Below are 112,630 nucleotides of genomic sequence, written 5' to 3' on the forward strand. Positions count from 1 at the left end.
GTAGCGGACGGTCACCTCGCCGTCGTAGCGGGCGATTGCCTCGTCCAGGCGACGCTTGCCCAGGTAGCACCACGGGCAGACGACGTCCGCGTAGATCTCGATCTCCATGATCGGTGGCAACTGCCCGGTCAGTCGAGTTGTTCCCGGACCTGCCGCTTGAGCCGGCCCAGGATGGCGGTGCCCCCGCGTACCCGCAGCGGGCTGATCGCCTGGGCCAGCCCCATCCGCTGGTAGAGATCGTCCGGAACCGCCAGCACCTCCTCTGCGCTCGCGCCGGCCAGCCCTTCGGCGAGGATCCCGGCGAACGCCCGGGTGGTGGGCGCCTCCGGTGGGCAGTCGAACAGCGTCTCGACCACCCCGTCCGGCGTCACCGTGGCGCGCAGGAAGAACGCGGTCTGGCACTCGGGCACCTGTTCCATGCCCTCGCGCGCGGTGTCGTCGTCCGCCAGTACGGGGATGACGTCGGCGTACTCCAACAGCATCTCCAGCACCAGGTCGCGCGGCGCGGCGGCGAACTCGTCGACGATCTCGGCCAGTCGGGCCGGCATGTCAGCCATGAGTCGAGGCTACCGCCGGTGCCGACGGCTCACGTGGTCGGCGACTGTTCGCTGATCTCACTCAACGCGCTGGTCGGGTCGAGCTGCATGGCCAGGTCACCGAGGGAGACGATGCCCACCAGCCTGCGGTCGCTGTCGCAGACCAGCACCCGCCGGATGCCCCGGTCCCGCATCAGCGCCGCGGCCTCGCCCGCCGAGCAGTGCTGCTCGATCATGACCACCTCGCGGGTGACGATCGAGCCGATGGTGGTGGACGCCGGCGACAGGTTCTCGGCGACCGCCCGGACCACGATGTCCCGGTCGGTGAGCATGCCGGCGAGGGTGGCGCCGTCGGTGACGACCACGTCGCCGATGTCCGCCTCCTTCATCACCCTGGCCGCCTCGTCCAGGGTGGTCTCCGCCGACAGGTACACGACCTGCTTGGTCATCACATCGCTGACCCGGTAACCGGTCATGAGTTCCTCCGAGAACGCTCCACCCGATCCGACTGCACTACCCCGTGACGCGGCGGCTACACCAGGTTCGCACGTTCCCGGCCTACCTCGTCGACGATCTGTGTCAGCACGGCGTCCACCGGCAGTTCCACCCGCCGGTCACCGGCCCGCTCGCGCAGCTCTACGTACCCGTCGGCCAGGCGGCGGCCGACCACGACGGCGCGCGGGATGCCGATCAGCTCGGCGTCGGTGAACTTCACCCCGGCCGAGACGTGCGTGCGGTCGTCGACCAGCACGCGCAGGCCGGCGGCGGCCAACCGTCCGCCGAGGTCGAGCGCCGCGTCGAGCTGCGGGCCCTTGCCCGCCACCACCAGGTGTACGTCACAGGGTGCGACCGCCGCCGGCCAGCGGAGTCCCCGCTCGTCGTGGTGCTGTTCGGCGACGGCCGCAACCGCCCGGGAGATCCCGATGCCGTAGCAGCCCATGGTGGGCCGGACCGGCTTGCCGGTCGCTCCGAGCACGTCGACGGCGAACGCGTCGGTGTACCGGCGACCGAGCTGGAAGATGTGCCCGATCTCGATCCCGCGCCGGATGGTCAGCTGACCGTCGGCACAGTCGGGGCAGGGGTCTCCGGCGCGCACCTCGGCCGCCTCGATCGTGCCGTCCGGTGTGAAGTCCCGCCCGCAGATCACGTCGGTGGCGTGCCGACCCGGCTCGTTCGCCCCGGTCAGCCACGCCGAGCCGGCCACCACCCGGGGATCGACCAGATAGCGGATGCCCAGCTTGGCGAGCACCTGCGGGCCGAGGTAGCCGCGTACCAGCTCCGGATGCTCGGCCCACTCGTCGAAGACCGCCACCTGCGCCGGCTCCAGCGCGGCGGCGAGCCGCTTCAGGTCGACCTCCCGGTCACCAGGCAGCCCGACCACCAGGGGCTCGGCGCGGTCGGCGCCGGGCTGGCGGACCGTCAGGACGACGTTCTTCAGGGTGTCGGCGGCGGTCCAGTCGTCGCGGTCACCGAGCCGCCGGTTGTTCGCCAGCTCGACGAGGCTGGCGATGGTCGCGGTCTCCGGGGTGTCGTGCACCTGCGCCGCGGGCCGGGTGGCGGGGTCGCCGGCGGCGGGCGCCCGGGTGACGACCGCCTCGGTGTTGGCCGCGTAGTCGCAGGCCGTGCAACCGACGAAGGTGTCCTCGCCGACCGGCGTCGCGGCCAGGAACTCCTCGGACGCCGACCCGCCCATCGCGCCGGACATGGCGTGCACCACCGTGTGGTCCAGGCCCAGCCGCTCGAAGATCCGCTGGTACGCCGCCCGGTGCCGGGCGTACGCCTCCCGCAGGCCCGCCTCGTCCAGGTCGAAGGAGTACGCGTCCTTCATCAGGAACTCCCGACCGCGCAGCAGACCCGCCCGGGGCCGTGCCTCGTCGCGGAACTTGGTCTGCACCTGGTAGAGCGTCACCGGGAAATCCCGGTACGACGTGAACAGGTCCTTGACCAGCAGCGCCGCCATCTCCTCGTGGGTGGGCGCCAACAGGTGCTCGGCGCCGCGCCGGTCGGCGAGGGTGAAGATGTCGTCGCCGTACTCCGTCCACCGCCCGCTGGTGCGGTACGGCTCGGCGGGCAGCAGCGCCGGGAAGTGCACCTCCTGGTCGCCGATCGCGTTCAGTTCGGCGCGTACCACCTCGGTGATCCGGTCCAGCACCAGCTTGCCCAGCGGCAGCCACGTGTAGCCGCCCGGCGCGGCGCGACGGATGTAACCGGCGCGCAGCAGCAGCCGATGGCTCGGCACCTCCGCGTCGGCCGGATCCTCGCGCAGGGTCCGCAGCAACAGGGTCGACATGCGTAGCAGCATTCGCGCAGCCTAAGACCGCGATGCGGGCGCGGCGAGCCAATTCGGGCCGGGTCAGGAGGTGCCGGGGAGGCGGCCTTCACAACGGATGTCCGGATCGGCCACCGGTCGCCGGGGCATCATCCAGTCCAGCGCGGTCTCCTCCACCGGCCAACCGCCCACCGACACCAGGCTGTACGGCACCGCCGCCGCCTGCGGGCAGAGGACCTGCGACTCGACCCAGCCGTTGGGCAGGAACCGCACGGTGGCAGTCCGGTCCAGCACGATCGTCGACGTGTCGGTGACCGTGATGAGCGCACCGAGCACCACCTCCCGGCCGTCCTGGGCCGTACCAGCGCTCCCCGGCGCGGCCGTCGGGGCTGCGGGGTCGCTCTCGGCCGCCTTCTTCGGGAGCACCTCGATCGCGGCGGTGGGCAGCAGCGGCACCCGGAGGAACACCGCGCCCATCACCACGGGCAGCACGGCGGCGACCGTGAACGCCAGGCCGTGGGTCAGCGTCGGGGCGATCCAGCCGGGAATCGGGCCGGTGAGCAGCAGGGTGGCGGCGGGCGGCACCGCCAGCAGGGCGGCGGTGGCCAGCTCGCCCTCCCGGCACGCCGTCCAGATCGCCGGGCCGAGGACGCTGTACGACAGGACCGCCGCCGCCAGCGGCAGGGCCACGCTGACGAACAGGATGCGGGTCGGCTGATCCGGGTGCAGGTAGCGGGTACGCAGCGCCAGCAGCCAGAGGCCGAGCATCAGCAGTGACGGCAGGAAGCGGAGCTGCCAGGTGAGCGCCCCCAGCGCGACCGCCGCGCTGATCACCCATCCGGGGGTACGCGCCGTACCCGAGGCCAGCAGTGAACGTTCCGGGTCGAACCGGTCAGGAGCGCTGAGCCGGAGCAGTCGACCGAGGACGCCGAAGGTGAGCACGACGACGGGGAACGCCCACACCAGGGCGATCAGGAGGGCGCTGAGCAGGCCGAGCGGGCTGACGTACTGGACCAGCAGCAGCATCGTGGACATGTCCTGCTGGCTGAGCTGCCAGAGCCGCAGTACCAGCAGGAGGACGGGGAAGGCGGGTAGGAGGGTCAGCAGCCACTGTTGCGCCTGCCGCGCCCCCGCCATGCGACGCGGGCGAACGGCCCAGTACGAACCGGTGACGATCCGGGGTACGCCGGGGGCGGCAGTGCGATCCTCTCCCACGGCCACTGTCGCACCTCCACCTTCCTCGGATCGGGTTGCTGCTGTTCCGCGACCGGCTGCGGGAGGTTGTATCCCTGCTGCCATCGGAGGTTGGCGTTGAACGCGTTCTCCCAGGCCGAGTTCTTCTCGTCCTTGGCCGACTCGTAGAGAGCGAGGTCGACCAGGTCGAGCAGGGCCTTGTTGGGTCCGGTGTTGACGCCCCACCGCTCCTGGGGTGACGAGCCGATGTCCCAGTGCCGCAGCGGTTTGACGTTCTTGAGGGTCTGCGGGAATCGCTGGCCGTCGTCGCCCGGCTGGTCGCCGGTGACGAAGCCGGCGAGGATCGCCGCGTCGGTGGTGACGGCCTGCACCTTGCCGTCGTACAGCTCCTGGACGCACTCGCTGATCCGGTTCCGGCCCACCGGGGTGGCGCCGGCCTCGCCGAGACGCTGGATGGACGTCGAGGTGGTCAGCGAGCAGACCGTCAGCCCGCGCAGGTCCTCCAGGCTGCTCACCTGGCCCTTGAAGTCCTTCAACGTCACCACCGACTGCTCGGTGTGCAGGTACGCGGCCGAGAAGACCGCGCCCTCCTCCCGGCGCTTGTCGTTGATGCTGTACGAGGCGATGACCAGGTCGACGATGACGAACCCCTCGCCGTCCTGGGCCTGTCGACGGGCCCGGTCCTCACTCTCGATCGGCACGAATCGCACCTGGGAGTGATCGAACCCGAGGTAGCTCGCGATCATGTACGCGATGTCGACGTCGAAGCCCTTCCAGACGTTGTTCGGCAGGCGCTGCGAGATGCCCGGCTGGTCGTCCTTCACCCCGATCACGAGCTGCTGCTTGCCCTTGAGCCCGGCGTCCTCCAGCAACTCGTCCCGGGTCGGCGGGCCCATGGCGAGGACGATCGGGACCAGGGCGGCGGCCAGCACGGCCAGCGCGACGACGAGCCCCACGAGTCGGATCTGACGGGTACGTGCGGTGCGCGACGGTGTGGCCGCCGCCGGTGCCGGCCCGGCGGGGCTCGGCTCGCTTGCCTGACTCAACTAGGCCCTCCCCGCTGCGCGGCCCGGTGACCGGCCCTCCATTGTGGGCCCTGCTGGCGAGCGAGGGGAGCCCGACATCCGCCGGATTTGCGACACCGTTCCGGCAGGCCTAGCTGGTCGGCCGATCGTCGACTTGGCGATATGCCATGACGCGCTTCCGAGCCCAGGTCAGTGCTCCGCACGTTCCGGCCCGACCGTGACACCGTTCGCAGGATCCCAAGATCCAGTGCCGTCGAATGATCCGTCTGGCCAGCATCGGCACCCACTCTGACCGGGGTAGTTCACGCTCGATCACTGCACCTCCCGCAAGGAGCAGGTCCGGCCACCGATCCCTGATCAAGTGACCGGACCGCTATCCGAGCACCCCGCCAGTTGCCGACCGATAGGGGCGCTACCAGAAACCTGCCATGGCTAACCATTGCTAGTCAAGCACTCGCCATGGGTGATTAAGTGGGAGATGCCGATCGATAGGGGAACCGCCAGTGCCGCCGCAGTACGCCTACCAGCGCGTAGCCGAAGATGTGATCAAGCGAATCCAGTCCGGGGAGTTCCCACCCGGCTCGCGACTGCCCAGCCGCGCCGAGTTGTGTGAGCAGTACGAGGTCTCCAGCTTCGTCGCGGACCGGGTCTTCCTCATCCTGAAGATGCAAGGCCTCACGGAATCCCTGCCCGGTGCCGGCGTGTACGTCAAGGAGAGTGCGCCAGGCGAATGAGGTTGCGGCCCGGCGCTGCGGGTGATCGACACGAGTTCGCCGAAGTTGCGGTGTCAACTCGACTCCGATACCGCGATATCGGTGAACTCGTGTCGATCAAGGCCCTCGATCAAGGGGCCGCATGACCTCCGCCACGTCGGCCGGTCGGGGCACCGGCCGACCCGCCTGCGGTGCAAGACTGGTCGCCGCAGGCAACGGGTGGCGTGAGGAGGCGCGGGGTGCGCTGGCGCAGTTTTGTCGCGGTCGGGGACAGCTTCACCGAGGGTATGGACGACGCGTACCCGGATGGCACCTTCCGGGGGTGGGCGGACCTGGTGGCGACCCGACTCGCCGCCGAGGCGGGACCCGACTTCCGGTACGCGAACCTGGCCATCCGGGGCCGGCTCTTCCCCAGCGTGGTAGCCGAGCAGGTGCCCTCCGCGGTGGCGATGAAGCCCGACCTGATCAGCTTCGCGGCCGGCGGCAACGACGTGCTGCGCCGCACCTTCGACCCGGAGACGCTGGTCTCCCGCTTCGACGATGTCGTCCGGCAACTCCGCTCGGGCGGCGCGGACGTGCTGCTCTTCCGATTCGCGGACGTGATGGCCCGCCTGCCCGGTCAGCGTCTCGTCGCGCCCCGGGTGCAGCTGCTCAACCAGGCGGTCGGCGAGACCGCCGAGCGGCACGGCGCGATCCTGGTCGACCTGTACGCCGACGACACGTTCCTCAACCCGATGCTCTGGAGCACCGACCGGCTGCACCTCTCCCCGGCCGGGCACCGACGGGTGGCCGGGCAGGTGCTGAACGCGCTCGGCGTGGGATGCGACGAGGAGTGGCTGCTGGTCCCGCCGCACCCTGCGCCGTCGCCGTGGCTCGCCGCCCGCGCGGCCGACCTGCGCTGGGCCGGGCAGTACCTGGCCCCGTGGATCAAGCGTCGCCTCACCGGCCGGTCCTCCGGCGACACGGTGACCGCGAAGCGTCCGCTGCTCGGGCCGATCGTCGACTGACCGTGCGCACGTTGCACGCCGCGCCGCTGCTGCGCCGCGAGCGGGACGGCGAGCCGGTGCCGGGGCAGGCCGTGCTGGTCAGCGGTGACCGCGTCGAGGCGGTCGGCCCGCTCGCCGAGTTGGCCGGGGCCCACCCGGAGGTGCGGGTCCGTCGCTGGCCCGGCACGTTGGGGCCGGGCCTGCTGCACGACGGTCCGCTGCCCGCAGCGCCCACCCCGCGTGAGCGGGTGCACGCGCTGCTGCGTACCGGGGTGACGGCGGTGCTCGCCGAGCATCTGGCCGACCCGACGCTACGGGCCGCCGTCGACAGGAGTGATCTTCTGGTGCATACCGCCGTCGCGCGCCAGGAACTGGAGCGGGGCGAGCGCGCCGACCTGACGGTCCAGGACACCGACGGAACCTGCCTGGTGACCGTCGTGGCCGGTCGGATCGCCCACCGCCGCGCCTGATCAGGTCGGTGCCCGAGGCTCGTCGGTCTCATGTGGAATGCGGAGCGGAATCGGGGTCGTCCGATGTCCGCCATCCCCGATAGCATCCGCTGCCCCCGCTTATTCGAAGACGGGGACATCGGGGAGAGGTGGATGGGGGATGACCCTCATGCCTGGCAGGACGACATCCGGAAGACCGGCCCGAGCCCTGCTGGCCGCGGTGCTGTCAATGACGGTCGCCGGTGGCCTGCTCACGCTCACGGCCACGCCGGCCGCGGCCTACGACGTGCGGTACGAGAAGAACAACTCATGGGCCTACGCGGACGCGCACCGGCCCAGGCAGATCAACATTGACCAGGCCGGTGACGTGCCGGTCGGGTCCTGGAAGGACGACCGTGGGCGCAAGCACACGGCCCGCGCCTACTTCACGTTCGACATCTCCCGCTACCGGGGAGCAGAGATCGAGTCGGCCGTCTTCTCCGCCAAGGAGACCTCGGTTGTCGACTGCACGAAGCGGCCGGGGGTGGAGCTGTGGCGTACCGCGGCGTACACCGCCGCGTCGAGTTGGGCGAAGCCGCCGGCCGAGCTGGCGAAGTTGCACACGGCCACTCTGCCGGACGTCGCCGGCTGTCCCGCGCCGTACGTGGAGTGGGATGCGGCCGACGGACTGCGGCAGGCGTTGGCCGAGGGCGCCTCGACACTCACCCTTGCGCTCCGGCTGCCGGCCGGCGCCGAGGCCGATCCCAGGCTGGGCCGCCGCTACGCCAGTACGGTTGGCATCTCCATCGACTTCAACTACCCACCAGGCTTGCCGACCGACCTGCAAACCTCCGGCACGCCGTGCACGACGGCCGAGCCGTACCAGTTCCAGCGAAGCAGTGACCTGGCGCTCTCTGCGATCCTGCACGATCAGGACAAGAACACCGCCGGTGGCACGGACATGTTGACCACCACCTTCGCACTCTGGCCGGTCGACGAACCGTCCGCCCGGATCGAGCGGACCGGAAACGGTCGGGACGGCGAGTGGGACAGCGTCATCTTCAGCCGCGACACCCTCACGCACGACCGCGTGTACGCCTGGCAGGTGCGAGCGGCGGACAGCCGGGCCACCGGCGGTTGGAGCCACCTCTGCTACTTCCGGACCGACTTCCAGGGCCCGGCGACCGCGCCGATCGTCTCCTCCACCGACTTCCCCGCCGACGGGAGCTGGCATCCGGCGTTTCCCGGCCAGTTCACCTTCGACGCTGGTGCGGCAGCGGACGCGGTTGGCTTCCGATACCGGCTCGACGGCGGACTCGAGGCGACGGTGTCGGCGGACCGGCCCGGCGGCACGGCCACGGTCACCATCACCCCGAACGCCGGGCCCCGCAGCCTCACGGTGGTGAGCGTGGATGCGGCCGGAAACCGGTCGCCCGAAACGCGGTACGAGTTCCGGGCCAGCGACGTCGCACCGGTCGTCACCGGCAACCTGACGGAGATCGGGGCCCCGGCCACGTTCTCCGTACAGCCGGGGATGCCTGGGGTGGTCCGCTACCGCTTCAGCCTGGACGGCGACCCGGAGCAGACGGTGGAGGCGGCGACCGACGGCACGGCCTCGCTGACCGTCACCTCGGCCCGGGGTGGTAGCCGCACCCTCTCGGTGACCAGCGTGACCGCCGACGGCGTGACCGCGACGGCGACCCGCACCTTCCGGCTGAGCACCGCGCCCAAGGTGGCCGCAACGGTCTACCAGCAGGGGGCCACCAGCGGTGGCCAGGGCGTACCGGGAGTCTTCACCTTTACCCCGCGTCAGCCCGACGTGGTCAGCTACCGCTACCGCTTCGGCACCCAGACCAGCACCGTCACCGCGACGGCCGACGGGTCCGCGTCGGTGACCTGGGCGCCGACGAAGGCCGGCTTCACCTCGCTCACGGTCTGGAGCGTCGACGTCAACGGCGTCCAGTCGGACTCGACGAGTTTCGCCTTCTTCGTGCGTGATCTGCTGCCGGTCATCCAGGGATTCCTCTACGACCCCGGTTACCCTGCCGGCGGTCCGGGTCAGGCTGGCGACTTTCTGATCAGCTCCGAAGTACCCGGCACCACCGAGTTCCGGTACCGCTTCGACGATGGCCCTGAGCAGGGGGTCGGTGCCGACGTCAACGGCAGCGCGATCGTCACCTGGACGCCGGAGCAGAGTGGCACGCACACCCTGACGGTGCGAAGTGTGTTCGCGGACGGAACGGTGTCCCAGGAGCGGACGTACTCCTTCCTGGTCGCCGACGGCCCGGCAGAGTAATCGGCCTCGTACGAGACGCCTGTCACAAGGTCCGGCCCACCATCGCATGCCGGTGGTGGGCCGGACCTGTTACGGCGGTCGAGGGCGGTGTCGCGGCGTACCTTGGGGATCATGTCTGTGCCGAACGATCCTGATCCCCGCCTCCAGTCGTACGCCGACCCGCAGCGGCTGGTCACCACCGACTGGTTGGCCGAGCACCTGGGCGACGAGGGCCTCGTCGTGGTCGAGTCCGACGAGGACGTGCTGCTCTATGAATCCGGTCATATCCCCGGCGCCGTCAAGGTCGACTGGCACCTCGACCTGAACGACCAGGTCACCCGGGACTACCTCGACGCGACGAGCTTCGCCGAGATGTGCGCCGCGAAGGGCATCGGCCGGGGCGACACCGTCGTCTTCTACGGCGACAACTTCAACTGGTGGGCCGCGTACGCCCTCTGGGTCTTCTCGCTCTTCGGCCACGCCGACGTGCGGCTGCTCGACGGCGGCCGGCAGAAGTGGGTCGCCGAGGGACGCGAGCTGACCCGCGACAAGCCGTCCCGGCCGCGCGCCGACTACCCGGTGCCGCTGCGCGACGATGCGCCGCTGCGCGCGTTCCGCGAGCAGGTGATGGCCCACATCGCCGTGGGCCGGCCGCTTGTCGACGTGCGGTCCCCTGGTGAGTACACCGGCGAGATGCTGCACATGCCGGACTACCCGCAGGAGGGCGCGCTGCGGGGCGGGCACATCCCGGGCGCGGTCAACAAGCCGTGGAAGTCCGCCGCGAACGAGGACGGCACGTTCAAATCCGCCGACGAGCTGAAGGCGATCTATGCCGACCAGCTCGGCCTCAGCCCGGACGACGACGTGATCGCGTACTGCCGGATCGGCGAGCGGTCCAGCCACACCTGGTTCGTGCTGCGGCACCTGCTGGGCTACCCGCAGGTGCGCAACTACGACGGCTCGTGGACGGAGTGGGGCAACCTGGTCCGGGCGCCCGTGGTGAAGGGCGACCAGCCCGGCGGCATCGCCGCCTGAGACGCGGGCTCGGCCGGCTGGGCACCCCCGAGGCCCAGCCGGCCAGCTCCAGTGCACCGCGCCTCAGTCGGCCGGCGCGAGCACGTCCTGCCTCAGCCGGCCAGCGCCAGCACGCCGCGCAGGTCGGGGATGATCCCGGTGATCTCGCCGGTCTCCGGGTCCCAGCGCGCCAGGGCGGCGGGTTCCAGGCGCAGCAGCACCGCACCCTTGTTGTCCCAGCCCAACACCGGGCAGCAGCCTTTGGCGCGGTACCGCCCGAGGTCGAGCAGGTGGGTCACCGAGCCGGTGCGGGAGTCCAGCACGGCCACCGCCTCGGCGCCGCTGATCAGGTTGTTGACGATCCACGCGGCGCTGGCCAACCGGCCCCCGTGCAGCCAGCCCCGACCGTAGAACTCGTTCAGCTGATAGGGCGGCGGCAGCGTGTCGACGGTGATTCGCGATTCGGAGCGGACCGGGCTGTCGAAGGAGGTCCGGCTCCGCAGCTTCAGGTCTGCCCGCTCGCCGACCAGCTCGAGCGGAGCCGCCCCTCGACCGGCCTCCGGGTCGGGTGCGACCACGTTCCAGGCCGACACGTCGGTGGTGCTGGCCGCCTCGGTGTCCCGCTCCACCACGTACGTCCGGTTGTCGCCGCCGACCAGCACCCGGTCGTGCGCCCACACCACCAACTCCAGGTAACCGTCGAGGGGGATGCGTCGTACGCCCGCCGTGGTGAGGTCGACCATGATCAGCTCGTTGGTCTGCGCGAACGCCACCCACCGGCCGTCCGGCGACAGGACTCCCGGCTTGACCGCCGTCGCCTCGTTGCCGCTCTCGTCCCAGGTGGGTGCCGGCGTCACCACGTCGAGACTGCGGACCACGCCGTCGTCGCCGAGAATGCGGATCGGGCCGTCCGGTTGGCCCTCCTCGTTCAGCGGCTGGAACAGCGCCAGCGCCCGCTGGACCGGTCGCGCGGACAGCGTCACGGTCGGCGGGCCGCTGATCCGGCTCAGCGGATCAGACCGGAACGTCAGCTTGGCGGGCGGGTGCTGCACGGGACCGGCGTGGGTGGGCTCGACGGTCGGTGCCACCGGATGGGCCGGGCGTGGATCAGGCGACGGTCGCAGGGCGACCGCCGCACCGCCGGCCAACGCCACGGCCACGACGACCGCGCCGAGGGCCCGTCGGGTACGCCGGGTCCGCCGCGCCCGGTCCCAGCCGGCCGACGCCGGTGCGCTGGGCAGCACGTCCTGCACGCTGACGGTGAACAGGTCGCGCAGGTCCTGCTCGTTCACTGGTGCACCTCCACACCGTTGGCGCCCCGGCCCGGTCGGTCGTCGCCGGCGAGGTTGGGCGCCACCTCCCGGAGACGCCGCAGCGCCAGGTGGCACTGGCTCTTCACGGTGCCGACGGTCACCCCGAGCGCCTCGGCCGTGGCGACCTCGGTCAGGTCCTCGTAGTACCGCAGCACCAGCACGGCCCGTTGGCGCGGCGGCAGCGTGCCCAGGGCGTCGTGCAGGGTCAGCCGCAACGCGCCGTCCCGGTCCGGCGCGGCCCGCTCCGGCGGCGCGGCGCTGAGCCACTCCCGGCGACGACGACGCCACCAGGACACCGCGTCGCGGTAGAGGATGGCCCGCACGTACGCGGCGGGGTCCCCGTCACGGACCGAGGTCCAGCGCAACGCCAGCTTCAGCAGGGCGTCCTGGAGAAGGTCCTCGGCCTGGTGCCGGTTGCCACAGATCAGGAAGGCCGCGCGCAGGAGCCGATGCTGGTTGCTCTCCACGAAGGCGAGGTAGCCGTCGCGGCCGTCGTCCGCCGTCGATCCCATCCGCACCCCTTCCGGCCGCCCGTGGTGCGCGTCAACCGACAGACGCACGGGAGGGCGGAAAAGGTTGGACCGATTTTCCGGCCGGTCGCAGTATCCGCCACGCCACCACCGTCACCAGGGCGAAGACACCCGCCGCCGCGCCCACCACCGGAGGAGTCCCGTGCGCGGCGGCGACCAGCCCGGCGAGCCCCGCGCCGACCGGGGCGGTGACCAGACCGATCATCCGTTGGGCCGCACCGACCCGACCGAGCAGCCGCGACGGCACCTGCCGTTGACCGTACGACGCCCACAGGCTGTTCCACACCACCGTCCCGGCGGCGAAGACGGCCAGCGCGAACCCGCCCGGCACCGGATGCCGGGCCAGCGCGAACCCGGTCAGCGCCACGGTCTCGGCGGCGAGAACCGCGCCCAGCGCGGGCACCGTGCCGAGCCGGGCGGCGAGCCGGTCCGATCCCAGTGCCCCGGCCACCCCGCCGAGGATCGCCACCGCGGCGAACAGCCCGTACCCGGCCGGCGGCACCCGCAGTACGTCCAGCGCGTAGAGCACCAGCACCGCCATGATGCCGGAGATCGCCAGGTTGCTCGCCGCGGCGAGCAGGGTGACCCGCCACATGGTCCGGTGCCCGCGCAGCCACCGCACCCCCTCGACGATGTCGCCCCACACCGACCCATGCCCGGTGGCCGGCCGGGCGGGTACCGCGGCGGGCGGGGCGAGGGCCAGCACGAGCAGGGCGGCCGCCGCGAAGGTGACGGCGTCGAGGGCGAACGGCAGGGCCGGAGCGGCGGCGAACAGGACACCGGCGGCGGGAGCGCCGAGGAAACCGCCCGCCACCGCCGCACCCGCCTGGAGGCGGCCGTTCGCCCGGGGCAACGCGGCCGGCGGCACCAGGGCCGGGAGCAGCGCGAACGAGGCGGAGTCGAAGAGCGTACCGAGCGCGGCGAGCAGGAACGCGGCCACCAGCAGCAGCCCGATGCCGGCCCGGTCCACGGCCACCGCCACGGCCAGCGCCGCCACCACCGCGGCGCGTACCCCGTCGATGCCGGCCATCGTCCGGCGGCGGTCCCAGCGGTCCGCGTACACCCCGCCGAGCAGGCCGAAGAGCAGCGGTGGCAGCTGCGCGGCCACGGTGACCGCGGCGATGACCCGGGGGTCGCGGGTCAGCGTGGCCGCCAGCAGCGCCAGCGCCGGCGTCCGCAGCGCGTCTCCGAAGCGGGACGCCACGGCGGCGGACCAGAGCAGCCGGAAGTCCCGGCCCAGAGCGGAGGAGGTCATGCCGCCGACCGTGCCGGTTCGACCGGGTCGAGGGTCAAGCCGCCGGGCGAAAGGGGGACGCGGGCGGTCGGTGATCTTGGGTACGGTGAGCGCCGGCATCGGGACCGGGGAGAGCACAGCGTGGACCACACCTTCCAGGTCGACCTGCGTGGCGTGGTCGACCTGCTCAGCCACCACCTCTACGGGAGCCCTCGGGTCTACGTCCGGGAGCTGCTCCAGAACGCCGTGGACGCGATCACCGCCCGGCGGACGACCGAGCCGGACGCGCCGGCGTTGGTCCGGATCGAGCCTCCGGAGCTGACCGGGGACGGCACCCTGCGCGTGCACGACACCGGCGTCGGCCTGACCGAGGCGCAGGTACACGAGCTGCTGGCGACGATCGGCCGCAGCTCCAAGCGGGACGAGCTGGGCTTCTCCCGGCACGAGTTCCTCGGCCAGTTCGGCATCGGCCTGCTCTCCTGCTTCCTGGTGGCCGACGAGATCCAGGTGCTCACCCGGCACGGCGACGACCCCACCGTCCGGTGGACCGGGTACGCCGACGGCCGGTACGCGGTGACCGTGGCGCCGCCGGAGGAGGCCCGCGCGGAAGTGGGCACCACCGTGACGCTGGTGCCCCGCCGGGACGCCGACCAGTGGTTCGGCACCCCGACCGTCGTCGACCTGGCGCGGCTCTTCGGCGCGCTGCTGCCGGTCACCGTCCGGGTCGGCGACGTGGTCACCACCGTCGGTGAACCGCCCTGGCCGACGACGCCGGGAGCGCCGGTCGACCGGGCGGCCCTGATCGCGTACGCCCGCGAGACGCTCGGCGTGGACCCGTTCGACGTGCTGCCGCTCAGCGTTCCCGAGGCCGGGCTGACCGGTGTCGCCGTCATCCTGCCCACCCCGGTGAACCCGGCGGCCCGCGCCGGGCACCGCGTCTACCTCAAGCGGATGCTGCTCACCGAGAACGCCGACGGGCTGCTGCCGGACTGGGCGTTCTTCGCGCACTGCGTCGTCGACGCGACCGAGTTGCGTCCGACGGCCAGCCGGGAGGCCCTGTACGAGGACACCCTGCTGACCGCGACCCGGGAGGCGCTCGGTGACCAGGTACGCGGCTGGCTGGTCCGGCTGGCGCGGCACGACCCGCACCGGCTGGCCGAGTTCCTCCAGGTGCACCACCTCGGCGTGAAGGCGTTGGCGTTGCACGACGACGACATGCTCCGGCTGGTCGACAGGTGGTGGCCGATGGACACCAACGTCGGCACGCTCACCCTGGCCGAGTTCCGGGAACGCTACGGGGTGGTCCGCTACGCGGCCAGCCTCGACGAGTTCCGCCAGCTCGCCGCGGTGGCCGCCGCACAGGACCTGGCAGTGGTCAACGCCGGCTACACGTACGACACCGAGCTGATCGAGCGGCTGCCGGCGGTGGACCGATCGGTGCTCATCGAACGGCTCGAGCCGAGCGATCTCACCACCCGGTTCGACGCCCTCGACCCGTCCGTGGAACTGGCGCTGCGGCCGTTCCTCACCGCCGCGCAGCGGGCCGTCGAGCGGTCCGGCTGCGAGGTGGTCATCCGGGCGTACGACCCGGTCTCGCTGCCGGCGCTCTACCTGGTCAGCCGGTCGGCGGCGTTCAACGACCAGCTTGCCGCCAGCCGCGACCGGGCCGACGAGCTGTGGGGCGGGGTGCTCGACGCGCTCGCCGCCACCGCGCCGCCGGACCGCCCGCAACTGGTGCTCAACCACCGCAACCCGCTGGTGCGGCGGGTCACCATGCTGGGCGACCCGGAGCTGGTCGGGCTCGCCGTCGAGGCGCTGTACGGGCAGGCGCTGCTGCTCGGGCACCATCCGATCCGCGCGGCCGACGCCGCGCTGTTGAACGATTCCTTCCTCGGCCTGCTCGGCCGGGCGGTGCCGGGACGGGAGCAGGAATGAGCGACGAGGACCTGTGGCGGGTGCTGCGCGGCATCGCCGACATGCCGTACGGGGCGGGCCAGATCGCCGCGTTGGAGCAGTTGCTGCGCCGGGTGGACGCCGCCGACGACCGGCACCTCGCCTTCGTCACCCGGATGCAGGCGACGACCGGGTACGTCTACGGTGGCGAGCCGGCGAAATCGTTCGTGACGTTCTCCTGGTGCCTGTCCGAGTTCGACCGGGACCCGCAGCCCTACCACCAGCGCCACCTGCACCAGTTGCTGTGGCACTTCAAGTACATGGTCTCGGGACTGCTGAAGTTCCCCGAGGTGCCCCTGGACCGCACGTACGCCGTGCTCGACGACATGGAGCGGCGCTACCGGGCCGGCGGGCACAGCCTGCAGACCGTCCACAAGCACCGTTTCCGGGTCGCCGACCACGTCGGTGACGCCGAGGCCGCCGCGCACTGGTACCGGCTGTGGCAGACGACGCCCCGCGACGACCTGTCCGACTGCGCGGGTTGTGATCCGACCAGCCAGGTGGGTTACCTGGCCGACACCGGGCGGGACGCCGAGGCGGTGGCCCTCGCCGAGCCAGTGCTCGCCGGCCGGCTCACCTGCACCGAGCAGCCGCAGGCGATCCTCACCGCGCTCCTGCTGCCGTACCTGCGGACCGGTCGGGGCGAGTCGGCGCGCGACGCGCACCGAGAGGCGTACCGCAAGCTGCGCGGCAGCCTCGCCGACCTGTGGGACATCGGCGACCACGTGGAGTTCTGCACCCTCACCGGCAACGAGGCGCGGGCGGTCGAGCTGGTCGAGCGGCACCTGGACTGGCTGGACCGGCCGCCGTCGCCGGCCGCCGCCATGCACTTCGCGGCCACCGCCGCCGCCGCGCTGCGGCAGGCCGGCGGGGCGACCGTGTACCGCCGTGCCGCCGAGGGCCGGCCGGCGGCCGAGGTGCCGGCGTCGGCGCTGGCCGACGAGTTGGCCCGAACGGCGACCGAGTTGGCCGCCCGCTTCGACGCCCGCAACGGGACCAGCCACCAGTCGCAGTGGATCGAGCGGCGGCTCGCCGTCCGGCCCGACGGCGAGCACCTGCCGCTCTCCGCGAGCGTCCGGCGCCTTCCCGTCCGGCCGGGTGGGGGCGCGCCGGCCGGTGCGGCGGCGTCGTCCGAACGCCCCGGCCGGGCACCCGTCGAGGTGTCCACCGTGGCTCTGCCCACCGACGCCGACGACCTGTTGACCCTCGCCGAGGAGAGCTGGGGCCGACACGACCGGGCCACCTTCCGGGCGGCGCTGGCCGCGTACGACGACCGGTTCGACGCCGCCGCCCTACCGGCGCGGACGGTGGCGCACCGGCTGGCGATGCGGGCCGCCGAGCGGGGCGACGAGGACGACGTCGAGGGCGCGGTCGAGCTGAACCGGGCGGCGCTGGAGCTGTACCGCTCGGCCGGCGAGGAGCTGCCCGCCCAGGTCGTCGCGGGGCGGCTCGGGGTGCTGCTGACCCGCGCCGACGAGCACGCCGAGGAAGGGCTGACGCTGGTCCGGGAGGCGGCCGAGACGCTGGATCGGCTCGGCGACGCCCGGCAACGCGCCGCCGGGTACGACCGGCTGGCGTTGGCGCTGCTGCACCGGCAACGCTGGGCGGACGCCCTGGCGGCCCTGGACCGGGTACCCGCCGACGCGGGCGGCGACACGCACCTGGCGGCCCGGGTAGCGCTGCACCGGGCCCATCTGCTGGAGCAGTCCGACCGCGTCGACGAGGCCCGCGCCGCCGCCGAGAACGCCCGCCGGATCGCCCGTGAGCTGGGCATCGACGAGCTGGTCGTGGCGGCCTGCCTGACCTGCGCCCGGACGGTCGACGATCCGGCCGAGGCGGTGGCCGCCTGCGACGAGGCGCTGCGGGTGGCGTCGGCGGACGCGGAGCTGCCCGTACGGGTGGCCCGCGCGCGGGCACTGCTCTCCGCCGGCCGGGCCGCCGACGCGGTGGACGACTTCGTCGAGGCGGTGACGCTCTGCGTGGAACGTGGCGCCGAGGGGGACGCGTTCCTGCGCTGGGAGCTGGCGAACGCGTACCGGGTGGTGGGCCGGCTCGCCGAGGCGGCCGAGGTCGCCGAGGAAGCAGTGCTCGGCCTGGACCGCCTGGGCGCGCAGGCGGAGGCCGACCGCTGCCGGCATCTGCTGGCCGGCGTCTACAGCGGGCTCGGCGAGATCGACCCCGCGCTGGCCCTGTTGGAGCAGTTGGCGGTCAACCTGGACGGCCCGGACAACCTGCCCAACCGGGCGCAGGTGCTGGAGGAGGCCGGCGGGATCCTGTACGACGCCGACCGGGACGCCGTGGCCGCCGAACGGTTCGCCGCCGCCGCCACGGCGTACCGGCTCGCCGAACTGCCGCTGGACGAGCTGCGTGCCCGTCGCCGGGAGGCGTACGCCTGGTTCTGGTCCGACAACCTGCCTGAGGCGGTACGCGTCGTCGAACTGGCGGACGGGCTGGCGTCGGCGTTGGCCGGGCAGGCGGAGCCGACGCCACCGGTGACGTACGAGCTGGCGATGACGGCCGAGACCGGCGCGCGGGTGCTGACCGGGGAGGGCCGGACGGACGAGGCGCTGGAACGGCTCGCCGGGGTGCCCGACCGGCTGCGGTCGATCGAGGCGTTCGGTGAGGCGGCCCAGGTGGAGGTCCTCGTCGGTGAGCTGCTGCTCCGACTGAACCGGCCGGGCGAGGCGGCGCCGCTGCTGCGTCGCGTACTCGGTGGGTTGCCGGCCGGCTCGCGGCCGGTCCGCCAGACGGCGTGGTTGCTGGCCCGTGCGCTGGACCTGCTCGACCGGAACGCCGAGGCGGCCGCCCTGCGGCAGGAGCACGACCTCGACCCGGACGACTGATCGCCGCGACCGACCGACCGTAACCGTCGCCCCACCGGGTTCAGCTCGCGGTCTACGCTTGCCCCGTGACGGTGGAACAGCAGGCACGGGGGGCGGCGGGTACGGGCCGGCGTCGGTCCCGCAAGGACGAGATCCTGGAGATCGCGGTCGGTCTGTTCGCCGCCCGTGGCTACCACGGTGTGTCGATGGACGACATCGGTGCGGCAGCCGGGGTGACCGGCCCGGCGCTCTATCACCACTTCGCCGGTAAGGAGGCGATGCTGGCCGCCGCGTTGATCCCGGTCAGCGAGGGGCTGCTGGCCGGCGGGCGGGAACGCGCCGCCGGGCACCCGGACGACCCGCGCGGTGTGCTGGAGTCCCTGATCGACTTCCATGTCGAGTTCGCGCTGGCCAATCCGGCGGTGATCGCGCTGCACCTGCACGAGCTGGACCGCCTGCCGGAGGAGCCGCGGCGACGGATCCGCCGGCTGCAACGGATGTACGTAGAGGAGTGGGTGACGGTGCTCACGGCGCTGCACCCGGGCATGCCGGACGGCGAGGCGCGGGTGCTCGCGCACGCCGCTTTCGGCCTGATGAACTCGACCCCGTTCCTCGGCGGTGAGGTGGACCGGCGACGTCGTGCCGAGCTGTTGCGCGGCGCGACCCTGGCCGCACTGCTCGCCTGAGCCGACTCGTCAGAAGTGCGCCGGTCATGATTCCCTGACATCGTCCCAACATCCGGACGCCGGGAGGAAACATGATCGAGTCACTTTTGGTCGCCAATCGGGGCGAGATCGCCCGCCGGGTCATCCGGACCGCCAAGCGGCTCGGGGTTCGCGCGATCGCGGTGTACTCCGAGGCGGACGCCGACCTGCCGTTCGTCACCGAGGCGGACGAGGCGGTGCTGATCGGCCCGCCGAACCCGGCGCAGAGCTACCGCAACGTCGAGGCGATCCTCGCCGCCGCGAAGTCGACCGGCGCGCAGGCGATCCACCCCGGCTACGGCTTCCTGTCGGAGAACGCGGAGTTCGCCCGTACCGTCGAGGCGAGCGGGCTGATCTGGGTCGGACCGGGCGCGGACGCGATCAGCGCGATGGGCGACAAGATCAATGCCCGGAACCTGATGGCGGCGGCCGGCGTGCCGGTCGCGCCCGGCACCACCGACCCGGCCGCCGACCTGGCCGCGGCCGTGGCGGCCGCCGCCGAGATCGGCTACCCGGTGATGGTCAAGGCCGCCGCCGGTGGCGGCGGCATGGGGATGGGCGTGGCCGTCGACGAGGCCGCGCTGCGCACCGAGTACGACAAGGTGCGCGCCTTCGCCGAGCGGATGTTCGGTGACGGCTCGGTGCTGATCGAGCGGTACTTCCCCCGGGTACGGCACGTCGAGGTGCAGATCCTCGGCCTGGCCGACGGTCGGGTGGTGGCGCTGGGCGAGCGGGAGTGCTCGGTGCAGCGACGCAACCAGAAGCTCGTGGAGGAATCCCCGTCGCCGGCGGTCTCGCCGGAACTGCGGTCGCGCCTCCTGGCGGCGGCGGTACGCGCCGGCGAGGCCGTGGGTTACCGCAACGCGGGTACGGTCGAGTGTCTGCTCGACCCCACCTCCGGTGAGTTCTTCTTCCTGGAGATGAACACCCGCCTTCAGGTGGAGCACCCGGTGACCGAGTACGTCTACGGGATCGACCTGGTCGAGGAGCAGTTGCGGGTGGCGTCCGGGCTGGCGCCGACGTTCGACCCGGACGCGCTCACGCCGAGCGGGCACGCCATCGAGATGCGGATCAACGCGGAGGACCCGAAGCGGTTCCTGCCCGGCCCCGGCGTGATCAGGACGTGGGTGGAGCCGACCGGCGAGGGGGTCCGGGTGGACTCCGGCTACACCGGGGGCAACACGGTCACCCCGTTCTACGACAGCCTGCTGGCCAAGCTGATCGTCACCGGTGACAGTCGTGACGAGGTGATCGCCCGCGCGCGGGACGCTGTCGCCGGGTTCCAGATCGTCGGCCCGAAGAACAACCTGCCCTTCTTCGCCGAGTTGCTGGAGAACGACGAATTTCTCTCCGGCGCCTACGACACGGCGATCGTCTCCCGTATGCGCTGAGCCCTCGCCGGCCGTCGCGCTGTCGTCCTCCGGCGGCGCGGCGGCATTGGCATCCGCGCCCTTTGCTCTGCTTACCTGGACGCAACAGCGGATGTCCGGATACCGGACGATCGGTGTTGCGTCAGTTGAAGCAGTGCAAAGGGCGCGTGTGGCACCCCGACCCTGCGTACCGATCCGACGTCACAGCGAGGTGACCGATGAGCCAACTGCCAGACTCCGTCTCGATCCGCGAGGTCGGGCCACGGGACGGGTTGCAGAACGAGGACCCGATCCCGACCGACGCGAAGGTGCGGCTGCTCGACGCGCTCTCCGCCACCGGCGTGCGCCGGATCGAGGCGGTGTCCTTCGTGCATCCGAAGGCGATTCCGCAGATGGCCGACGCCGACGAGGTGTGGCGGCGGGCGGCGAGGGCCGACGGGGTGCGGTACTCGGCGCTGGTGCCGAACACCCGGGGCGCGCAGCGGGCACTGGCCGCCGGCTTCACCGAGATCGAGGTGGTGGTGTCGGCGAGCGACACGCACAACCGCCGCAACGTCAACCGCTCGACCGACGAGTCGCTTGACGACATCGCCGAGCTGATCGACCTGCTGCACGGCGCGTCCGCGCGGGTCGAGGTGATCGTGGCGACCAGCTTCGGCTGCCCGTACGAGGGGGACGTCGACCCACGTCGGGTCGCCGGCATCGTCGACCGGGTGGTCCGCGACGGCGCGGACCGGGTCGCCTTCGGCGACACGACCGGCATGGGCACGCCGCGCCGGGTCCGGGAGCTGGTGACCGCGGTACGCGACCGCAACGCGCACGTGCCGGTGCTGCTGCACTTCCACAACACCCGGGGTACGGCGTTGGCCAACCTGTTGACCGCGCTGGAGCTGGGGGTGACCGAGTTCGACGCGAGCGTGGGCGGTCTGGGCGGCTGCCCGTACGCGCCGGGGGCGAGTGGCAACCTGGCCACCGAGGAGGCGGTGCACATGCTGCACGACATGGGCATCGACACCGGCATCGACCTGGAGGCCCTGATCGAGGCGGCCGAACTGGCCGAGGGATTGCTCGGCAAGAAACTGCCGTCGGGCGTGCTGCGGGCGGGACCGCGTACCCGGCTGACGCCGATGCCGAGCTGAGGACACGCGCCAGGGGCCGGCGGTTTCGCCGGCCCCTGGCGTGGCGTGCGGGGTTCGGTCAGCCCACCGTGGTGAGCGCCGCCGGCCAGCTGTCGCGGAAGATGTCCGCGCTGCGGTCGGTGCTGCGCTCGGTGGCGCTGAACGTGCCGGCGAAGAGGCTGCTCACCCGGTTCGCCTCGGCGGTGCTCGGGTACGGGTTGGTGCAGCTGGTGCCGGCGCTGCCGCCGGACATCAGGATCGCGCAGTTGCCGTTGTAGTTGTCCGGCAGGCCGAGGATGTGCCCGATCTCGTGGGTCATGATCCGCAGCGGGCTGTACTGGGCCGCCTGCTGGGTGTCGATGTAGACCCGGCCGTTGCCGAGACTGGTCCGCACGGCGTACGAGCCGCCGCCGGTGATCTGGTAGATCCTCAGGTTCGAGCCGCAGTTCGCGGAGAGCGTCAGGTTGACGGTGGCGTTGTTCCAGATCGAGGCGGCCTGGTTGGCGGTGCCGGCGTAGGCGCCTGCCTGGCTGGTGTTGTAGCAGATGGTCATCGCGGCGGACGCGGGCGCGGGGTTGGCGACCGTGACGCCGAGCGTGGCACCTGCCGTCGCGACCAACGCGACAGCGAGCCGACTGAGCCGTGAGGTCATCGCTGACTCCTATCCGAGAGGGGTGCCAGGAGCCTATCCACAGCCATCAATACATTTCAATGCTTGACTGTTTGGGGATCTCGGGTGTCACGTCTGGGAGGCGTCGGCTCGCCGGAGGCTGCGCGAATGCGATAGCCTAACGATCGTTCAGGTCAGCACGGGCGAGGGAGTCGGCGTGACGCTCGACGGTGAGGCGCTGGAACAACTGCGCAAGCGGGCCCGGTCCGGCGGCGCGGACAAGTACCACGCGGCCAGCGAGGCCAAGGGCAAGCTCTTCGCCCGCGAACGTGTCGCGCTCCTGGTCGACGAGGGTTCCTTCGTCGAGGACGGCCTCTACGCCAACGCGCTCGCCGACGGACTGCCCGCCGACGGTGTGGTCACCGGCACCGCCACCATCGACGGCCGGCAGGTCTGCCTGATGGCCAACGACTCCACCGTGAAGGCCGGCAGTTGGGGCGCCCGTACCGTCGAGAAGATCATCCGGATCATCGAGCGCGCGTACGCCACCAGCGTGCCGATGGTCTACCTGGTCGACTCGGCCGGCGCGCGGATCACCGACCAGGTCGACCTCTTCCCCGGGCGTCGGGGGGCCGGCAAGATCTTCTGGAACCAGGTCCGCGCCTCCGGCTCGATCCCGCAGGTCTGCGCGCTCTTCGGCCCGAGCGCCGCCGGTGGGGCGTACATCCCGGCGTTCTGCGACGTGGTGGCGATGGTCGACGGCAACGCCAGCATGTATCTCGGCTCCGACCGGATGGTCGAGATGGTCACCGGGGAGAAGACCACCCTGGAGGCGATGGGCGGGGCCAAGGTGCACACCGCCGAGTCCGGCGTCGGGCACTTCCTCTGCAAGACCGAGGCCGACGCGCTCGACGTGGTGAAGACCTACCTGTCGTACCTGCCGGCGAACTGGACCCAGCCGCCGCCGGCCGCGCCGGCGGTCGCCGCGCCCGCGAAGGCAGACCTGGCCGCGCTGGTGCCGGCCAGCGAGCGGCAGGCGTTCGACATGCGACGGTACGTCAAGGGCCTGCTCGACGAGGGTTCCTTCTTCGAGATCCAGGCACTGTGGGCCAAGGAGCTGACCATCGGCTTCGGTCGCCTCGACGGCCAGGTCGTCGGCGTGGTCGGCAACAACTCGATGTTCAAGGGCGGTGTCCTCTTCGTCGACTCGGCCGACAAGGCCACCCGGTTCGTGCAGCTCTGCGACGCGTTCAACGTGCCGCTGCTCTTCCTCAGTGACGTGCCCGGTTTCATGGTCGGCAGCGCGGTGGAGAAGCAGGGCATCATCCGGCACGGCGCCAAGATGATCACCGCGATCTCCGAGGCGACGGTGCCGAAGATCTGCGTGGTCGTTCGCAAGGCGTACGGCGCGGGCCTGTACGCGATGGCCGGCCCCGGTTTCGAGCCGGACGCGACGATCGCGCTGCCCACCGCCAAGATCGCGGTGATGGGCGCCGAGGCCGCCGTGAACGCCGTCTACGCCAACAAGATCGCGGCCATCGAGGACGAGGCCGAGCGGGCCGCCTTCGTGGCCGCCAAGCGGGCCGAGTACGAGCAGGACATCGACGTCGTCCGGCTCGCCAGCGAGCTGGTGGTGGACGCCATCGTCGAGCCGCACGACCTGCGCGACGAGTTGGTCCGCCGGTTCACGGCGGCACGCACCAAGGACCGCATCTTCTCCCGGCGTCGGCACGGCGTCACCCCGGTCTGATCCGCACCGCCACCCGTCTCGGCGTCACGAGCGTCGAGGGCACCCGTCCCCACCAGGAGGATGAGATGGACTTCCGGCTCACCGACGAACAAGCGGCGCTGCGGGAGAGCGTGCGGGACTTCGCCCGCGAGGTGGTCGCCCCGGTCATCGCCGAGCACTACGAGCGGCACACCTTCCCGTACGAGGTGATCCGGCAGATGGGCAAGATGGGCCTGTTCGGCCTGCCCTTCGCCGAGGAGTACGGCGGGATGGGCGGCGACTACTTCGCGCTCTGCCTGGCCCTGGAGGAGTTGGCCCGGGTCGACTCCAGCGTGGCCATCACGTTGGAGGCGGCCGTCTCACTCGGCGCGATGCCGATCTACCGGTTCGGCACCGACGAGCAGAAGGCCACCTGGCTGCCCCGGCTGCTCAGCGGGGAGGCCCTGGCCGGCTTCGGGCTGACCGAGCCGGGTACCGGTTCCGACGCCGGCGGCACCCAGACGCGGGCCGTGCTGGACGGCGACGAGTGGGTGATCAACGGGGCGAAGGCGTTCATCACCAACTCGGGCACCGACATCACCGCCATGGTGACCGTCACGGCGGTGACCGGCACCAACCCGGACGGCTCCAAGGAGCTGTCGACAATCATCGTGCCCACCGGCACCCCCGGATTCACGGTGGCGCCCGGGTACTCCAAGGTCGGGTGGACCGCCTCGGACACCCACGAGTTGACCTTCGACGACTGCCGGGTGCCGGCGGCCAACCTGCTCGGCGAGCGGGGCCGGGGTTTCGCACAGTTCCTGCGGATCCTCGACGAGGGCCGGATCGCCATCGCCGCGCTCGCCGTCGGCCTCGCCCAGGGCTGCGTCGACGAGTCCATCAGGTACGCCAAGGAGCGGCACGCCTTCGGCCGGCCGATCGGTGACAACCAGGCCATCCAGTTCAAGATCGCCGACATGGAGCTGAAGGCGCACACCGCCCGGCTGGCCTACTACGACGCCGCCGCGCGGATGCTTGCCGGCGAGCCGTTCAAGCGGCAGGCCGCCATCGCGAAGCTGCACGCGAGCACGATCGCGGTGGACAACGCCCGGGAGGCCACCCAGATCCACGGCGGCTACGGATTCATGAACGAGTACCCGGTCGCCCGGTTCTGGCGGGACTCCAAGATTCTGGAGATCGGCGAGGGCACCAGCGAGGTGCAACGCATGATCATCGCCCGCGATCTGGGTCTCTGACCCCACCGCCGGGCACCGGCGACCGAGCCTCGTCGATCAACCGGCCGCTGTCGGATTATCGGCGAGCGGACGTCGGCAGGACGACGTTCGACTGCCGATGGTCGGAGGCGAACCGTACTCTTCGTGCCCATGACTCCGGATCATGGGCGGTCACGGAGCCCGGCCGATCGCACCGGGCTGCCGGAGCTGCTCCGTGCGCACCGCCGTGCCGCCGGTCTGACCCAGGCGGAGCTGGCGTCCCGTGCCCGGGTCGGCGTGCGGACGGTGCGGGACCTGGAGCGGGGCCGGTCGGTCCGGCCGCAGCGCACCACCGTCGATCTGCTCGCCACGGCGTTGGGGTTGACCGGTGCCGTCCGGGCGGCGTTCCTGGCCACGGCCCGCGGCACCGTCGGCGGGGAGTCACCGTCGGAGGTCGGCTCGGGCACGGTCGGCGTCGGGTCGACGCAGGTGACCCGGCCCGACGTCCCGATCGCCCTCCCGCCCCCGGTCGCCCTGATCGGACGCGACCGGGACGTCACCGAGCTGGCCGCGATGCTGACCGCGGAGCACGGACCCCGGCTGGTCAGCCTCGTCGGCCTGGCCGGGGTCGGCAAGACCGCGCTCGCGCTCGCGGTGGCCCACGCGGCGGCACGCGCGCATCCGGGTGGTGTGGCCGGCGTGCTGGTCGGCGAGGGCTCGGACGGGCCGGACGTGCTCGCCGCCTCGATGACCGTCCTCGGCGCCGCCCGGTTACCGGAACTCGTCGCCCGCCTCGCCGGTCGGCGGGCGCTGCTGGTGATGGACGCCGTCGAGCGGGCTCCCGGCCCGGTGGCCGAGACGCTGCACCGGTTGGGCACCGTACTGCCGTCGCTGCGGGTGCTGGTCACCGGCCGGCACCCGGTCGGGCTGCCCGGCGAACGGGTCTGGCCGGTCGCCCCGCTCGAGGTTCCGCCGCCGGACGGCGAACACGCCGGCCCGGCCACGCTCGTCTCGTGGCCCGCGGTCGCGCTGTTCACCGCACGGCTCGCCCAGGTCCGTCGGGAACCGCCCAGCCCCGAGGAGCTACCGGCACTGGCCGCTCTGGTCCGCCGGCTGGGCGGGCTGCCGCTGGCCATCGAGCTGATGGCCGCCCGGGGGCGGCTGCTCGACCTCACCGAACTGCTCGACCGGTACGGCGACCGCGTGCTCGACCTGACCACCTCGGCCGATCCGGCCCGTGCCCGGTGGGACGGGCCGGAGACCGCCGCCCGTCGCCCGTACGCCACCGACACCACCCGGGCGGCGGTGGCGGTGACCCTGCGGGACGCGGTGGCGACCAGCTACCGCCTGCTCGCGCCGGACGAGCGCGACGCGTTGCGACGGCTGGCCATGTTCGGCAACCGGTGGTCGGTGGAGATGGCCGAGGAGATGCTCGCCGACGAGGCCGACCGGGACGGCACCGTCGCCATCGATCCGGTCCCACTGCTGGACCGCCTGGTCGAGCTGGGCCTGCTGAGCGTTCGCGGCACCGGGCCGTTCCGGTTCCGCCTGCTCGACGCGGTCCGGGACTTCGCCGTGGAGCAGGCGGTCGGCGGCGGTGAGCTGACCTGCGTACGGCGTCGGCACGCGGAGGTGACCGCCCGACTCGTGGCGCGGACCGCAACCGAGCTGGCCGGTCCCCGGATGATCGAGGCTGTGCACCGGCTCGACGAGGTGAGCAGCGACATCAGCTCCGCGCTCGCCCACGCGGCCACCGACGACCCGCTGACCGCGCTCCGGCTCGCCGCCTGTCTTCCCCGCTGGTGGCGCTTCCGGGGTCGGGACGTCGCCGGGCGGCAATGGCTGCGGCGCCTGCTGGCCGACCCGCGAACCGCCGACGCGGACCCGATCCTGCGCGGTTGGGCCAGCCTCGGGGTGGCCCGGCTCGCCGCCGAACACGGCGCGGCGGCCGAGGAGTTACCCACGGCACGGGCCGCGTTGGAGATCTTCCGACGGTCCGGCGACGTGACCGGCGAGTTGGAGGCGCGGGGTGTGCTCGGCGCTCTGCTGACCACCGTCGGCAACCACGACGAGGCACGCGAGCAGGCCGAGGTGATGCTCCGGCTCGCGGCCCGCAACGGCCGTACCCGTGATCTGGCGGTGGCGCAGAACAGCCTCGCCTGGCACGAGATCCGCGTCGGCGACCTGGCGGCGGCCCGCCGGCGTCTGGCCGCCGTGGACCGGCTCGCGGCCGAGGGTGGCGAGCAGCGGTTGCGCGTGCTGGCCTGGGCCAACCGGGCCGAGGTGTCCCGCCTCGAAGGCCGGTACGCGGACGCCGTCGACCAGGGGCGGCGGGCGGTGGCGGCGCTGCTCGAACTGGGCGACCCGGGGCATCGTCGTCGGGTGCTCGGCACGGTCGGTCTGGCGTTCGCTCAGGACGGTCGGGCCACGGAGGCGACCGAGGTGCTCGCCGAACTGCGTGCGGGCGGTGCCGAGACCACCGTCGCTGTGCCGGGACGGCAGTGGATGGAGCGGGTCGGACTGCCGCGACCGCGCTCGGACGACACGGTGTTGTCGTGGCGCGGACCGGAGGCGGGGATCTGCGCGCTGATCGAGGGCAACCTGGCGCTGCACCGGGGTGATCGGGAGTTGGCGGCCGAGTGGTTCACGGCCGCCGTCGAGGCCGGCCACGATCGTCGGGACGTCGTGGAGGCGCTGGTGGGTCTCGCCGCGAGCACTGCGGACCCGGCGGTCCTCGACCGTCTCGACCAGGTCTGTGCCCAGACCGGGATCCGACTGCTGCCGCAGGAGTCCGGGCTGCTCTACGCGTTGATCGCCACGCGGGGCGGAGCCACCGAACGGTGAGCGGGGGCCCGGCGGACCGCCGGATGGAGAGTGGCGCGGGCGAAGAGCCCCCTTGGTGCTACCCCTCGCTGTTCGCCCGCGCCGTCACCCCCCGGTGATTCCCCGGTGGGCGAAAGCCTGCCACCGTTGCCCGGGAAGAAGAGGGTTTTCAAGAGGTTTGTCCGATCTGTAGGGACAGTTCTGCCGGTCTTTCTGCCGGTACCGCCCGGACGCCCCTCGCGACGGTCAGGTCGGGTCGCAGTCGTCGGCCATCTCCTCGGTGCTGCCGGCGGTCGCGCCGGGATGGACCGCGTCCCGCACCCGCCGCAGGCCGTCCAGCAGGGCCGCCAGGGCCTCGGGTTCGAGCTGGCCGGTGAACCACTGCTCGATGATCCGCAGGTGCCCGGGCAGCGTCTCGTCGAGCCGCTGCATCCCGGACGCGGTCACCACCGCGTACGAGCTGCGGCGGTCGTTCGGGCATGCTCGACGGGTGAGCAGTCCGTCGCGCTCCATCCGGTCCACGACGCGGGTCACCCCGCTCGTGGAGAGTGAGGTCTGCGCGGCGAGGTCGGTCATCCGTAGTTGGTTGCCCGGCGAGCGGGCCAGTCGGGTGATCACCTCGAACTCGACCTGGGAGAGGCCGTGCTCCTCGAGTTGGGCGGCGAACCGGGCCGATAGCCCGGCGTGGGCCTCGTACAGGAGGCCAACCGCGGTGATCCGGGGGTCGTCGAACACGTTGGTCACTCGGTCATCCTATCAGTACTTGACACGGGGAATGTTGTTGAGGTTATATTTGCCCAAGCAGTCGTTGGATTACTAAACAATCCTCTGGAGGACACCAGCCATGACCAGCAGCATCGATGCGGTTACCCGCGACTGGGACGGTCTCACCATCCCGGCGGCCGGCACCTACGTGCTGGACACGGCGCACAAGCGGGTCGGCTTCGTCGCCCGGCACATGATGGTCAGCAAGGTCCGTGGTGAGTTCAACGAGGCGACCGCCACCATCACCGTCGCCGAGGACCCGCTGCAGTCGTCGGTCGTCGCGACCATCCAGGCCGCCAGCATCGACACCACCCAGGGCGACCGCGACGCGCACCTGCGCAGCCCCGAGTTCCTCGACGCGGAGAAGTTCCCGACCCTGGAGTTCCGCAGCACCGGCGTGAAGTCCCGCAGCGGCAACGAGTTCGTGCTCGACGGTGAGCTGACCGTCAAGGGCGTCACCCGCCCGGTCGAGCTGGAGGTCGAGTTCGAGGGCGTCGGTCGCAGCCCGTTCGGCCAGGACATCTTCGGCTTCTCCGCGAGCACCGAGATCGACCGCGAGGAGTTCGGCCTGACCTGGAACGTCGCCCTGGAGACCGGCGGCGTGCTGGTCGGCAAGAAGATCAAGATCGAGATCGAGGGCGAGGCCATCCGCCAGGCCTGATCCCCCGGATCACCCGTACGCCGGGCCCGCGCCGCACGTCGGCGCGGGCCCGGCGTCGTCGGTGCCGAGCGCGTGTGAATTGTCACGACTTGTTCTCACCCCGGCGTGATCCGGCGCGACGGTGACGGGGTAGAGATGGCGCCACGAGCGAATCCGCTCCGGCCGGCGTCGGAACACCGTCGTCGGCCTCTGGCCCCGGCCAGGCGGGCGCTCTTACCGTTGATGGTTCACAATGCGCTTCCGGGACGGCAGAATCCCGACCGCGCCGGTTGTCGGGAGGACACATGGGCAGGGACGTCTCGCAGGGCGCCTTCACCCGGGAGGACCGCGTCCGCTACCGGCAGAAGGTCCGGCGTTGCCTCGACGTCTTCGCCCTGATGCTCGACGACTTCGGGTTCGACGCCGACCGGCCGATGACCGGTCTCGAGATCGAGTTGAACCTGGTCGACTCGGCGGCCGAGCCGGCGATGCGCAACGAGGAGATTCTCGCCGAGATCGCCGATCCGCTGTTCCAGACCGAGCTGGGGCAGTTCAACCTGGAGTTGAACGCCGAGCCCCGGCTGATCGAGGGCGCCGGTTTCGCCGACTACGAACACGACCTGCGTAGCAGCCTCTCCCGGGCCGACGAGCGCGCCGCCAGGTCCGACGCGAAGATCGTCCTGGTCGGCATCCTGCCCACGCTCACCGAGGGGCACCTGGTCGAGGACAACCTCTCCACCAACGAGCGCTACCGGGTCCTCAACGACCAGATCGTCGGCGCCCGGGGTGAGGCCATCGAGCTCGACATCCGTGGCGTCGAGCAGTTGCGGACGCACACCGACTCGATCGCCCCCGAGGCGGCCTGCACGAGCCTGCAGTTCCACCTCCAGGTCGCGCCGGACAGCTTCGCCGACTACTGGAACGCGTCCCAGGCCATCGCCGGAGTCCAGGTGGCGGTCGGGGCGAACTCGCCCTTCCTCTACGGTCGTCAACTCTGGGCGGAGACCCGGATCGCGCTGTTCAAGCAGGCCACCGACACCCGTCCGGAAGAACTCAAGGCCCAGGGCGTACGCCCCCGGGTCTGGTTCGGCGAGCGGTGGATCACCTCGATCTTCGACCTGTTCGAGGAGAACGTCCGGTACTTCCCACCGCTGCTGCCGATCTGCGAGGACGAGGACCCGGTGGAGGTGCTGCACGCCGGTGGAGTGCCGCAACTGAGCGAGCTGCGGCTGCACAACGGCACGGTCTACCGCTGGAACCGCCCGGTCTACGACATCATGAACGGCCGTCCGCACCTACGGGTGGAGAACCGGGTGCTGCCCGCCGGCCCCACCGTGGTGGACATGCTGGCCAACGCGGCCTTCTACTTCGGGCTGGTCCGTGGCCTGGCCGAGGCCGACCGACCGATCTGGAGTCAGCTCACCTTCTCCTCGGCCGAGGAGAACTTTCACGCGGCGGCCCGCCGCGGCCTGGACGCCGTACTGCACTGGCCCCGGGCCGGTGACGTGCCGGTCACCAAGCTCGTCCTGGACCACCTGCTGCCCGTCGCCGCGACCGGGCTGGACGGCTTCGGCGTCGCGGCGGCGCAGCGGGACCGGCTGCTGGGCATCATCGAGCAGCGCTGCCGTACCGGCCGCAACGGCTCCGTCTGGCAGACCGAGGCGGTCTGGGCGGCGGAGCGCCACCACGGCATGGACCGCCCGGCAGCCCTGCACCACATGGTCAAGCGTTACGCGGAACTCCAACGCACCAACGAACCAGTCCACACCTGGCCCCTCAACTAACCCCCCACCCGGACCCCTCCCGCGCGGCCCCCGCACCCTGTCGATCATGAAGTTATCGCCAGCCGCCTCGGCGTGTTGCGGCAATAACTTCATGATCGACGCAGCGGTGGGTGGGGTGGGCGCGGTGGGTGGGTGGGGTTGGTTAGGTGGTGGGGCGGCGGGGTGGGCGGGCTCGGTGGGAGGTTGGAGCCTCGGTTGGCGACTCGGCATCCGGGTCGGGGCGTTGGGTCGGGACGCGGGGTGGGGTGGTGGGCGCGTCGACCGGGCTGGTCTCCGGGGGCGGCGGTGCCGCGGTGGTCCTGCCTCGCCGGGTTGCCGTGTCGGTCACCGCGCGGGCGCGACGTCCGGGTCGGGTGCCGTCCGCTGCACCTGTCGGCGTGCGGGTCGCGCCCGACGTCGGGTCGGACCCTTCGGGTCGGGTCGAATCGGCCGGAGCGGTCGACGCCGGGTCGGGTGAGCCGTCGCCCGGTGTCGACGCCGATCCGCGTTCCCCGGACGGGTCGCGCGACGCCGCGTCGGACCGGTCGGCCTGATCGCTCGACGTCAGCCGCCGTCGGGCCGGCGCACCCGCCGAGGCCGCGTCCGGGCCGGCCGAGGCCGCATCCGGGCCGGCCGAGGCCAGGTCCGGACCGGTGGCCGGCGGTCGGTCGGCGGCACGTCGGCGGCCGGCCCGCTCGGCGAGTCGGGCGACGAGAATCGAGCCGCCGACACCGGCGATCACCGCGTACGGGGCGATGAGCTGGGTCGAGAACTGTGCCGGGCCGGGTGCCGCCCACCGGGGCACGGTGGTCAGGTAGGCGAGCGCGACGAGCAACGGGCCGGCCGCGCCGGAGGCCGCCGCGCCCACCCGGTGTCCGCCCGGACGTACCGCGCCGCGGGCGGCGAGGGCGCCGATCAGAAGCGCGGGTACGAGCGCCAGCAGCGCGCCGGGCCAGTAGATCTGGCCGCCGATCCAGTACCGCGCGTGGTCCGGGTCGAGCTGCCAGGTGCCGAGTTGGGCACCGGTCAGGCCGCGCCCGACGCGTACCCCGTCGACGACCGAGACCACCGCGAGCAGCCACAGCCAGGCGGCCGTCGCGGTGATGTTCACCGCGACCGGGCGGGAGCGCAGCGCCCAGAGCGCGACGACGACGCCGATCAGGATGCCGAGCGCCGCGTGCAGGGCCGCGACCCGCTGCGGCGCGCCGGTGTCGGCGCCGGCGGCGACCCGGGCCGGTACGGCGACCAGCAGTACGGTGACCAGTCCACCGAGCCCGGCACCGAGCGCCAGGGACAGCCGGCGGAGCAGACCGGGGCGCTCGATCGGATCGACTGCCGGCCGGTCCGGCGTCGCCTCGGTGCCGCCCGGTTGGCCGGGCGTGAGCGCCGGTGACTGCGGCAGGTCAGCCTCGTCCGCCACGACGGCGGCCGTCGGGTCCCCGGTCGTCGACGCGGGTACGCCCCGCTGGTGCAGTCGCTGCGCGCAGACCGCACCCAGCACAGTGGAGCTGGCGGCCAGCCAGGTGGCCCACGCGAGCCCGTCGGCCCAGGCCGTGCCGTTGGCACCGGCCTCGGTGGGCGTCCAGGTGATGACGCCGAGCCCGTAGCCGAAGCCCAGTTGCGCGGCGCCTGCGCCGGCAGCGACCCCGACCGCCGTCGCGATCGATACTCCCCAGCCCCGTCTGGCCATGCCGGGCAGCGTAACGTCCCGTCGTCGGTGCGGCGAGTCGCAGTGACCCGCCGGTACGGACCGTCGGCACAACGTGATGGGCGGCGAACGGTACGGTCGCCGGTGATGAGGCGGTGGACGGTATGACGGACGCGAACACGGGTCGGCAGGATTCCTCCGGCGGCCGGGACGGCGGCGGTGGGAACCGGGCCGGTGTGCTGCTCGGTGGCGGACTGGTCGCGGTGCTCCTCGCCGTGGTCGGCGCGACCGGCGGTTGGCTGCTGGCCGGCGACGACGACGAATCTCCGGCGACCCCGCAGGCGGTCGCCACCACGGCGGGTACGCCGACCGGGGAGGCCACCTCCGCTCGGCCGAGCACCGGCCGGACCACCCCGTCCGCTCCCCGGACGAGCGCCTCCGCGACGAAGGGGGCCGGGCTGACCGTACCCCCGGTGGTCGGCACCGACTTCGAGCAGGCGCGCGAGATGCTGCGCAAACAGCGGCTGGGTTGGCGTCTGGTCTTCGGCACCGGCATCGGACGCACGGTGGAGAGCTCGTCCCCGCCCGTGGGCGCGCCGGTGGCCCGGGGCACCACGGTTCAGCTCCAGATCGCCGGGCCGCCGCCGGCCGCCGAGGTGCCGGACGTGATCGGCGACGACTGCGCCAAGGCGGCGGACGAGCTGGTGGAGGAGGGGCTCTACCCGCGGTACCAGAGCGGGCGCAGCGGAAAGGTCACTCAGCAGAACCCGACCGAGGACGGCCCTGCCCGCTGGAACGACGAGGTCAGCATCTGGTGCGGAGCGGCGGCCCCACCCAGCCAGCCGACCACCAAGCCCTCCACCTGACCCGGCCTGACCCGGCCTGCCCGACCACGGATGACGCGCGGTGGGGCGGCGCAGCCGTGCCGCCCTCGACCCGCCGGCGGCGCGCGGTGCGTGCCACCGATACCGGCCGATGTCGACCTGGGCGGTTAGGTTGACGTCGAGGGCCAGGGCGCCCGCCCGGTTCGGGAAAGGACGTGCGATGAGCGACGACCGCCAGGAGCCGCCCGCCGGAACACCCGACGACGACCGGACGCGCCCACTGCCACCGGCCGGCGGCGACCGCCCACAGCCCGCGCACCCCACCGCCGCGTCGGACGAGACGATGCCGATCGACCGGGCGGCATCGGGTGGTGCTGCCGCGTCGGACGAGACGATGCCGATCGACCGGGCCGCGTCCGCGTCTCCGGCCGACCGGACGGCCCCGATGCCGGCGGCGCGGGCGACGCCACCGTCGTGGTCGGGGCGGGCCGAGGTACGGGCACCTCGACCGGCCGAACCGTCAGCGGACTGGTACATGGAGGAGCAGGGCGGCCGGCGGTGGTGGCTGCCGATCCTCTGGGGCGTACTCGCGTTGGTGTTCGCCGCCCTGCTCGGCGCGGCCCTGTGGGTGGTGCTGAGCGCCCGGGAGGACGACCCCGACAACCCGGCCACGCCATCCGTCCCGCCGACCAGCGTCACCGCGGCGCCGAGCAGCAGCGCGCCCACGTCGGCGGCGCCCACCAGCGCGACGCCGAGCAGCCCGGCGGCCACCACCGAGGGGGCGCAGATACCGGTGCCGCCGCTGACCGGTCTCTCCCAGTCGACCGCCGAAGGGCTGCTGGACCGTCTGGGCCTGAGCTACCGGGTGGTGTACCGGCCGTCGGAGCTGCCACCGGGCACGGTGGTGCGGACCGATCCGGAGGCCGGCACCCTGGTGCCGACCGACCAGGAGGTGCTGGTGGTGATCTCCCAGGCCCGGCCGTCGCCGGGCGGCAGTTCGGCCGGCGTGAGCCCGACGGTGACGGCCACACCGTGACCGGTGCTCACCACATCCGGCGGCGGGTGCCGACGAGGCCGAGGCCGGCGAGCGAGATGGTGAGGCCGAAGATGCCGGACCAGAAGAGCGACCGGCGTACGTCGATCGCGTCGTGCCCGGTCGACGTCGTCCCGGCGAGTTCCTGGCGGCCGTCGGCCGGACCGCCCGCACCGGAACCGGTGGCTGGGCCGGTCGTGTCGGCGTACCCGTCGGGGGTGTCGGCACCGATCCAGCCGTACTCGTCCACGGGTGGGTCGGTGCCGGCCACGGTGATCTCCGGCGCCGGTACCGGAACGGCCAGCCGGGTGGACGACGACGCCGGATCGCGGACCAGGACCACGACGGTGGTCAGGGCCCCGAGAAGGGCGAGCAGTCCGAGAGCGTAGGTGATACTCCAGCGGTGGTGCCGCCGCACGGCGGGCTGATTGACCATGACCATCCCAGGCTCAGGGTCCTGGACGTGCGGGTGGAACGGTGCCGGGGTGGGCGTACCGATTCTATGGCGACGGCACGCCTACCCGCGGCGGATCGCGCTGGTCAGCCGACTCTGACCGGCGTACGGGCAACCGGTCGCCGGGTCCGTACGGTGTGCGGGCGGGGCACGGGCGCGGCCTGCACCTGTTGCAGCCCTTCCCGCTGTACGAAGATCGACCGGCGGTTGACGGCGTCGCCGGCGGCGTTGAGCTCGTAGCCGTCGAGCCAGAGCCAACCGTCGTAGGTCGGCCAGTCGAGCACCCGGATCACCCGGAACATGATCGGCCTGAGGAACTGGACACTCGCCGCGCGAGTCACGTGCAGAACGTCACCGGAGCGGGGAAGCACATGGGCTCCTGGGGAGGGTAAGCCGGCGACGTGCCGGCGGGTGACTGGTCTGGGATGTCTCGGCCCGGTTGCGGGATCGCGCCTCGTGGACCGTCTGGTGCTGGTGGTGGTCGGGCCGTACCCGCTGGTGGCGTGCCGCCACCCGACCATCACCTGACTGCTGCCGGGAACCGCGCCCACCGCCGCAGTCAGCTGGCTTGCAGCGGTGAGGTCATTACCCCGGCGCAGGTCCGGGTGTCGCCGGCCGGGCCCGCGTCCTGTCCGGCGGCCCGGGGTCGGTGGGTTCACCACTCCCGGAGAGCGGACCGGAACGCTGAGTGATCCGTGCCATACGGACAGAGTGCATCAGCGACGTGCTTCATGCAAGTTGCACGTCGACTTTTGCCGATACGTGAGTTCGCCACGCAAAGCGGCGCTTGAAGCCATCCGCGTACGGACGGCACACTGAGGGCCGGTTTCGCCCGTCGCGGCCGGCCGATGACCGGCACCACCCCTCGTCGCGAACGCCAGCCGGCCGACGGTCGCGCCCCCGGCAGGCGACAACCAGTGGCGCGGCGACCGGAGGTAGCCCGAGAGTGGGGTCGAGCAACCAGCGGCAAGGACCAGAAGTGCCGAGGCCGCGCGATGAGTGAACGGCGCAGCCCGACGATCCGACGGCGACGACTCGGCGCCGAGCTGCGCCGGCAGCGGGAGTCGGCGGGGATCACCATAGAGGTGGTGGCCGAGCAGTTGGAGTGCTCGGCGTCCAAGGTCTCCCGGATCGAGACGGGGCACACCACGGCCACCCCGCGCGACGTGCGGGACATGCTGCGGATCTACGGCGTCGTGGGTGCCGAGAGCGACGAACTCGTGCAGATCGCCCGGGAGGCGCGGCAGAAGGGCTGGTGGCACCCGTACAGCACGGTGCTGGTCGGGGCGTACGTCGGCCTGGAGGCGGCAGCCAGCTCCATCCGGGCGTACGAACAGCAGGTCGTCCCCGGACTGTTGGAGACCGAGGAGTACGCCGGGGCGATGATCCGCGCCGCCCGTCCGGACTTCACCGCCGATCAGGTACATCAAAGGGTGCGTGTCCGTCTGGGCCGTCAGTCGTTGTTGACCCAGGACGATCCGGTCGATCTGTGGGTGGTGCTCGATGAGGCGGTGGTAAGTCGGCCGGTGGGCGGGGACGAGGTGATGCGCGGCCAACTCAGGCGGTTGGTCGAGGTGGCCGAGTTGCCGAACGTGACGCTCCAGATCCTCCCGTTCGAGGTGGGTGCGCACGCCGGCATGGACGGCACCTTCACGATCCTCAGCTTCCCTGAGCCCGGTGATCCGGATGTTGTGTACGCGGAGAACGCCACGGGTGGGCTTTTCCTCGAGAAGAGCGACGAACTGCAGAAGTACAGCTTCATCTTCGATCACATCCGCGCTGCGGCCATTCGTCCGGAGGAGTCCGTCGCACACATCGCAAAACTGGCAGAGGAGCCGAAATGGCGACCAAGAGGTTCCCCGTGGACCTGACGCAGGCGACGTGGTTCAAGAGCTCGAAGAGCGGGCCGAACTGTGACAACTGCGTGGAGGTGGCGTACGTGACCGGCGCGGTCGGCGTCCGGGATTCGAAGGACAAGGCCGGTCCAGCCCTGGTCTTCGCGCCCGGCGACTGGCGTGCCTTCGTTGCCGGAGCCAGGGGTGGTGTGTTGGGCTCGGTCTGACCGAGTGGTCGACGAACGTCCCCGTCCGGTCCTCGACCGGGCGGGGACGTTCCGTGTCCGCGCTCCGGCGACCTGTCGCCGCGAGGTTCCGCCGGGATTCCCGTCGCCACAGTCGGCCCGCGTCGTTGAACCCGTCGGGACGGCCTGGTCGACGACCCGCCGCACCGATCCGCAACCGAGCGAGACAGGCGAGACGGATGACGACGATCGGTTCAGAGAACCTCACCAACGGTCCGGCCAAGCCGGAGCGCTTCGGTGGCAAGTACCGCGGGGCGCGTCGGGACACCGTACTGACCGAGGTGGTCTCGACCGACCAGAAGTTGGACGGGCGGGAGGTGTCGGACCCGGAGCCGATGGATCCGCCGCTCTCGTTGCCGTCACTGGACCCCAACCCGCTGGTCGAGCCGTCGTTCCCGCCGGACGGCTGGCCGATGGAGCCCGCCGGTTCGTTGGCCGATCACCCACTGCTGCGTGGCCTGCTGATGGAGTTGCCGCCGAAGGGCAGCGTGCCGCCGCCCGGCTGGCTGGACCGCTGGTTCGAGGCGACCCGGGCGATCCTGGAACTCCTATACGTGCAGGGGGCCAGCCGCTCGCGCTGACCGCGCGCTGACGGGCTGCGTCCGCTCGACGAGCCGGCTGTGCCGCAGCGCGTGCCGGACGCCGATGACCGCCACCGCGAGTGCGCCGACGGTGATCGCCGGGCCGGTGACCCCGGGCTCGGCACCGAGGTCCGTACCGGCCGCCGCGATCAGAGCCGGCAGTGTCGCCAGGCCGGTGACCTGCAACGGCACGCCCACGAGCGGGTGTGCCGCAGCGGCCCGCAGGCCGTGCGGTGCGGGTGTGCCGGGTGCGGTGTCGAACGCCCCGGCCCCGGCCCGCAGCCGGCGGATCCGGCGTATCGAGCAGACGGCCACCACGAGCGCCGGGCCGGTGGCGAGGGTGAGTCCGGCGGCCGCACGGTCGATCGGCGCGGTGCCGGCGCTCGTCAGGCCGCCGATGGACACCGCCGCGATCAGCGCGACGCCGGCCAGCGAGAGCGCCAGCAACCATCCGGTACGCCGACGAAGCGCACGCGCCTCGCGCAGCCGGGGCAGTCGGTCGGCCAGGACCCCGGCGGCCAGCCAGACGGCGGCGACCGGCAACAGGATGGTGAGCTGACTCTCCATGTCGGAGAGTCTTTCCCGTTCTTCGATCCGGCGAATCCGGGTCGGACCCCCGCTGGCCCCGGAAGCCCGGCCCGTAGGGGGCATCCCATCCGGGTGATGGACGTTTCGACATGTTTATCTGTCGAACTCGCCGACCTACTCTCAGCTGAATCGGCAAGCGTCGATCAGTCGTACCGGTGGTCGCGCTTCGCCGCCGGTCGGAGGGAGGTAGGGAATGGGTCTTCCACGCAGGTCCGCACTGGTCGGGGTGGCCACCGCGACCGTGCTGGCCGTCGGTGCCCCGGCTCTGGCCGCCGAGCCCGTGGGCGTCGTACGGGAGGCTGGCGGGGCCACCGCCGTGCCGGACAGCTACATCGTCGTCCTCAAGGACAGCACCGTGGCGCCCAACCGGGTCGGTGACACCGCCCAGAGGCTGACCGGCCGGCACGGCGGGAAGGTCGCCCGCACCTACGGCACGGCGCTGCGCGGCTTCGAGGTAACCGTCAGCGCGGCAGCGGCGGCACGGATCGCCGCCGACCCGGCCGTCGCGTACGTCGAGCAGAACCACACCGTGTCCATCTCCGGAACGCAGGCCAACCCGCCGTCCTGGGGCCTCGACCGCATCGACCAGCGAAACCTGCCGCTGGACAACTCCTACACGTACCCGAACACGGCGAGCAACGTGCACGCCTACATCATCGACACCGGCATCCGCTTCTCCCACAACGACTTCGGCGGCCGGGCCACCTCCGGCTACGACGCCGTGGACGGCGGCTCGGCCGACGACTGCAACGGGCACGGCACGCACGTCGCCGGCACCGTCGGCGGGTCGTCGTACGGGGTCGCGAAGGGCGTGCAGCTCGTCGGCGTACGGGTGCTGAACTGCTCCGGCAGCGGCACCAACGCCGGTGTGATCGCCGGTGTCGACTGGGTCACCCAGAACGCGATCAAGCCGGCGGTGGCGAACATGAGCCTCGGGGGTAGCGCCAACAGCTCCCTCGACACGGCCATCAGCAACTCGATCAACTCCGGCGTCACGTACGCGGTCGCGGCCGGCAACGGCAACACCCTCGGCGTCCGGCAGAACGCCTGCAACTACTCCCCGGCGCGGGTGGCCTCCGCGATCACCGTGGGTGCGACGCAGAACAACGACGCGGCCGCGAGCTTCTCCAACTTCGGCACCTGCGTCGACATCCTGGCACCGGGCGTCAACATCACCTCGGCCTGGTACAACAGCAACACCGCGACCAACACGATCAGCGGCACCTCGATGGCCTCGCCGCACGTCGCCGGCGCGGCGGCGCTGGCGCTGTCAACGAACCCGTCCTGGACCCCCCAGCAGGTGCGGGACAACCTGGTCAGCAACTCCACCCCGAACGTGGTGACAAACGTCGGCACCGGCACCCCGAACCAGTTGCTCTACGTGGGCAGCGGCGGCACCACCCCGCCGCCCACCGGCTGCACCGGCACCAACGGCGCCGCCCTGACGATCCCGGACGCCGGCGCGGCGGTGACCAGTTCGATCAGCATCTCCGGCTGTGGCCGCAACGCCTCGTCGGCCTCCACCGTCGCGGTGAACATCGTGCACACCTACCGCGGTGACCTGGTGATCGACCTGCTCGCCCCGGACGGCAGCTCGTACCGGCTGAAGAACAGCAGCAGCTCGGACAGCGCCGACAACGTGAACACCACGTACTCGGTGAACCTGTCCGGCGAGGCGGCGGACGGCACCTGGCGGCTCCAGGTGCGCGACGTCTACTCGGCGGACACCGGCTACATCAGCAGTTGGACCCTGACCGTCTGACCTGTTCCCCAGGGACGAGGCCCCATCCGGACGATCCCGGTGGGGCCTCGTGTCGTACCCGAGCGTTTTCGGTCAGACCGCGAAGGTGGCCGGCCGCTCGGTGGCCGGGGCCGGCGGGCGGGCCTTCCACAGGCCGGTCTTCTGTCCGGCGAGCCGGGCCAGGTACGCCGGGTTGAGGATCACGTACCGACGCCACAGCCGCTTCGGCTCCAGCCCGAGCCGCCAGAACCACTCCAGGCCGGCGCGCTGCATCCACGGCGGCGGCTGGCGCAGCAGCCCGGCGTGGTAGTCGAACGCGGCGCCGACCGCCATCATCGGCATGTCCAGCAGTGGGCGCATGGCGTACGTGAAGACCTCCTGGCGCGGGCAGCCGAGCCCGACCAGGACGAGCCGGGCGCCGCTGGACCGGATCCGGTCGGCGATTTCGGCGTCCTCGCCCGGCTGGACCGCGCGGAACTTCGACGGCTCCACCCCGGCGATCTTCAGGGCCGGGAACATCCGCTCCAACGCCGGGATCAGCTTGGCGAGAGTCTCCTCGGTCGAGCCGTACAGGTAGACGGGCAACCCCTCGTCGGCGAAGCGGGAGAGCACGTGCAGGGTCAGCGTCGGCCCGTAGACCCGGTCGGTGAGCCCGGCGTGGTGCAGCAGGTTGAGCGCCCAGCGCACCGGCTGCCCGTCCGGGGTGACCACGTCGAAGGAGTTCAGCCGGGCGTTGTGCGCCGGATCGAGCACCCCGGTCATCACGCCGTGCACGGCCAGCGCGGTGAGCGCGAGCGGCCGTCGCTCGTGCGCCGCGGTCACCACCGCGTCGGTCGCCGAGGCGTAGTCGGTGGCGTCGACGAGGACGCCGAGCACGTTGCGCTTGGTCTGCGGAGTCATGGCTGCGGCACCCACTTGTCCACGTTCGCCTCGTAGATCTCCCGCAGGATCATCGGCACGTCGTATGTGATCTTCCAGTCCGGGTACTGCGCCTCGAACCGGGCCATGCTGCTCACGTACCACTGGTGGTCGCCGGTGCGGGCCTGCTCGACGTAGTTGATCTGCGCCTCGCGGCCGGTGATCTCCTGCGCGATCGCGAACGCCTCGATGTGGGAGGTGTTGGAGTGCCGGCCGCCGCCGAGGTTGTAGACCTCGGCCGAGCGCGGTGCCCGGAAGAACGCCTCGAACGCGGTCAGCACGTCGTGCGAGTGGATCGCGTCGCGGACCATCTTGCCCTTGTAGCCGAACAGGTTGTACGTCCGGCCCTCCATCACGCAGCGCATCAGGTACGCCAGGAACCCGTGCAACTCGGCGGCCGAGTGGGCCGGGCCGGTCAGCGTCCCGCCCCGGAAACACGCGGTCTTCATGTCGAAGTAGCGGCCGTACTCCTGCACCATCACGTCCGCGGCCACCTTGGAGGCGCCGAAGACCGAGTGCAGCGAGTGGTCGATCGACATCTCCTCGGTGATGCCCTCGTACCAGCGGTGGTCCTCGGGCAGCTCGTACCGGGTCTCCAGCTCGACCAGCGGCAGGCTGTTGGGCCGGTCGCCGTAGACCTTGTTGGTCGAGCAGTGGATGAACGCCGCGTCGATCGCGTGCTGGCGGGTGTTCTCCAGCATGTTGAGCGTGCCGCCGGCGTTCACGTCGAAGTCCGTGTACGGCTCCTTGGCCGCCCAGTCGTGGCTGGGCTGCGCGGCGCTGTGGATCACCACGGCGATGTCCGAGCCGTACTTCTTGAACACCTGCTCCAGGCCATCCCGGTCCCGGATGTCCACCGGGTAGTGGGTGTAGGAGTTACCGAGGTCACGGCCGAGCCGTTCCTGGCTCCACGAGGTGGAGCCGTCCTCGCCGAAGAAGTACCGGCGCATGTCGTTGTCGATGCCGACGACGTCCAGACCGAGGCCGGCGAAGTGCCGGACCGCCTCGGAGCCGATCAGACCGCCCGACCCGGTCACCAACGCGACACTCACACGCCACTCCTGGTCCATCGGAGGCAGAAACCATCGGAGCATAGCGTGACGCCCGGCACGCCCCGATATGACGGAAGGGCCCCGCATCAAGCGGAGCCCTCGCCTTTTGGTGGGGATGGGGGGAGTTGAACCCCCACGCCCTTTCGGGCACACGGACCTGAACCGTGCGCGTCTGCCATTCCGCCACATCCCCGTGGCACGACCCGGGACACTGTAGCCGCCCCGAACCCGCTGTCTCCAACAGGCCCCGGGAATACTACGCTGTCCCAGACGCTCGCCACGAGCGGTTACCGTTCGTGGCGGACGAAAGATTAGCACGGCGGTCCCGGTCCTTCCGAACGGGCCGGGAGCAGGCGGCCGAGCGGCGTGTGAGCTGCGCGCGCGCCGGCCGGATACCATCATGTCCTCGGGACCCGAGGAGGAGCCGGTGAGCGTGCTGCAACGCTTCGAGAAGCGTCTGGAAGGCCTGGTCGAAGGGGCCTTCGCCAAGGTCTTCAAAGGGGTGGTCCACCCCGTGGAGATCCTCAACGCCATGCAGCGGGAGGCCGAGGCGCACAAGGCGATCCTGGCCGGTGGGCGCACGTTGGTGCCCAACCGCTACGTGATCGATCTCTCGCCGTTCGACCACAGTCGTCTGGCGCCGTACGCCGCCGCGCTGGCCCAGGAGCTGGCCCAGTCGCAGGCGGAGTTCATCGGCGAGCAGGCCTGGACGGTCTACGGCGATGTGATCGTGGAGATCGAGCGGGGCGAGGGCCTGGACACGGGGATGTTCCGCGTCACGGCCGAGGTCTACACCGGTGGCGAGGTCGCCCCGGTGTCGGCGCCCGGCTACGACGCCGGTCCGCCCGCCTACCCCGCGTACGACCAGGGTGGCGGCTACGGCCCGCCGCCCGGGCACGGTGGCGGTCGCAACGTGCGGCTGGTGTCCGGCGACGGACGCACCTACCCGCTCCAGATGGGGTCGACGGTGATCGGTCGCGGCGACCAGGCGAACCTGCGCCTGCCCGACGTCGGCATCTCCCGGCGACACGCCCGACTGGATTTCGACGGCGGCCAGGTTGTGCTGACCGATCTGGGTTCCACCAACGGCACCATGGTCAACGGGCAGCGGGTCTCCGCCGTCGCGCTGAACCCCGGTGACATGGTCCAGCTCGGCACCACGACGCTGACCTTCCGCGTGGACGGCTGAGCCGCCTTGCCGGCACTGGTCATCACCGTTGCCCGGTTCGGGTTCCTGATCCTGCTGTGGATCTTCGTGTTCACCGTGGTCGGCGTGATCCGCCGAGATCTCTTCGCGGGAGCCCGGTCCGGTCGCCTGGTGGCGGCACCACGCGCGGTCGGCGCCTCGACGGGGCAGGCGACGGCCAAACCGGCGAAGGTGAAGCGGGGCAGGGCGGCCCACCAGCTGGTGGTCACCGCCGGTCAACTGGCCGGCACCCGGATCACCCTCGGCGAAGCGCAGATCACCATCGGTCGGGCCGAGGACTCCACCCTGGTCATCACCGACGACTACGCCTCCGCGCGGCACGCGAGACTCGTACCGCGCGAGGGTCAGTGGTTCGTCGAGGATCTCGGCTCGACTAACGGCACGTACCTGGATCGCGCTAAGGTCACCGGACCAACCCCCGTACCCCTCGGCGTGCCGATCCGGATCGGCCGCACTTCCCTCGAATTACGGCCATGACTCTGACCCTGCGCTATGCGGCCCACAGCGACCGCGGTCTGATCCGTGACGGCAATCAAGACTCCGTCTACGCCGGGCCGCGGCTACTCGCCGTTGCCGACGGCATGGGCGGTATGGCCGCCGGTGACGTCGCCAGCAACATCGTCATCGGTGCCATGGCGCCGCTCGACGAGGACGTCCCCGGGGACGCCCTCGTCGACGCGTTGCGTTCGGCCGTGGGCACCGCCAACCAACAGCTCCGCGACACGGTGGACGCCAACCCGCAGTTGGAGGGGATGGGCACCACACTGACGGCGACCCTCTTCTCCGGCAGCAAGCTGGGGATGGTCCACATCGGTGACTCGCGGGCCTATCTGCTGCGCAACGGCGAGTTCGCGCAGATCACCAAGGACGACACCTACGTCCAGATGCTCGTCGACGAAGGCCGGATCAGCGCCGAGGAGGCCAGCAGCCACCCGCAGCGGTCGCTGCTGACCCGCGCCCTGGACGGCCGGGACATCGACCCGGAGTACTCGGTGCGCCAGGTGCTGCCCGGTGACCGCTACCTGATCTGTAGCGACGGCCTCTCGGGTGTGGTGAGCGCCGAGACCATCGGCGAGACGCTGCGCGAGTACACCGACCCGCAGCAGTGCGTCGAGCGGCTGGTGCAGCTCGCGCTGCGCGGCGGCGGTCCGGACAACATCACGGTGATCATCGCCGATGCGACCGATCACGACATCGTCGAGGCGACCCCGATCGTCGGTGGCGCCGCCGCCCGGGACCGGGGCATGGCGACCTCCGCCGACGACTCGACCCCGGCCGCCCGGGCCTCGGCGCTCTCCGCGCCGCGCCCCGCCGCGCCGGAGGAGCCCGCCTCCGCCGACGACGAGCCGGAGCAGCGCAAGCACCGGCCGGTACGCGCCACAGCCATGGCCGTGGCCCTGCTGGTGATCCTCGGCGGTGGACTCTTCGCCGGCTGGACGTACACCCAGCGCCAGTACTACGTGGGTGCCACCGAGGAGGGTCAGGTCGCCGTCTTCCGCGGCATCCAGGGGCAGATCGCCGGGATGGACCTGTCCACCGTGCACCGCACCAGCGGCACCCGGTTGGACGACCTCACCGTCGCCGCACAGGACACGGTCAAGGTGGGCATCCGGGCCAAGAGCGAGCCGGACGCCGAGCGGCAGCTCGCGGAGCTGACCAGCGACACCCCGACCAACCCCAACCTGAAGCCGCTCTGCCCGCCCGACACGGCGACGCTGACCGGCACGCCGACTCCACCCGCGAGCCCGCCCGCGACCACTCCGACGCCGGCCACCAGCCCGAGCGCGTCGGTCAACGGGGTCGTCAGCGCGAGCCCGACCACGGCGGCCACCACGGGCGGGACCGATCCGACCACCGCACCCGACGCCACGCCCTCCGACTCGGCACCGCCGGCGCTCGACCCGGCCGGCTGCCGGTCTCCCGAGTGAGCGTCGACTGAGATCCCAAGGACTCCACCCGTGACCGTAGCGGCCACACCGGCATCCTCGCCCGCCACCACGGGCGGGGACTCCGGCGTACGCCTGGCCCGGTCCCGGCGGAACGCCGAGCTGTCCCTGCTGCTGCTGGCCATGGTGCTGGTGGCCGCGTACATGGCGACCGTCGAGGCGAACCTCCTGGACACGGTCACCCCGGACTTCTGGTTGCCGGCCGCCGCGCTCGGCGCGGTCTTCCTCGGCCTGCACCTGGTCATCCGGTTCCTCGCCCCGTTCGCCGATCCGGCCCTGCTGCCGGCGGTGGCCCTGCTCAACGGTCTCGGGGTGGGCTTCCTGCGCCGGATCGACCTGGGCGAGGCCGCCCCGGTGGACCGGGAGGACCTGGCCACCTTCGCCGGCATCGGTGGCCGGCAGCTCGCGTGGACGCTCGCCTCGGTGATCCTCGCCGCGGGCCTGCTCGCGATCATGCGCGACCACCGTTCGGTGTCCCGGTACGCGTACACCCTGGGGCTGGCCGGCATCGTGCTGGTGATGCTCCCGGCGGTGCTGCCGCGCAGCATGTCCGAGATCAACGGCGCCAAGCTGTGGATCCGGCTGGGCGGGTTCTCGATCCAGCCGGGTGAGTTCGCCAAGCTGGCGCTGCTGGTCTTCTTCGCGTACTACCTGGTGCGCAAGCGTGAGGTGCTCTCGCTGGCCAGCCGGCGGTTCCTCGGTATCGACTTCCCGCGCGGCCGGGACCTCGGCCCGGTGGTCGTGGTCTGGTTGATCAGCCTCCTGGTGCTGGTCTTCGAGAAGGACCTCGGCACCTCGCTGTTGTACTTCGGCATGTTCGTGGTGACGCTCTACATCGCCACCGAACGGGTCAGTTGGCTGCTGATCGGTCTGCTCCTCTTCTTCGGCGGCGCCTACCTCGCGTACGTGCTCGGGTCGACCGTCGGCGGGCCGTTCGCCAACTTCTACCTGCGGGCCGAGATCTGGCTGGACCCGTTCGCCGACCCGACCGACAAGGGCTACCAACTCGTCCAGGGCCTACTCGCCCTCGGCACGGGCGGGCTCTTCGGCGCGGGGCCGGGTGGCGGTCAGCCGGACATCCTGCCCGAGGTGCAGAACGACTTCATCTTCGCCGGCATCGGTGAGGAGATCGGTCTGTTCGGCCTCTCCGCGCTGCTGGTGGTCTACCTGCTGATCGTGGAGCGGGGTCTGCGCGCCGCGCTCGCGGTCCGTGACTCGTTCGGCAAGCTGCTCGCCGGCGGTCTCGCCTTCACCCTGGGCCTCCAGGTCTTCGTGATCGTCGGCGGCATCAGCAAGCTGATCCCGCTGACCGGCCAGACCACGCCGTTCCTGTCCGCCGGTGGCTCGTCGCTGATGGCGAACTGGCTGCTCATCGCGGTCCTGCTGCGGGTCTCCGACGGGGCCCGTCGACCGGTGAGCGGTGGCGCCGCCAAGGCGGCCCGGCCGTCGGGCGGTCCGCCCGAGCAGTTGCACGGTGCTCCCACGGAGGTGATCAAGCCGTGAACGCACCCCTGCGTCGTGTCGGTGTCGTCGTCATGGTCCTGTTCGGTCTGCTCTTCGCGAATCTGAACTGGATCCAGGCGTACAAGGCAGATGAATACCGCACCAGTGACTACAACGGCCGGGTCCAGGTCGCCGACTACAAGCGCAAACGCGGCAACATCGAGGCTGGTGGCACCGCGTTGGCCACCAGCAAGGAGACCACCGGCAAGCTGAAGTTCCAGCGCACCTACCCGGGCGGCGCCAAGTACGCCCACGTGCTCGGCTACAAGCCGGTCAACCTGGCCGACACCGGCATCGAGCAGGTGGAGAACGACTTCCTGGCCGGCACCAGCGACCAGTTGATCGGCGACCGGTTCAAGGACCTGTTCACCGGTGACGAGACGGCCGGTGGCAACGTGCTGCTCACGCTCTCGAAGCGGGCGCAGGACGTGGCGTACGACCAGATGCGCAACAACCAGGTGGATGCGAAGAGGGGCGCGGCGATCGCCATCGACCCGCGTACCGGTGCGGTGCAGGCCCTGGTGTCGATGCCCAGCTTCGATCCGAATCCGCTCGCGAGCCACGACACGGCTGCGGCGGCGGCGGAGATCAACAAGCTGGAGCAGGATCCGGACGGCCCGTTGAAGAACCGCGCCCTCTCCGAGACGCTGCCCCCGGGCTCCACCTTCAAGATCGTGGTAGCCGCGGCCGGCCTGGAGAACGGCGTCACCAAGTCGACCCCGATCCCGGCCGGTTCCAGCTACACCCCGCCGACCTCGGGCAGCCCGATCCGCAACGCCGCCCAGTCGATCTGCCCCGAGGCGCAGGTCACCCTTCAGGAGGCGGTCACCGAGTCCTGCAACACCGGCTTCGCGCAGCTCGGCGTACGCCTCGGCGCGGACAAGATCAAGGAGAAGGCCCGCCAGTTCGGCTTCGAGCAGGAGGACCTCACCGTCGGTCAGCTCGGCGAGGGCGGCCTGCGGACGGCGGCCAGCCGCACCGGCGACATGCAGAACCCGGACGGCAGCACCGACCCGGCCGCGCTGGCCCAGTCCTCGATCGGCCAGAACAACGTCCGGATGACCCCGTTACAGGGCGCCATGATCGCCGGAGCGGTCGCCAACAACGGCAGCCAGATGCGGCCGTACCTGGTCCGGCAGCTCCTCGCCCCGGACCGGACCACCAGCTACTACACGGCGAAGGCGCGGGAGCTGCGCCAGCCCGTCCAACCGCAGGTCGCCGCTGACCTGCGCGACATGATGGTCAGCGTGGTCCAGAAGGGCACCGGCCAGAAGGCGGCGATCAGCGGCTACACGGTCGGCGGCAAGACGGGTACGGCGCAGTCCGCGCCGGACCGCCCCGACCACGGCTGGTTCATCGGCTTCGCGCTGGACAAGAACGGCAACCCGGTCTCGGCCGTGTGTGTCGTCCTGGAACAGGCCGGCCCCGGCGGCAGCTCCGAGGCGGCCCGGATCGGTGGCCAGATCATGCGGGCCGCCATCGCCGACCCCGGGGGCCGCTGACATGCTCAGCCCCGGTGTTCAGCTCGGCAACCGCTACCGTCTCGACGAGCGGATCGCCAGCGGCGGCATGGGTGACGTCTGGCGCGGCACCGACCAGGTGCTCGGCCGGACGGTCGCGGTGAAGAGCCTGCTCCCCGCGCTGCTCGACGACCCGGACTTCGCCGAGCGGTTCCGCGGCGAGGCCCGGACGATGGCGACCATCAACCACCCCGGCGTGGTCGACGTCTACGACTTCGGCAACGACCAGCAGATCGCCTTCCTGGTCATGGAGTACGTCGAGGGCGACGCGCTGTCGTCGACGCTGAGCCGGGTCGGCCGACTCACTCCGGCCCGGACGATGGCGCTCGTCGCGCAGGCTGCGGACGCCCTGCACGCCGCGCACGAGAAGGGCATCGTGCACCGCGACGTGAAGCCGGGCAACCTGCTCGTCCGGCCGAACGGCACGCTCGTGCTGACCGACTTCGGTATCGCCCGCTCCGATATCGTCGGCCAGCTCACCGCTGCCGGCTCGGTTCTCGGTACCGCCTCGTACATCTCGCCGGAGCAGGCCACCGGGCAGGTGGCCACCCCGGCGTCCGACGTGTATGCGCTCGGCGTGGTCGCCTACCAGTGCCTCGCCGGCCGGCGACCGTTCGAGGGGGACAACCCGCTCGACATCGCCATGCGCCACGTCCGGGAGACGCCCCGACCGCTGCCCAACGACATCCCGCCGCAGGTCCGGGCGGTCGTCGAGCGGGCGCTGGCCAAGGACCCGGCCGCCCGCTGGCCGAGCGCCGCCGCCCTCGCCTCGGTCGCCCGGCAGCTCAAGGCCGCGCTGTCCCAGCAGGCCCGGGCCGGCGGCCACTCCGCGCCGATCTCCGGGGCACCGTCCTCGCCCGCCGCACCCGGCCGGGCGCAGGTGCCGCAGGGGCAGCAGTTCCGCCCGCCGAACGCGCCACACCGGCAGCCGCCCGTCGGGCAGCGACCGACCACGATCGCGCCGGCCTCACCACCTCGCCCCACCGCGGTCGCGCCGGCCGTACCGCACGCCCGGCCGCCGGTCGCCCAGGCCGGCTACCCGCGCGGCGCCGCGGCGGTGCCGCCGGCACAGACCCGGCAGGAACACCCACCGGCGTACGTCCGGCAGCCCGGCCCGGCGTCCGAGCCCAGCCGGTCCCGGCCCGGGATGGTGCTCGTCGCCATCCTGCTGGCCTTACTGGTCCTGCTCTGCTCCGGCGTGATTTCCTACAAGCTGCGGAAGGCGTCGCAGACCGGTGCGTCCGGGGCGACGACTTCACAGACCGTGACGTCCGGCGCGCTGCGGCTCGACGGACGCGACGATGCGACCCGGACGTCGTACCGTCGTGAGGTACGACTCCGGCCGGGTGACGGCGGGACGACGACGAGCGAAGGACGACAGACGCGATGACAGCGCAGGCCCGCCTGCTCGGTGGCAGGTACCAGGTCGGCGAGCTGCTCGGCTACGGCGGCATGGCCGAGGTGCACCGCGGTCGCGACCTCCGGCTCGGTCGGGACGTCGCGATCAAGATGCTCCGCACCGACCTCGCCCGGGACGCGACGTTCCAGATGCGCTTCCGCCGGGAGGCGCAGAACGCCGCGTCGCTCAACCACCCGGCCATCGTCGCGGTCTACGACACCGGCGAGGAGACCGCCCCAACCGGCGAGACGTTGCCCTTCATCGTCATGGAGTTCGTCAACGGGCGGACGTTGAAGGAGGTCCTCGGCGTCGAGGGCCGGTTGCAGCCCCGCCGCGCGTTGGAGATCTGCGCCGACATGTGCGCGGCGTTGGAGTTCAGCCACCGGCACGGGATCATCCACCGGGACATCAAGCCGGGCAACGTCATGCTCACCCAGACCGGCCAGGTCAAGGTGATGGACTTCGGTATCGCCCGGGCGCTGGCCAGCGGCGCGACCACCATGACGCAGACCAGCGCGGTCATCGGCACCGCCCAGTACCTCTCCCCGGAGCAGGCGCGCGGTGAGGCCGTGGACGCCCGCTCCGACGTGTACGCGGCCGGCTGTGTCCTGTTCGAACTGGTCTGCGGGCATCCGCCGTTCGTCGGCGACAGCCCGGTCAGCGTCGCGTACCAGCACGTCCGGGAGACTCCGCCGACGCCGAGCGACATCAACCCGGACGTCAACCCGGCGGTCGACGCGATCGTGCTCAAGGCGCTGTCGAAGAACCCGCTGAACCGCTACCAGAGTGCCGGCGAGATGCGCGCCGACCTGCTGCGCGCCGCCGCCGGCCGGCCGGTGCTGGCCACTCCGGTGCTGCGCGAGGCGGAGACGGTGGCGATGGCCCCGGCCGGCGGCGGCGCTGCCGGTTACCCGCCGGCCGCCACCGGGCCGCAGACCCGGCAGATCCCGGCCCGGGTCGGCGACCCGCGCCAGCGCAAGGCGTCCTCCTGGTTGATCGCCCTGTTCAGCGCGGTCGGTGTGCTGGCGGTGATCGCCCTGGTCGCCGCGCTGCTCTGGAGTCAGCAGCAGGACAAGGACCTGAAGTCCGTGCCGACCCTCGCCGGGAAGACACGGGACGCCGCGTTCGCCGAGATCAACAAGGCCGGCCTCAATCCGGTTGTCGGCGATCCGGTCCTGAACAGCACCTGCGCCGAGGGCACGGTGGTCGGCCAGAACCCGCAGCCGAACACTCGCCTGAAGCAGGCCAGCACCGTCACCATCCAGCTCTGCGGCGGCAAGCCAGACGTGGCCGTTCCGACCGGGCTCAAGGGCAGCAAGGAGGAGAGCGCCGTCGCCCGCCTTGAGGAGGCGAAGCTCGACTCCGTCGTCAGGCCGGTCGACAGCACGGAGAGCGAAGGAATCGTCGTCAAGGTCAGCCCACCCGAGGGTCAGAAGGTGCCCGAGGGCACGAAGGTGACAATCGAGGTGTCGAAGGGCAACGTCCGCGAGGTGCCGGACGTCGTCGGGCTGAGCGAGGACGAGGCCACCCGTACCCTGCGCAACGCCGGCTTCGTGGTGAACGTCCAGAATGGCCCGGAGGTGCCGGCGGACCAGGCCGGCAAGGTCACCGACCAGAGCCCGAACGGCAGGGAGAAGAAGCCGAGCGGCACCAGGGTGACCATCAAGGTGAGCCAGCCGGAGGAGGTCGTGGAGACGCCCAGCCCGCCGGCGACACCGACGCCGACGCCGAGCGGCTCGACCACGCCCGGCAACGGTGGTGGCACCGGTCAGCCGATCATCCCGCCGTTCCGGGTGGACGGGGAGTAGCCGTCCGCATCCCGGTGCCCGTCGACGACCGCCCTCCGGTGGGCGGCTGGCGACGGTGGCTGCGACGCGGGGCGGTCCTGGGCGTGGTCGCGGTGGCGCTGAGCAGCGTCCCGTGGCTGTGGACGACCATCGGTGCGCGCGGGCACACCCACGACGCGGCCGAGGCACCCACCGCCGACGTCGTGATCGTCCTGGGCACCGCCGTCGCGGCTGACGGGAAGCAACCGAGCGAGCGGCTCGCCGGCCGGTTGGAGACCGCCGCCGAGCTGGTGCGCACCGGACGGGCGCGGGCGGTGTTGGTGTCCGGTGACGGGGGTGGCGCGTCCGGCGACGAGCCGACGGTGATGACCGGGTATCTGACCGAGCGGCTCGGCGTCGACCCGCGACGGGTGGCGGCGGACCCGTACGGCCTGGACACGTACGACAGTTGCGTCCGCGCCCGGGACGTGTACGGCGTCGAGCGTGCGCTGATCGTCACGCAGTCCTACCACCTGTCCCGGGCGGTGACGCTCTGCCGGCATCTCGGCCTGGACGTCGACGGGGTCGCCGCCCGCTGCGACGGATGCGGTTCCGTCATGCTCGCCGGGAAGGCGGTCCGGGACTACCTGGCCAGCGGCAAGGCCGCCTGGGACGCGTTCCGGGACCGGCCACCTGCGGTCCGGTCACCCGCGAATTCGGCCGTGCGGGACGCGCTCACGAGCTGACCGTACCTTCAGGAGGTGGCGAAGGCGGCGAGCCGCCGGGCGTCCACCTCGGCGGCCAGCGCCGGGGCACGCTCCAGCGCCTCGGTGTGGCCGCAGCTCGCCAGCCAGTTGGCGAGCATCAGGTGGCCGCCCTCGGTGAGCACCGACTCCGGGTGGAACTGCACGCCCTCGATGGGCAGCGTGCGGTGCCGCATGGCCATCACCACTCCGGAGCCGGTCCAGCCGGTGACCTCCAGCTCGTCCGGCAGCGTCTCGGGCAGGACGGCCAGCGAGTGGTAGCGGGTGGCGGTGAACGGGTCGGGCAGGCCGGCGAGCACGCCGACGGAGTGGTGCCGTACCTCGGAGGTCTTGCCGTGCAGCAGCTCGGCGGCCCGGGTGACGGTCGCCCCGAAGGCCTCCCCGATCGCCTGGTGGCCGAGGCAGACGCCGAAGATCGGCAGCTCGCCCGCGTACTGGCGGATGACGTCCAGGCAGATGCCCGCGCGGTCCGGGCTGCCCGGGCCGGGTGAGAGCAGGACGCCGGACGCGCCCGACCGGCCGACCTCGGCGACGTCGATCTCGTCGTTGCGGCGTACGTCGCAGTCCACGCCGAGCTGGCCGAGGTACTGCACCAGGTTGAAGACGAACGAGTCGTAGTTGTCGATCACCAGGACGCGCATGGTCACCTGCTCGTGGAGGACGGCTCGGGGTTGTTCCGTTCCGTGTCGTACGGCAGGTCGTGCTCGTCGCCGGCCGGAGCGTCGTCGGTCACCGCATCGCCGCCGCTCGGCTCGCCCGGAACGCCGTTGTCCTGGGTGACCTGGACGTCGTCGAAGGGCAGCAGAGGCTCGGCCCACGGGAAGGCCACGTACCAGAGCAGGGCCACCGTGGCGGCCGCGAGCAGCACCGAACCGACGAGCTTGCCGGCGAGGCCGAACGGGAGCTTGCGCCAGATGAACGCGTACATCTCGTCAGCCTCCCAACTCGGTGGGGCGGCCCGCCGACTTGGGTTGGGTCCGGTCCAGCTCGGCGTGGATGATCAGCCGCTGGTAGTTGTCCCACTTCGGGTTGCAGGTGGTCAGGGTGAGCATCCGCTTGGTCGGCTTCTTGTTCGGCTCGCCGGGTACGGGTGCCACCACTTCGACCTGCGTCGGTTTGACGATGCGGGTCTGCGCCACCCGGTAGACGTACCAGTCGGTCTTGCTCTCGACCACGATCGCGTCGCCGTCGTGCAGCTCGTCCAGCCGCCAGAAGGTGGCCCGGTTCCGGTGGCCGGCGACCGAGAAGTTGCCGACCTGGCCGGGCAGCGCACTCGTCGGGTAGTGGCCCGGCGCGTACCGGATGTCGTCCTGGGTCACGCCCTCGACCACCACCCAGTTCTTGTCCAGTTTGGGGATGTAGAGGCCGGCGATCGGCTTGCCGCGCACCGGCGGGGACGGCTTGGCGCTCGGTGCCTTCGACGGGACGACCGTCGGGTCGTCGGTCGGGCCCCACTCCTGGGCGAGTTGGCTGCTGAGGTCGTTCTGGTGGGCGTCCACGACGGCGGACTTGCCCCACACCTCGTACCCGGCGAAGAGGAGCACCACCAGGCCGAAGGTGATCAGGACTTCACCGGTGGCCCGGATGCCGGTCCGGATTCGGGAGCCCAGGGACGGGCGGGTCAGCTCCGAGTAGACGCTCTTGTAGCCCTCGCCGGTCTGGTGCGGCCGGAGTTGGACGACCCGCTCCCCCCGACGCGGTTGGGGCGGCTCGGCGACGCCGTCGCCCTCGTCGGTGGCCTCCCCCGGGGCAGGCGTACGGGGAACCGCGCCCATCAGCGCCGTCGTGTCGATGGACGGGGGCCGGGGCGTCGGCCTGCTGGTCACGGTGGGGATGACCGCGGTGGCGTTCGGATCGTCTCCCCGGCCGGGCCCGGCCGGGGAGACGGGAGTGCCCGAGGCGCTGGTGGGACGCGTGGACCCGGGGGCGACCTTCGGGATGACCGCGGTGGCATTCGGGTCGGCGCTCGGTGGCGTCGGCGTGCTCGGCGGTGTGGCGGCGCTCGGCGGCGTCGAGCCGCCGGGGGATGCCGAGGCCCAGGTCGGAGTCGCGGCCACGCCGGGCGTCGAGCGGCCGGAGTCGCCGGCGGCGGTCGGGGTGCCCGGAGCGTTGCCGGGCGTGGTCGGTACCCCGACCGGACCGACGGCCGGCGGACGGCTCGCGGTGCCACCGCCGGCCGGGGAGCGGGTGGTATCGATGCCCGGGGCGGCCTGCCGGACCGGCAGCGGTGCGGAAGGTGTGGTGGGCCGGCTCGGAGCGGCGGGCGGAGGACCGGATTCGGCGGGCGGTGCCGCGCTGCCCGGCCAGCGCGGTGGCGCGGTCGGGCCGGAGGTGCCCTGCGGGTCCGACCATCCGGCGCCCTGCGCTGGGCCTGCGGCGGGTGGGCTCGTCGGCCGGGTGCGAGCGGGCAGCACCGGCTCGGGCCAGTTACCGGTCGGTGGCCGGCCCGGCGTCGGCTCGGGTCGGGCCGGCGACGACCCGGGCCGGTCGCCGGTGGGCTCAGCCTTGCCCGGGGACGACTCCACCCGGGCCGCAGGAGGCTCTGCGCGGCCCGGCTCGGGTCGGCTGACCTTGGGCAGGAAGGCCGTCGGCTCGTCGGCCTGGTCCCGGTGCCGGCCGTCGCGGCGCTCGTCGGGGCCGCTCACCTGGGCACCGTCGCCGAGCGCAGGGCGGTCGAATCCTCGAAGGCCGGCACGGTCACCGTGGAGACGGACTCCTTGTAGCCGAGTTGGTAGTCGTCGACTGCGTCCTTGAACAACCGGACTCCCTCAGAGCTGGCGAGGGCCTGCTGGAGGGCAGCGGGATCGCCGATCGCTACGATCTTGAACGGTGGGGAGTACACCCGGCCGTGGAGCAGCAGGGTGTTACCGACGCAGCGTACCGCGCTGGTTGCGAGCACGCGGACGTTCATGATTGACATGGCCTCCGCTCCACCCGCCCAGAGCGCGTTGACCACCGCCTGCACGTCGCCCTGGTGTACGACCAGGTCGTCGTTGGTGGCGTCGGAGTGGGCCTCGTCGTTGTGCTGGGGCGCGTCGTTCAGCTCGACCGTCACGGCCGTACCGGTGACGGGGGTGAACCCGGCCGCCGCGAGACTGCGCTGGGCGCGGGTCTGCTGGGCCTTGATCGGGGCGTCCGAGTCGGCCAGCGTGTCGGTGCGTTGCTCGACCTCGTCGCGCAGGGTGGCGGCGCGGCGCTCGCTCGCCGTGACCTGCTGCTGCCGTTCCTCGATGAGCTGGTTGAGCTGGGGCCGCCGGTCCTCGCGCAGGGCGGTGCCGCCGGCTGTGGTCGCGGTGGTGGTGAAGAGCAGTCCCGCCGCCGCGGCGATCAGGGGGACCCCGATCGACCAGCCCGGCCGCCGTTGGCGTGGCCGCCGGGGCAGCAGTCCGGCGACGGCCCGTCGGAGGACCTTCTGCCAGGAGGCGGCGCCGGATGTGTACTCCACCGAGCGTTCCTTCCGAGTGTCGGGGGATCGGTTCGCGACGACTGGGCCGCGATGCGAACAGTCCCGCCCTTTTCGGTCACTCCATGTACCTGCCTGACCCCATTCGTGGTCCAGGCGGCCGTTCGGGACTACGCTAGCTGTCGAACATTATTGGCCATGAACCGTCGCCTCCGCGTCCGGTTGTCAGGCCGGACGAGGTTGTCACCCCCTCTGGAGAGCGCCGTGCCCAAGTCTCAGGTCCGCAAGAAGAAGGTGTACACCCCGCCGACGGACGTGCGTCCGACGACGACGGCGGCGTCGCGCAAGCCTAGCCCGGTGTGGCTGCCGATCACCGCGGTCGCGCTGATCGTCGCCGGCATCGGCTGGCTCGTCGTCTACTACCTCTCCGAGCAGGAGTACCCGGTCGCCTCGTGGCAGTACTGGAACCTGGCGGTCGGCTTCGGTGCGATGGTCGCGTCGCTGGTGCTGCTCTCCCGCTGGCGCTGAGCCCGCTCGGGCCGCTGCCGCAGCGCAGGAGCGACCACCGGACCGCAGGATCTCGGTCACCCGCCGTCCCCCTGCCCGGCACGACCGGGCCGGGCACCCTATGGTGTCCGCAGGCGGCGTGGCCTACTGCGAGATGACTCACGTTACTGCTGGGTAACCTTGCGCGTAGGCTGCACTGCATGACCGAGCGGAGCGAGGTCATCGACCGGTCCGGTCGCAGGTGCGGCAGCGGCGCGACGTTGCCCTGCTCCTGCCCCGGCCCCGGTTGCTGAACCGCTCGACGAGCAGCAGACCGGGGAGGCCAACTCGATGGGCAGCGTCCAGATCGTCACCACGATCCTCGCGGCTGGCATCACCGCCGTGGCGGTGTGGCTGGCGGTGCGCGCGGTCATGAAGATGACGGCCGTGATCCGGCTGGGGCAACCCGCTCCGGAGCGGTTCGCCGACAAGGGCGCCCGCACCAGGAAGATGCTGGTGGAGACCGCCGGCCACACCCGGATGCTCAAGTGGGGTGTGGTGGGCGCCGCCCACTGGTTCGTGATGGTCGGCTTCATCGTGCTGTCGCTGCTGGTGCTCGAGGCGTACTTCGAGGTGGTCACGCCGACCGGCGGCCTGCCGATCATCGGGCACTGGACCGTCTTCGGGCTGGCCACCGAGATCATCACGGTGCTGGGCCTGGTCGGCATCCTGGTGTTGATGGCGATCCGGCTGCAAAATCGGCCCAACCGGCCCGGCGGTCGCTCCCGCTTCACCGGCTCCACCATGTGGCAGGGCTACTTCGTCGAGTGGATCGTGCTGCTGGTCCTGATCTTCGGCCTGGTGATCCGGGGCTTCAAGGTCGCGACCGACCACTTCGAGTACCCGGTCTGGGCGACCCCGGTCAGCCACGCGGTCGGCGCGATCCTCCCGGACTGGTCGGACGGGGCGAGTGTCGCCGCGCTCATCAAGATCGTCATTTCGATGACCTGGCTGATCGTCATCTCGCTGAACGTCACCATGGGCGTCGCCTGGCACCGGTTCCTGGCCTTCCCCAACATCTTCTTCAAGCGCGACCCGGAGAAGCCGGCCGGCTCCGGCCTGGGCCCGCTGCGTCCGATGACCAGCGAGGGCAAGCCACTCGACTTCGAGGAGGCCGACCCGGAGAAGGACCAGTTCGGCGTCGCCCAGGTCGAGCAGTTCACCTGGAAGGGCCTGCTGGACTTCAGCACCTGCACCGAGTGCGGTCGCTGCCAGTCGCAGTGCCCCGCCTGGAACACCGGCAAGCCGCTGTCGCCGAAGCTGCTCGTGCTCAGCCTGCGCGACCACGCGTACGCGAAGGCGCCCTACCTGCTGGCCGGCGGCGGCAAGGACCTCACCGGCGAGGAGAAGGCCACCCAGGCGCAGCTCGCGCACCTGGACGTGCTGTCGCTCGCCGAGGGTGACAAGCCGTTGATCGGCACGGCCGAGGAGGGCGGGGTCATCGACCCGGACGTGCTCTGGTCGTGCACCACCTGCGGCGCCTGCGTCGAGCAGTGCCCGGTGGACATCGAGCACGTGGACCACATCGTCGACATGCGCCGCTACCAGGTGCTGATCGAGTCGAGCTTCCCCTCGGAGGCCGGCGTGATGCTGCGCAACCTGGAGAACAAGGGCAACCCGTGGGGCGCGCCGCAGAACACCCGCGAGGACTGGACCAAGGGTCTGGACTTCGAGGTGCCGCGGGTCGGCGAGGTGGACGACTTCGAGTACCTCTTCTGGGTCGGCTGCGCCGGCGCGTTCGAGGACCGGGCCAAGAAGACCACCCGCGCGGTCGCCACCCTGCTCAACGAGGCCGGCGTCAGTTTCGCCATCCTCGGCGAGGGCGAGACCTGCTCCGGCGATCCGGCCCGCCGGATCGGCAACGAGTTCGTCTTCCAGATGCTCGCCCAGCAGAACGTCGAGACGCTGAACGAGGCGTTCGAGGGCCGGGAGAAGGCCAAGCGCAAGATCGTCGCCACCTGTCCGCACTGCTTCAACACCCTGGGCAACGAGTACGGCCAGCTCGGCGGCGAGTTCGAGGTGGTCCACCACACCCAACTCCTGGCCCACCTGGTCTCCACCGGCAAGCTCACCCCGGTCCAGCCCGTCGACGGTGGCGTGACCTACCACGACCCCTGCTACCTGGGCCGGCACAACCGCGTCTTCGCCGCTCCCCGTGAGGTCCTCGGCACCGCCATCGGAGGCGGAGCCGGAGATGGCCAGGGCGACGCAGCGATCCGGTCCGGTGCGGGCCGCGACAGCGGCCTGATCGAGATGCCGCGCAACAGTGAGCGCTCCTTCTGCTGCGGTGCCGGTGGCGCCCGGATGTGGATGGAGGAGAAGATCGGCAAGCGGATCAACGTGGACCGGGTCGAGGAGGCCATGGCCACCGGGGCGAAGACGGTCGCCGTCGGCTGCCCGTTCTGCTCGACGATGCTCAACGACGGCGTCAACGGCAAGGGTGCCGGCGAGCAGGTCGAGGTCGTCGACGTGGCGAGCGTCCTGCTGCGCTCGGTCAAGCCCGAGCAGCCGCGGGGCGACAAGGAGTCCACCCCGGTCGCGGGCTGACGCGTACACCTGGAGTTCTTGCTCATCGGCGGCGGCGGCCCTCAGGGGTCGCCGCCGCCGTGCAAGAATCTCGCCGAGGTGAGGAGACATCGACGGCCTGCTCTTGATGACGGTGCTGCCGCTGGTCGGCTTCGTTGCGCTGACCGCCGGCAACGCGTTCTTCGTCGCGGCCGAGTTCGCCCTGGTCACGGTCGACCGCGCGGAGATCGACAGGCGGGCCGCCGCCGGTGACGACGCCGCCCGCACGGTACGCGCCGCGCTGCGCGAGCTGTCCTTCCAGCTCTCCGGGGCACAGCTCGGGATCACCATCACCGCGCTGCTCACCGGCTACCTGGCCGAACCGGCGCTGGCCCGGATCTTCACCCCGCTGCTGCGTCCGGTGGCCGGGGAGAGCACCGAGCGGTTCACCCCGTTCCTGGCGTTGGCCCTGGCGACGCTCATCTCCATGCTCTTCGGCGAGCTGGTGCCCAAGAACGCGGCGCTGGCCCGGCCGATGCCCGCCGCACTGGCCACCGCCGGGCCGATGCACGCCTTCTCCCGGGCGTTCGGCTGGCTGATCCGGGGCCTGAACGGCTCGGCGAACCGGTTGGTCCGGGCGCTCGGCGTGGAGCCGCAGGAGGAGTTGGCCAGCGCCCGGTCGCCGGAGGAGTTGGGCCTGCTGGCCGCCATCTCGGCCCGCGCGGGCGCGCTGCCGCCGGACACGGCGATGTTGCTGCGGCGCACCATCCGGTTCGGCGACAAGCGGGCGGCCGAGGCCATGACCCCGCGGGTCGACGTGGTCGCGCTGCGGGCCACCGCCACCGTGGCCGAGTTGCTCGAGGAGTCCCGGCGGACGGGACGGACCCGTTTCCCGGTGTACGAGGAGACGCTCGACCTCGTCACCGGAGTGGCGGGCGTGCCGGACGCGCTGGGCGTGCCGCTGGCCGCGCGGGCGTCGACAGTGGTCGGCGCGGTGGCCCGCGAGCCGGTGTACGTGCCGGAGAGTCTGGACCTGGACGGCGTGCTGGCGGCGTTGAAGGCGGCCGGCGCGGACCTGGCCATCGTCGTCGACGAGTACGGCGGCACCGACGGTGTGGTCACGATCGAGGACCTGGTCGAGGAGCTGGTGGGCGAGATCGCCGACGAGTTCGACCCGGCCAGCGTGGACGACGCCGAGCCCTTCGAGCTGACCGTCCCGGGCGGCGAGCGCACGGTGCTTGTCGACGGGGTGCTGCGCTCCGACGAGTTGGTCGAGCAGACGGGCTTCCGGCTGCCCGAGGGGCCGTACGAGACGTTGGCCGGGTTCCTGCTGGCCCGGCTCGGACACATCCCGCTGCCCGGCGAGACGGTCGACGCCGACGGCTGGGAGTTCACCGTGGTGGAGGTCGAGCGGCACCGGATCGAGCAGGTCCGGGTGCTGCGCCCCGCGGATCCGGACGCCGATGACTGAGCTGTTGGTGGCCGTGCTGCTGCTGCTCGGCAACGGCTTCTTCGTGGGCAGTGAGTTCGCGTTGATCGCGTCCCGTCGTACGGTGATCGAGCCGTTGGCGGCCGGTTCGAAGCGGGCCCGCTGGGCGTTGTCGGCGATGAACCAGATCCCGCTGATGATCGCCGGTGCGCAGCTCGGCATCACGGTGTGTTCGCTGGGCCTCGGCGCGATCGCCGAGCCGGCGTTGGCCCATCTGCTCGAATCGCCGTTCCACGCCGTCGGCCTGCCCGAGCGGGCGGTGCACCCGGTGGCGTTCGTGCTCGCGCTCGGCGTCGTCGTCTTCCTGCACACGGTGGTCGGCGAGATGGTGCCCAAGAACATCACGCTGGCCGGTCCGGAGGTCTCCGCGCTCTGGCTGGGGCCGGCCATGCTGGCGTTCTGCGTGGCCACCAAGCCGCTGCTGCTGGCGATGAAGTGGGCCGCCCGCCGGGTGCTGGCCCTCTGGCGGATCGAGGCGACCGAGGCCGTGAAGACGGTGTTCACCGCCGAGGAGTTGGCGGGGCTGGTGTCGCAGGCGCGGACGGAGGGGCTGCTCGACGCCGAGGAGCACGCCCGCATCACCGCCGCGCTGGCCCTGCACACCCGGACCGCGGCGGACGCCCTGCAACCGTGGTCGACGGTGACGACGGTGGCCGAGGACGTCTCACCGGCCTCGTTGGAGGTGCTGGCGACGCGTACCGGCCGGTCCCGGTTCCCGGTGGTGCAGCGGTCCACCCGACGGGTGCTCGGCTTCGTCCACGTCAAGGACGTCCTCGGGTACGCCGGGCGGGGTCGTCGCGCGCCGGTGCCGGCGGCGGTGTACCGGCCGTTGGCGGTGGTGCCGCCGGACCGTACGCTGGCCGATCTGCTGCTGGCCATGCGGCGCGAACGGCGGCACATGGTGCTGGTCAGTGACGGTCGCCGACCTCTCGGTGTGGTCACACTCGATGACGTATTGACCGCAATCGTTGGTTAATTGACCAACACCCTTGGTGTGCGGGCGGTTGCGCGACAGTGACGATGGCTCGGCTCGCCTTGATTCCGGTCCGACGCTTCCCTAATGTGGTGCACCGACCGCTGTGGGTCGTCTGCCTCGGCCCTTCCCTCACGCGAGGCGCCCGGCGGTCGGTTGCAAAGGAGTCGGTGCCGGTGGCAACCATGCCCCCTCATCGTCACGCACCAGGGTCGCCCGTTCGACCGCGCGGTCTGCGCAGGGTCGCCCGTCGCCTGCTCGTGCTGGTCGCCGCCGCCGCGGTCGGTGCCGGGGTGATCGCCGTGCCGGCGTACGCCGAGCCGACGGTGGACGAGATCGAGGCGCAGATCGACAAGAAGTGGGAGGAGTTGGAGCCCACGATCGAGCAGTACAACAAGGTGCGGGCGCAGCTGAAGGTCAACAAGAGCAAGTCCGCCGCGCTGCAGAAGAAGATCGAGCCGCTGGCCCTGCAGAGCGAGCTGGCGCTCAACCGGGTCGGTGACCTCGCGTCCCGCTACTACATGTCGGGCCCCTCGCAGGAGATCGGCGCGCTGCTGGTCAGCGCCAAGCCGGACACCCTCACCGAGCAGCTCACCCTCCTCGACCGGCTCGCCGCCCAGGAGCGCAAGCAGGTCGAGGGCGTACTCGCCGTGCGGGCGAAGTACGACGGCGAGAAGCAGAAGCTGGACGCGCTGATCGCCACCCAGACCAAGCAGCAGAGCGATCTGGCGGCCAAGAAGAAGCAGATCGACGCCGAAATCAAGAAGCTCGAGGCGTCGATGCCGAAGACGACGGTCAAGACCGCCGGTTGCCCGACAATCAACGGTGTGGTCTCCGTAGCGGCGCAGAAGGCGATCAAGACCGCCTGCCAGCAGGTCGGCGACCCGTACGTCTGGGGTGCCACCGGCCCGAACTCGTTCGACTGCTCGGGTCTGACCCAGTACGCCTACAAGTCGGCCGGGATCTACCTCACCCACCACACGGGTGACCAGTGGAACGAGGGCAAGGCCGTCTCGCGCGCCGACGCCCGCGCCGGTGACCTGGTCTTCTTCTACTCCGGCCTGAGTCACGTCGGGCTGTATCTGGGCAACAACCAGATGGTGCACGCGCCACGCGCCGGCAAACCGGTGCAGGTGTCCAGCATCAACACCATGCCGGTCGCCGGGTTCCGCCGACCCGGCTGACCTCCACCAGGCACGACGACGGCCCCCGGTCACCTCGACCGGGGGCCGTCGTGTCTCCTCAGCGCGGTGCGCCGACCGGTTCCTCAGCGTGGTGCGCCGACCGGTTCCCTCAGCGCGGTGCGCCCACCGGGGACGGCAGGAGCTGTACGTCGGCGAGGTCGACGTACATGACGCGGTGGCCGAACTGGATCTGCGCGTACCGGTTCTGGCCCCGGATCACCGTCCAGTCGCCGGGCGAGGAGCCGTCGAAGGTGCTGGCCCGGTAGTACTCGCCGGGCAGCACCGCGCCGACCGCGTACCGCTGGCCGGCGGCGAGGGTGTACTGCAACGGTGAGATCGCCTGGTAGGGCACGCCGGCCGGGTAGGCGGCCTGCTCCGGGTACGCCCGCCCGTACACCGGGATCGTGGTCCGGCCGGGCTTCGGGGTGACCACCATCCCGACGGTCCAGGTCGCGGTCGGGGCGGACGCCGGGTTGTGGAACCAGGCCCGCTGCCCGAGGTACCAGATGGCCGTCCAGTCGCCCTGCCGGCCGGCCAGCGCGTACGTCTGGCCGGCGGAGGCCCGCGCGCCGTGGTCCGACACGTCCATCGTGTCGGGAGTGCCGTCGGGACGCAGTGCGATGTCGTTGACCAATGGTGCGTCCGGGGCCGGCGCGGTACGCAACACCACCGACGAGGAGCCGCGGGGCGCGCACGGTGTTCCCGGGGTGACGCACCCGGTGAACGCCGGCCGGTTGGTCGCGTAGTCGGGGTCGATCCGGACCAGCCCGGTGGCCGGGGTGCCGGTGTCGAGTCGGGGCGCGTGCAGCAGGTCGAAGTAGTGCGTCCAGTCCCAGTAGGGCCCCGGGTCCCAGTGCATCCCGCGCACCGTCGCCGCGGTGGTGCCGGGCACGTTGTCGTGGCCGATGATGTGCTGGCGGTCCAGCGGGATGCCCAGCCGCAGCGCGAGATGCCGGACGAGCTTCGCCGAGGTCCGGTACATCGCCTCCGTGTACCAGGTGCCCTGCGCGGCGAAGCCCTCGTGTTCAAGCCCGATCGACTTGGCGTTGACGTACCAGTTGCCGGCGTGCCAGGCGACGTCCTTGGTCCTGACGTGCTGGGCGATCTGTCCGTCCACCGAGCGCAGCGAGTAGTGCCAGCTCACGTAGGTCGGATCCTGCACGAGTTGCAGGGTGGTCGCCCAACTCGCCTCGGTGTCGTGGATGACGATGTACTCGATCTTCTGCCGGCCGGGTCGGTCGGAGAGGTCGTGGTTGCCGTAGTCGCCGTCGCCGAACGCCGCGTAGGGGGCGGGGATCCACTCACAGGACACCGTGCGGGGGCATTCCAGCCCGTCCGGACGGGCGAGTCGCCGCAGCCCGAGCCGGTCCAGCCAGGACCGCTCGGGGCGGACCGTCCGGGCCGGCAGGGTGACCCGCTGGCCGTCGTCGGTCACCCGCGTCTCGCCGGCGCCGATCGTGGTGAAGACCTCGTCGGCGAAGGCCGCCGCGGCATCGGCGCTGTCCGCGCCGGCGTAGCGGGCCACCGCGCCGTACCAGGTGGCCGGGTCGGTGCCGACGCCGACCGGGGCGCCGACCTCCCGTTGGTACGCGGCCAGCAGCGCCGCCCCACCCCGGATGTTCGTGGTCGGGTCGGTGCGCAGCGCCTCGACGGTGGCGCCGGTCAACGCGGCGGCGGCGTCCAGCGTCTGTAGCGCGGCGGTGGGCGGCGCGTCGTCGGTGGCGGGCGCGGGCGTCAGAGCGCGACGGGAGTCGTCGCCGCGCGGGTCCTCTCCCGGAGCGTCGTGGTGGCCGCGCCGGGGTAGGGCGGCCACGTGACGGGCGTCGGTCAGGTGCATCGGGCCGTAGCCGCCGCTGGTGCTCGGGGTGCCGGCGTTGCTGTCCCACCGGGATTCCAGGTAGGAGACGCCGAGCAGCACGTCGAGCGGCACGCCGTACTCGGTCGCGGCAGCGGCGTACTGCTGCTGGCGGTCGGCCACGGGTGCCGCGGCGGCCGGTCCGGCGGGTAGCGGTACGGTCGCCGTGGCGGTGAGCAGCGCGACGGCGAGCAGGGTCGGACGTTTCATCGAACCCCCTACATATGAACTGGTGTCGGTTGCGGTCACCTTCGCGCTACGGGGGAGTCCGCGTCAATACCTTTCCATGTATCAAAATCAGCGGAAAGAAACCTTCACATCACCGCGATGGAACGCGCGATTCGGTACGGAGTGTCACGGCCGCACGGGTTGCGGATCGGTAACGGCCGTCTCTACTCTGGTCATTCGTCGGCCCGGTAGCAGGTCTGCCCACCCCGGGCGGTAACGGACCGACACCGCCGAGTCGCTCGCGAGCGAGCCGGGGACCCACGATCCCCGGGGTGAATCCGCAGTTCCTGCGGTAGGGCGCCCACTTCCCGCCCGAACCCGTCAGCTAACCCGGTAGGCGGTCAGGAAGAAGGAGTACGGAACCCGGTGGCCTCCCATGCCCCGCGGCCGTCGTCCGGACGGTCGGCTCCGGCCGACCCGACGTCGACCGTGCCGCGTCCACGCTGGTCCCGCTTCACCACCGCCCTCGCCGCCCTGGTCGGCGTCGCCGTCGTCCTGACCGGCAGCGCCACGGCGGCCCACGCCGACCCGTCCGTCGCCGAGATCGAGAAGCAGATCGACGACGACTGGAACAAGCTCGAACCGATCATCGAGCGGCACAACGCCACCCGTACCGACCTGGCCCTCAAGCGCAAGCAGGCCGACGCCCTGGCCGCCCGGATCGCGCCGCTGGAGCGTCAGGTCGACGCCGCCATGAACAAGGTCAGCGCGCTGGCCGTGCGCGCCTACATGGGCGAGAACCTGTCGACCGTGAACACGATGCTCGGCAGCCGGTCGCCCAGCGAGGTCGTCGGGCAGCTCGAGATGCTCGACCGGTTCGCCCACAACCAGCAGGAGGACGTCCGTCAGGTCGCCGACCTGCGCAACGAGCTGGCCCGGCAGAAGGCGCCGCTGGACGAGATGGTGGCCCAGCTGACCCGCACCGAGGCCCAGTTGGCGGCGAAGAAGAAGCAGATCAACGAGGAGATCGACCGGCTGCAGAAGCTCCGCCTCAAGGTGTACGGCAACGGCGGCGGCGGTCCGCTGCGCCCGGCGCCCTGCCCGGCCAGCTACCCGGGTGGCGGTGCCGGTATCGCGGTCAAGTTCGCCTGCGCCCAGATCGGCAAGCCGTACGTGTGGGGCGCCGAGGGACCGAACTCGTACGACTGCTCCGGGCTGATGCTGGCCGCCTGGGCGAAGGCCGGTGTGTCGCTGCCGCACAACGCCGCCGCGCAGAGCCGGGTCACCAAGAACGTCAGCAAGAGCGACCTGCGCCCTGGCGACCTGGTCTTCTACTACAGCGACATCCACCACGTCGGGATGTACGTCGGCAACGGCTGGGTGGTGCACGCCTCCCAGGCCGGGGTGCCCGTCAAGATGAAGAAGGTCGACGACGGGCCCATCCACAGCTACGGCCGTCCCGGCTGACCGACGCGGGACAGGTTCGGGCCCGTCGCGATCCGCTCGCGGCGGGCCCTCGTCGTCCCTAGCGCGTCGGCCAGGCGCGCCAGTTCTGCCAGGAGCGACTCGGCGTCGGCCCCCGCTGACCCTGGTAACGCGACCCGTACACCACCGAGCCGTACGGGTGCTCGGCCGGCGACGAGAGCCGGAAGATGCAGAGCTGGCCGATCTTCATGCCTGGCCAGAGGGTGATCGGCAGGTTCGCCACGTTGGACAGCTCCAGCGTGACGTGCCCGGAGAAGCCCGGGTCGATGAACCCGGCGGTGGAGTGGGTGAGCAGGCCGAGGCGGCCCAGCGAGCTCTTGCCCTCCAGTCGGCCGGCGAGCTGGTCGCCGAGCGAGATCACCTCCAGCGTCGAGGCGAGCACGAACTCCCCCGGGTGCAGCACGAACGGCTCGCCGTCGGGCACCTCCACCACCGAGGTCAGGTCGTCCTGCTGCATGGCCGGGTCGATGTGGGTGTAGAGGTGGTTGTTGAAGACCCGGAACAGCCGGTCGAGTCGTACGTCGATGCTGGAGGGTTGTACCAGGGTGGGCTCGAACGGCTCCAGGCCCAGCGTGCCGGCCTTGATCTCGGAGACCAGGTCACGGTCGGAGAGCAGCATCGGACCACCATAGCGAGGTGGGCGGTGACCAGCGTGTCGAGGTCGCTCCTCGTACATTTGTTCGATAGAATGCCCGCATGGCTTCCTGGTCCGATTTCGCCGCCGACGAGCCCCGCCTCGCCGACGGCATCCGCGTTCTCCTGCAGCAGTACGGGCCGGGCTTCGGCTATCTGGCCACGGTCCGCGCCGACGGTGGGCCCCGGGTCCATCCGGTCTCCCCGGTCATCACCGACGAGGGTCTGTTCTGCTTCATCATCGACTCGCCGAAGCGCCGCGACCTCGAACGGGACGGCCGTTACGCGCTGCACTCGTTCCCGCCGGAGGAGAGCGACGACGAGGCGTACGTGGCGGGCCACGCCTGGCCGGTCACCGATCCGGTCCGGGTGGCCCGGCTGGCGCAGAGTGCCCGGGCGGAGCCGCGGGTCGACTGGCGGCTGTTCGAGTTCACCGTCGACGTGGCGATGCTGACCCGTCGCGACCAGCACGGCCTGGGCACCGCCGTGGGGCGTCCGGCCGTCCAGGTCTGGCTCGATCCGCACACCCCGCCCGCGGCGACCGCGCCTCCGGCCGTACCGCAGACTCGCCCGACCCGTCGCAGCCGCGACGTCCAGTGCACGGCCGCCTGACCACGGCCCTGGGGAGAAAAACGCCGGTGCCGGCTCCGTCGTGACGGAGCCGGCACCTGGTGTACGCGAGGAGAGCTACGCCGCGCGGTACGCGTTCCACGCGGTCAGCATGCGGCTCGCCTGACCCGCGGTGAACTGGTACATGCACGAGTCGTAGGTGTAGTCCATGAAGTTGGTGATCGGGTCCAGGCCGGTCGCCGAGCAGGTGTTCCGCCCGGTCGGGCACTGGTACGCCGGGGACGCCTCGGCCGGGGTGTCGCTGACCTGGTCGCCGGAGCCGCCGCAACCACCCTGGAAGGTGTGGTACAGGTTCAGCCAGTGGCCCACCTCGTGGGTGCCGGTGTCGCCCTGGTTGTAGTTGGTGGCCGTGCCACCCGGCAGCGACTCGCTCAGCACGACCACGCCGTCCATGCTGCTCAGGTTTCGCTGCGGGAAGGTCGCCCAGCCCAGCAGGTCGTCACTCAACTCGCCGAGGTAGATGTTGAGCGTGTTCTTGCCGCCCACCCGCAGCGACGACTTCATCGACCGCTCGGCGGACGAGCCCTCGACGATCGGGTACCAGGACGGGTTCGTCACCCGGTTGATCTTGTCGAGCCGGAAGGCGAACGCGGTGGCCGCGCCGCCGGTCGACCCGGCGTAGGCCTGGTTCAGCACGCTGATCTGCGAGGTGATCATCGAGTCGGGGATGTTGCCGCCGGCCCGGGTGCTGTTCTCCTGGATCACGTGCACCACCACCGGGATGGTGACGGTGGCTGCCAGCGCCGTGGCGCCGGCGCCGGCCCGGTAGTTGGCCCGCTCGCGCAGCGCTGCCGCCAGGTCGGCGTCCCGCTCGCGAACCTGCTTGGCGGTCAGTTCGTTCGGCTCGTGCTTGGCCCCCGCGCCGGGCTTCGCCCGGGCGTTGGCCTGGCTGCCGGCCGGCTCCGAACAGGCGCCGCCGGGCGCCGCGGAGAAGGCCGAAGCGGCCGGGACGACCCCCACCGCGGCGGTGCTGAGCAGCAGCGCGAGGGTCGTCGACGCGACACCGGCGGCACGCCGGGTCAGCAGGTTGGGACGGAGTCCCATGGGCCCACCTCTTTCTGGCGGCGCGACAGGGGGTGTGTCACGCCGTGGCTGAGAACGTGTGGCAGACGTTACAACCCATCGACGCATTTGAGAACGGCCATATGTTGCCGTCGGGAAACTTCTTCGGCGCTGGGCGCGACCGGCCGGCGCGCGGGGGTGGCTGGGTGCACGGCCGCGACGACTCGGGTACAGTGGTGCCGCCCGCGGGTGTAGTTCAATGGCAGAACATCAGCTTCCCAAGCTGACAGTGCGGGTTCGATTCCCGTCACCCGCTCCACGCACGGAAGCCCTGGTCAGGACAAATGTCCGCCAGGGCTTCCGTCGTTCCAGGTCATACGTCGTCCGCGCTCGGGCCTTGCTGACCTCGGGCGGATCGGCAGCTCGTGCCATCACCTCCAGCGAAGAGGGGCAGCCTTGTCGGTGTCGGGCTCCCATGATGGGCGGCGTCCCGACAACAGGTGCTGCGGGGCGCCGGGGACCTTCGGTCTGAACCAGAGGGAGTAAGAGGCGGCTCACGGGGCGGCCGTACGCGTGGCGCACGATCGGCACCCTGAGTAGACCCCCGAGGACCCGCGCTACTACTTGTTGCCGGAACACCGATGGGCCGATGAGTGGATCGTCGCGCTCCGTTTCCGCTATGCGCCGAGCGCGACAGCCTGAAGCTCGTCCAGCGTGCTGCGGTACCAAGTGCCTCGGGTGAAGGCATGCAGGTCGCCGCCCCGGCAGGTGTAGCGGAGAAACTGTGCTTCGACGCCGTCGGGGAGCACGAGGCGGCACTGCCCGCCGATGCGGCGCACGCCGTCTCGGCCAATGCGCAGCAGTGTCGCCATGTCGTACTCGGGGCCCCAACCCCCTAGAAGAGCTCGGTCCGCGCCATTGACCAGCATGCTGTGCGCGGACTGATAGGGGGACGCCCCCCAATCCATAACCTTGTCACCCGACACCGACTGGATATGGAAGTCCGTGTAAGGGCAGAAGTGGGCAGTTTCGCCCTGCAGGTTGAGTGTGTAGCAGTCAGAAATGTACGGAAGCCCCGCGTCCATACCTCACCGTTGATCGCGCCACCCTCGGTGCGACCTGCCGCCAGCAGGACCCGCCCCTCCGGCAGCGGTTGCACGAACGACACCCGGAAGTCTGTATCCACATCGATGGCGCTGACAATCCGGACTCCGTTGCCACCGAGATGCGCGGTCACCTGCTTGCGCCGAGAGGCGGTCCGGTGTGACCAGACGGCGAACGCCGTGCCGTCGGGCCCGACACCGACGGCCTCGGGCTCACGTTCCATGTCCGCGCGGTCTGCCGGCGTCAGAAATCCGTGGCGTTCCAGTGGCACAACCGGCAACTGCAATACCTCCAGCCGCCGTTGAAGGCTGGCCTGATCCCGTTCGCCTCGTCTCGTCGTCATCACGGCCATCATCGGTCACCCGGCAACCGGATTCGCGAGGATCGGCGGGCCAGCAGCCGAGGGTCCATCACGGACCACTCCAGGCCGCTCGGTAATGCCGCTGAACCGCGTACGACAGCCTTCAGCCTTGACCTACGTTACGACTTGCGGGTCTGGAAGCTCCGGTGCTGCGCCCACTCGCCGGTCCAGGCCGCGAGATCGTGCACCCATACGTCCTCGCTCTGCTCGGCCTTGACCTTCCACTTCGCGGCGTTCATCGCTGCGAAGGCGTCGAGAGTTTCGTGACCGACCGAGGCCCAGGCGGGGAACTGTGCCAGCCACTCCTCGGCCTCCGACGGGCTGTGACCACTGCCGATCAGCCACTGCACGAGCAGAGCCAGCTCAACCCACGCGGCGGCCTGGGTGGTCCACGCCCAGTCAACGACGCGCATTCCCGTCGGGGTGAGGATGAGGTTGGTCGGGTTGATGTCGGAGTGAACGAGGGTCCGGCCCTGCATCTCGGGTAGCGCGAACCCGAGTCGTCCGGCCGGGGTGAACCAGGTCCCGGGCGGGGCCGGCGTGTCCTGAAGTGCTTTCAGGACCACCCGGAGCAGGTCCAGATCTGGACTGCCGGGAGACAGGTCGGGATGAGGGCCGTCAAGCAGCTCGGCCCCCACCACCAACCAGCCATCACGCTTGAAGTGCCACAGGACGGCCGGCGGAAACCAACCGACAGCCCTGGTTGCTCTCAGCTCGTAGCGCAGCGTCTGGACGCTCAGCCCGGTCGAGGCGGCCTTGACGAAGACCGTGCCGGACGTGCCGACGACGGTCGACGCGATCTCCGCGTGGTTGCCGGTCGGAGCCGGGCGTACATCGATGATTTCGCCGACGCGCTCGGCAATCTCCGTCACGACTGTCTCGGGCAGGGCGGCCCATTCGCGGCGCATGGCTACCTCTTGGTCACTTGCCGCCGGGCTGCGGCGGGTTTGGCGGGCAGCAGGATTCGGCCTCGCCGTACCAGAATTCCAGGTCGACCCGGTAGCCGGTCCGGTGCAGCGCCGCGAGCGTGAAGGTCACGGCGGTTCCGTCCATCATCCCCTCGGTCAAGATGGGGATGTGGTGCACGAAGCCTCCGGCGATCTGCTCGCAGGCGGCGGCGTACGGCTCGGTGTGCTGCAACACCGAATGCCACACCGCGTCGACCGGAAGTGTCGGCACGACGCGACCGATCGACCCGTCCGGCAGAGGCATCCCGAAGTCTTCGTTCGTCACGTTGTCGGCGTGCGCCTTGAGGAAGATCAGGAACTGTTCGACGGCTCGCTCCGCGTAGGACCGGGTGACGTGGACGTCGGCGGCGAAATAGGCGACCAGTTTGCCGAACGTCTCGGCGTCGACCAGTGTGCGCGGGTCGGCGGCGGTCGTCTTCGGCGTGCTTGTGGTGACGGTCATGTACGGTCCCTTCCGTTGCTCTCGCTGTGCGGAGATGCGTTCCCCGCGCCGGTTGTGCTCGGTGCGCCCGGGTGGCCGCCGGTTGGCCAGGACGGCGGCCAGCGGGAACCTAGACGCCGCTGTTCGACGTGGCGGGTTCGACGATCGGCTTGCGGAACGGTCCCCATCCCACGAATCGGTCGAAGAGGGCTCGCGGGCTTGGCCCGTCGTGCGGGTTCAGGTGGTACAGGTCGCGCATCGCCTCGTAGAACAGTCCGGCCAGGTAGATCGACAGGCTCGGCATCTTGCTCTCGTACTCGGCCTTGAGCATGAGTCGCGCCGTCGGGCACGGCCACGGCTGACCGTCGGCGCGGCAGGCCCAGTGGGGACGTAGCGGCGTGTGCGGCGGGGCCTGGCCGTGCTGGCGAGGGCGGTCCGCTGCCGGTCCTCGCTCGGGGACGGAGACCTGCCCGGAGATCATTCCTGACCCCCGTTTGCCCGGAACGTCTGAGCCCGGGTCAGGCGACCCACACTGCCGACCTCGTCAACCCGGAACGCCTCGGTATGCGCCGTGACCCAGGCCGGAGGTCGCGGGGCAGGACGAGGTGCAGGCACCTTTGGGACAGGGTTTCTGCGCCAGAACGAGAAACGCACGGTGCCTCCTTCGCACTGTCATCTTGGGAAGGGGCCGCCCCGTAAGTGCTCGCCGGACAGGGCGGCCCCGGTACGAACACGTCCGCCGGGTTCGGGTCCCTGCCGGCCGCGCCGTCTGGTTCCACCCTGCGATGACAGGACTACGCTGGGAAGTAGGTCGATGCTTTCAGCGGCTTTCAGCAGGGGGACCCGTGGAAGATCTAGGCGGGCAGTTGCGTCAAGCTCGCATCGAGGCCGGCGTTTCGCTTGCCTCGGTGGCGGCGCGGTCGTGCTACTCGGCTTCGCATCTGAGCAACGTCGAGGCAGGACGACGGACCGCTACCCCTGACATCGTGCTTGCCTACGCGCGGGCATTCGGGGAGGGTGACGTGAACCGTCGACAGGTGCTCGGGCTCGCGGCGGGTGCCGTCGGCCCCGTAGTAGCCGGTGAGCTGATCCGGGCCGGTTTCAGCGCAGCTCTTGACGGACGAGGGGCCGAGGAGGACTGGCGCGAGCGAGTCGACCAATACGGGCGGGACTATATGGCCGTAGGCGCGGCGGTCCTTCAGGCGCGCCTCGCGAGCGACCTCGTGATCCTTCAGCAGCACCTCGACACGCCGCGCATGTGGACCCACGCAGCGCGAGCGCTTGTGACCTACGGCAAGACCACGCCCAACCCCGCCGAGGCAATCCGCTGGTATGACCTCGCGGCAACAGCCGCTGACCGGTCCGATGACCTCGGTGTGCGCGTGTGGGTACGCGGAAGGGCAGCCATCGCCCTCGCCTACGAAGGGGCAGCATTGCCCACCGCCCGGCGCTATGCCGAACAGGCCATTGCACTTTCCGACCGGCCGTCACTTGGACGCGTACAGGCGCTCATGGCACAGGCGCACGTCTCAGCCGGGCGCGGCGACGAGGCTGGGGCGATTTTGCACGACACCGAGGCTCGAAGGGTTTTCGACCACGTTGCGTCGCCCGACGGCGAAGTCTCGGATACCGCCGTGCCGCCATGGCGCATGGCGACCTTCCGCAGCATGTTGTACGCCCGCCTCGGCATGCTCGGACCGGGCAGCGAGGCACAGCAGGAGGCCGACCGGACGCGGCCGGCGGGCCTACCCCGATTCGCGACGCACATCGAGCTGCACCGTGGCCTGACGATGGCAAAAGCTGGCGATCGGGCCGGCGGCGTCGCCTACGCCCGCCAGGCGTGGGAAGCCCTCCCAGCCGAACGCCGATCGCAGAGCCTTGCCCTGATGCTGCGCGAGGTCGAGCGGGCCGGTGGCTCCTACCGGCGCGGGAACGAAAGCACCGTCGCGGCCAGCTGATCGACGGTCGGTCGCTCGTCGAGGCAGCTCAGCTCGTAAGCCTCTTCGTTTGCGGTGACCGTTGGCCCGGGATGCGCTTGTCTTGCCGCCTGTGCTGAACCAGGCGCATCGACGCGCGTCCCGGCCCTGTCAGCCGATTCCCCGCACCGAGCTACGTGATTAGCGTCCGAGCATGCCCCCGCCGCAGCAACCCCACCAGCCCGCCGTCCTCCCCAACCGTTCCGCCCCCGGTTCCTACCGGATGGTGTACGTACTCGCTGGCCTGGCCGCGCTCTGTTGGGCCTTCGCCGCGCTGAGCGCTGCGATGATGGTCGACGCCCGCGACCTGCCCGAGGGGACGGTGACCCTCATCGCCTTCCTCTGGCTCGTCGGGTTCGAGATGCTCGCACTGCTGTTGCAGCTGATCGCGGCGTGGGAGCTGCGCCGGCGCAACTCGCCGTTTGCGGCTCTGTTCACCCTCCTGGTCGCGGTCGCCGGGGTCGTGGCGACGTTCGTGTTTCTGGACCGGTCCGGTTCGTGAGCGGTCCGTCCGGGTCGTCGACCCGGACGAAGGCCCCAGCCAAGGGATGTTCCCTGGCTGGGGCCTCGTTCGTGCTCAGCCCTCAGTGATGGTGAGAACCACCGGGCCACCCGGCAGGGTTTGGCTGTCCGAGCGGTCCGGCATGTTCCATGCGCTGCTCTTCTGGGCGGCATCGCTCACCCTGAAGCCCACCGTGTACTCACCCGGTGCCAGGCCCTGCCAGGGCAGGTACAGCCAGCTCGTCACGGTGCCGTCTTCGGCCTGGCTCGCGCCGCCTCCTGAACTCGACAGCACGTTGCCGTCGGTGTCGTACAGGTATACGTCCAGCCCGTCGATGGGTGCTACCTGCACCTGGGTCGTGATGGTCAGCTTCGGGGAGCCCTGGCCCACCTCACTCGCGGGCAGCGACGACGGATCCAGGGTGGCGCCCAGGACCACCGGCGGGTTGGGGCTCGGAACTCGCGTGATCTTGAGCCCCGGGTCGGGTGCTCCGAACGCCGTGCCGTACAGCGCGACCTTGCCGGCGCCGTCGACGACCGAAATACCCTGGACATCGCATTTTTCGGTCTGCCGGTAGACCATCACCGGAACGGCGATCCGACCGTCCGACTTGACGGTCGGGGCACCCCACTGGGTGCAGCCACCGAAACCGAGATCGACGTTGACCGCCGAAATGCCCTTGGTCGCGCCGGTGATCGACATGGTGAGTTCCGTCATCACCTCACTGCGCCAGTTGTTGACCGGGTTCGGGCTGATCGCGAAACCGCTCGCCTGGACCGTCGAGTTGAACGTCGTGGTGATCGACGGCGCGGCCGGATTCTTGTAGGTGGTGGTGCCGCCCGCGTTGTTGTGCAGAACCAGCGCGGCTACCCGCCAGTTGCCGGCATCCGCGCTCGCCGGCAGGGTGACCTCGATCGAACACGACATGTAGGTGCCGTCCCGATCGCCGCCGTAGACCCTGCCGCACCGGACACCGCTGCCGTACGGGTCGCGTTCCCAGGTGAACGGCATGGTGACTCCCGCTCCGCCAGGCCCGGCCAGCCGGATGGTGCCCTTCCAGAAACCGGACTCGTTGTCCTGCACCATGAAGTCGTACGTGACAGTGGCCGGGCCGTTCCCGACGTAGAAGTAGGGCTTCCGCAACTGCCCGCCCAGGCCGATCGACTCGACCGAGGGGCCGGACGTGTCGATGAGCGTTCGCGCGGTGAACCGGTAGCCGAACGACTGCAACGCAGCGGCGGAGATGTTCGCGGTGCGGTCACCAGCACTGATGGTGACCTTGATGACCTCCCAGGTTGCGGTGGTCGCATCGGAGTACCTGCGCACCGGCAGGTGGTACGAGTAGGTGGACTCCTGCGGGGTGCCGGACTCGTAGGTGGCGTCGGTGCAACAGGTCTCCTCGAACCCGTAACCCGCGGTCCACTCGTGGCCGACCAGTGCGCCGGTCACCGAGCTGCGCATGCGCATCGTCACGGTGCCGTGGATGTAGGTCGCGTCGGGGTCCGTGTTGGTCACGGTCCAGGTGAGCTTGTTGGAGGCGTACTGCTCGGTCACGTCGACAACGGGTTGTTCGAAGGCGAGGGCGGTCAGTGCCAGACGTGGCGTGGCGGCGTGGGCTGCGGTGCCACCGAGCACGGTCGCGGAAACCGCGACGGCAATCGTCAACGCGCCGTGGACCAATCGGCGCGCGAGAGTGAGAGACATGGTGAGTTCTTATCAGTGAGTCACCGTTCAGGCTGCCCCATTACTGGCTGCTGACCGGTTAGTCAGCCGTGCTGGTCCGTTCTCACTGAGTGCAAGCACAGATCCTGGACATTTCGTTGGTGTCAAGCGGAAAGTGTCCAAGATTTGCGGGCCGACCATCGTCACCGCCTCCAGAACAGCAGGTGGGTGACGCCGCTGGAACTGGGCACCTCATCCAGGTGGAAGCGGTCGAGCAGGTCGGTGTGGCTGTCCCACAGCCGCTCGCCCCGGTGCAGGTCGACGGGGGCGACGGCGATGTGCATCGTGTCGACCAGGTCGGCGTCGAGGAACGCGCGGATGGTCGCCACCCCGCCGCCGAGGCGTACGTCCCGTCCGTCGGCCGCCTCCTTTGCCCGGGCCAGCGCCTCGGCGGGGGTGGCGTCGAGGAAGTGGAACGTGGTGTCGGCCAGGGTGAAGGACGGCCGTACGTGGTGGGTGAGCACGAAGACCGGCGTGTGGAACGGTGGATTGTCACCCCACCACCCCTGCCACTCGTGGTTCTCCCAGGGCCCACGCTGGGGGCCGAACTTGTTGCGCCCCATGATCTCCGCGCCGATGTTGTGTTCGGCGTCGCGGGTCAGGTAGTCATCCAGTCCGCGGCTTCCGCCGGGCTCGGTGCGGTAGACGAAGCTGGCGGTGGCGGCCCGCCAGGAGAACAGCGGGGTGGGGTCGGCGTGGCCGAAGGGCCGCTCCAGGCTCTGTCCCTCCCCGGTCCCGAACCCGTCGCGTGAGACGTTGAAGCACTGCACCCGCAGTAGCTGTGGCATGAAGACTCCTCGTGAGATCGGCGGACGTCAGTTGACGGTCGCCGTCGGGCCGCCGCCCCGACCCCGGTCGTCGAGTACGAGCGCGGCGCGACCGTCCACCACGTACCGGATGTGGGTGACCTGCGGCGTGTGGATGACCCGGGTGGGCGTCAGCTCGATCGCCTCCTTGTCGGCGAGGTCGAGGTCGGCGTCGAGGAGGCGCAGGCCGGTGCCGAGCACGACCGGTACGAAATGCAGCTCCAACTCGTCGAGCAGACCGGCCTTGAGTACCTGTCGCACGAGGCTGCCGCCACCGGCCACGGCCACGTTCTTGCCGCCGGCCACGGCGCGCGCCTGTTCGACCGCGCTCGCCACGCCGTCGGTGACGTAGGTGAAGCTGGTGCCACCACCGCGCCGCAGGGTCTCGCGGGGCCGGTGCGTGACGACGAAGACCGGTCCGCGGAACGGCGGCTCGTCGCCCCACGGCACCTCGCCGCCGTCGGCCATCCGCCGGCCCATGACGTACGCGCCGGCCGCCTCGAACGTCTCGGCCATCACGTCGGAGTTGGCGTCGCGCTCGCCGCCGGCGAAGCCCTGCCGCTCGCGCCAGGCTGCCGCCTCGGTGGCCCAGCGGGTGACCCGGAAGAAGCCGGCGGCCTCGGTCGAGTCGATCCAGTCGCCGTCGCCGTCGAACTGTGGGCCGGCGTAGAACCCGTCCAGGGACACCGACAGTTGCGCGGTCACTTTCGTCATCTCGCTCGATCCTCTGCTCGGGTGGCACCCGTGGGGTGCCTGCTCGCAACGAGGTCGGAGTCGAACAGGACACCCCTACCGGGATGAGATGTGACCTGGGTCACTCCACGCCCCCGGTAGGCTGGCGATCATGCGGATTGGCATCGTGATCCTGCCGGACCAGCGCTGGGGCCAGGCGCAGCACCGCTGGCGGCAGGCCGACGAGTGGGGCTTCGACCACGCGTGGACGTACGACCACCTGGGCTGGCGGGATCTGGTCGACGGCCCGTGGTTCGACTCCATGAGCACCCTGACCGCCGCCGCCACCGTGACGTCCCGGATTCGGCTGGGTACGCTCGTGGCGTCGCCGAACTTCCGCCACCCCGCCGCGTTCGTCCGCCAGATCACCACGGTGGACGACGTGTCGGACGGTCGACTGCTGCTCGGTCTCGGCGCGGGCGGCATCGGCTTCGACTCTGCGGTGCTGGGTGGCGAGACGCTGCCGCCGCGCCAGCGGGTCGACCGCTTCGCCGAGTTCACCGAATTGCTGGACCTGATCCTGCGCCAGGACGGCACCACCTGGCGGGGTGACTGGTTCGCCACGGTGGATGCCCGCAACAACCCCGGCTGTGTGCAGCAGCCCCGGGTGCCGTTCGTGGTGGCCGCCAACGGGCCGCGCTCGATGCGGCTGGTGGCCCGCTTCGGGCAGGGCTGGGTGACCACCGGCACCGGCGACGACAACGACCTGGCGAGCTGGTGGGACAGCGTGTCGACGCTGTCCGCGCGGATGGACCGGACGCTGGCCGAGGCCGACCGCGACCCGGCGACCCTGGACCGTTACCTCCTGCTGGATTCCGCGCCGGTGTTCTCGCTGAGCAGCGCGCAGTTCTTCGCCGACCAGGTCGGGCGGGCCGCGGAGCTGGGCTTCACCGACGTGGTGACGCACTGGCCGCGTGCGAGCAGTTGGTACGCCGGCGACGAGGCCGTCCTGGCCGACGTGGCGACCCGGCTCCTGCCGCAGCTGCGCGGCTAGACCCGGCTCAGGTGCCCAGGTCCCCGGTGGCCACGCCGCCCTCGCCGCCGGAGACCAGTCGCAGGCGTAGGCAGACGATCGGGGTGTCCTCGTCGACGGGTGTGCCGAGCCGCGCCCAGTAGGCGGCGTGCCCGGTCCGCCACTCCTCGATCGAGCGGTCACCCTCGCCCTCGGCCCGGGCGAAATCCCAGGGCACGTCGCCGAAGCGGACCACCTCGACGCCAGTGATCTCGACGACGCCGGTCAACGCGTCGTCGTCGTCGACGAGCGCCAGCCGTTCGCCGACCTGCTCCAGTTCCTCGTTCTCCTCGGCGTACTCGGCCAGCCGGCCGGCGGTCGCCGTCTTCACGCCGGACAGCACCAGCGTGTTCAGGGTCGTCCGCAGCTCACCCGGCGTGCCGAGGGCGAGCGTGCGCAGGTCACCGATCCGAGGCCACATCCTGCCGAGGCTAGGCCAGCGTGGCCGTACCCGCCGCCGTAATTCGTCCGACGCGGCTCAGATCAACTGCACGGCGTAGCCGGCCGCGTCGAGCAACCGCTGGTCACCGGTGGTCGCGTGGGCGTCGAGGACTGCGTCGGCCAGCTTGACCACGTGCGCGTCGCCGTGCCGGGCCGCCCGGGCGAACACCTCCGCCGGGGTCGCGGCGGCCACCGACGGCGGCGCGACCGCGTCGCTCGGGGCGTACACCGAGGTAACGGCCGCCGTCGCGGCCCAGGCTGCGGCGAGGCTCGGTGCCCAGAGCGCCCGGTCGAGTGCCGGCAGGGTACGCAGCACGGCGGTCGGCGCCGTCACCGCGTGCACCAGCATGACCGGCTCGGCGTGCCCGAAGCGCAGGTAGTCGAGGCCGGCGCGGTGCACGAGCGTACCGAGCCCGCGTTCCGCCTCACCCGGCGTCCGCGCGGGGCGCAGCGCCGCGAGCGCCGGTTCCCATCGGGGTACGCCCACCAGCCGGCCCAGCCGCTCCCGGATGCCACCGCTCTGGTCGTCGATCCGGGGCACCCCGGCCAGCGCGGCGACCACGTCCGGCCCGACGGTGCCGGGGTGGCCCGACGAGATCGGCGCGAGCAGCCGGTCGGCGCCGGGCACCGGCTGCCAACGGGCCGCCCAGTAGCCGAGGGCCTGGCCCAGTTCGGTGAGCCGGGGCGGGTTCGCCCCGTGCAGGTGCAGGGCGCGTACCGCGTGTCCGACCCGGATCACCCCGTGGGTGGCGCCCGCCGCGATGCCGGGCAGCAGTCGGGGCCACCAGGTGCCGAGCACGTCCCGCCACGGCTGTTCGCGCAGCTGCCGGTCGAAGTGGGCCAGCCAGTCGCCGGCCCGCTTCGCGTCACCCAGCGCCGCCCGCCAGTCGTCGATCGGGTGCAGCCCGCGGGGTAACTCGTCCAGCCGGGTGAGGTAGTCGTCCAGCCAGCGGTGCACCTGTCGCTCGTGTCCGTGCCGGGCCAGCGCCTCGACGGCCATTGGGCCGTGGTTGGAGAGCCACCCCGCGTATTCGGGGCCGGTGCGGTGCAGCCGTTCGTACGCCTCGTCGAGAATCCCGTCGCTCATGCGTCGATCGTCGAAGGTGAAGCGCGCTTCAAGTCAACCCGGCAGTTCCGCGCCCGTGATCAGACCGGTGATCCGCAGCGCGGCGGCGGTCTCCGGTGGGCAGTCGACGGTCACCACGGCCGCGCCGAGCACCTGCGCGCCGCGCGCGGCGCAGATGTCGTAGAGGGCGCGGATCTGTGCGCCGGTGCGTACCCAGTCGTCCACCACGAGCACCCGGTCGTCGGGGCCGAGGTGCCGTTCCCGTACGGCCAGGTCGACCTGCCGGCCCCGGTAGTCCGGCGGGCTCTGTGCCCAGGTGAGCGGGCCGGCCGGCAACCTGCCGTCGCCGGGCTTGTGCGCGGCCACGAAGCCGACGCCGAGGGCGGTCGCGGCCAGCGGTCCGAGCAGCAGGCCGGTGACCGCCGGGGCGAGCACCACGGTCGGCCGGGCCGCCCGGTAAGGGGCCGCCAGGGCCGGACCCAGCTCGGCCAGCACCGTCGGGTCGCGCCACCAGCCGGAGATGTCGCTGACCAGGTGGGTGGCGCCCGGGCCCGGGTCGATCCAGCGGAACAGGGCGGCCAGGCGTCCGGTCAGCTCGGTGGGCATCGGTCCATCGTGCGGCACGGGTGCTCGGTGCGTCCGCACCTGGGCCGCTCGACCCACCCGCGCCTCGGATGATCGGCTATAGCTACAGGGCAAATCCTGGCATACCACCATGATCACGTTGACTTCGGAAGTGCTTCTCTCGTTACGGTCCGACCCGGTTTGTTCAATCGACGAAAGGACCGGGCCGGTGGCAGGTAGGCACTCCCGTAGCCGCATCTTCTCCTCTCCGGCGGGCATCGCGGCCACCGCGGCGGTCGGCGTCGCCCTGGCCGTCGGTGGCACGGTCGGTGCCGTCCAACTCGCGTCCGATTCCGGCCAGTCGGGGCAGGCGGCGCTGGAATTCACCCCCACCACCGCCGGCAGCCTCACCCCCGGCTCCCCGACCCCCTCCGCGAGCGCCAGTGCCACCGCGACGCCGAGTGTGACGGCCAGCCCGTCCGCCAGCCGGTCCCCGCAGGCCGCCTCCCGGGGTAAGGCACGCACCGCGTCGCCGAAGCCGAGCCCCAAGGTCAAGAAGACCACGGCGGCGGCGAAGGTCCTCGACAGCGGCTCGTGTGGCGCCTCCTTCTACTCCGACGGGCAGCTCACGGCCAACGGCGAGTCGTTCAACCCGAACGAGTTGACCGCCGCGCACAAGACCCTGCCGTTCAACACCAAGGTCCGGGTGACCAACCCGAGCAACGGCAAGTCGGTCGTCGTGCGGATCAACGACCGTGGTCCGTTCATTGACGGCCGCTGCCTCGATCTGTCCCGGGCCGCCTTCGCCACCATCGCCTCGGTCGACGTCGGCGCGCTCACCGTTCGCTACGAGGTACTCGGCTGAGCGTATTTGAGAACGCCGATCTGGTGGCAGGTGTGGGCCGGCCGGACAGAACATCCTCGGACGACGGGCCAGGTTCATTCACCGGTTCACGTCGATCAGGCATGCTGTCCCTCGTACCCACGCGACTCCTCCAGTCGGGCCGTAGCCCGCTGAGCCCCGGATCCCGCGCCGGCCTCGGCGCGGCCGTCGCCCTGCTCGCGATCGTCTCGATGCTGGAGCTTGCCGACGGCCGTCGGGCCCACTACGTCGCGCTCCTGGCCGCCGCCCCGATCCTGGCCGCCGCGCTGGCGGCCTGGCGGGTGGTGCTGGGCGTGGGCGCCGTGGCGACCGTGATCGGGATCGCCTTCGCGGTGACCGATCCGAAGATGATGTTGGTGAACTCGGTCAACATGGTCGCCGTCGGGCTCGCGAGCGGGCTGGCCGTGGCGGTGGCCTGGGTACGACAGCGGCAGGCTGAGCAGATCGCCGAGCTGACCAAGCTCGCGTCGGTGGCCCAGCAAGCGGTGCTGCGTCCGCTCGGACCGCAGATCGGCATGCTCTCGGTGGCCGGTCGCTACATCTCCTCCACCGCCACTGCCGAGATCGGCGGTGACCTGTACGAGGCGATCGACACCCCGTACGGCGTCCGCATGATCATTGGTGACGTACGCGGCAAGGGGCTGGACGCGGTTCGCCTGGCCAGCATCGTCCTGGGCTCGTACCGGCACGTCGCCTACGAGCGGGCCGACCTGCGTGCCGTCGTCGCCGACCTGGACCGCGCGGTGGCCCGCAACGTCGGCGACGAGGACTTCGTGACCGCCGCGCTGGTCGAGGAGCGGGGCGGCACCCTCACGATCGTCAACTGCGGCCACCCGTCGCCGCTGCTGCTGCGCCGGGGCGCGGTGATCCCGTTGGAGCCGCCGGCGCCGGCCCCGCCGCTCGGGTTCATGCCGGCGGTCCGTCCCCGGGTGGAACGCCTGGAGCCGGGCGACCGGCTGCTGCTGTTCACCGACGGCCTCGGTGAGGCCCGGCGGGACGGCGAGTTCTTCCCGACCGCCGACCGGGCGTGGCGGCTGCTCGGACACGGCACGGTCGCCGACGGGCTCGCCTCGCTCGAAACCGCCCTCGTCGAATGGGTGCACGGCCGTCTTGACGACGACATCGCGCTGGTCCTGATGGAGTACGTCGGTTCCCGTACCGGGGTGACGTCGGCCGTGCCGAGCTGGGAAGTCGGCGCCGCCGAGAGCTGAGCGGGCCCACCGGACGGAACCTGTGTAATCGCCGTCACTCCGGTGATCGGGTTGTCGCTGCCTACCCGTGAGTAATACAGTCGTGGTTACTGATCGGTAACACCTGTCCGGAAGCGGGGCCAGTGAGCATGACCCACTACAAGAGCAACCTTCGGGACCTCGAGTTCAACCTGTTCGAGGTCTTCGGGGCGGACCGGGCGTTCGGCCAGGAGCCGTACTCGGACCTCGACATCGACACGGCTCGGAGCTTCCTCGCCGAGGTGGACCGCCTCGCCCGCGAGGACCTGGCCGCCAGCTACACGGACAGCGACCGCAACCCACCGGTCTTCGACCCGGCCACGCACACCGCGCCGCTGCCGGAGTCGTTCAAGAAGTCGTACCAGGCGTTCATGGACTCGGAGTTCTGGCGGCTGGACCTGCCGCCGGCCCTCGGCGGCACCAACGCCCCGCGCGCCCTCTGGTGGTCCCTCGCCGAGCTGGTGCTCGGCGCGAACGCACCGGTCTGGATGTACGCCTCCGGCCCCTCCTTCGCGCACGTCCTGCACGTCGAGGGCACCGAGCGGCAGCAGGGCTGGGCCAAGCTCTTCATCGACAAGCAGTGGGGCTCCACGATGGTGCTCACCGAGCCGGACGCCGGCTCGGACGTGGGCGCCGGCCGTACCCGGGCCGTCCCGCAGCCCGACGGCAGCTGGCACATCGAGGGCGTGAAGCGCTTCATCACCTCGGGCGAGCACGACCTGAGCGACAACATCGTGCACTACGTGCTGGCCCGCCCGGTAGGCGTGGAGGGCGTCGGCGGCCCCGGCACCAAAGGCCTGTCCCTCTTCGTGGTGCCGAAGTTCCACTTCGACGAGACCACCGGCGAGCTGGGCGAGCGCAACGGCGTCTACGCCACGAACGTCGAGCACAAGATGGGCCTGAAGGTCTCCAACACCTGCGAGGTGACCTTCGGCGAGCACGGCGTACCGGCCAAGGGCTGGCTGCTGGGCGACAAGCACGACGGCATCCGGCAGATGTTCATGATCATCGAGTACGCCCGGATGATGGTCGGCACCAAGGCGATCGCCACGCTCTCCACCGGCTACCTGAACGCCCTGGAGTACGCGAAGAACCGCGTGCAGGGCGCCGACCTGGTCCAGCAGGCCGACAAGACGGCCCCGCGGGTCACCATCACCCACCACCCGGACGTGCGGCGCTCGCTGCTGCTGCAGAAGTCGTACGCCGAGGGCCTGCGGGCGCTCGTCTGCTACACCGCGAGCTGGCAGGACAAGGTCGCCATCGCCGAGGCGGCCGGCGACGAGAAGGCCACCAAGCTGGCCAAGCGGGTCAACGACCTGCTGCTGCCGCTGGTCAAGGGCGTCGGTTCGGAGCGGGCGTACGAGCTGCTCGGGCACGAGGCCCTGCAGACCTTCGGCGGCTCCGGCTTCCTCCAGGACTACCCGCTGGAGCAGTACGTCCGGGACGCCAAGATCGACACCTTGTACGAGGGCACCACCGCCATCCAGAGCCTGGACCTGATCTTCCGCAAGATCGTCCGGGACAACGGCAAGGCGCTGCTGGCGGTGTCCGGCGAGATCCAGGAGTTCATCTCCACCGAGGCGGGCAACGGCCAGCTCAAGGAGGAGCGGCAGGCGCTCGGCAAGGCACTGGCCGAGATCCAGAACATCCTCGGCGTGCTGACCGGCTGGCTGGGCGAGGCGCAGGCCGGCGACCCCCGTGCGCTCTACAAGGTGGGCCTGAGCAGCCGGCGGTTCCTGCTGGCGATCGGTGACCTGGTCGTCGGCTGGCTGTTGCAGAAGCAGGCCGACGTGGCGCTCAAGGCCCTCGCCGGCGAGGTCTCCGCCACCGACAAGGCGTTCTACACCGGCAAGGTGGCCGCCGCCCGGTTCTTCGCCCGTGAGGTGCTGCCGCGTATCGGCGCCGACCGGCGGATCATCGAGGGCACCGACCTCGACATCATGGACCTCCCGGAGGAGGCCTTCTGACCGTGCCACGGCACGCTTGAGCGGTTTCGGGTCGCACCGCCCGGCACCCTCTCGACGGCCGGCGGGGCATCAGCCCCGCCGGCCGTCGCCGTCTCCGGGGCACCACCCGAGCGGCGCGACCTGCGCGCGTGTTGGCCGGGCGCGGTCGGGTATGCCGTGGCCGTGGCGGGTAACCCGCCTCGACCACGGGAACGCCCAGAGCCACCGCACGGGGGAGTGCAGCGCACATGGGTGTAGGAAGCGGCATCTTTCTCATCGCGCTCGGCGCGATCATGACCTTTGCGATCCGGGCCAACGTCTGGTGGATCGACCTGCGCGCGGTCGGCTGGGTGTTCATCCTGGCCGGACTCGCCGTGCTGCTGACCACCCTCTGGTTCTGGCAGGACCGGCGCAAGCGGGCCCGGACCCTCATCGTGGAGGAGAACCGGCTGTCCCATCCCACCGCGATGATGCCCCCGCCGCCGGACCCTCCGCCGCCGACCGCGCCACCGTCCTGACCTCCTGAGCGCGTACGCCTGAGCCACCCACCGTCCGGCGGGTGGCTCAGCCGCGTGCCGTGTGCCGCCGGGCGACCGGCGCTCCGCCCCGGCCCCATTCCGTCCAGGTGGCCGCGCTGGTGTGCACCGCCAACTCGGCGGTCCGCAGCCCCTCCTCGTCCGCCGTCTCCGGGTCGAGAAGCGCGGACAGCAGCGATACGCCCGGATTGTGGGCGATCAACAGCACCACCCTAGCTGCCGGATCGGCCGTCCGGACCAGCGCCAACAACTCCTCGGGGAGGGCGTCGTACGCGCCGGGCTCGTACCGCACGCTGGGGCGGGGACCGGTCGGCCCGCCCTCCGGTGGCGTGCCCGCCATCCCCATCGCCACGCCGTGCCAGGTCTGCCGGGTCCGCCGCGCGGTCGAGCAGAGCACCACGTCGGGCAGCAGTCCGTGGTGGGCCAACCAGGCGCCGGTCGCCGCCGCGTCGGCCTCCCCACGGGCACTCAGCGGACGCTGCGCGTCGTCCGTACCCTCGCTGCCCGGCTCGGCCTTCGCGTGCCGCAGCAACACCAGTGTCCGTACCTCGGAGGGGGTGTCCGTCATGCCCTCAGCTTGCCCGATTGGCGATCTCCCTGCCGGGGTAAGTCCAGGGATGCCGCACCCCCTACCAACGGCCCGCGGCGGGTCGTACGCCAGGTTAGAGCCGAGGAGCGAGACATGGGCATTGGTGGCAGCATCTTCCTGATCGCGCTGGGCGCGATCTTCGCATTCGCCGTGGAGGCCGACCTGGGGTGGCTGAACCTCGCCGTGGTCGGCTGGGTGCTGATGCTCGCCGGCGTCGCCGGCCTGCTGGTCACCCTCTACTTCTGGAACAGCCGCCGTCGTACCGTGGTCGCCGCCCCGGTCCGCGAGGAGCCGGTGGTGGTCGACCGGGTGGTGCCGGTCCAGGACAACCAGGTCATGCGGGAGTACCGCGAGGTGCGTCGGCCGGGCCGTCCGGTCTGATCCGCAATCGTGTGAGCCGGGGTCCCGCAGCGTGGCGGGGTCCCGGCTCGCTGCTTGTGGATGACGGCTCAGGCGAACAGCGCGAAGTAGATCGCGACGTGGTGACACAGCGCCGCCACCAGCGTGCACGCGTGGAAGAACTCGTGGTGGCCGAAGACCGTCGGCCACGGGTTGGGCCGGCGCAGGGCGTAGAAGACCGCGCCGACGCTGTAGATCGCGCCGCCGACGATCAGCAGCACCAACGCCGTCACGCCGCCGCCGTGCAGGATGTCCGGCAGCATGGCGACCGCGACCCAGCCGAGCGCCAGGTAGAGCGGCGCCGAGACCCAGCGCGGCGCGTGCGGCCAGACGAGCTTCAGCACCACGCCGCCCAGGGCCCCACCCCAGACCAGGGCCAGCATGACGGTGGCCTGCCGGGTCGAGAGCAGCATGGCGCAGAGCGGGGTGTACGTGCCGGCGATGAACACGAAGATCATGCAATGGTCCAGCCGACGCATCACCTGGTAGCCGCGCTCCGACCACACCCGACGGTGGTAGAGGGCGCTGGTGCCGAACAACCCGCAGACCGTCAGGCTGTAAATCGCGCAGCTCACCAGGGGCGTCCAGCCGGGGCGGCTGGCGGCTATCGAGCAGAGCACGATGCCCGCGACCAGGGCGACGAAGAAGGCGTACGTGTGCAGCCAGCCGCGCATCCGGGGCTTGCCGATGTCGACCGGCTTCAGGCGAAGCGGGGCGGAGGTGGTCACGCCCTCAGGTTACGGCACCGTAGGTTACTTTCAAGTAGTCCGACCGGTGACGCATGGCACGCGCCGATCTTGCAGTTTCGGTGGTGGAGATGAGTGGATGGCTCCATTTGTCGCCACAGAAAGTGCAAGATCGCGAGGGATGGAGGGGGCGTCCGTCGGTGAAGATGGGGCGATGCGGATTCGGCCCGTCGGGGCGCACGCCCTTCTGATCGAGTGCGGTGGCTCCGCCGGCCTGGCCGCGTCCGACCTGGTCGAGGCCTGGCGGGCCGAGTTGTGGCGGCGCCGCGAACGCGGAGACCTGACCGCGCTGGAGATCGTTCCAGCGGCCAGCACCGTCCTGCTCGACGGCCTACCGAACCCCGCCGCAACCGCCACCCTGCTGTCCCACTGGACCCCCAAGGTCATCACCGCAGCGAGCACCCCCTCCCCCTCCCACCCCGTCGATCTTGCACTTCCTGTGCCGACAGAACCGTCTGATCGGGGCATATCGACGACAGAAAGCGCAAGATCGGCGCGTGGGGTGGGCGCGGAGGTTGTTGTGGAGGTTGTGTTTGACGGGCCGGATCTGTTGGTCGTTGCTGAGCGGTGGAGCTTGGACGTGGCGGGGGTTTTGCGTCGGCTGACCGGCACAGCTTTTCGGGTCGCGTTCTGCGGCTTCGCGCCTGGGTTTCCCTACCTGACCGGGCTCCCCGCCGAACTGGCGTTGCCCCGGCTACCCACCCCCCGCCCCCGGGTACCGGCCGGATCGGTCGCCCTGGCCGGCCCGTACGCCGGGATCTATCCCAGCGCGTCCCCCGGCGGATGGCTGCTGGTCGGCCGGACCGAGCTGACCCTCTTCGACGTCGACAGCGACCCGCCCGCCCGGCTCAGCCCCGGCACCCGCGTGCGGATGGTGGCGGCGTGACGGGTTCCGCCGAGATCGAGGTGCTGCGCGCCGGGGCGCTCACCACCGTGCAGGACCTCGGCCGGCCCGGCTGGGCGCACCTCGGCGTGCCCCGGTCCGGCGCGCTCGACCCGGCCGCCCTCCGGCTCGCCAACCGGCTGGTCGGCAACCCCGAGCAGGCGGCCGGCCTGGAGATCACCCTGACCGGCTGCGTGCTGCGGCTGACCCGCGCCACCACCGTGGCCATCACCGGCGCCCCGGTGACCGTGCGGGCCGGCGACCGGGCGGGGGACACCGGACGTCCGCTCAGCCTGCCCGCCGGCACGGTGCTGCGCGTCGGTCCGGCCCGGCAGGGCGTACGGAGTTGGCTGGCCGTCGCTGGGGGCATCGACGTACCCGCGGTGCTGGGCAGCCGCGCCACCGACACCCTCGCCGGACTCGGCCCGGCCCCGCTGCGCGACGGTGACCGGCTGCCGCTCGGCGTACCGACCGGGCAACCCGCACCGGTGGACGTGACCGTCGGAGTGACCCCCGCACCGGAACTGCGCCTGGGCGTCCACCTCGGCCCCCGTGACGACTGGTTCACCCCGGCCGCGCTCGACCTGCTGTTCGGCAGCGCGTACACCGTGAGCCCGGTCAGCAACCGGGTCGGCGCGCGGCTCGCCGGCGCGCCGCTGCCCCGCGCGGTGGCCGGCGAACTACCCAGCGAGGGCATCGTGCTCGGCGCGGTGCAGGTGCCGGCGGACGGCCAACCGCTGATCTTCCTCGCCGACCACCCGACCACCGGCGGTTACCCGGTCATCGGGGTGGTCACCGACGTGACCCCGCTCGCGCAGGCCCGACCAGGCACTACCGTCAGGTTTCATGGACCTCAACGCTGATCTGGGCGAAGGATTCGGCATCTGGCGCCTCGGCGACGACGACGCGCTGCTGGCCCTGGTGACCAGCGCCAACGTGGCCTGCGGCTTCCACGGCGGTGACCCGTCCACGATGCGCCGGGTCTGCGAGGGCGCGGTACGGCACGGGGTCGCGGTGGGCGCGCAGGTCGGCTATCGGGACCTGGCCGGCTTCGGCCGGCGGCGGATCGCGTACGACTTCGCCGAGCTGCGCGACGAGATCACCTACCAGTTGGGTGCCCTGGACGCGTTCTGCCGGATCTTCCGTACCCGGGTGCGCTACCTCAAGCCGCACGGCGCGCTGTACCACGCCGCCGCCACCGACGAGTCCCAGGCGGCGGCCGTGGTCGCCGCCGTCAGCGACCACAACCCCGACCTGCCGGTGCTCTGCCTGCCCGGCTCCACACTCGCCCAGCTCGCCGTCGGCGCGGGCCTCCCGGTGGTCGCCGAGGCCTTCGCCGACCGCGGCTACCTGCCCAACGGGTCGCTGGTGCCGCGCGGTACGCCCGGCGCGGTGATCAGCGACCCGGAGGAGGTGGCCACCCGAGCGGTACGGATGGCCACCGAACGGACCGTCGTGGCCGTGGACGGCACCGTGATCCCCTGTCCGGTCGAGTCGATCTGCGTCCACGGCGACACCCCGGGCGCGGTGTCCGCCGCCGAGCTGGTGCGGGCCAGCCTGATCGACGCCGGCGTCACGGTGGCCCCGTTCGCCTGAGCGCCGGCGTGCGGGCCGCGCTGGCGGTGTGGGCCGTCGTGCAGGGCGTCGGGACCGCTGCGCTACGCGTCGAGCCCGCGCAGCACCAGGGGGAGCCGGGTCGCGGCGCCGTCGACCACCCGAACCGGTACCCCCCAGTCCTGCCGGGTCAGGTGGCAGGCCGCGTGCTCGACGTCCGCGTCGCAGGTCGCCGCCTGCGCGGTCACCTGGAGCACCCCGGCGGTGATCTCGCCGTTGAGCACCAGCCGGCGGGACAGTTCGGTGCTCGTGCCGCCGCCGTCGAGCAGCAGCTCCGGCGGGGACGCCGAGACGACCAGGCGGGTGGACGGCCCGTACGTCTCGTCCAGCTTCTGACCCGGGGCCGGGGTGAAGACGATGTCCAGGGTGACCTCGCCGGCCGCCACGTCGGTCGGTTTGCGCTCGGTGCGGTGCCGAGGGCCGTCCACGGTGCTCGCGCCCGCCGCCGACAGGGCGCCCGGGGCGAGCCGGGTCAGCCGGTGCGCGGCGGACTCCACCACCAGCACCTCGCCGGCCGGGGTGAGTACCAGGTCACTCGGCTCGGCCAGCCCGTCGGCGACGGTGGAGACCTGGTTGCTGTCGGGGTCGAAGCGGCGCACCGCGCCGTTGTACGTGTCCGCGATCAGCACCGAGCCGTCCGGCAGCGCGCACACGCCCAGCGGGTGTTGCAGCAGCGCCGACTCAGCCGGCCCGTCCACGTGCCCGAAGTCGAACAGACCCTGGCCGACGGCGGTGCCCAGCACCCCGTTCTCGACGTACCGGACGGCGCTGGTCTCGCTGTCGGCCACCCAGAGCCGCGCGCCGTCGGCGGAGACGGACAGGCCCGACGGCTGCGCCATCCAGGCCTCGTCCAGCGGCCCATCCCGTAGCGCCTCGACGGTGGTGCCCGCGTACATGCCGGCGGTCCGCTTGATCGGGTCGAACCACCAGAGCTGGTGGATACCCGCCATCGCGATGATCAGCTTGTCGTCGTACCAGGCCAGGTCCCACGGCGAGGAGAGGTCCACCGAGAGTGCGTCGTGCGCGTGGTCGTCGACCGCGGCACGCCACTGCCGTCCGCTGCCGGCGACGGTGACCACCTCGCCGGACTCCAGCCGTACGCCACGCAGGAGGTGGTTGACCGTGTCGGCGACCACCAGGTCGTAACCGGCCACCTCGGCGACGTGCATGGGCAGCAGGCACAGGCCCTGCGGCTCGGAGAAGGTCGCCGAGCCGGCCGGCCCGTCCGCCCGACCCCGCTCGCCCGAGCCGATCCGTCGCACCACCGTCTCGCCGTCCGGGGCCACCTCGACCAGCGAGTGCCGCGCCGAGTCGGAGACCAGCAGGTTGCCGTCCGGCAGCAGCACCGCCTTGCCCGGGAAGCGCAGCGCTGTCTCCGGTGCCGGCGGCGGGACGTACGGTCCGTCGCCCCGGTGCAGGGTGCCCTTCGCCTCGTGGGTGGCGATCAGCTCGTCGATCAGCCGGGCCAGCCCTTCGGCGTGCCCCTCGCCGGCCATGGTGGCCACCACGTACCCCTCGGGGTCGATCACCGACAGGGTCGGCCAGGCGCGGGCCGCGTACTGCTGCCACATGTCCAGCTCGGGATCGTCGAGTACGGGGTGGTGCACCCCGTACCGCTCGACGGCGGCGACCAGCGCGTCGGCGTCCTTCTCGTGCTCGAACTTCGGCGAGTGCACGCCGATCACGACGAGCACGTCGCCGTACTTCTCCTCCAGCGGCCGCAGCTCGTCGAGCACGTGGAGGCAGTTGATGCAGCAGAAGGTCCAAAAATCGGCAAGAACGATCTTGCCACGGAGATCCTGGAGGGTCAGGTCCTTGCCGCCGGTGTTGAGCCACTGCCGGCCCCGAAGCTCAGGTGCCCGTACGCGCGCTGTCGTTCCCATGCCTGCCAGCCTGCCACGTCGCGCAGCTCCGGCCGCCGTGACCCGGGCGACAGGGTTGATCCACTCCACATCGCCGAGGTGGCGGTATCCCGTCGGCGGGACGCCCCCACGTCGCTGAAGTGGGGGTGGATCACGCGCGGGATGCGAAGCGGCGGGGTCACGGTCGCCCGTGACCCCGCCGTCGTCGGTCCTACTTGGTGGCCGGCTTGAGGCAGAGCACCCGGTTGGTGCCCTCGCCGGGCAGCACGACGTGGGGCTGCGCCGGGTCGGCGCACTTGTCCTTCGCGTCCACCTTGGAGACGATCGTGAACGCGCCCGCCTCAGTGCAGTCCACCGCCGAGGCACCCTGGCCGACCTGCTTGACGCAGGTGCCGACCGCCGGGTTGAAGGCCGGTGCGTCGTCCCCGCCACCGAACTTGCCGAGCAGCATCAGCAGGCCGAGCGGCACCGCGAGGATGAGCACGGCGGCGATCAGCACCGCAGCCAGGACGCGGCCGTTGCGCACCTTCGGCGCGGGCGGCTCCACCTTGGGCTCGTCCGCGTCCGGCTTGAACGCGTCGAACCGACCCTGGTCCGATTCGCCGGCCTCCTGGCCCCAGGAGGGCGTGGGCTGCGGCGGCGGGAACGCCGGGAACTGCGCCCCCGGCGCCTGCTCGACGCCCGGCCCACCGAAGCCCGGAACGCCGTTCCCGGCGGCGGCGCCGGCGGCCGGCGTACCCGGTCCGAACCGGTCGTCCGGGCGCTCACCGCCGGACTGCGGCCGAACTCCGTTCACCGGTCGGTTGTTGCCGGGCGCGTCGACGAAGGACGGCACACCGGGCGGGAACGCCGGCGGCGCGGCGGCGGCCGCTGCGGGCGGCTCACCGAAACCGTTCGGCGCGGACGGTGGTTCCTCGCCCCAACCGGGGAAGCCCTGCCGCTCCGGCCCGTTCTGCCAGTCCGGCGGGCTCTGGCGCTCGGGTGCCTGCTGCCAGTCGGGCAGAGCGGGACGCCCGGCGTCCTGCTGCCAGTCCGGGGCGGCCGGGCGCTCGGGTGCCTGCTGCCAGTCCGGGGCGCTGGGCCGACCCTCCTGCTGCCAGTCCGGCGCGTTGGGCCGACCGGCGTCGTGCTGCCAGTCGGGCGCGCCCGGGTGCTCGGGGCTCGGGTTGGCCTGGAACGCCTCCGGACCCGCCTGCTCCGGCTCGTCCTCCTCGGGCCGCGCCGGACGGCCGTACACCCTTGGTTGGGGTGCGGCCGTGCTGGCCGGCCGCATCGCCTGGTCGGCCGGGGGCATCACCCGGCTGGCCAGCGGCACCGAGGCGCTCGCCGAGGCACGGGCCCCGCCCGCGGCCGCTTCGGCGTCCGACGCCGGTACGACGGCGCGGCCGGACCCCGACTCCGGCGAGGTACGCGGAGCGGGCACCACGGCGGCACCCGCGGACGCCTCCTCGCCCCGGGCCCAGCCGGCCGGCTCGGCGTCGTGCTGCACGGCGGCGTCCGGGGTGTCCCGTTCGGGGTACGCCGGCTGCTCGGGGATGGGGGTGAACGGCGTCGAGGGCACGTAGTCGGCCGGCGGGGCGGCGGCGAGGCTGGCACCCGGTACGCGCTGCTCCTGCGGGGGCAGCGGCACGGCGTTGGCGGGTGAGATGCCGGGTGCGGGCGCGGGCTGGTAGACCGGCTGCTCGTCGCCCCGGTCGGCGTCCCAGCCGCCGCGAGCCTGTGCGGATGCCTCCGCCTCAGCGCGGCCCCACACCTCGCCCGCTGCCCACGGCTGGACCTCGGCGGCCCCGGCAGCGGCCGGCGCCGGGTTGTCCGGGCCGGCGGCGGCCCAACCGGGCGTCGCGTCGCTGCCGGGCACGCTCACGCTGGCCCGGGCGGACGCGGGGCCGGCCTGCTCGGCCTGGGGCCACGCGGTCGGTTCCGGACGCTCGACGGGCTGGTCCTGGGCGGGAAGCACCCAGTCCGGCTGCTGCGGACGGGCCTCTGCGCCACCCCAGGCCGCGGGCTGCGGGGCGTCGTCCGGTGCGGGCCAGGTACCGGCCGGCACCTGGGCCGCACCGCGCGCTCCGGCCGATTCGGCGGGTGCCCAGCCGGGCGACGCCTGCTCGGTCGGCTGGCCCCAGGTCTGGGGCGCCTGCTCGGCCGGCGTCCACACGGGCTGGTCGTCGCGTGCGGCGGCTGCTCCGACGGGCCAGCCGCCGGACCCCGACGAGTCGTCCTGCGGGGCGGGTACGGCGGCGCGGCCGGCGGGCTGCGCCGGCTCGCCGTGCCACTCCGGGGCCGGCGGGCTGACCGGGGCCGCCCCGCCTGCCCATCCGCCGGAGCGGGACGGGTCGTCCTGGGCGGGCCAGGCGGCGGTGGCCGGGGGCACCTGGGCGGCGCCTCGCGCGGCCGGCTGGGCCTGCGCCCAGTCGGGCTGCTGCTCGGCGGGGGCGGCCGGGGCGGCGGGCCACGCGGGGGCCGGCTGCTCGGGCGGCGTCCAGCCCTGCTGGGGAGGAGTCCACTGGGCGGTGGGGGTCGGCTCCGGAGGGCCACCGGCGGCCCAGGCGGGCTGTGCCGGATCGCCGGGCTGCGGTGCGGCGGCAGCACCCCACGCGGGGTTCGGCTGCGGCTCCACCTGAGTCGCCCAGGACGGGTTCGGTCGGGCGGGCGGCGGGGGTGGTGCCCAGCCCAGGTCGGGGCCGGCGGCGTTACTGCCGTTGTCCGGCTGCGCCGGGCGGTCGCCGTACGGCGCCGGTCCGCCGGCGCCCGGCGACACCTCGTCCGGCTCCTGGCCGGGACGGTGCGGGCCCTCGGACGTCATGGGTGCGCCTCCTCCATCACATGTCGGCCGCCGGTACCGATCGGTCTTCCTCGGCATGGCTGCCGGCGTCACCGGCGTACCGCCGTGCCGGCTCCACGCACCGTATCCGGTGGCCCCATGGGGCGTCCAAAGGAGCACCGGTCGTCACTGCCCGTCGCCGGGTGGTGTCGAGCAGCTTCTATCGGCTCGGCGTCGGCCGGGCCGGCGGGCGGCGACCGAAGCCCACCGTACCGGGCGTTGCGGCAGGGCGGAATCCCGGTGTCACGTGCGGGCGTCCCGGTGTGACGGGCGGGCGGAACGCCGATGGCCCACCCGGTGAGCCGGGTGGGCCATCGATCTGGAGGAGGTGAGAAATGTCGTGGAGCGTCAGCTCATGTGACGCTGGGCGATGACGAGAAGCTCCTCGCGAACGGCCGGCGAGTTCGCCGAGCGCAGCGCGTGCTCGATGGCACGGGCGCGGCGGTTGGCGTCGCGGTGGTTGCGGATTCGCTCGATCATGCTGCTCATTGCTGGGTCCCCCTGGCTATTCGGTTGTCGGCCCCTGATGTGTCTATTCAACCGCAGAAGACGGCCAACTTCCATCGATTATTAGGTGAGCTGGGACACCCGCCTAACAATCAAAGGTCAACAGGGCCTGTCGCCGACGGTTCCGTCGCCCAACGGACACGGCCGGTGTGCCGGGCGTTAACCCGTGGCACACCGGCCGTGGCTGGCGTCGCGACCCGTCAGGTCCAGGCGAGCAGCGCCGCCTCGGGGTCGGCGAGGAAGTCGCCGATGTCGCGCAGGAACTTCGAGCCCAGCTCACCGTCGATGATCCGGTGATCGAAGCTCAGCCCCAGGGTGGTCACCTGGCGGGCCTTGACCTTGCCCTTGTGCACCCAGGGCATCTCCCGCACCGCGCCGAAGGCGAGGATCGCCGACTCACCCGGCGGCAGGATCGGCGTTCCGGTGTCCACCCCGAACACCCCGACGTTGGTGATGGTCAGGGTGCCGCCGGACATGTCCGCGGGCGAGGTACGGCCGGACTTCGCCGTCTGCACCAGGTCGTTCAGCGCGTCCGCCAACTCGCGCAGCGAGAGCCGGCCGGCGTCCTTGACGTTCGGCACGATCAGGCCGCGCTCGGTCGCCGCCGCGATACCGAGGTTGACGTACTCCTTGACCACGATCTCGTCGCCCGCCCAGGTCGAATTGACCATGGGGTGACGCTTGACGGCGAGCAGCACGGCCTTCGCCACCAGCAGCAACGGCGAGACCCGTACGTCCCGCCACTCCCGCCGGCTCCGCAGGCGCTCCAACGCCTTCATCGCCCGGGTCACGTCGACGGTCAGGAACTCCGTGACGTGCGGGGCGGTGAACGCCGAGCGGGACATGTTCTCGGCCGTGAGCTTGCGGACCCCCTTGACCGGGATGCGCTGCTCACGGTCCGCGCCGAAGCTCGCGGCGCTCGTCGCGGTCGAGGTCGCCGCGACCGGCTCGGCCACCGCCACGGCCCAGCGAGCCGCCTGCTGTACGTCCTCCCGGGTGATCGAGCCCAGCGGCCCCGACCCGGAAAGCGCCCGCAGGTCAACCCCAAGATCCTTGGCAAGCTTCCGAACCGGCGGCTTCGCCAGAACCAGACCGCCCGCCACCGCCCGGCCAGCCCCGCCACCGTTAGCCCCGTCGCGTCGATCATGGGCTTGTGGTGCCGGAATCGTCGGGGTAGCAGTGGCTTTGTCGCCCACCACAGCTCCATGATCGACCGGCGCGGCGGCCGGCGCGGGGGCGGGGACGACGTTCTTGCGGGGGCGGCGCCCTGCGGTGGTCGTGCGGGGGCCGTAGCCGACCAGGACCGCCGTGCGGCCGCCCGGGGCGGGGCCGCCGATCAGGCCCGGCTCGACCATGCCCTCGGCCGGGGCCACCTCCACCGCCGCCAGCGACGCCGCCGACGGGGTGGGCAGGTCACCGGCCGGCGCCGCCGTGGTCGACGGATCGTTTAGCGGACCGGCGCCCGGGTCGGTGTCGATCGCGATGATCGGCGTACCGACCTCGACCGTGGTGCCCTCCGGGTGGAAGATCGCCCGTACCTGCCCGGCCCACTTCGCCGGGATCTCCACCGCCGCCTTGGCCGTCTCGACCTCGACGATCGGCTGGTTCAGCTCGATCGTGTCGCCCACCTTGACCAGCCAGGCCAGGATCTCGCCCTCGGTCAGCCCCTCGCCCAGGTCGGGCAGGTTGAACTCCTTGATCCGGGACATCCCGCTCACCAGCCGAAGGTGCGGTCGACGGCGTCGAGCACCCGGTCGAGGTCGGGCAGGTACTCCTCCTCCACCCGGGCCGCCGGGTAGGGGGTGTCGAAGCCGGTCACCCGGAGCACGGGCGACTCCAGGGAGTAGAAGCACTCCTCGGTGATCCGGGCGGCCAGCTCGGCGCCCAGTCCGATGTTGGACGGCGCCTCGTGCACCACGACCGCGCGACCGGTGCGCTTCACCGACTCGTAGACCGCGCCCAGGTCCAGCGGGGACAGCGTGCGCAGGTCGATGACCTCCAGCTCCCGGCCGTCCTCGGCGGCGGCCGTCGCGGCCTCCAGGCAGGTGCGCACCATCGGGCCGTAGGCCAGCAGGGTTGCGTCCGTGCCGGGCCGCACCACGCGGGCCGAGTGCAGGGGGTACGCGTCGGACAGCGGCGCGTCCAGGTCGACCTGGCCCTTCTCCCAGTAGCGCCGCTTGGGCTCCAGGAAGACGATCGGGTCGTCCGAGGCGATGGCCTGTTGGATCATCACGTACGCGTCCTGCGGGTTGGCGCAGGTCACCACCTTCAGGCCGGCGGTGTGCGCGAAGTACGCCTCCGGCGACTCGGAGTGGTGCTCGACCGCGCCGATGCCGCCGCCGAACGGAATCCGGATCACCATCGGGATGCTGAGCTTGCCGCCCGAGCGGTAGTGCATCTTCGCGACCTGCGACACGATCTGGTCGTACGCGGGGTAGACGAAGCCGTCGAACTGGATCTCGCAGACCGGCCGGTAGCCGCGGATGGCCAGGCCGACGGCGGTGCCGATGATGCCGGACTCGGCGAGCGGGGTGTCGATGACCCGCTGGTCACCGAAGTCCTTCTGCAGCCCGTCGGTGATCCGGAAGACGCCGCCGAGCTTGCCGACGTCCTCGCCCATGACGACGACCTTGGGGTCGTTCTCCAGGGCGCGGCGTAGGCCGGTATTGAGGGCCTTGCCGAGGGTGAGCGTCTCCGTGGCCATCAGTGGGCGCTCCCCTCGAACGACTCCAGGTAGCGGTTGAACTGCGCACGCTGCTCGTCGAGCAGCGGGGAACCGTTGGGGTAGACGTGGTCGAACATCGTCACCGGCTCGGGGTTGGGCATGGTGAGTACGCGCTCGCGCAGGTGCACCGCCTCGCGGCGGGCCTGCTCGTCGACCTCGGCGAAGAAGGCCGCGTCGGCGATCTGCTGCTTCTCCAGGAAGGTCTTGACCCGCAGGATCGGGTCCTTCGCCTGCCACGACTCCACCTCGCTGGCGATCCGGTAGCGGGTCGGATCGTCGGAGGTGGTGTGCGCGCCCATCCGGTAGGTGTACGCCTCGATGAGGCTCGGCCCCTGCCCGTGCCGGGCGTTGTCCAGCGCGGTGCGGGTGACCGCGTACGACGCCAGCACGTCGTTGCCGTCCACCCGTACGCCGGGGAAGCCGAATCCGGCGGCCCGCTGGTAGAGCGGCACCCGGGTCTGCCGCTCCAGCGGCTCGGAGATCGCGTACTGGTTGTTCTGGCAGAAGAAGACCAGCGGCGCGTTGAACACGCTGGCCCAGACGAATGCCTCGTTGACGTCGCCCTGGCTGGTGGCCCCGTCGCCGAAGTAGGCGATCGCGGCCTCGCCGTCGTCGGTGCCGACCTTGCCGTCCATGGTGATGCCCATGGCGTATCCGGTCGCGTGCAGGGTCTGCGCCCCGATGACGATCGTGTACATGTTGAACTTGAACTCGTTCGGGTCCCAGCCGCCCTGGTCGACGCCGCGGAACAGGCCGAGCGGCATGATCGGGTCGATGCCCCGGCAGTAGAGGACGCCGTGCTCCCGGTACGTCGGGAAGGCCATGTCCTGCGGACGCAGCGCCCGCCCGGAGCCGACCTGCGCGGCCTCCTGGCCGAGCAGGCTGGCCCAGAGGCCCAGCTCGCCCTGCCGCTGCAACGCGGTCGCCTCGGCGTCAAGCTTGCGTACCAGCACCAGGTCGCGGTACAGCCCGCGGTACTCCTCGTCGGAGAAGTCGACGCGGTACTCGGTGCCGTCCGGTCCGGTGGCGCTGTCGATCCGCTCGCCTTCGGGGGTGAGCAGCTGCACCAGCTCGGGGTTGCCGGCCGCGCCCTTTCTGGAGCGGGGAGCTGCCCGCCTGCTGCGGGTGGTGCCCCCGGGGTCGCCCTTTGCCATCGGTCTCTCCCTGTCGTGTCTGCGTCGGCACCGGGGGGTCACCCGGCCACGCAACTCGTGCGCCTGCCCGGCTGCTGCCGGACCGGTTCCTGGCGGCCGCGCCTAGCCCGGGTGGGGGTTGCCGCGCGGCGTGAGCCGGGTTCTGGCCGAACCCGGATCGGGAGCGCCGGCGCCGGGCCGCGTCTGCCGCGGGGGTGCGCGGAGGTCGCGGCTGCGTTGCCGTCGTGCTCCATATTCGCAGAGCAGGTGAGCGTGCCCACAGTACGCCCGGCTCGCATTCCGACCGTCTATGGTTTGTCGTTCTTTGTCGTCATCATGCCGTCGCGCGTCCACCGGGCGATCCGGTGCTGATTCGTCACCGTTCGGCCAGTGCCGCGTGTCGACACGCGGTGGGTGTTGGCTGACGGACCGTAACTGGGCGAGGCTGATTCCCGCAGGATCGCGCCGATCGGGTGATTAGCCGGATTCCACCCCGCGCGGTCCCCGCGCTGACCGCAGGGGCGACGACAAGGGGTGTGCGGTGGACGAGTCAGGCGACGGGCCCGGCACACCCGCACTGGGCCGCCACCGTTCGCCGGGCGGCTACCGCCGGGTGATCGGAGCGCACCGGGCACCCGGTGTGGGTGGCCCCTCCCGGGGATACCTGCTCACCGTCGCGCTGTTGGCCGGCACCGCGTCGATGCCCGTGCTCGCGGCGATCAGCGCGGGCTCGGCCACCCCGGGCACCTCCGCGTTGCCGGACTCGAGCACCCCGTTCATCCCGACCCCGTCGGTCGGGCCGGTGGTCATCCCGATGCCGGTGACCACGCAGCCGCCGCCGCCCGCGCTTCCGTTCCCCGACCCGCCCAGCGCCGGCCCGACCGCGACCGCCGACTGGCTGCCCGGTGCGCCCCGGCGCGTCCCGGACGACTCGTGGTACGGCCCGAACGTCGACGACCGGTTGCCCACGCGCCGGGTGGTGTCCGCGCCGCCGCCGGCGCCCCGACCCACCCGCACCGCCCCGCCGGCCGGGCCACCGTCCAGCCCGCCGCCGGTGCCGTCACCGACCGCGCCACCAGACCCGGACCCGACCGAAACGTCCGACCCGACCCCGTCGCCGACCGACCCGACGACCCCCACCGCCACCGACCCGGGAACCCCCACCACGACCGACCCGGCCCCACCCACCGCCACGGATCCGGCCACGCCCGACCCGGCCACGCCCACCGCAACGGCCGCCCCCACCAGCACCCGCTCCGCCCCGGCCAGCACACCCCCACCGTCGCCCACCCCCCGCCCGTCCGCCACCTCCCGCCCGTCCGCCACCTCCCGCCCCTCCGCCACCCCCCGCCCGTCCGCCACCTCCCGCCCCTCCGCCACCCCCCGCCCGTCCGCCACCCCACCCGAGCCCACCACCGCGCCGTCACCCACGCTCGCCCCCAGTCCCGCCGCGCCAAGAACCGCCACCGCACCCGGGACCCCCGCTGCCGCGCCCAGAACCGCCGCCGCGCCGAGAACCGCCGCGATCTTGCACTTTCTGTCGCGACAAGAGGCGTAATACGCCCATAACGACAACAGAAACCGCAAGATCGGCGCGATCATGGAAGCCCTCGCGCGGACCGACGACGTCAAGGGCGTCCCCTGGATAGGGACGACCCCGGGCGGGCCGTCGCCCACGGGAACTCGGTGATCAAGAGATTTGCGTCACGAATCGTGGTCGCGGTGACGCAAACTTCTTGATCACCGGGAGCGACCGCGGGGGTGGGGGCGTCTGTCGGCGGCCGGACCCGTGCATTCGAGGGCCTTGTCGGCGGTACGGTGACGGGCAGGTGTCGCCGAGACGGCGCTGGTCAGCGGTAGCGCACAGCAGGGGGTGGCGTGGGCGGCGGTTCGCAACCCCGCCCGGTCGCCGTCCGACCCGGTCCGGGGCTGCGGGTCGCCCGACTCGTCACCGAGCTGACCGCTCCGGCCGTGCTGGTGTCGCTTCTGATCGTCACGGTGAGCTGGCACAGCAGCCGGGGCAGTGTCCGGGGCTTGGTGTGGGGCCTGCTCGCGACGGTCTTCGTCACCGGCATCCCGTTCGCCTACATCGTCGGTGGCGTCCGCCGGGGGCGGCTCACCGACCACCACATCGGCCGCCGGGAGCAGCGGAGGGTCCCCCTGCTGGTCGGTCTCGGCTCGGTCACCGCCGGGCTCGCCCTGCTTCTCGTCCTCGGCGCACCGCGTGCCCTGCTGGCGCTGGCGGCGGCGGGGCTGGTCGGACTGGTGGTCGCCGTGTCGGTGAGCCACTGGTGGAAGATGTCGATCCATTCGGCGGTCTCCGCCGGCACGCTGGTCATCCTGGCGCTGACCTTCGGGCGCGGGTTCCTGGTCGCCGCGCCCCTGCTGGGAGTGGTCGGCTGGTCCCGGGTACGGCTGCGAGATCACACCATCGCGCAGGTGCTCGCCGGCGGAGCGCTCGGCGCGCTGATCGCGGCGGTCGTCTTCGGCCTTCTGCGCTGAGCGGCCGCGTCGGGCGGGCGGCTCGGTGCCGCCCGCCCGGAGGTCGTCAGGCGCCGTCGTCGGCGAGTCGGTGCCGGTTCGCCTCGATCCAGGCGTCCAGCGCGGCCGGGTCGTCCGGGTCCACGCCGTCGGCCATGAGCTGCGCGACGGCCGCGGTGGCCGGGCTACGCCGCTCGCCGGTCGAGTAGAGCCGGGCGAACTCCGGCACCATCTCCTCGATCGCCTCGTCGGTCCGCTCGGCGGCGGCCTCGGGGAGCCCGCGCTGCTGTGACGCGTACCGGGCCCAGGCGCGTAGCACCCGGGGCAGCATCGCCGCGTCGTCCATGTCCAGCACGGCTCGGCGGTGCACCCAGTCGAGCAGGAAGAGACCGGACACCGCCGGGCTCCACCGCATCGGGTCGGCGTCGGGGAAGGACGCCGAGTGGTCCAGCAGCAGGCTCAGGCAGAAGTGCAGCGACGCCAGCCCGGGGCCGTCGACGGTGTCGAGCTCGAACCGGGCGGCCTCCGGCGACGCCAGGAACCGCCGTACCAGGTCGGTGCGTTCGGCGGCCGACAACGGCTCGACCTCGGCCGGACCGGTCGGCGCGGCGGCCACCGGCAGCATCGCGAGCCGGACGCCGACCAACGCACGGTCGGTGGCGAGCGAACCCTCGCCGGGCAGCTCGCTCAGGTCGTCGGTGACCGCGAGGTGGCGGGTCACCTCGCCGCGCAGTCGGGCCGGGTCCTCGGTACGGAACCAGGTCAGCTCGTCGTCCGCGCACATCTGCCGGACCTGGTCCAGGATCCGCTCGGCGGGCCCGCCCACGAAGATGTCCTTGGCGATCCCGATGTTGTGGTCGACCAGGGCCACCAGCGCGTGCTCCGGGCCGCCGGCCTCGTCGTCGTACGCGAAGGTGGCGAGGTAGGAGGTCTGGTCGCCGTACACGTCGCCGTACGCCCAACTGCCGGTGAGGTGCACCCGGCCGAGCTGGCCGGTCCAGGCGGGCGCCTGGCTGCCGGGGCGTACCCGCTCGACGCCCTCGGCGCTCGGTACGAGCGCGGCGAAGACCTGGCGGATGGTGGTGGCCGCCGCGATCCGGCGGCGGGCGGTGGCGGCGAGGAACCCGGTGACGAATTCCCGCACGGCGGTGTCGCGGTCGGTCTCCGCGATGGTGTAGACACTGCCCAGCAGCGCGCTGCCGAGCATCTCGGCGTCGAGGGCGGACTCCAGCTTGGTCACGTCGCGTGCGGCGTGCAGCACCGCGTCGTAGGGGGTCTGAGGCGTGGCCATGCTTCGACCCTACGCCGCTCCGGGCGTACCCAGAGGCTTCAGCGGCGGGCAGCCTCGCGGAGCGCGTCGCGCGCCTGCGCGTACGAGGTGAGGACGGTCCGTACCGGGGCGAGGACGTACTCCTGGCCGACCTCGGCGACGCGGACCGTCAACCGCTGCCGGGCGCGGGCCCGCGCCCGTTGGGCGGCCCAGCGCACGACCGGTCGGGTCAGCGCCGCCACCAGCAGCCCGGCCAGCAGTCCGCCGAGCAGCAGCACGGTCGGCATCGGTACCTGCCCGACCATGGGGTTGTCCAGCGCGGGCAGGCCCAGCGCCCGCAGCGCGTAGCCGAGCGCCAGCCAGCCCAGACCGACCACGGCGGCCAGGGTGACCAGCCACTGCACGCCACCGACGACCCGCCACCACACCGGCTGATGGTCCAGGCCGAGGTCTGTGCCGGCGATCGCCCGGTCCAGCGCGTCCGGCAGGTCGTCGAGGCGGGACCGGGCCGCGGTGGTCACCGCCGTCGGCCAGGCGGCGGGCAGGTCGCCGCCGGTGCGGTCGGCCACCGCCCGGATCGCCAGACCGAGCGCCGACCGCTGGGCCGCCGTCGGATCGGGCACCGAGGTCGCCGCCACCAGGCTCTCCGCCGGGTCGGCGTCCGCGCCGGTCGGCCCGGGCAGGTGCAACCGGCGTAGCGGATCGGGCCGCAACCGCCGCCAGCCCCGGACCACCGGCCAGCCGGTGGCCGCGCCGGCCCGATGCCGGTACGCCCGCTCCACCGCCTCGCTCACCGCCGGCACTCCGGCGGCGCCGGCCAGCGCCCGGTTCAGCCCGGCGACGGTCGCGTCGTCCGGACCGCCGACCGGTCGGGCCGAGCCGATCATCTCGTCCAGTCCGGCGACCACCGTGTCGACGTCGCCGGCCAGTCGACGCAGGGCGGCCTGCCGCTCGGCGACCGTACGCTCCAGCGCGGTCCGCAACCCGACCATCCCGGCCGGGTCGATGGCGGTGGTGGCGAGCAGGGGCACGCCGGTCAGCCCGTCGGAGTCGAGCAGTCGACGCAGGTCGTCCAGGACGCGGGGCAGCTCGGCGGCCGGCAGCCGGTCGGCCTGGTTGAGCACGACCAGGGTGACGTCCCGGTGCCGGTGGAACTCGCGCAGGTAGCTGTCGTGGATGACCCGGTCGGCGTACTTCTGCGGGTCGACCACCCAGACCACCTGGTCGACTAGGCCGAGCAGCCGGTCCACCTCGAGGCGGTGGGACCGCTGTACCGAGTCGAAGTCGGGCAGGTCGAGCAGGATCAGGCCGTGCAGGGGCGTCTCGTCGTCGCCGTCGAGCGCGCTCTCGCGGACGAAGCGGTGCCGGGGCAGCACGCCGATCCAGTCGAGCAGCCGGTTGGCGTCCTCCAACGGGCCCCACACGCACGCGTGCGTCACGCCGGTGGTGGGTCGGCGGACACCGACCGGTGAGAGTTCCAGCTGGGCCAGCGCGTTGAACAGGCTGGACTTGCCGCTCCCGGTCGCACCGGCGAGGGCGACCACGGTGTGGTCACGGGACAGCGCGAGCCGGGTGCCGGCCCGTTCGACCAGGGTGTGCGCGGGCACCAGCTCGGCGTCGGGCAGCAGGCCGTCGACGGCGGTCAGCAGCCGGCGTACCGCGTCCAGGCGGGCGATCAACCCGTCCGGGTCGATCCGCTGGTCGCCGCGGAAGGCCTCGCGTACCCGGCCGGCGATGTTGTTCATCGCGAACCCTCCTCGTCACCGGCCGGCAGGGTACCGCCGTCGGTGGCCAGGCCGCTGCGGTGCCGGGCCAGCTCGACCCGCCCGGCCGCCTCGCGCAGCGCCGCACCGGCCGCCTCGGCGGGCCGCGCGTCGGCGGTGCGGGTCAGGAAGCGGTCGGCCTCCGCGTCCAGCAGCGTCCGGACCCGCGCCAGGAGGTCGACCCGGGCCTTGGCGGCGAGGGTACGCACCGCCTGGTCGCCGAAGATCGCCTGGAGTACGGCTTGCGCGGCGACCGTCGTGCCGGCCCCGGTCGCGACCTCCAGACCGGTGGGGATGAACGCGGTCGAGGCGAAGACGGCGATCATCACGGCCAGCCCGGTGGCGTTCACCGCGTACGCGGCGGTGCGGGCCACGAACCGCTTGTCGCCGCCCTCGACCCGGACCAGCTCGAGCACGCCGCGTTGCCAGTCGCGGACCATCCGTTCGGCGCGTTGGGGCAGGTCGTCGCTCGGGTGGGCGAGCCCCGGATCAAGCAGCTCCGCGCCGGCCGGGTGCGCCTTCCACGCGGTGTACGCGGATTCGGCGGCCTCGGACGCCACCCCGCGCAGCAGGGTGACGAGCTGCGACTCGATGGCGTCGCGCAGCCCGGCGGCGGGTGCGGGCCGGCCGGTGACGGCGGCCACCACCCGGTCCCGGAGCCGCCCGATGCGGGCCTCCAGGGTGCGGAAGAACTCGCCGGTGCCGACGAACTCCTGCCAGCGGGCCAGCACCTCGCCGCGGAGCAGCCGACCGTCGCGCAGACCCTGCTCGACGGTCCGCTCGGCCGCGCGGTAGGCAGCCCGTACCCGCTCGTCCAGCGCGTCGGCGGCGGTGACCTGCTCGTCGGCGGCGTCGGCCAGCTCCTCGACGGCGGGGTGCAGGGCGGCCAGCGCGCCGTCCAGCGTCTGCCGGACCACCGCGGCGCGGGCGTCGGCGTCGGCGGCCAGTCGGGCGAACCACTCGGCCAGCGGCGCGGTGACCCCCTCGGGCAGCAGCCCCTGGCCGTCGACCCAGGTCTCCGGCAGGACGAACAGCGGTGCCCGGTCCAGGTCCTGGGCGGCGAGCATCTCGGTCAGGTGCGCGGCGATCTCGTCGCTGGCCTCGGCCGGCACCCGGTCGAGCACCATGGCGATCACGGCTCCCCGGCCCCGCGCGCTGCGCAGCAGTTCCCACGGCACCGCGTCGGCGTACCGGGCGGCAGTGGTGACGAAGAGCCAGAGGTCGGCGGCGGCGAGCAGTTGGCTCGCGAGCGCGCGGTTGGCGTCGACCACCGAGTCGATGTCCGGAGCGTCGAGGAACGCGAGGCCCGGGGGGAGGGCCGGCGCGGTCACCAGGTGCAGCGAGCGTGGGTCGTCACTCGGCTCGGTGGTACGCGTCAGCCCGGGCAGCAGGTCGCCCTGCCGGAACCAGGTGGCGTCGGCCGGATTGCACACCAGCACCGGGGAGCGGGTGGTGGGCCGCAGCACCCCGGCGGCGCTGACCCGGGCCTTGACCAGGCTGTTGACCAGGGTCGACTTGCCCGCGCCGGTGGAACCGCCGACCACCACGAGCAGCGGGGCGTCCAGCCGGGCCAGCCGGGGCAGCAGGTAGTCGTCGAGCTGGTCGGTGAGGGCGCCGGCGGCCTGCCGGGCCGGGTTGGCGGAGGGCAGCGCGAGCGGATAGCGGGTCGCGCCGATCGCGGCCCTCAGGCCCGCCAGCGCGCCGGGGAGGCTGTCGTCCCCGGTGGTGACGGACGGCTCCTGGGCAGCGTCCGGCGGGACGGTGCGGGCGGCGACGGCGGGCGCGCCGGAACGGGTGGCGGAATCGCCGTGCGTCGTCACCGCTAAAGCGTGCCCGACCGATGCAAGGGAAGACAACCGGACGGTAATAACGGCTGGGTTGCGTCGGGTCGGCTCAACCCGACTTGACGATTCGCCGACGCGTGGCACTATTGAGTCAAGTTCACTCAACTTGTGGTGGGGACCGCTGCGGGCGGGCCCGCCGAGCAGTCGCGGGCGGTGCCCGTCACCTGCACAACCTTACGAAGCGAGGAAGCGAAGATGGCACGTGCGGTCGGTATCGACCTCGGCACGACGAACTCCTGCGTCAGCGTTCTCGAGGGCGGTGAGCCCACCGTCATCGCCAACGCTGAGGGCTCGCGGACGACCCCGTCGATCGTCGCGTTCGCCCGCAACGGCGAGGTGCTCGTCGGTGAGGTCGCGAAGCGCCAGGCGGTGACCAACCCGGACCGGACGATCCGTTCGGTCAAGCGTGAGGTCGGCACGAACTGGTCCGTCGACATCGACGGCAAGAAGTACACTCCGCAGGAGATCTCGGCCCGGACCCTGATGAAGCTCAAGCGGGACGCCGAGGCGTACCTGGGTGAGCAGATCACCGACGCGGTGATCACCGTCCCGGCCTACTTCAACGACAGCCAGCGCCAGGCCACCAAGGAGGCCGGTGAGATCGCCGGCTTCAACGTGCTGCGGATCGTCAACGAGCCGACCGCGGCCGCCCTGGCGTACGGGCTGGACAAGGGCTCCAAGGAGCAGACCGTCCTGGTCTTCGACCTCGGTGGCGGCACCTTCGACGTGTCGCTGCTGGAGCTGGCCGAGGGCGTCATCGAGGTCAAGTCGACAAGCGGTGACAACCACCTCGGCGGCGACGACTGGGACCAGCGCATCATCGACCACCTGGTCAAGACGTTCCGCGGTGAGCACGGCATCGACCTCGGTCAGGACAAGATGGCCCTCCAGCGCCTCCGTGAGGCCGCCGAGAAGGCCAAGATCGAGCTGTCCGCCGCCACCACCACCAACATCAACCTGCCGTACATCACCGCCGGCTCCGCCGGCCCGCTGCACCTCGACGTGACGCTCAGCCGCGCCGAGTTCCAGCGGATGACGCAGGATCTGCTGGACCGCTGCAAGGGCCCGTTCGAGCAGGCCGTGAAGGACGCCGGGATCAAGATCTCCGACGTCGAGCACGTCATCCTGGTCGGTGGTTCGACCCGGATGCCGGCCGTGACCGACCTGGTCAAGCAGCTCACCGGCCGCGACCCCAACAAGGGCGTCAACCCGGACGAGGTCGTCGCCGTCGGCGCCGCCCTGCAGGCCGGTGTGCTCAAGGGTGAGGTCAAGGACGTCCTGCTGCTCGACGTGACCCCGCTGAGCCTGGGCATCGAGACCAAGGGCGGCATCTTCACCAAGCTCATCGAGCGCAACACCACCATCCCGACCAAGCGCTCCGAGGTGTTCACCACCGCCGACGACAACCAGCCGTCGGTGCTGATCCAGGTGTTCCAGGGCGAGCGGGAGATCGCGGCCTACAACAAGAAGCTCGGCACCTTCGAGCTGACCGGCCTCCCGCCGGCGCCGCGTGGCGTGCCGCAGATCGAGGTCGCGTTCGACATCGACGCCAACGGCATCGTCAACGTGCACGCCAAGGACCTGGGCACCGGCAAGGAACAGAAGATGACGATCACCGGCGGCTCCTCGCTGCCGAAGGACGACATCGAGCGCATGCGCCGGGACGCCGAGGAGCACGCGGAGGAGGACAAGCGTCGCCGCGACGACGCCGAGACCCGCAATGTGGCCGAGGCGCTGCAGTGGCAGACCGAGAAGTTCCTCGCCGAGAGCGGCGACAAGCTGCCCAGCGAGAACCGCGAGCAGCTCAACGAGGCGCTCGGCGAGCTGCGGGGTGCCCTGGGCGGCCAGGACATCGAGAAGATCAAGTCGGCGCACGAGAAGCTGGCGCAGGTCTCCCAGCAGGCTGGTTCGCTGCTCTACGCCCAGCAGGCCGAGCAGGGTCAGCCCGGCGGCGAGGCCGGCCCGGGTGCGACCGGCGCGACCGGTGCCACGGGTGCCCAGACCGGCGGGACCGACGACGTGGTCGACGCGGAGATCGTGGACGAGGACGGCAAGAAGTGATTGCCCACCTCCGACACGTATCCACGGCGAAGGGATGAGGTAGCCGCATGACGCAGAAGCCACGAGCCGCCGACTCGGACGACACCGGGTCGACGCCGGGTGGCTCCGCGCCCACGGAGTCGAGCAGCGACGCCGAGGAGCGGGTCGTCATCCGCAACAACCGCAAGCTCAGTGACGCGACGGAGCCGGAGGGCACCGCCGCCGACGCGGAGACCGGCGCACCGGCCGAGGGTCTGGTCGAGGACGCCGAGGTCGTGGTCGACGAGATCGAGGCCGAGGTCAACGCCACCGACGGGCCGGAACCCTCCGGTCCGCCGGTGGTGGACGCCCCGGCGCAGCCGGTGGACGGCGGCGGCACGGGCACCTCGCTCGGCGCCGAGCTGACCGCTCTGAGGTCCGAGCTGGACGAGCGGACCAGGGATCTGCAGCGGGTGTCGGCGGAGTACGCCAACTACCGCAAGCGGGTCGACCGCGACCGCGCCCTGGTGCAGGAGCAGGCGACCGGCTCGGTGCTGGCCGCGCTGCTGCCGATCCTCGACGACCTGGACCGGGCACGGGAACACGGCGACCTGGTCGGACCGTTCGGAACGGTGGCGGACCAGCTCACCGGCGCGCTGGGCAAGTTCGGCCTGACCGCCTTCGGCGAGCAGGGCGACCCGTTCGACCCGACCCGGCACGAGGCCGTCGCGCACCAGACCTCGGCCGAGGTCAGCGAGCCGACCTGCGTGCAGGTCATGCGGCGCGGCTACCAGCTCGGTGAGCGGCTGCTGCGCCCCGCGCTGGTCGCGGTCGCGGATCCGGAATAGTGCGAGACGGTGACCGGGCCGTCCCGTCCCCCGCACGGCGGTGGGCGGGACGGCCGGGCCACGACGGTCGGAAGGGGGTGGACCGGTGAGTTCGAAGGACTGGCTCGAGAAGGACTTCTACGCCGTGCTCGGCGTGGACAAGGCCGCCTCCGCCGATGACATCAAGAAGGCGTACCGCAAGTTGGCCCGGGAATCGCACCCGGATCACAATCCGGGCGACCCGAAGGCCGAGGAGCGGTTCAAGGCCGTGTCCGAGGCGTACAACGTGCTGTCGGACACCGGCCGACGCCGGGAGTACGACGAAATGCGCTCGCTGTTCGGTTCGGGCGCGTTCCGGCGCAACGCCCGGGCCGGTGGACAGCCGGGCGGGATGCCGTTCGACGTCTCCGACCTCTTCGGCGGTGGCGCGGGTGGTGGTGAACGTCGCTTCGGCGGTGGGGCCGGTTTCCAGGACCTGTTCAGCTCGATCTTCTCGGGCGGGCAGGCCGGTGGGCAGGCCGCGGCGCGGGGTCCGGCCCGGGGCCGGGACGTCGAGACCGAGGTGGCCCTCGACTTCGGCGACGCGGTGCGCGGGGTGACCCTGCCGCTGACGTTGCGCGCCCCCGGTGTCTGCGACACCTGTCACGGCAACGGCGCCAAGCCCGGCACCCAGCCGCGTACCTGCCCGGTCTGCCACGGGGCCGGGGTGACGACCCGGAACCAGGGGTCGTTCAGCTTCTCCGAGCCGTGCGGCAACTGCCAGGGCGTCGGGACCGTGGTGGAGGAGAAGTGCCCGGAGTGCCACGGCAGCGGCGGGGTCACCAAGACCCGCACGATGAACGTGCGCTTTCCGGCCGGGGTGGCCGACGGCCAGCGCATCCGGCTGGCCGGGCGCGGTGAGCCGGGTGAGCGCGGTGGCCCGGCCGGTGACCTGTTCGTGCACGTCAAGGTCCGACCGGACGAGTTGTTCGGGCGTACCGGAGACGACCTGACGTTGACCGTGCCGGTGACCTTCCCGGAGGCCGTGCTCGGCACGGACCTGCGGGTGCCCACGCTCGACGGCGCGGTGACGCTGCGGGTGCCGCCGGGCACCCCCAGCGGGCGGGTGCTGCGCGCCCGGGGCAAGGGCGTGGTCCGCCGCGACGGGCAGGCCGGCGATCTGCTGGTCACCCTGGACGTGGTGGTGCCCGCCCGGCTGACGGACGAGGCGCGGGCCGCGCTGGAGGCGTTCGCCGAGCAGAGTCCGCCGGCGGCGCGGGAACATCTCGACGCGCGCGTGCGTCGGGTCGGATAGTCCGGTGGGATGGACGCGGAGGTGAGCGGGATGTCGGGCGAGTTCCTCGGTTCGGGTGACCCTGCCTACGAGGCCAAGGTGCTCATGATCTCGGTGGCGGCGCGGATGGCGGGGATGCATCCGCAGACCCTGCGCCAGTACGACCGGCTGGGGCTGGTGCAGCCCGGTCGGGCGGCCGGCGGTGGTCGTCGCTACAGCGTCCGGGACGTGGTGCTGCTGCGCGAGGTGCAGCGGCTCAGTCAGGACGACGGGATCAACCTCGCCGGCGTCAAGCGGATCATCGGGTTGGAACGGCTGCTGGAGCAGGCGCAGCAGCGGGTCGCCCGGTTGGAGGCGGAGTTGGACGCCGCGTACCGCCGGGTGGCCGAGCTGGAGTCGCTGGCCCGCTTCCCGGGTCGTGATCTGGTGCCGACCAACCGCACGTCCACCGCGTTGGTGGTCTGGCGTCCGCGCCGCAACACCGACCGCTGACCCACCTACCGCTTTCTCGGCCCGGCCCGCGCTCCGATTTTCCGGCGCGGACCGGGCCGCTTCCGTTAACCTGTCGATACGGGGTCCAAACGGCTTAATTCGGGCTCCCGGCATGGCGAGGGGGAGCGATGGCGGAGCCGGCGAAGAAAGTCGCTCAGCAGACGGAGGAGCGGTTGGAAGGCTTGGCCGACACCGTCCGCGAGAAGTTCGACAAGGTCACCGAGGGAACGTTCCGCGACCGGATCAAGGAGGGCCGCTTCGCCGAGCAGGGCGAGCCGGCCCGACCGGAAACGGACCGCAAGCGCGACTGAAGCCGGTGACCGACGTGCGGGCCGGGACCCACGGGGGGTCCCGGCCCGTTCGCCATGCTGTGTCGGCGCGCGGTATCCCGCGCCGATCTTGCACTTTCGGTTGGCGATATGTCCCCCCGCACGCCTTTTGTCGCCGCAGAAGATGCAAGATCGGCGGCGCAACGGGGTGGGACGGGGCTCTCAGCCGAGGCGGCGGTTCTCGCGGACGAGGCCGCCCTCGCACCAGTCGCGGTAGATGAAGAGGTCCGGCCTCGCCAGCAGTACGCGGCCGTTGTGCGCCCAGATGCGCATCAGCTCGTCGCCGTCGCGCTCGGCCTGCTCCACGAGCTTGCGGAAGCGGCGCTTGGGGTGGGCCCGGAAGTTCGTCCGGATGCCGTCGGCGGCGTAGATGTAGAGGCAGTGCAGCGCGAAGCGCCGGGCCGGGCACGTCGGGTCCATGGCCAGCTCGAAGAGCGTCAACACCAGCCGGTCACCGGAGACCAGCAGGTCCCAGTCGGGTGGCATGGATGACAACGGCACCGAATCCGGCTGGTACGCCCAAGCTCGCAACTCCGCCGGGCTCGGATCGACGGGGTTCGCGAAGCCGTGGAACGTCGACTCCTGCACGCTCACCGGCCAACCTTCCGCTCTCGCCCGCGGGTGGCAACGCTGCCTGCGGACGCTGGCTGCTGGGGCGAAACGGTAACCTGCCGCCGGTTACTGCGGTAGTACCCGCAAGGCGCAATTCGGCATCCGTCGGCCGGCCCGGCCCGAACGGCCGTTCGGCTGCCCTGGCCAGCGCCGCTGTCCCGCCCCAGCGGGCAGGACAGCGGCGGTGAACATCAGTCGTGGACGGGAACCGGCTCGCGCCGCTGGGCCAGGGCGCGGTTGCGCAACCACCGCTTGAACCACGGGGAGTCGGGCAGCCGGGCCAGGATCGGTCCGGTCACCACGGTGATGAGGACGTACGTCGCGGCGAGCGCGGCCAACCGCGGCTCGACGCTGCCGGCCGCGACCGCCAGTCCGGCGATGACGATGGAGAACTCGCCTCGGGGTACGAGCGCCAGACCGGCCCGCCACCGACCGGGTTCGGCGATGCCGACCCGGCGGGCCGCCAGGTAGCCGGTGAGCGTCTTCGTGCCCATGGTGACCACGGCCAGCGCGAGCGCCGGCAGCAACACCGGTGGGATGTCCTGCGGGCTGGTGGTCAGGCCGAAGAACACGAAGAACACGGCCGCGAACAGGTCCCGTAGCGGCGAGAGCAGTTCGGTGGCGTGGTGGGCCACCGGGCCGGAGAGGGCGATGCCGACCAGGAACGCGCCGACCGCCGCCGACACCTGGAGCGACGCCGCGATGCCCGCGACCAGCAGGGTCAGACCGAGTACGCCGAGCAGCAGCGCCTCCGGATCCTTCGCCGAGAGCGCGGACGAGATCAGGTGGCCGTACCGGATGGCGACCACCAGCACGATCAGCACCGTGCCCACCGCGACGGTGAGCGCGATGCCGCCGCCGAGCAGGCCGGTGCCGGCCAGTACGGCGGTGACCAACGGCAGGTAGAGCGCCATCGCCAGGTCCTCGATGACGAGCACCGAGAGGATCACGGGGGTCTCGCGGTTACCGAGCCGGCCCAGGTCGGCGAGGACCTTGGCGATCACGCCCGACGAGGAGACCCAGGTGATTCCGCCGAGTACGAGGGCGGCCACCCAGTCCCAGCCGAGCAGCAGGGCGAACCCCGCGCCGGGCAACGCGTTGAGCACCCCGTCGATCAGACCGGCGGGCGCTGCCGAGCGCAGGTTGCCGACGAGTTCGTTGGCCGAGTACTCCAGGCCGAGCATCACCAGCAGGAGGATCACGCCGATCTCGGCGCCGATCGCGAAGAACTCCTCGCTGGCGTCCAGCGGCAGCAGCCCGCCGTGCCCGAACGCGAGCCCGGCGAGCAGGTAGAGGGGGATGGGCGAGAGGCCGAAGCGGCGACTGAGCCGGCTCAGCAGCCCGAGCAGCAGCAGGAGCGCACCGACTTCGATGAGCAGCGTGGTGAAATCGTGCATCCGCCTCAGCCGTCCGGGTCACTGTCGGCGAGGATGGCGGACACACCGTCGAGACCTCTGCGGGTCCCGACGACGACCACCACGTCACCGGCGGCGAAGCGGAACGAGGGGAGCGGCGAGACGATGACCTCGCCGTCACGCAGCACCGCCACGATGGAGGCGCTGGTGCGGGTACGCGCCTTGGTGTCCGCGAGCGGACGGTTGACGTACCGCGACCCGGCCGGGATGGCGATCTGCTCGGTGAGCAGCCCAGCGGCCTGCTCGCGCAGCCCGGAGAGCTGACCGAGCATCAGCGACGCGCCGAGGATGTCGGCCAGCGCTTCCGCCTCGTCGTCCGTCAGCGGGATGTCGGCCTGGCAGGCGTCGGGATCGTCTGGGTCGTAGAGGACAAGATCACGGCGGCCGTTGCGGTGGGAGACGACGCCCAGGCGGCGTCCGGACTCCGTCACCAGATCGTGGCGTACCCCGATCCCGGGTAGGGCGGTCTGCTCGACACGTACTCGCACCCGCCAAGGCTACCGCCACGTTAACGAAACGCAGATCTTGGACGTTGATCGGCTGACGCGGGCTTGATCGACACGACTTCGCCGATCTGGGGGTATCCAGCGAGCGGGACACCCCGACATCGGCGATCTCGTGTCGATCTAGAGCCGTCGACCCGTCAGGAGGTCGGTGGCTTCTCCGCCACGAACACGCCGACGCCTTCCAGCGTCTCGGTGAGCCCGGTCGCGCGGAGGATCATCATGGCCTTGCCGACCACGGTGTCCGACACGCCGTATTCCTTGCAGAGCTGCGATCGGCTCGGCAGCTTCGTGCCGGGCTGCCACGTTCCCGATTCGATCTTCGCTCGTAGCTCGTCTGCGAGCACCTG

103 protein-coding genes, 2 tRNA genes and 1 riboswitch (2 of these 106 only partly in view) are annotated in these 112,630 nt (G+C 71.7%); of the genes, 54 read left to right on the forward strand and 51 right to left on the reverse strand.

All coding sequences use genetic code 11. The features are described from left to right. The 6 genes in view from ACN263_RS30110 to ACN263_RS30135 are tightly spaced (at most 56 nt apart) and all read right to left on the reverse strand, a layout consistent with a single transcriptional unit that may run on beyond the window. On the reverse strand, nt 1-108 hold the 5' end (the start) of the coding sequence (locus ACN263_RS30110; RefSeq protein ID WP_422737573.1) for a DsbA family oxidoreductase. The gene continues 534 nt to the left of window position 1, outside the view; only the first 108 of its 642 coding nucleotides appear in the window; it begins with the start codon at nt 106-108; its stop codon lies off the left edge, out of view. Between the two features lie 20 nt (nt 109-128). Continuing rightward, entirely contained in the window at nt 129-557 is a 429-nt protein-coding gene (locus ACN263_RS30115; RefSeq protein WP_422737574.1) for a SufE family protein, read from the reverse strand. Nucleotides 558-586: 29 nt separating this feature from the next. After that, on the reverse strand, nt 587-1,012 hold the full coding sequence (locus ACN263_RS30120) for a CBS domain-containing protein (protein WP_422737575.1): 426 nt from the start codon (nt 1,010-1,012) through the stop codon (nt 587-589). Nucleotides 1,013-1,068: 56 nt separating this feature from the next. Continuing rightward, entirely contained in the window at nt 1,069-2,838 is a 1,770-nt protein-coding gene (locus ACN263_RS30125) for a proline--tRNA ligase (protein WP_422737576.1), read from the reverse strand. A gap of 51 nt (nt 2,839-2,889) precedes the next feature. Then, complete coding sequence (locus tag ACN263_RS30130) at nt 2,890-3,942, reverse strand: hypothetical protein (protein WP_422737577.1); 1,053 nt, start codon at nt 3,940-3,942, stop codon at nt 2,890-2,892. Further along, nucleotides 3,906-5,045: a transporter substrate-binding domain-containing protein gene (locus ACN263_RS30135; protein WP_422737578.1), complete on the reverse strand. Its 1,140-nt coding sequence runs from the start codon at nt 5,043-5,045 to the stop codon at nt 3,906-3,908. Before ACN263_RS30135 ends, ACN263_RS30130 begins: the two co-directional genes overlap by 37 nt. Before the next feature lie 482 nt (nt 5,046-5,527). Between ACN263_RS30135 and ACN263_RS30140 the strand changes: the two genes are divergently transcribed. The 5 genes from ACN263_RS30140 to ACN263_RS30160 all read left to right on the forward strand — a co-directional run bounded on the left by ACN263_RS30140 (nt 5,528) and on the right by ACN263_RS30160 (nt 10,461). Beyond that, nucleotides 5,528-5,758 carry a winged helix-turn-helix domain-containing protein gene (locus ACN263_RS30140; RefSeq protein ID WP_422737579.1) on the forward strand — a complete coding sequence of 77 codons (231 nt, stop codon included), beginning with the start codon at nt 5,528-5,530 and terminating at the stop codon, nt 5,756-5,758. Nucleotides 5,759-5,976: 218 nt separating this feature from the next. Then, nucleotides 5,977-6,744, forward strand: coding sequence for an SGNH/GDSL hydrolase family protein (locus tag ACN263_RS30145; RefSeq protein WP_422737580.1), 768 nt, complete (start codon nt 5,977-5,979; stop codon nt 6,742-6,744). 2 nt (nt 6,745-6,746) lie between these two features. Beyond that, a complete protein-coding gene (locus ACN263_RS30150) occupies nt 6,747-7,193 on the forward strand; it encodes an imidazolonepropionase-like domain-containing protein (RefSeq protein ID WP_422737581.1) in 447 nt (148 codons plus the stop codon). Between the two features lie 139 nt (nt 7,194-7,332). Next, nucleotides 7,333-9,447: a hypothetical protein gene (locus tag ACN263_RS30155; protein WP_422737582.1), complete on the forward strand. Its 2,115-nt coding sequence runs from the start codon at nt 7,333-7,335 to the stop codon at nt 9,445-9,447. Between the two features lie 111 nt (nt 9,448-9,558). Beyond that, entirely contained in the window at nt 9,559-10,461 is a 903-nt protein-coding gene (locus ACN263_RS30160; protein ID WP_422737583.1) for a sulfurtransferase, read from the forward strand. A gap of 92 nt (nt 10,462-10,553) precedes the next feature. On the opposite strand, the gene ACN263_RS30165 is transcribed toward ACN263_RS30160, so the two are convergent. The 3 genes from ACN263_RS30165 to ACN263_RS30175 are packed head-to-tail and all read right to left on the reverse strand — an operon-like array spanning nt 10,554 to nt 13,538. After that, a complete protein-coding gene (locus ACN263_RS30165) occupies nt 10,554-11,732 on the reverse strand; it encodes a hypothetical protein (RefSeq protein WP_422737584.1) in 1,179 nt (392 codons plus the stop codon). Continuing rightward, a complete protein-coding gene (locus ACN263_RS30170; protein ID WP_422737585.1) occupies nt 11,729-12,265 on the reverse strand; it encodes a SigE family RNA polymerase sigma factor in 537 nt (178 codons plus the stop codon). Before ACN263_RS30170 ends, ACN263_RS30165 begins: the two co-directional genes overlap by 4 nt. 31 nt (nt 12,266-12,296) lie before the next feature. Next, nucleotides 12,297-13,538: an MFS transporter gene (locus ACN263_RS30175; protein ID WP_422737586.1), complete on the reverse strand. Its 1,242-nt coding sequence runs from the start codon at nt 13,536-13,538 to the stop codon at nt 12,297-12,299. Nucleotides 13,539-13,658: 120 nt separating this feature from the next. Between ACN263_RS30175 and ACN263_RS30180 the strand changes: the two genes are divergently transcribed. The 5 genes from ACN263_RS30180 (at nt 13,659) to ACN263_RS30200 (ending at nt 21,505) form a co-directional block, all read left to right on the forward strand. After that, entirely contained in the window at nt 13,659-15,452 is a 1,794-nt protein-coding gene (locus ACN263_RS30180) for an HSP90 family protein (RefSeq protein ID WP_422737587.1), read from the forward strand. After that, nucleotides 15,449-18,313, forward strand: coding sequence for a hypothetical protein (locus tag ACN263_RS30185; RefSeq protein ID WP_422737588.1), 2,865 nt, complete (start codon nt 15,449-15,451; stop codon nt 18,311-18,313). The genes ACN263_RS30180 and ACN263_RS30185 overlap by 4 nt, the downstream gene beginning before the upstream one ends. A 65-nt stretch (nt 18,314-18,378) precedes the next feature. Next, on the forward strand, nt 18,379-18,978 hold the full coding sequence (locus ACN263_RS30190; protein ID WP_355048539.1) for a TetR/AcrR family transcriptional regulator: 600 nt from the start codon (nt 18,379-18,381) through the stop codon (nt 18,976-18,978). A gap of 71 nt (nt 18,979-19,049) precedes the next feature. Next, complete coding sequence (locus tag ACN263_RS30195) at nt 19,050-20,387, forward strand: acetyl-CoA carboxylase biotin carboxylase subunit (protein WP_422737589.1); 1,338 nt, start codon at nt 19,050-19,052, stop codon at nt 20,385-20,387. A gap of 206 nt (nt 20,388-20,593) precedes the next feature. Next, complete coding sequence (locus ACN263_RS30200; RefSeq protein ID WP_422740878.1) at nt 20,594-21,505, forward strand: hydroxymethylglutaryl-CoA lyase; 912 nt, start codon at nt 20,594-20,596, stop codon at nt 21,503-21,505. 58 nt (nt 21,506-21,563) lie between these two features. Here the strand turns inward: ACN263_RS30200 and ACN263_RS30205 are convergent, their stop codons facing one another. Next, nucleotides 21,564-22,136 (reverse strand): snapalysin family zinc-dependent metalloprotease, encoded by a 573-nt coding sequence (locus tag ACN263_RS30205; protein ID WP_422737590.1) that lies wholly within the window; start codon nt 22,134-22,136, stop codon nt 21,564-21,566. A 175-nt stretch (nt 22,137-22,311) separates the two neighbouring features. On the opposite strand from ACN263_RS30205, the gene ACN263_RS30210 reads away from it, so the two are divergent. From ACN263_RS30210 to ACN263_RS30220, 3 genes are all read left to right on the forward strand, one after another. After that, entirely contained in the window at nt 22,312-23,844 is a 1,533-nt protein-coding gene (locus tag ACN263_RS30210; RefSeq protein ID WP_422737591.1) for an acyl-CoA carboxylase subunit beta, read from the forward strand. 65 nt (nt 23,845-23,909) lie between these two features. Continuing rightward, on the forward strand, nt 23,910-25,058 hold the full coding sequence (locus ACN263_RS30215) for an acyl-CoA dehydrogenase family protein (protein ID WP_422737592.1): 1,149 nt from the start codon (nt 23,910-23,912) through the stop codon (nt 25,056-25,058). A gap of 129 nt (nt 25,059-25,187) precedes the next feature. After that, a complete protein-coding gene (locus tag ACN263_RS30220) occupies nt 25,188-27,860 on the forward strand; it encodes an ATP-binding protein (protein WP_422737593.1) in 2,673 nt (890 codons plus the stop codon). 225 nt (nt 27,861-28,085) lie between these two features. On the opposite strand, the gene ACN263_RS30225 is transcribed toward ACN263_RS30220, so the two are convergent. Then, nucleotides 28,086-28,583, reverse strand: a complete 498-nt coding sequence (locus tag ACN263_RS30225; RefSeq protein ID WP_422737594.1) for a MarR family winged helix-turn-helix transcriptional regulator — start codon at nt 28,581-28,583, stop codon at nt 28,086-28,088. A gap of 100 nt (nt 28,584-28,683) precedes the next feature. Between ACN263_RS30225 and ACN263_RS30230 the strand changes: the two genes are divergently transcribed. Both ACN263_RS30230 and ACN263_RS30235 read left to right on the forward strand, forming a co-directional pair. Next, nucleotides 28,684-29,265, forward strand: a complete 582-nt coding sequence (locus ACN263_RS30230) for a YceI family protein (RefSeq protein ID WP_422737595.1) — start codon at nt 28,684-28,686, stop codon at nt 29,263-29,265. A 284-nt stretch (nt 29,266-29,549) separates the two neighbouring features. Next, nucleotides 29,550-31,028 carry a glutamate--cysteine ligase gene (locus ACN263_RS30235; protein WP_422737596.1) on the forward strand — a complete coding sequence of 493 codons (1,479 nt, stop codon included), beginning with the start codon at nt 29,550-29,552 and terminating at the stop codon, nt 31,026-31,028. A 142-nt stretch (nt 31,029-31,170) separates the two neighbouring features. Here ACN263_RS30235 and ACN263_RS30240 read toward each other — a convergent pair whose 3' ends face one another. Further along, nucleotides 31,171-32,697 carry a hypothetical protein gene (locus ACN263_RS30240; RefSeq protein ID WP_422737597.1) on the reverse strand — a complete coding sequence of 509 codons (1,527 nt, stop codon included), beginning with the start codon at nt 32,695-32,697 and terminating at the stop codon, nt 31,171-31,173. Nucleotides 32,698-32,819: 122 nt separating this feature from the next. Between ACN263_RS30240 and ACN263_RS30245 the strand changes: the two genes are divergently transcribed. Together ACN263_RS30245 and ACN263_RS30250 are read left to right on the forward strand one after the other, a co-directional pair. Then, nucleotides 32,820-33,521 (forward strand): PASTA domain-containing protein, encoded by a 702-nt coding sequence (locus ACN263_RS30245; RefSeq protein WP_422737598.1) that lies wholly within the window; start codon nt 32,820-32,822, stop codon nt 33,519-33,521. A gap of 178 nt (nt 33,522-33,699) precedes the next feature. Continuing rightward, entirely contained in the window at nt 33,700-34,515 is an 816-nt protein-coding gene (locus tag ACN263_RS30250) for a PASTA domain-containing protein (protein ID WP_422737599.1), read from the forward strand. Nucleotides 34,516-34,522: 7 nt separating this feature from the next. Here ACN263_RS30250 and ACN263_RS30255 read toward each other — a convergent pair whose 3' ends face one another. After that, nucleotides 34,523-34,954 carry a hypothetical protein gene (locus ACN263_RS30255; protein WP_422737600.1) on the reverse strand — a complete coding sequence of 144 codons (432 nt, stop codon included), beginning with the start codon at nt 34,952-34,954 and terminating at the stop codon, nt 34,523-34,525. Nucleotides 34,955-35,052: 98 nt separating this feature from the next. Continuing rightward, complete coding sequence (locus tag ACN263_RS30260; RefSeq protein WP_355242798.1) at nt 35,053-35,337, reverse strand: hypothetical protein; 285 nt, start codon at nt 35,335-35,337, stop codon at nt 35,053-35,055. A gap of 624 nt (nt 35,338-35,961) precedes the next feature. Between ACN263_RS30260 and ACN263_RS30265 the strand changes: the two genes are divergently transcribed. The 3 genes from ACN263_RS30265 to ACN263_RS30275 all read left to right on the forward strand — a co-directional run bounded on the left by ACN263_RS30265 (nt 35,962) and on the right by ACN263_RS30275 (nt 37,627). After that, nucleotides 35,962-36,837: a helix-turn-helix domain-containing protein gene (locus ACN263_RS30265; protein ID WP_234584497.1), complete on the forward strand. Its 876-nt coding sequence runs from the start codon at nt 35,962-35,964 to the stop codon at nt 36,835-36,837. Further along, complete coding sequence (locus tag ACN263_RS30270) at nt 36,807-37,028, forward strand: DUF397 domain-containing protein (protein WP_422737601.1); 222 nt, start codon at nt 36,807-36,809, stop codon at nt 37,026-37,028. The genes ACN263_RS30265 and ACN263_RS30270 overlap by 31 nt, the downstream gene beginning before the upstream one ends. Before the next feature lie 197 nt (nt 37,029-37,225). Continuing rightward, entirely contained in the window at nt 37,226-37,627 is a 402-nt protein-coding gene (locus tag ACN263_RS30275) for a hypothetical protein (protein WP_422737602.1), read from the forward strand. Here the strand turns inward: ACN263_RS30275 and ACN263_RS30280 are convergent. Further along, nucleotides 37,595-38,194: a hypothetical protein gene (locus tag ACN263_RS30280; protein WP_422737603.1), complete on the reverse strand. Its 600-nt coding sequence runs from the start codon at nt 38,192-38,194 to the stop codon at nt 37,595-37,597. The two genes, ACN263_RS30275 and ACN263_RS30280, sit on opposite strands and share 33 nt — an antisense overlap. A 214-nt stretch (nt 38,195-38,408) precedes the next feature. Between ACN263_RS30280 and ACN263_RS30285 the strand changes: the two genes are divergently transcribed. Continuing rightward, on the forward strand, nt 38,409-39,977 hold the full coding sequence (locus ACN263_RS30285; protein WP_422737604.1) for a S8 family peptidase: 1,569 nt from the start codon (nt 38,409-38,411) through the stop codon (nt 39,975-39,977). A 72-nt stretch (nt 39,978-40,049) separates the two neighbouring features. Here the strand turns inward: ACN263_RS30285 and ACN263_RS30290 are convergent, their stop codons facing one another. The 3 genes from ACN263_RS30290 to ACN263_RS30300 form a co-directional block, all read right to left on the reverse strand. After that, a complete protein-coding gene (locus ACN263_RS30290) occupies nt 40,050-40,856 on the reverse strand; it encodes a WecB/TagA/CpsF family glycosyltransferase (RefSeq protein WP_422737605.1) in 807 nt (268 codons plus the stop codon). After that, the gene (locus ACN263_RS30295; RefSeq protein WP_422737606.1) at nt 40,853-41,968 is read right to left on the reverse strand and encodes an NAD-dependent epimerase/dehydratase family protein; all 1,116 of its coding nucleotides are present in this window, start codon (nt 41,966-41,968) and stop codon (nt 40,853-40,855) included. Before ACN263_RS30295 ends, ACN263_RS30290 begins: the two co-directional genes overlap by 4 nt. A gap of 65 nt (nt 41,969-42,033) precedes the next feature. Further along, a tRNA-Leu gene (locus ACN263_RS30300) sits at nt 42,034-42,119 on the reverse strand. A 207-nt stretch (nt 42,120-42,326) separates the two neighbouring features. On the opposite strand from ACN263_RS30300, the gene ACN263_RS30305 reads away from it, so the two are divergent. Genes ACN263_RS30305 through ACN263_RS30340 form a run of 8 tightly spaced genes read left to right on the forward strand, consistent with a single transcriptional unit; the run spans nt 42,327 to nt 52,013 of the window. Next, nucleotides 42,327-43,115 (forward strand): FhaA domain-containing protein, encoded by a 789-nt coding sequence (locus ACN263_RS30305; RefSeq protein ID WP_007454122.1) that lies wholly within the window; start codon nt 42,327-42,329, stop codon nt 43,113-43,115. Between the two features lie 6 nt (nt 43,116-43,121). Then, nucleotides 43,122-43,610 carry an FHA domain-containing protein FhaB/FipA gene (locus ACN263_RS30310; protein ID WP_422737607.1) on the forward strand — a complete coding sequence of 163 codons (489 nt, stop codon included), beginning with the start codon at nt 43,122-43,124 and terminating at the stop codon, nt 43,608-43,610. Next, on the forward strand, nt 43,607-45,061 hold the full coding sequence (locus ACN263_RS30315) for a PP2C family protein-serine/threonine phosphatase (protein WP_422737608.1): 1,455 nt from the start codon (nt 43,607-43,609) through the stop codon (nt 45,059-45,061). The genes ACN263_RS30310 and ACN263_RS30315 overlap by 4 nt, the downstream gene beginning before the upstream one ends. A gap of 30 nt (nt 45,062-45,091) precedes the next feature. Next, nucleotides 45,092-46,582 carry an FtsW/RodA/SpoVE family cell cycle protein gene (locus ACN263_RS30320; protein ID WP_422737609.1) on the forward strand — a complete coding sequence of 497 codons (1,491 nt, stop codon included), beginning with the start codon at nt 45,092-45,094 and terminating at the stop codon, nt 46,580-46,582. After that, a complete protein-coding gene (locus tag ACN263_RS30325; RefSeq protein WP_422737610.1) occupies nt 46,579-48,084 on the forward strand; it encodes a peptidoglycan D,D-transpeptidase FtsI family protein in 1,506 nt (501 codons plus the stop codon). The genes ACN263_RS30320 and ACN263_RS30325 overlap by 4 nt, the downstream gene beginning before the upstream one ends. Before the next feature lies 1 nt (nt 48,085). Beyond that, the gene (locus ACN263_RS30330) at nt 48,086-49,492 is read left to right on the forward strand and encodes a protein kinase domain-containing protein (protein ID WP_422737611.1); all 1,407 of its coding nucleotides are present in this window, start codon (nt 48,086-48,088) and stop codon (nt 49,490-49,492) included. After that, nucleotides 49,489-51,309 carry a Stk1 family PASTA domain-containing Ser/Thr kinase gene (gene pknB / locus ACN263_RS30335; protein ID WP_422737612.1) on the forward strand — a complete coding sequence of 607 codons (1,821 nt, stop codon included), beginning with the start codon at nt 49,489-49,491 and terminating at the stop codon, nt 51,307-51,309. Before ACN263_RS30330 ends, pknB begins: the two co-directional genes overlap by 4 nt. 14 nt (nt 51,310-51,323) lie before the next feature. Next, complete coding sequence (locus tag ACN263_RS30340; RefSeq protein ID WP_422737613.1) at nt 51,324-52,013, forward strand: SanA/YdcF family protein; 690 nt, start codon at nt 51,324-51,326, stop codon at nt 52,011-52,013. A gap of 8 nt (nt 52,014-52,021) precedes the next feature. On the opposite strand, the gene ACN263_RS30345 is transcribed toward ACN263_RS30340, so the two are convergent. The 4 genes from ACN263_RS30345 to ACN263_RS30360 are packed head-to-tail and all read right to left on the reverse strand — an operon-like array spanning nt 52,022 to nt 55,476. Beyond that, a complete protein-coding gene (locus ACN263_RS30345; protein ID WP_422737614.1) occupies nt 52,022-52,672 on the reverse strand; it encodes an aminodeoxychorismate/anthranilate synthase component II in 651 nt (216 codons plus the stop codon). A gap of 2 nt (nt 52,673-52,674) precedes the next feature. After that, nucleotides 52,675-52,959: a hypothetical protein gene (locus ACN263_RS30350; protein ID WP_422737615.1), complete on the reverse strand. Its 285-nt coding sequence runs from the start codon at nt 52,957-52,959 to the stop codon at nt 52,675-52,677. A 4-nt stretch (nt 52,960-52,963) separates the two neighbouring features. After that, nucleotides 52,964-54,676, reverse strand: coding sequence for a class E sortase (locus ACN263_RS30355; RefSeq protein WP_422737616.1), 1,713 nt, complete (start codon nt 54,674-54,676; stop codon nt 52,964-52,966). Then, nucleotides 54,673-55,476 (reverse strand): DUF881 domain-containing protein, encoded by an 804-nt coding sequence (locus ACN263_RS30360; RefSeq protein WP_422737617.1) that lies wholly within the window; start codon nt 55,474-55,476, stop codon nt 54,673-54,675. Before ACN263_RS30360 ends, ACN263_RS30355 begins: the two co-directional genes overlap by 4 nt. Nucleotides 55,477-55,698: 222 nt before the next feature. On the opposite strand from ACN263_RS30360, the gene ACN263_RS30365 reads away from it, so the two are divergent. From ACN263_RS30365 to ACN263_RS30385, 5 genes are all read left to right on the forward strand, one after another. Then, nucleotides 55,699-55,962, forward strand: a complete 264-nt coding sequence (locus tag ACN263_RS30365) for a cell division protein CrgA (RefSeq protein WP_007454145.1) — start codon at nt 55,699-55,701, stop codon at nt 55,960-55,962. A gap of 309 nt (nt 55,963-56,271) precedes the next feature. Continuing rightward, a complete protein-coding gene (locus ACN263_RS30370) occupies nt 56,272-58,527 on the forward strand; it encodes a (Fe-S)-binding protein (RefSeq protein WP_422737618.1) in 2,256 nt (751 codons plus the stop codon). A gap of 106 nt (nt 58,528-58,633) precedes the next feature. Next, nucleotides 58,634-59,956, forward strand: coding sequence for a hemolysin family protein (locus ACN263_RS30375; protein ID WP_422737619.1), 1,323 nt, complete (start codon nt 58,634-58,636; stop codon nt 59,954-59,956). Further along, nucleotides 59,949-60,950 carry a hemolysin family protein gene (locus ACN263_RS30380; RefSeq protein ID WP_422737620.1) on the forward strand — a complete coding sequence of 334 codons (1,002 nt, stop codon included), beginning with the start codon at nt 59,949-59,951 and terminating at the stop codon, nt 60,948-60,950. Before ACN263_RS30375 ends, ACN263_RS30380 begins: the two co-directional genes overlap by 8 nt. 167 nt (nt 60,951-61,117) lie before the next feature. Continuing rightward, nucleotides 61,118-62,131 (forward strand): NlpC/P60 family protein, encoded by a 1,014-nt coding sequence (locus ACN263_RS30385; RefSeq protein WP_422737621.1) that lies wholly within the window; start codon nt 61,118-61,120, stop codon nt 62,129-62,131. Nucleotides 62,132-62,240: 109 nt separating this feature from the next. Here the strand turns inward: ACN263_RS30385 and ACN263_RS30390 are convergent, their stop codons facing one another. Next, a complete protein-coding gene (locus ACN263_RS30390; RefSeq protein ID WP_422737622.1) occupies nt 62,241-64,196 on the reverse strand; it encodes an N-acetylmuramoyl-L-alanine amidase in 1,956 nt (651 codons plus the stop codon). A 236-nt stretch (nt 64,197-64,432) separates the two neighbouring features. Then, nucleotides 64,433-64,568: riboswitch (cyclic di-AMP (ydaO/yuaA leader) on the forward strand. Between the two features lie 12 nt (nt 64,569-64,580). Between ACN263_RS30390 and ACN263_RS30395 the strand changes: the two genes are divergently transcribed. Further along, entirely contained in the window at nt 64,581-65,621 is a 1,041-nt protein-coding gene (locus tag ACN263_RS30395) for an NlpC/P60 family protein (protein WP_422737623.1), read from the forward strand. A 58-nt stretch (nt 65,622-65,679) separates the two neighbouring features. On the opposite strand, the gene dcd is transcribed toward ACN263_RS30395, so the two are convergent. After that, complete coding sequence (gene dcd, locus ACN263_RS30400) at nt 65,680-66,258, reverse strand: dCTP deaminase (RefSeq protein ID WP_266247661.1); 579 nt, start codon at nt 66,256-66,258, stop codon at nt 65,680-65,682. A gap of 77 nt (nt 66,259-66,335) precedes the next feature. Here dcd and ACN263_RS30405 point away from each other — a divergent pair, with 77 nt between their 5' ends. Further along, nucleotides 66,336-66,884 carry a pyridoxamine 5'-phosphate oxidase family protein gene (locus ACN263_RS30405; protein WP_422737624.1) on the forward strand — a complete coding sequence of 183 codons (549 nt, stop codon included), beginning with the start codon at nt 66,336-66,338 and terminating at the stop codon, nt 66,882-66,884. Between the two features lie 75 nt (nt 66,885-66,959). Here the strand turns inward: ACN263_RS30405 and ACN263_RS30410 are convergent, their stop codons facing one another. Next, entirely contained in the window at nt 66,960-67,946 is a 987-nt protein-coding gene (locus tag ACN263_RS30410) for a zinc metalloprotease (protein ID WP_422737625.1), read from the reverse strand. A 203-nt stretch (nt 67,947-68,149) separates the two neighbouring features. On the opposite strand from ACN263_RS30410, the gene ACN263_RS30415 reads away from it, so the two are divergent. Next, nucleotides 68,150-68,223: transfer RNA gene (locus ACN263_RS30415), tRNA-Gly, on the forward strand. A gap of 358 nt (nt 68,224-68,581) precedes the next feature. On the opposite strand, the gene ACN263_RS30420 is transcribed toward ACN263_RS30415, so the two are convergent. The 4 genes from ACN263_RS30420 to ACN263_RS30435 all read right to left on the reverse strand — a co-directional run bounded on the left by ACN263_RS30420 (nt 68,582) and on the right by ACN263_RS30435 (nt 71,239). Next, a complete protein-coding gene (locus ACN263_RS30420; RefSeq protein WP_422737626.1) occupies nt 68,582-68,989 on the reverse strand; it encodes a hypothetical protein in 408 nt (135 codons plus the stop codon). 499 nt (nt 68,990-69,488) lie between these two features. Further along, complete coding sequence (locus ACN263_RS30425; protein ID WP_422737627.1) at nt 69,489-70,277, reverse strand: phosphotransferase family protein; 789 nt, start codon at nt 70,275-70,277, stop codon at nt 69,489-69,491. Nucleotides 70,278-70,290: 13 nt separating this feature from the next. Next, a complete protein-coding gene (locus tag ACN263_RS30430; RefSeq protein ID WP_422737628.1) occupies nt 70,291-70,779 on the reverse strand; it encodes a hypothetical protein in 489 nt (162 codons plus the stop codon). 109 nt (nt 70,780-70,888) lie between these two features. Next, complete coding sequence (locus tag ACN263_RS30435) at nt 70,889-71,239, reverse strand: hypothetical protein (protein WP_422737629.1); 351 nt, start codon at nt 71,237-71,239, stop codon at nt 70,889-70,891. A gap of 364 nt (nt 71,240-71,603) precedes the next feature. On the opposite strand from ACN263_RS30435, the gene ACN263_RS30440 reads away from it, so the two are divergent. Together ACN263_RS30440 and ACN263_RS30445 are read left to right on the forward strand one after the other, a co-directional pair. Continuing rightward, a complete protein-coding gene (locus tag ACN263_RS30440; RefSeq protein ID WP_422737630.1) occupies nt 71,604-72,716 on the forward strand; it encodes a helix-turn-helix domain-containing protein in 1,113 nt (370 codons plus the stop codon). Between the two features lie 172 nt (nt 72,717-72,888). Continuing rightward, entirely contained in the window at nt 72,889-73,236 is a 348-nt protein-coding gene (locus ACN263_RS30445) for a hypothetical protein (RefSeq protein WP_422737631.1), read from the forward strand. A gap of 75 nt (nt 73,237-73,311) precedes the next feature. Here ACN263_RS30445 and ACN263_RS30450 read toward each other — a convergent pair whose 3' ends face one another. The 3 genes from ACN263_RS30450 to ACN263_RS30460 form a co-directional block, all read right to left on the reverse strand. After that, nucleotides 73,312-74,940, reverse strand: coding sequence for a hypothetical protein (locus tag ACN263_RS30450; protein ID WP_422737632.1), 1,629 nt, complete (start codon nt 74,938-74,940; stop codon nt 73,312-73,314). 161 nt (nt 74,941-75,101) lie between these two features. Then, complete coding sequence (locus tag ACN263_RS30455) at nt 75,102-75,746, reverse strand: dihydrofolate reductase family protein (RefSeq protein ID WP_422737633.1); 645 nt, start codon at nt 75,744-75,746, stop codon at nt 75,102-75,104. Between the two features lie 27 nt (nt 75,747-75,773). Beyond that, a complete protein-coding gene (locus ACN263_RS30460; protein WP_422737634.1) occupies nt 75,774-76,478 on the reverse strand; it encodes a dihydrofolate reductase family protein in 705 nt (234 codons plus the stop codon). A 130-nt stretch (nt 76,479-76,608) separates the two neighbouring features. Between ACN263_RS30460 and ACN263_RS30465 the strand changes: the two genes are divergently transcribed. After that, the gene (locus tag ACN263_RS30465; RefSeq protein ID WP_422737635.1) at nt 76,609-77,490 is read left to right on the forward strand and encodes an LLM class flavin-dependent oxidoreductase; all 882 of its coding nucleotides are present in this window, start codon (nt 76,609-76,611) and stop codon (nt 77,488-77,490) included. A 7-nt stretch (nt 77,491-77,497) separates the two neighbouring features. Here ACN263_RS30465 and ACN263_RS30470 read toward each other — a convergent pair whose 3' ends face one another. Genes ACN263_RS30470 through ACN263_RS30480 form a run of 3 tightly spaced genes read right to left on the reverse strand, consistent with a single transcriptional unit; the run spans nt 77,498 to nt 79,621 of the window. Continuing rightward, nucleotides 77,498-77,929 (reverse strand): ASCH domain-containing protein, encoded by a 432-nt coding sequence (locus tag ACN263_RS30470; protein WP_422737636.1) that lies wholly within the window; start codon nt 77,927-77,929, stop codon nt 77,498-77,500. A gap of 57 nt (nt 77,930-77,986) precedes the next feature. Next, nucleotides 77,987-79,036 carry a hypothetical protein gene (locus tag ACN263_RS30475; protein ID WP_422737637.1) on the reverse strand — a complete coding sequence of 350 codons (1,050 nt, stop codon included), beginning with the start codon at nt 79,034-79,036 and terminating at the stop codon, nt 77,987-77,989. Between the two features lie 33 nt (nt 79,037-79,069). Next, entirely contained in the window at nt 79,070-79,621 is a 552-nt protein-coding gene (locus ACN263_RS30480) for a phosphoribosyltransferase family protein (protein WP_422737638.1), read from the reverse strand. 187 nt (nt 79,622-79,808) lie between these two features. On the opposite strand from ACN263_RS30480, the gene ACN263_RS30485 reads away from it, so the two are divergent. The 4 genes from ACN263_RS30485 to ACN263_RS30500 all read left to right on the forward strand — a co-directional run bounded on the left by ACN263_RS30485 (nt 79,809) and on the right by ACN263_RS30500 (nt 84,155). Further along, nucleotides 79,809-80,444: a septal ring lytic transglycosylase RlpA family protein gene (locus ACN263_RS30485; RefSeq protein WP_422737639.1), complete on the forward strand. Its 636-nt coding sequence runs from the start codon at nt 79,809-79,811 to the stop codon at nt 80,442-80,444. A 101-nt stretch (nt 80,445-80,545) separates the two neighbouring features. After that, on the forward strand, nt 80,546-81,673 hold the full coding sequence (locus ACN263_RS30490; RefSeq protein WP_422737640.1) for a PP2C family protein-serine/threonine phosphatase: 1,128 nt from the start codon (nt 80,546-80,548) through the stop codon (nt 81,671-81,673). Between the two features lie 128 nt (nt 81,674-81,801). Then, nucleotides 81,802-83,658, forward strand: coding sequence for an acyl-CoA dehydrogenase (locus ACN263_RS30495; protein WP_422740879.1), 1,857 nt, complete (start codon nt 81,802-81,804; stop codon nt 83,656-83,658). A 227-nt stretch (nt 83,659-83,885) separates the two neighbouring features. Next, nucleotides 83,886-84,155, forward strand: coding sequence for a DUF6458 family protein (locus ACN263_RS30500; protein ID WP_007454197.1), 270 nt, complete (start codon nt 83,886-83,888; stop codon nt 84,153-84,155). A 46-nt stretch (nt 84,156-84,201) separates the two neighbouring features. Here the strand turns inward: ACN263_RS30500 and ACN263_RS30505 are convergent, their stop codons facing one another. After that, the gene (locus ACN263_RS30505) at nt 84,202-84,741 is read right to left on the reverse strand and encodes a SixA phosphatase family protein (RefSeq protein WP_422737641.1); all 540 of its coding nucleotides are present in this window, start codon (nt 84,739-84,741) and stop codon (nt 84,202-84,204) included. A 114-nt stretch (nt 84,742-84,855) separates the two neighbouring features. On the opposite strand from ACN263_RS30505, the gene ACN263_RS30510 reads away from it, so the two are divergent. Beyond that, nucleotides 84,856-85,143: a DUF6458 family protein gene (locus ACN263_RS30510; RefSeq protein ID WP_422737642.1), complete on the forward strand. Its 288-nt coding sequence runs from the start codon at nt 84,856-84,858 to the stop codon at nt 85,141-85,143. A 68-nt stretch (nt 85,144-85,211) separates the two neighbouring features. Here the strand turns inward: ACN263_RS30510 and trhA are convergent, their stop codons facing one another. Then, the gene (gene trhA / locus ACN263_RS30515) at nt 85,212-85,889 is read right to left on the reverse strand and encodes a PAQR family membrane homeostasis protein TrhA (RefSeq protein ID WP_422737643.1); all 678 of its coding nucleotides are present in this window, start codon (nt 85,887-85,889) and stop codon (nt 85,212-85,214) included. A gap of 172 nt (nt 85,890-86,061) precedes the next feature. Here trhA and ACN263_RS30520 point away from each other — a divergent pair, with 172 nt between their 5' ends. From ACN263_RS30520 to ACN263_RS30530, 3 genes are read left to right on the forward strand one after another with little or no spacing between them, the layout of a single operon-like run. Continuing rightward, nucleotides 86,062-86,793, forward strand: coding sequence for a 5-oxoprolinase subunit B family protein (locus ACN263_RS30520; protein WP_422737644.1), 732 nt, complete (start codon nt 86,062-86,064; stop codon nt 86,791-86,793). Further along, on the forward strand, nt 86,691-87,653 hold the full coding sequence (locus ACN263_RS30525; RefSeq protein ID WP_422737645.1) for a biotin-dependent carboxyltransferase family protein: 963 nt from the start codon (nt 86,691-86,693) through the stop codon (nt 87,651-87,653). The genes ACN263_RS30520 and ACN263_RS30525 overlap by 103 nt, the downstream gene beginning before the upstream one ends. Then, the gene (locus ACN263_RS30530; protein WP_422737646.1) at nt 87,637-88,386 is read left to right on the forward strand and encodes a LamB/YcsF family protein; all 750 of its coding nucleotides are present in this window, start codon (nt 87,637-87,639) and stop codon (nt 88,384-88,386) included. The genes ACN263_RS30525 and ACN263_RS30530 overlap by 17 nt, the downstream gene beginning before the upstream one ends. A 62-nt stretch (nt 88,387-88,448) precedes the next feature. Here ACN263_RS30530 and ACN263_RS30535 read toward each other — a convergent pair whose 3' ends face one another. The 7 genes from ACN263_RS30535 to ACN263_RS30565 all read right to left on the reverse strand — a co-directional run bounded on the left by ACN263_RS30535 (nt 88,449) and on the right by ACN263_RS30565 (nt 98,919). Next, nucleotides 88,449-90,287: an NHL domain-containing thioredoxin family protein gene (locus ACN263_RS30535; RefSeq protein ID WP_422737647.1), complete on the reverse strand. Its 1,839-nt coding sequence runs from the start codon at nt 90,285-90,287 to the stop codon at nt 88,449-88,451. A 190-nt stretch (nt 90,288-90,477) separates the two neighbouring features. Then, on the reverse strand, nt 90,478-93,069 hold the full coding sequence (locus tag ACN263_RS30540) for an LppU/SCO3897 family protein (RefSeq protein ID WP_422737648.1): 2,592 nt from the start codon (nt 93,067-93,069) through the stop codon (nt 90,478-90,480). A gap of 366 nt (nt 93,070-93,435) precedes the next feature. Beyond that, the gene (locus ACN263_RS30545) at nt 93,436-93,576 is read right to left on the reverse strand and encodes a hypothetical protein (protein ID WP_357129538.1); all 141 of its coding nucleotides are present in this window, start codon (nt 93,574-93,576) and stop codon (nt 93,436-93,438) included. Nucleotides 93,577-93,794: 218 nt separating this feature from the next. Then, nucleotides 93,795-95,303, reverse strand: a complete 1,509-nt coding sequence (locus ACN263_RS30550) for a dihydrolipoamide acetyltransferase family protein (protein ID WP_422740880.1) — start codon at nt 95,301-95,303, stop codon at nt 93,795-93,797. A 5-nt stretch (nt 95,304-95,308) separates the two neighbouring features. Then, the gene (locus ACN263_RS30555; RefSeq protein WP_422737649.1) at nt 95,309-96,298 is read right to left on the reverse strand and encodes an alpha-ketoacid dehydrogenase subunit beta; all 990 of its coding nucleotides are present in this window, start codon (nt 96,296-96,298) and stop codon (nt 95,309-95,311) included. After that, nucleotides 96,298-97,473 (reverse strand): pyruvate dehydrogenase (acetyl-transferring) E1 component subunit alpha, encoded by a 1,176-nt coding sequence (gene pdhA / locus ACN263_RS30560; protein ID WP_422737650.1) that lies wholly within the window; start codon nt 97,471-97,473, stop codon nt 96,298-96,300. The genes ACN263_RS30555 and pdhA overlap by 1 nt, the downstream gene beginning before the upstream one ends. Before the next feature lie 582 nt (nt 97,474-98,055). After that, on the reverse strand, nt 98,056-98,919 hold the full coding sequence (locus tag ACN263_RS30565; RefSeq protein WP_422737651.1) for a hypothetical protein: 864 nt from the start codon (nt 98,917-98,919) through the stop codon (nt 98,056-98,058). A gap of 411 nt (nt 98,920-99,330) precedes the next feature. Between ACN263_RS30565 and ACN263_RS30570 the strand changes: the two genes are divergently transcribed. Further along, a complete protein-coding gene (locus tag ACN263_RS30570) occupies nt 99,331-99,954 on the forward strand; it encodes a phosphoesterase PA-phosphatase (protein ID WP_422737652.1) in 624 nt (207 codons plus the stop codon). Nucleotides 99,955-100,000: 46 nt separating this feature from the next. Here ACN263_RS30570 and ACN263_RS30575 read toward each other — a convergent pair whose 3' ends face one another. From ACN263_RS30575 to ACN263_RS30585, 3 genes are read right to left on the reverse strand one after another with little or no spacing between them, the layout of a single operon-like run. Next, nucleotides 100,001-101,224: a hypothetical protein gene (locus tag ACN263_RS30575; protein ID WP_422737653.1), complete on the reverse strand. Its 1,224-nt coding sequence runs from the start codon at nt 101,222-101,224 to the stop codon at nt 100,001-100,003. 38 nt (nt 101,225-101,262) lie between these two features. Further along, complete coding sequence (locus tag ACN263_RS30580; RefSeq protein WP_422737654.1) at nt 101,263-102,948, reverse strand: GTPase; 1,686 nt, start codon at nt 102,946-102,948, stop codon at nt 101,263-101,265. Beyond that, nucleotides 102,945-104,786, reverse strand: a complete 1,842-nt coding sequence (locus tag ACN263_RS30585) for an ABC transporter (RefSeq protein WP_422737655.1) — start codon at nt 104,784-104,786, stop codon at nt 102,945-102,947. The genes ACN263_RS30580 and ACN263_RS30585 overlap by 4 nt, the downstream gene beginning before the upstream one ends. 219 nt (nt 104,787-105,005) lie before the next feature. Between ACN263_RS30585 and dnaK the strand changes: the two genes are divergently transcribed. The 5 genes from dnaK to ACN263_RS30610 all read left to right on the forward strand — a co-directional run bounded on the left by dnaK (nt 105,006) and on the right by ACN263_RS30610 (nt 109,732). After that, nucleotides 105,006-106,871, forward strand: coding sequence for a molecular chaperone DnaK (gene dnaK / locus ACN263_RS30590; protein WP_422737656.1), 1,866 nt, complete (start codon nt 105,006-105,008; stop codon nt 106,869-106,871). Nucleotides 106,872-106,918: 47 nt separating this feature from the next. Then, entirely contained in the window at nt 106,919-107,677 is a 759-nt protein-coding gene (gene grpE, locus ACN263_RS30595; RefSeq protein ID WP_422737657.1) for a nucleotide exchange factor GrpE, read from the forward strand. 85 nt (nt 107,678-107,762) lie between these two features. Beyond that, complete coding sequence (gene dnaJ / locus ACN263_RS30600; RefSeq protein WP_422737658.1) at nt 107,763-108,950, forward strand: molecular chaperone DnaJ; 1,188 nt, start codon at nt 107,763-107,765, stop codon at nt 108,948-108,950. 30 nt (nt 108,951-108,980) lie between these two features. Further along, the gene (locus ACN263_RS30605; RefSeq protein WP_355048782.1) at nt 108,981-109,421 is read left to right on the forward strand and encodes a heat shock protein transcriptional repressor HspR; all 441 of its coding nucleotides are present in this window, start codon (nt 108,981-108,983) and stop codon (nt 109,419-109,421) included. Nucleotides 109,422-109,549: 128 nt separating this feature from the next. Beyond that, a complete protein-coding gene (locus tag ACN263_RS30610) occupies nt 109,550-109,732 on the forward strand; it encodes a hypothetical protein (RefSeq protein ID WP_422737659.1) in 183 nt (60 codons plus the stop codon). A gap of 180 nt (nt 109,733-109,912) precedes the next feature. On the opposite strand, the gene ACN263_RS30615 is transcribed toward ACN263_RS30610, so the two are convergent. The 4 genes from ACN263_RS30615 to ACN263_RS30630 form a co-directional block, all read right to left on the reverse strand. After that, entirely contained in the window at nt 109,913-110,344 is a 432-nt protein-coding gene (locus ACN263_RS30615; protein WP_422737660.1) for a hypothetical protein, read from the reverse strand. 209 nt (nt 110,345-110,553) lie between these two features. After that, nucleotides 110,554-111,759, reverse strand: coding sequence for a cation:proton antiporter (locus tag ACN263_RS30620; RefSeq protein ID WP_422737661.1), 1,206 nt, complete (start codon nt 111,757-111,759; stop codon nt 110,554-110,556). Between the two features lie 5 nt (nt 111,760-111,764). Then, entirely contained in the window at nt 111,765-112,265 is a 501-nt protein-coding gene (locus ACN263_RS30625; protein ID WP_355048462.1) for a cation:proton antiporter regulatory subunit, read from the reverse strand. Between the two features lie 155 nt (nt 112,266-112,420). Beyond that, nucleotides 112,421-112,630, reverse strand: the 3' portion of a protein-coding gene (locus tag ACN263_RS30630) for a winged helix-turn-helix domain-containing protein (protein WP_421473917.1). It continues 18 nt past the right edge of the window; only the last 210 of its 228 coding nucleotides appear in the window; its start codon lies off the right edge, out of view; the stop codon is at nt 112,421-112,423.

Origin of the sequence: Micromonospora sp. WMMD729, from assembly GCF_049315225.1 — a bacterium.
Classification (GTDB): domain Bacteria; phylum Actinomycetota; class Actinomycetes; order Mycobacteriales; family Micromonosporaceae; genus Micromonospora.

Excerpts from the sequence above, each read along its gene's own strand:
- ACN263_RS30115 (WP_422737574.1), bottom strand. The coding sequence starts at position 557 with ATGGCTGACATGCCGGCCCGACTGGCCGAGATCGTCGACGAGTTCGCC.
- ACN263_RS30120 (WP_422737575.1), bottom strand. The coding sequence starts at position 1,012 with ATGACCGGTTACCGGGTCAGCGATGTGATGACCAAGCAGGTCGTGTAC.
- ACN263_RS30125 (WP_422737576.1), bottom strand. The coding sequence starts at position 2,838 with ATGCTGCTACGCATGTCGACCCTGTTGCTGCGGACCCTGCGCGAGGAT.
- ACN263_RS30130 (WP_422737577.1), bottom strand. The coding sequence starts at position 3,942 with ATGGCGGGGGCGCGGCAGGCGCAACAGTGGCTGCTGACCCTCCTACCC.
- ACN263_RS30155 (WP_422737582.1), top strand. The coding sequence starts at position 7,333 with ATGACCCTCATGCCTGGCAGGACGACATCCGGAAGACCGGCCCGAGCC.
- ACN263_RS30160 (WP_422737583.1), top strand. The coding sequence starts at position 9,559 with ATGTCTGTGCCGAACGATCCTGATCCCCGCCTCCAGTCGTACGCCGAC.
- ACN263_RS30170 (WP_422737585.1), bottom strand. The coding sequence starts at position 12,265 with ATGGGATCGACGGCGGACGACGGCCGCGACGGCTACCTCGCCTTCGTG.
- ACN263_RS30175 (WP_422737586.1), bottom strand. The coding sequence starts at position 13,538 with ATGACCTCCTCCGCTCTGGGCCGGGACTTCCGGCTGCTCTGGTCCGCC.
- ACN263_RS30185 (WP_422737588.1), top strand. The coding sequence starts at position 15,449 with ATGAGCGACGAGGACCTGTGGCGGGTGCTGCGCGGCATCGCCGACATG.
- ACN263_RS30195 (WP_422737589.1), top strand. The coding sequence starts at position 19,050 with ATGATCGAGTCACTTTTGGTCGCCAATCGGGGCGAGATCGCCCGCCGG.
- ACN263_RS30205 (WP_422737590.1), bottom strand. The coding sequence starts at position 22,136 with ATGACCTCACGGCTCAGTCGGCTCGCTGTCGCGTTGGTCGCGACGGCA.
- ACN263_RS30215 (WP_422737592.1), top strand. The coding sequence starts at position 23,910 with ATGGACTTCCGGCTCACCGACGAACAAGCGGCGCTGCGGGAGAGCGTG.
- ACN263_RS30220 (WP_422737593.1), top strand. The coding sequence starts at position 25,188 with ATGACTCCGGATCATGGGCGGTCACGGAGCCCGGCCGATCGCACCGGG.
- ACN263_RS30230 (WP_422737595.1), top strand. The coding sequence starts at position 28,684 with ATGACCAGCAGCATCGATGCGGTTACCCGCGACTGGGACGGTCTCACC.
- ACN263_RS30235 (WP_422737596.1), top strand. The coding sequence starts at position 29,550 with ATGGGCAGGGACGTCTCGCAGGGCGCCTTCACCCGGGAGGACCGCGTC.
- ACN263_RS30240 (WP_422737597.1), bottom strand. The coding sequence starts at position 32,697 with ATGGCCAGACGGGGCTGGGGAGTATCGATCGCGACGGCGGTCGGGGTC.
- ACN263_RS30245 (WP_422737598.1), top strand. The coding sequence starts at position 32,820 with ATGACGGACGCGAACACGGGTCGGCAGGATTCCTCCGGCGGCCGGGAC.
- ACN263_RS30250 (WP_422737599.1), top strand. The coding sequence starts at position 33,700 with ATGAGCGACGACCGCCAGGAGCCGCCCGCCGGAACACCCGACGACGAC.
- ACN263_RS30255 (WP_422737600.1), bottom strand. The coding sequence starts at position 34,954 with ATGGTCATGGTCAATCAGCCCGCCGTGCGGCGGCACCACCGCTGGAGT.
- ACN263_RS30265 (WP_234584497.1), top strand. The coding sequence starts at position 35,962 with ATGAGTGAACGGCGCAGCCCGACGATCCGACGGCGACGACTCGGCGCC.
- ACN263_RS30270 (WP_422737601.1), top strand. The coding sequence starts at position 36,807 with ATGGCGACCAAGAGGTTCCCCGTGGACCTGACGCAGGCGACGTGGTTC.
- ACN263_RS30275 (WP_422737602.1), top strand. The coding sequence starts at position 37,226 with ATGACGACGATCGGTTCAGAGAACCTCACCAACGGTCCGGCCAAGCCG.
- ACN263_RS30280 (WP_422737603.1), bottom strand. The coding sequence starts at position 38,194 with ATGGAGAGTCAGCTCACCATCCTGTTGCCGGTCGCCGCCGTCTGGCTG.
- ACN263_RS30285 (WP_422737604.1), top strand. The coding sequence starts at position 38,409 with ATGGGTCTTCCACGCAGGTCCGCACTGGTCGGGGTGGCCACCGCGACC.
- ACN263_RS30290 (WP_422737605.1), bottom strand. The coding sequence starts at position 40,856 with ATGACTCCGCAGACCAAGCGCAACGTGCTCGGCGTCCTCGTCGACGCC.
- ACN263_RS30295 (WP_422737606.1), bottom strand. The coding sequence starts at position 41,968 with ATGCTCCGATGGTTTCTGCCTCCGATGGACCAGGAGTGGCGTGTGAGT.
- ACN263_RS30305 (WP_007454122.1), top strand. The coding sequence starts at position 42,327 with ATGTCCTCGGGACCCGAGGAGGAGCCGGTGAGCGTGCTGCAACGCTTC.
- ACN263_RS30315 (WP_422737608.1), top strand. The coding sequence starts at position 43,607 with ATGACTCTGACCCTGCGCTATGCGGCCCACAGCGACCGCGGTCTGATC.
- ACN263_RS30330 (WP_422737611.1), top strand. The coding sequence starts at position 48,086 with ATGCTCAGCCCCGGTGTTCAGCTCGGCAACCGCTACCGTCTCGACGAG.
- pknB (WP_422737612.1), top strand. The coding sequence starts at position 49,489 with ATGACAGCGCAGGCCCGCCTGCTCGGTGGCAGGTACCAGGTCGGCGAG.
- ACN263_RS30345 (WP_422737614.1), bottom strand. The coding sequence starts at position 52,672 with ATGCGCGTCCTGGTGATCGACAACTACGACTCGTTCGTCTTCAACCTG.
- ACN263_RS30350 (WP_422737615.1), bottom strand. The coding sequence starts at position 52,959 with ATGTACGCGTTCATCTGGCGCAAGCTCCCGTTCGGCCTCGCCGGCAAG.
- ACN263_RS30370 (WP_422737618.1), top strand. The coding sequence starts at position 56,272 with ATGGGCAGCGTCCAGATCGTCACCACGATCCTCGCGGCTGGCATCACC.
- ACN263_RS30375 (WP_422737619.1), top strand. The coding sequence starts at position 58,634 with ATGACGGTGCTGCCGCTGGTCGGCTTCGTTGCGCTGACCGCCGGCAAC.
- ACN263_RS30380 (WP_422737620.1), top strand. The coding sequence starts at position 59,949 with ATGACTGAGCTGTTGGTGGCCGTGCTGCTGCTGCTCGGCAACGGCTTC.
- ACN263_RS30390 (WP_422737622.1), bottom strand. The coding sequence starts at position 64,196 with ATGAAACGTCCGACCCTGCTCGCCGTCGCGCTGCTCACCGCCACGGCG.
- dcd (WP_266247661.1), bottom strand. The coding sequence starts at position 66,258 with ATGCTGCTCTCCGACCGTGACCTGGTCTCCGAGATCAAGGCCGGCACG.
- ACN263_RS30405 (WP_422737624.1), top strand. The coding sequence starts at position 66,336 with ATGGCTTCCTGGTCCGATTTCGCCGCCGACGAGCCCCGCCTCGCCGAC.
- ACN263_RS30410 (WP_422737625.1), bottom strand. The coding sequence starts at position 67,946 with ATGGGACTCCGTCCCAACCTGCTGACCCGGCGTGCCGCCGGTGTCGCG.
- ACN263_RS30420 (WP_422737626.1), bottom strand. The coding sequence starts at position 68,989 with ATGGACGCGGGGCTTCCGTACATTTCTGACTGCTACACACTCAACCTG.
- ACN263_RS30425 (WP_422737627.1), bottom strand. The coding sequence starts at position 70,277 with ATGCGCCGCGAATGGGCCGCCCTGCCCGAGACAGTCGTGACGGAGATT.
- ACN263_RS30430 (WP_422737628.1), bottom strand. The coding sequence starts at position 70,779 with ATGACCGTCACCACAAGCACGCCGAAGACGACCGCCGCCGACCCGCGC.
- ACN263_RS30435 (WP_422737629.1), bottom strand. The coding sequence starts at position 71,239 with ATGATCTCCGGGCAGGTCTCCGTCCCCGAGCGAGGACCGGCAGCGGAC.
- ACN263_RS30445 (WP_422737631.1), top strand. The coding sequence starts at position 72,889 with ATGCCCCCGCCGCAGCAACCCCACCAGCCCGCCGTCCTCCCCAACCGT.
- ACN263_RS30450 (WP_422737632.1), bottom strand. The coding sequence starts at position 74,940 with ATGTCTCTCACTCTCGCGCGCCGATTGGTCCACGGCGCGTTGACGATT.
- ACN263_RS30455 (WP_422737633.1), bottom strand. The coding sequence starts at position 75,746 with ATGCCACAGCTACTGCGGGTGCAGTGCTTCAACGTCTCACGCGACGGG.
- ACN263_RS30460 (WP_422737634.1), bottom strand. The coding sequence starts at position 76,478 with ATGACGAAAGTGACCGCGCAACTGTCGGTGTCCCTGGACGGGTTCTAC.
- ACN263_RS30465 (WP_422737635.1), top strand. The coding sequence starts at position 76,609 with ATGCGGATTGGCATCGTGATCCTGCCGGACCAGCGCTGGGGCCAGGCG.
- ACN263_RS30470 (WP_422737636.1), bottom strand. The coding sequence starts at position 77,929 with ATGTGGCCTCGGATCGGTGACCTGCGCACGCTCGCCCTCGGCACGCCG.
- ACN263_RS30475 (WP_422737637.1), bottom strand. The coding sequence starts at position 79,036 with ATGAGCGACGGGATTCTCGACGAGGCGTACGAACGGCTGCACCGCACC.
- ACN263_RS30480 (WP_422737638.1), bottom strand. The coding sequence starts at position 79,621 with ATGCCCACCGAGCTGACCGGACGCCTGGCCGCCCTGTTCCGCTGGATC.
- ACN263_RS30490 (WP_422737640.1), top strand. The coding sequence starts at position 80,546 with ATGCTGTCCCTCGTACCCACGCGACTCCTCCAGTCGGGCCGTAGCCCG.
- ACN263_RS30495 (WP_422740879.1), top strand. The coding sequence starts at position 81,802 with ATGACCCACTACAAGAGCAACCTTCGGGACCTCGAGTTCAACCTGTTC.
- ACN263_RS30500 (WP_007454197.1), top strand. The coding sequence starts at position 83,886 with ATGGGTGTAGGAAGCGGCATCTTTCTCATCGCGCTCGGCGCGATCATG.
- ACN263_RS30505 (WP_422737641.1), bottom strand. The coding sequence starts at position 84,741 with ATGACGGACACCCCCTCCGAGGTACGGACACTGGTGTTGCTGCGGCAC.
- ACN263_RS30510 (WP_422737642.1), top strand. The coding sequence starts at position 84,856 with ATGGGCATTGGTGGCAGCATCTTCCTGATCGCGCTGGGCGCGATCTTC.
- ACN263_RS30520 (WP_422737644.1), top strand. The coding sequence starts at position 86,062 with ATGCGGATTCGGCCCGTCGGGGCGCACGCCCTTCTGATCGAGTGCGGT.
- ACN263_RS30525 (WP_422737645.1), top strand. The coding sequence starts at position 86,691 with ATGGCTGCTGGTCGGCCGGACCGAGCTGACCCTCTTCGACGTCGACAG.
- ACN263_RS30530 (WP_422737646.1), top strand. The coding sequence starts at position 87,637 with ATGGACCTCAACGCTGATCTGGGCGAAGGATTCGGCATCTGGCGCCTC.
- ACN263_RS30535 (WP_422737647.1), bottom strand. The coding sequence starts at position 90,287 with ATGGGAACGACAGCGCGCGTACGGGCACCTGAGCTTCGGGGCCGGCAG.
- ACN263_RS30540 (WP_422737648.1), bottom strand. The coding sequence starts at position 93,069 with ATGACGTCCGAGGGCCCGCACCGTCCCGGCCAGGAGCCGGACGAGGTG.
- ACN263_RS30545 (WP_357129538.1), bottom strand. The coding sequence starts at position 93,576 with ATGAGCAGCATGATCGAGCGAATCCGCAACCACCGCGACGCCAACCGC.
- ACN263_RS30550 (WP_422740880.1), bottom strand. The coding sequence starts at position 95,303 with ATGTCCCGGATCAAGGAGTTCAACCTGCCCGACCTGGGCGAGGGGCTG.
- ACN263_RS30555 (WP_422737649.1), bottom strand. The coding sequence starts at position 96,298 with ATGGCCACGGAGACGCTCACCCTCGGCAAGGCCCTCAATACCGGCCTA.
- pdhA (WP_422737650.1), bottom strand. The coding sequence starts at position 97,473 with ATGGCAAAGGGCGACCCCGGGGGCACCACCCGCAGCAGGCGGGCAGCT.
- ACN263_RS30575 (WP_422737653.1), bottom strand. The coding sequence starts at position 101,224 with ATGGCCACGCCTCAGACCCCCTACGACGCGGTGCTGCACGCCGCACGC.
- ACN263_RS30580 (WP_422737654.1), bottom strand. The coding sequence starts at position 102,948 with ATGAACAACATCGCCGGCCGGGTACGCGAGGCCTTCCGCGGCGACCAG.
- dnaK (WP_422737656.1), top strand. The coding sequence starts at position 105,006 with ATGGCACGTGCGGTCGGTATCGACCTCGGCACGACGAACTCCTGCGTC.
- grpE (WP_422737657.1), top strand. The coding sequence starts at position 106,919 with ATGACGCAGAAGCCACGAGCCGCCGACTCGGACGACACCGGGTCGACG.
- ACN263_RS30605 (WP_355048782.1), top strand. The coding sequence starts at position 108,981 with ATGTCGGGCGAGTTCCTCGGTTCGGGTGACCCTGCCTACGAGGCCAAG.
- ACN263_RS30610 (WP_422737659.1), top strand. The coding sequence starts at position 109,550 with ATGGCGGAGCCGGCGAAGAAAGTCGCTCAGCAGACGGAGGAGCGGTTG.
- ACN263_RS30620 (WP_422737661.1), bottom strand. The coding sequence starts at position 111,759 with ATGCACGATTTCACCACGCTGCTCATCGAAGTCGGTGCGCTCCTGCTG.